The organism is Parabacteroides sp. KHUB-01 (assembly GCF_056640935.1).
In genome coordinates, this window is the sequence record NZ_CM153256.1 from 2,026,198 (window position 1) to 2,141,540 (window position 115,343).

Here is a 115,343-nt window from a genome sequence, read left to right on the forward strand (position 1 = left end):
GCATGCCAACAGCGAAGGTATGCTTTCCTATAATTCACGGGTAAATATGGCATTGATTCAACGAGCAATTGAACAGTCTTTCAGACAATCACCGTATATCAGTAAATAAAGGGGACAAGTGAACAAGGTTTCAGATACAAGGCGTATTTGTATATTTTCTTGTCAACTTGTTACCTTGTCAACTAGTCAACTTCTAAAATAAAAAGGAGAATAAATTATGACAACATATAGAAAATACTTGAAAACAAGCATACTGGCTGCTTTATTCACAATCTTTTCCTTTTCAGGAAACAATGCCAGCGCACAACGTATTCCCGACGAACTTAATTTCAAGCTAGACTGGCAGCTTAATGCACCAATCGGCAGTGATTTCGTAAACGGAATGACTGGTTGGGGTATGAGTTTTGAAACAGCTTATGAAGTATATGGTCCATGGTCATTGGGTGCATTTGCAAGTTTTCACACCAATCATGGCTATGACGAAAGAAGAACTATCCAATTGTCTCCTACACAAACCCTGAACACAGACCAGCAACATTCTTCATTCCAGGTTCCTTTCGGAGCTTTGGTTAGTTATACATTGTTCGACAATGGATACGTAAAACCATATGTAACAGCAAAACTCGGTGCTATGTATCAGCAAAACACAACATATCTTAATCTGGTTGGATATTATGATCGTCCTTGGGGTTTTTATGTTTCTCCAGAAATCGGACTGACAATCCATCCTTTGAAATACAGCAGATTCGGATTCCACGTTGCTGCATACTACAACTATAGTACTAACAATAATGATTTGCTGGATTATAATGAAAATGGTATGAGCAATCTCGGTCTCCGACTTGGTGTTTGTTTTTAATACATAGAATTATACCGAAGTTTCGCAAAATGAATGCTCAAATCAAAAATTGATAAAACATCATATACGAGTTACACTTGCGAAACTTCCATCTACAGGCTAACTTTGCTAAAAAAAGGAAATATTATGAAGCAAAACAAGAACTGGATATTTTACGCAAGCCTTTTTTCCGGGTTAGCCTGTTTTTCATATTATTCCGTAGTATTCTTTGCGGGTATAGAGCCAAGGTATCAGCACAAATTATTTTCGCTGCTTCCTTTGTTTATGATTCTGCTGTCTTTCAATATAATCGGATTCCTTGCCGTATGGATAAGAAACAATGTGCGCTCATTCATGCATAATCCAATAAGACGCAAAAAGGAATCCATCATTGCCGGGGTTCTTGCCGCTATAGGACTTTTCATTATCAATTATCTTACCTTGTCAATCACCAAATTCATGTTAAATGCACCACATCCTTTCCATTTCAATGAAATCGGATGGATTGTATTGTTCTGGATATGGCTGATTGAAATTGTTGTTGTTACTCTGATAATGATGGTTTCATCATATAAACAGCTTGCAGAACTGCACGAAAAAACAGCACGGCTTGAAGAGAGTTCCATCAAGGCACGATATAGCGCGCTTCAAAGCCAGTTGAATCCTCATTTCCTTTTCAACAGTCTGAACACTCTGGTGGCAGAAATAGAATATAACCCTAAAAATGCAGTCCTCTTCACACAAAATCTTTCTGATGTTTACAGATATATACTGAAAAGCCAGCAGGAAGGGATTGTAACATGGCAACAGGAGCAGGAATTCCTTGATTCTTACTTATTTTTGCACCGTGTACGCCTTGGGGACTGCATACATCTTAACCGCCAATATCCCGAATCTCTGAATCATCGGAAAATACCGGCTCTCACTCTTCAGCTGCTTATTGAAAATGTAATAAAACACAATATTATACATATCGGCAAACCTATGGTTATAGACATGATTTATATTCAGGAAAAAGATATGGTTGCTATTCACAACAACATAAATCTGAAAAAGGATGTTATATCATTGGGTAATGGATTGAAAAACCTTTCGGAAAGATACATGATGATTAGCGGAAGAGATATTGAAATCGAAAAGGATTCAACTGATTTCACCGTAAATATTCCTATTCTGGATTAGGCTAAAAACAGGTCCGGACCCACGACGCCGTAGGACCGAACCCACGTCGAATTGGGGCCGTAAATAATTCACCGTAGGTTCGGACCTATTTTTTAACATTTTTACAATAAAGAATATGATAACAACAGCTATAATTGAAGATGAAATCCCGGCAGCACGATTATTAAAGAATATGTTGCAGGAATTGCGGCCGGACTGGGAAATAATATCACTTCCCGGCACTATTGAAGGCGCAGCAGAGTGGTATGCACAAAACCCGCATCCAGACTTGCTTTTCCTCGACATACAGTTGACTGACGGTCTTTCATTCTCTTTCATTGAGAAAGCTCAACCTAAAGGCATGATAATATTTACAACTGCATACGATGAATATGCAGTTCAGGCATTTACCGTCAACAGCATTGATTATCTGTTGAAACCGGTGAACAAATCCCGTCTGGAACAGGCACTGGAAAAATTCGAACGGTGGAAAAATCCGGGAAACAATAAAGAAAGGAATATTTCACTGGATATTCTGGAAGATATTTTCAGACAGGCTTCATCCAATTCAAAAAAATACCGAACACGTTTTCTGATAGAAAATGACAACCGTTCTTTCTCTCTTCAAGTAGATGAAATAGCCTATTTCTATAGCGAAAACAAACTTACTTTTGCAAAGACCTGGTCGGGAAAGGAATATATAATTGATTTTTCATTAGACAAGCTCGCCACACAGCTTGACCCTGACAGATTTTTCCGACTTAACCGCCAGGTGCTTGCATGTATTGATTCTATTGAAAAACTGGAAAACTATTTCCTCGGCAAGGTTGTAGTGCAGCTGAAACCTGCATTCAACGAGAAAATTATGGTGAGCAGAAATAAAGTTTCGGTCCTAAAAGATTGGTTGAATTATTGATAGAAACAAGTTAACAAGAAAACGAGTTGACAAGGTTCATAAACACCTTGTATCTGAAACCTTGTCAACTCATCAACTCTCATATATTACTTTTTCCCTGTATGCCCGAAACCACCTTCTCCACGTTCAGTTTCAGTCAACACTTCAACAGGTTCCCATTCCACTTGCTGATAAGAAGCAATTACCATCTGGCATATACGTTCTCCGTCATTAACCACAAAAGGCTCAGACGAAAGGTTTACCAATATTACACCTATTTCACCACGATAGTCAGCATCAATAGTGCCCGGTGTATTCAAAAGCGTAATACCATGCTTCAATGCCAAACCGCTTCTCGGACGCATCTGTGCCTCATAGCCTTCAGGCAAAGCAATATACAATCCCGTAGGTATAAGTTTTCTTTCCAACGGCTTTATTACAACCGGCTCCGACAAATTTGCACGAATATCCATTCCTGCAGATAGAGCTGTTGCATAAGCCGGCAACTGATGATGTGATTTGTTTATTATTTGTACTTTCATTTGATATTTGTTTTGACTCCTTACCTCCTATCCTTCTCAATCAACTCCAACAACCTCTCAACCGCTTCTTCCTCCGGAATATTCTTCAACACACAAGTCTTTCCCTTATAAAGACTTATTCTGTTTCGACCTGCGCCAACATATCCGTAATCAGCATCTGCCATTTCACCCGGACCGTTGACAATGCAACCCATAATTCCGATTTTCAGACCTACGAGATGAGATGTTGCTGCTTTAATTTTTGCGATTGTAGCCTGCAAATCATATAATGTTCTGCCGCAACTTGGACATGAAATATATTCTGTACGGCTGATACGTACTCTTGCAGCCTGCAGAATACCAAACATACAGCTTACCACCACAGAAGGTTTGACAGCCGGAGCCGACAACATTATGCCATCAGTGAAACCGCCCAAAAGTAATGCGCCCAAATCTGCAGATGATTTCAATTGCAACATTTCCACTTCCGAATCAGAATATTCTCTATGAATAATAACCGGCGCATTCACACCCTCGGACATCATATAATGCAACGCAGCCCTTTGCTCGCCCACACCATTCTTATGGCTTGTAGTCAAAATAACTACTATGTTTTTCTCTTCCTTCAGCACAGAAATCCATCCACTCTTAATATCGTTATACGAAAGAGCGACGAATTTCAATGGTGAAGCATTATTCTTCAATTCCTCAACTTTGTCAGCTGAGAAACAAGGATATATTTTTTCTGTTTCTCCGTTCCAGATATCAGAATCTACAATAATTCCGGATTTGGCATAAGCCGACCATTCAGCAGCCTTTTCAACCGATTCCACATAAAGGAAATCAGGTTTTTCACCACCGCCAATCGATAAATCTTCTGCCGTTTTATTTCTGACATCAACGATAACTGCAGACTTGTTTCTGCCACCAACGCACAGAACTTCGTCCGAAACTCTTTTGGCTGGACAAATCTCATCATATCCCGGAGCCATAACAGCCTCGATATGTTCGTGACCTTCACGCTCAAGAATATAATCTCTCAATTTACGTGCAACCGGCATTTCAGCTTCCGGAGCTTCGCTCAACGAAACACGTATCGTATCACCAATTCCATCAGCCAGAAGTGCGCCAATACCGACAGCACTTTTAATTCTTCCGTCCTCACCGTCACCGGCTTCCGTAACACCAAGATGCAACGGATACGACATTCCTTCCTTATCCATAGTGCAGACAAGAAGGCGGACTGTACGTACCATTACCACCGTGTTCGAAGCCTTTATAGATATAACAACGTCGTTGAAATTCTCTTCACGGCAAATTCTCAGAAATTCCATGCACGAAGCAACCATTCCTTCCGGCGTGTCACCATAACGGCTCATAATCCTGTCGGACAACGAACCATGGTTCACTCCCAAACGTATCGCAGTTCCGTTCTTACGGCAAATATCAAGAAACGGAACCAGACGCTCACGGATTTTCTGCAATTCCGCAGCATATTCCTCATCGGTATATTCCATAAGATTGAAAGTCTTGACCCTGTCAACATAATTACCGGGATTGATTCTGACTTTCTCCACATTCTCCGCAGCAACATCAGCCGCACGTGGATTGAAGTGAATATCTGCCACCAACGGAGTATGTAAGCCTTTCTCATTCAACAAACGGCGAATCTCACCCAAATTACGGGCTTCACGTTCGCCTTGAGCTGTAAAACGTACATATTCCGCTCCGGCGTCAATCATACGCTCTGCCTGAGCCACTGCAGCTTCTGTATCCATTGTAGATACATTTGCCATTGACTGTATACGAATAGGATTATCTCCTCCTAAAGGAGTATTTCCAATATGTACTTCGGACGATTTCCTACGGGAATAATTAAACATTGTTATTATCTGCTTTAAATTAAAGAAAAAAGTTGACAAGGCTACAGAAACAAGTTGACAAGGAAATAACTTTAAATATTAACCTTGTCAACTTGTTAACTTGTCAACTTGTTAACTTGTCAACTCGTCAACTTGTTCCCTCGTCAACTCCCTTATCAATTAGTCTTAAACTTAAACTCTACTTTCGCAAGATCCTCATTAGCCTTGACGATCTTCTTTTTCAAGTCTTCTTTATAAGCGGCAAGTTTCTGCTGCAAAGCCTCATCACCAACTGAAAGCATCTGAACAGCAAGAATACCGGCATTCAAAGCGCCATTGATACCGACTGTTGCCACAGGAATTCCCGGAGGCATCTGAACTATTGCCAGCAGAGCATCCATTCCGTCGAGTGTTGAATTGATTGGAACACCGATAACAGGAAGTGTTGTCATTGATGCAATTACGCCACACAAATGTGCAGCCATACCTGCAGCAGCAATAATTACTTTAATACCACGGTCTTTGGCTCCTTTGGCAAATGCCTCAACTTCGGCAGGAGTACGATGTGCCGAAAGCGCGTGCATTTCAAACGGAATTTCCATTTCATCAAGGAACTTAGCCGCTTTTTCCATAACAGGCAGATCTGATGTGCTGCCCATGATAATACTTACAACTGGTTTCATACATTCACTATTATAAAAGTTGACAAGGCTACAGAAAACAAGTTGACAAGGAAATAACTTTAACTATTAACCTTGTCAACTCGTCAACTTGTTAACTCGTCAACTATATTAACACTTATTTTGCAATCAAAGCCTGATAATCTTCAGAAGACAACAGTTCATCCAATTCAGCAGGATCATTAACTGTAATCTTAATCAACCAACCTTTTCCGTATGCATCTTCATTTACAAGCTCAGGAGCGTCTTCCAATTCTGCATTAACTTCAAGAACTTCTCCACTAACAGGCATGAACAAGTCAGAAACAGTCTTTACAGCTTCAATTGTTCCAAAAACTTCTTCTTTTGCTACTGTTTCGCCTTCTGTTGTGATATCAACATAAACAATTTCACCCAATTCGCTCTGAGCGTAATCTGTGATACCTACATAAGCTACATCGCCTTCTACACGGATCCATTCATGATCCTTTGTGTACTTCAATTCAACCGGAAAATTCATAATGTCTGTGTTTTTAAATGAAAAATAAGATAAAACTTAACAATGATGACAAAAAGACACAGGTAAAACCAAGCATAAAACCTGCATATACCTGCATCGGCGTATGTCGTTTTAATATTAATCTGGATGTACCGACCAGCCCCGAAACAACAAATGCAATCATTATCCCCACATAAGGATTTATCATCTGTATCTGGGCTGCTCCCAAAATTCCACCAACAAGTCCTCCCACGCCTATCATATGGGCGCTTATCTTCCAATAATGGTTTATAAGCATTGCTATCAACAGTGCTGCACATGCTCCGAACAGCTCAAGCAAAAACCATACCGGCATCCGCAATTTATAGAGCAAAAAGCCTGTGGCAAGCAATGATGTAGCAAATATTATATAAGGCAATGTCCTTTCTTTCCTGTTTGTCAAATCCAAATCTCCTGCCATTCCTGTTTTATACATTATCCATATAAACAGTGCAGGCACTATTGCCGTCATAACAAAAACTCCTCCAACGATCGACAATTTCATTCCCATCGGATAAATTGCCAGATATGTATAAGTCAAAGCCAGAATTACTCCATAAGTTACCATCAACAATGGATGAAACATTCCGGAAAGTACATTTGCTATAGTTCGCTTCATATTTCTTAAAAATACAACACTCTTGTCTTGTTTATAAATCAAGACACTCAGCGAAGATACAATATTGTTCTTTTATATCCCAATTATAAGGGCAAAAAGAGAATTTTGTAGGAATTTATTTTGGTTCTTCATATAGTCAAACGAATATTTCACAGAAATATCAGTATTCTATAAAATTAATGCTGAAAACATTAACCAAGTTTAGTCGATATATCATTTTGTCACTTTTACATTTTGTCAAACTAACCCATCTGAGATTGCGATATTTCGAGGTGTTTATCAGAAACTGCAGAACGATGGCACTCTCACGGAGTTAAGGAAATACAGATTGACGCAAAATCATTGCTTTTCCTGACAACAGAAAAATTCCATCCCAATCATTTGTTTTTCTACAAGCATTTTGTTTACACAAATAACTATATACTTGATAAATGACAATGTAAATCCGTTCATGATTTTTACTCTTCCTGAGTGAAAATTGCCATATTTAAGTGCAATTTATAGGATAACGGGACGGATTTTCCTACCCAAAAGCATTTGTTAAAAAAATGATTACTATAACTTCAGGCAATGATTGTGAAGAGTTGCTGACATCATTACAATGTTACATGTGCACCATCACAATAATTCCCCAAACACATTGTAATCATTTCCCGGAACGATGTTTATAAAGTCGTATTTTTCAATATTTTCATTATGTTTCTCGGGAATTGGCTGTTAGCCCAAAAGCTTGTTTGGTTAATTAATGGAAGCTGAATTTACAAAAAGGTAGCATTTTGTATATTTCAAGTTGAGTAACTTACGGGGCTTAAAATATCTCTATCATATTAAAAATATTTATTTGCAACTACTTGCCGTTTCTCAAAACAATATATATTTGTAAAAAGTAATTCATTATATAACTAACGTGAATTCGACGAATTAAAAATGCTAACAGATTTGTAGATTGGATTATTCCGGGGAAGAAGGACATAATATTAAGGCTGAAAGCCTTTTTATAGCCCAGGGCGTAAGCCCTGGGTTAGGAGTATTTCCCCCACCAATATAGCCCTGAAGGGGCGAGACAATGTTGTGTTATGATTTTGTCATTAATAGAGTGTCGCTCTTTCAGAGCTTTGATAGGATGGTGGTCGATTTTACCCAGGGCTCACGCCCTGGGCTATACAAATCAGGCAAATGCCTGATTTGACAAGGCTTTCAGCCTTGATAGATAGTTCTGAATATGTCGATCCACATTAACTTTAAAGTTGACAAAAAAACGAGTTGGCAAGAGAATTTCCCTGGTTGACTTGTATCTGGATCCTTGTTAACTTTAATGTGAGTTCGACAAATTATAAATGACATATAATTGTGGAAAGGATTATTCAGGGAAAAAGACATATAAAGGCTGAAAGCCTTTTTATAGCCCAGGGCGTAAGCCCTGGGTTAGGAGTATTCCCCCCACCAATATAGCCCTGAAGGGGCGACACAATGTTATGCCATGATTTTGTCATTAATAGAGTGTCGCTCTTTCAGAGCTTTAAACAGAAGGTGATCGATTTTACCCAGGGCTCACGCCCTGGGCTATACAAATCAGGCAAATGCCTGATTTGACAAGGCTTTCAGCCTTGACAGATAGTTCATAACTCGTCGAACTCACGTTAACTAAGTAAAAAGAACTTCTATAAACTTATTTTTATAACAAAATGAAAAGACTAGCATTATTAACAGGAACATTAATCGCATCAGCCTTTCTGATTTGCGGATGTTCAGGCGAAAAGAAACAAGAGAAAGTTCTTCGCCACGTAGTTATGTTCGGCTTCAAACCTGAAGTTTCAGCTGAGCAGGTAAAGGCAGTTGAAGATGCATTCGGCGAATTGCCTTCAAAAATCGACTTAATCAAAGATTATGAGTGGGGAACAGACTGCAGTCCCGAGGGAAAACAGCAAGGTCTGACTCACTGCTTCTTCGTAACTTTCCATTCTGAAGAGGACAGGGATGCATATCTTATCCATCCGGCACATAAGGAGTTCGGCAAGGTGCTTGGTAACAAGGCGAGTGCGGTGACAGTGTTGGATTATTGGACTAGATAAGTATAGAGACGAGTTGACGAGGGGACAAGTTGACAAGAAAATAACTATATCATAATCTTGGCTGAAAGCCTTTAAATTTACAGCGTAGGGCAACGCCCTACGTTTTGGCCATCCATTAACAAATACGCCCTGAAAGGGCAGAACTTCACTCAGTTTCGTCCTTTCAAGGCGTATCATATAGCATATCCTGAAACACAGGACGTTGCCCTTTGCTATATAATTTAAGGCTTTCAGCCAAATTTGTCTATACTAAATTTATATCCTATCAAGAAAGCTCCTTCCTCAACCTCGCCACCGGAACCCCAAGCTGCTCACGATATTTTGCCACCGTACGGCGGGCAATAACATATCCTTTTTCCTTCAATATCGCTGCCAGTTCCTCATCTGTCAGCGGTTTGCGCTTGTCTTCGGCATCAATAGACTGCTGAAGGATATGTTTCACTTCCCTGGTTGAAATCTCCTCGCCACTGTCGGTCTGCATTGATTCTGAGAAGAAATATTTCAAAGGATAAATTCCGTAGTTTGTCTGTACATATTTGCTGTTGCTAACACGCGAAACAGTAGAAACATCAAAACCAGACTTCTCAGCCACATCCTTCAGAATCATCGGGCGGAGCGTTGTCTCGTCGCCGGTAAGGAAAAACTCACGCTGAAGAAGCATTATCGCTTCCATCGTGCGAAGCAAGGTGTTCTGACGCTGTTTCACCGCATCAATAAAACCACGTGCAGCATCCAGTTTCTGCTTGACGAAAGTCACGGCATCACGGCGGTCGGCAGTGCGGTTCTGCTTGTTTCCTGCATAATCCTCCAGCATTTCCATATATTCACGGCTAATGCGCAAATCAGGAACACCGCGGTTGTTCATCGTCAGAGTAAGCTCACCATTATTTGCATCAACAATGAAATCCGGAGTCACACGGCTCATGGCAACCTCAGCATCACCGCCCCATTCATTTCCCGGCTTCGGATTAAGCAAAGTAATCTCACGAATTACGCGCTTCATCATATCCTCGTCGATATTCAGCGAGCGCATTATTTTCTCATATCTTTTACGTGAAAAATCTTCGAAGAAAGACTCAACAACCTTCTCAGCATAGTCAACTGCTTCAGTCTGCTCACGACGCTTCAACTGCAAGAGAAGACATTCCTGTAAATCAGTTGCTCCAACTCCTGCCGGGTCGAAATCCTGAACAACTTTCAGAAGTCTTTCCACATCCTTCAGGTCGGCATCCACTCCTGCCTGGAAAACCAAATCATCGGCAATAGACGAGAGTTCACGTCTCAAATAGCCGTCGTCATCGATATTTCCAACGATATATTCGGCAATTTTCTCATCCTTCTCCGGAAGTCCGAGCACCGAAAGCTGCTCAAGAAGATAGGAATTAAGAGACACACCGCCGGAGAATGGTATTTCCTCCTTCTTCTCGGCACGCTCGCTCATTTCCCTAAGCTTGTATTCCGGGATATCATCTTCAGACATATAGTCACCGAGAGAAATGTCCACATCGGCATCGCCTCCGTTGTCCATCTCAGGAGAATCTTCCTGTGAAATATCTTCCTGTCCTTCGGGCAATTCCTTGCCTTCCTCAAGGGCAGGATTTTCCTCCAGCTCCTTCTTGATACGTTCTTCTATCTCAATTGCAGGCAGCTCCAGCAACCGAATTACCTGCAGTTGCTGCGGCGACAGTTTCTGCTGTAGCTTTTGTTGCAAATGTTGTTTCAACATATTGTTGGTTTTGAGTTATTAAGTTTATAAATTAATTTAAGTTTCGCAAGTTGCTCAACTTTAAAGTTAACGTAGATTCGACATATTCAGAACTATCTGTCAAGGCTGAAAGCCTTATCAAATAAGGCATTTGCCTTATTGGGATAGCCCAGGGCGTAAGCCCTGGGTATAACGACCTCCATCCTATCAAAGCTCTGAAAGAGCGACACTCTATTAATGACGAAATCATAACACAACATTGTGTCGCCCCTTCAGGGCTATATTGGTGGGGGAAATACTCCTTACCCAGGGCTCACACCCTGGGCTATAAAAAGGCTTTCAGCCTTTATATGTCCTTTTTATCTGAATAATCCATTTCCACAATTATATGTCATTTATAATTTGTCGAACTAACTCTAAAGTCAACAAGACTTCAGATACAAGTTGACAAGGGAAATTCTCTTGCCAACTCGTTATATTGTCAACTTTAAAGTTAACGTGGATTCGACAAATTCAGAACTATCTATCAAGGCTGAAAGCCTTATCAAATAAGGCAAATACCTTATTTGGATAGCCCAGGGCGTAAGCCCTGGGTATAACGACCACCATCCAATCAAAGCTCTGAAAGAGCGGCACTCTATTAATGACAAAATCATAACATAACATTGTGTCGCCCCTTCAGGGCTATATTAGTGGGGGAAATACTCCTAACCCAGGGCTCACACCCTGGGCTATAAAAAGGCTTTCAGCCTTTATATGTCCTTTTTACCTGAATAATCCTTTCCACAATTATATATCATTATAATTTGTCGAACTCACATTAAAGTTAACATGGATTCGACATATTCAGAACTATCTGTCAAGGCTGAAAGCCTTATCAAATAAGGCAAATGCCTTATTTGGATAGCCCAGGGCGTAAGCCCTGGGTATAACGACCTCCATCCTATCAAAGCTCTGAAAGAGCGACACTCTATTAATGACGAAATCATAACACAACATTGTGTCGCCCCTTCAGGGCTATATTGGTGGGGGAAATACTCCTTACCCAGGGCTCACACCCTGGGCTATAAAAAGGCTTTCAGCCTTTATATGTCCTTTTTATCTGAATAATCCATTTCCACAATTATATGTCATTTATAATTTGTCGAACTCACATTAAAGTTAACATGGATTCAGAAACAAGCCAACCAGGAAATTACCTTTGTCAACTCGTTATCTTGTCAACTTGTCAACTGAATAAGATTTGTAAATTTAGATATTCAATATAGAAATGACAAAAAGTAAGGCTTAAAAAATATTAGACAACGATTACAGTGGGATTATGTATGGTTATAACATCTGTCTGAAAATATATCCAAATCCGATTTCAATTACATTCGGAAGTAATCGGAATTACTTACGGAAGAAAATGTTGTTACATTCGGATGTAATTGGGATTGCTTTCGGATAGCACATTTTATGCTATATATTACCTAATATTGGCTTAAGGCCTTTAATTTTACAGCGTAGGGCAACGCCCTACGTTTTGACCACCCCATACCATATGCGCCCTGAAAGGGCATAACTTCACTCAGTTCCGCCCCTTCAGGGCTTATTAATAGTATACATATTGAAACACAGGGCGTTGCCCTGTGCTATATAATTTAAGGCTTTCAGCCTTGATTGATGCTAATAAATTATTCCATCTAAATTGACGAAGAACCAGGAAGTTTCCAAAGCCATGTTTCACATTTCCCCTAATATTATGTAAATCAAATAAATGATGTGATTCTAGCTTTATAAAACTAATTCTTTAATTGCTTTAAACAGCAAATGTTAAAATACATTCAAAGTTCACATGATTTCTCTGATTCTCAACTTTATAACAAAATTGTGAAACTTGAAAGAAAAAAGCTCGTAGTGTTTCCGGAAAAACATAACGATGTTTTTTGGAAAACACTACGAGCTTTTTTAATTAAATATAGGTTACGCCCTGACTATTCATATACAAACTCCATCTCATCCAAATATAACGTACTACCTTCACCTCCTGTAAAGAAATCGCCATATTTACTAGCTGAAGCCACTATAATAATATACTTAGGTTTACGATAACTGCGATAATCAAGATTAATAGTATATTCCTTATAAGAGTTCACTGTTTCTGCAGAAATCAGTTCACCGTAAGCAATTATTGACTTATCATTCTTATTGAATAATTGTCTGTCGGATTTCTTAGTTCTGATTTCCAAAGGTTCAGACATATCAGTAAGAGCTATATAAACATGCATTGAATCAGGTCTGTTCATCAAATATTCATAATCTGTATCGTTGCATTTATTAATAACTACTGACTTATATTTATACTTAAATTTCAAACCAGTAGGATATGTTTCAAACTCACGACCGAAACTCAATACACCGTTTGTTCCGTCTGTTCTTACATAAGAACCTGAGAATATATTACCAGCAGCAAACTTACCAAGCCCCATTAATCCGACAAAACGAGATTCTAATTTAACAGCTTTACCGCTTCCGTTGCTGGTATCGTCAGTTGGAACAGTATTACTTTCACCTAAAGTTGCAGCTCCCTTGTTTCCTGTATCCCAAAAAGAAACGCCGGTTTCAGACCATGGATTCCAAACATTTCCATTCTGATGCCAATCGTCAAAGCTTCCATTTGACAAGGCTACTTCTGCTGCAGTTGTACATTCTGTTTCTTTTCCTGCAACTCCATCAATCAATGTTCTATAAACATATGTTGTTGTAGCTTTCAGACCTGTTATAAACGCTGTATAAGTAGTTCCACTAACAGTAACTGCATTTTCAGGAAGAGTCAGCCAATCAGTAGCACTCTTCTCCTTATATTCTATAACCGGAGTTTTTCCTACCTGAATGTTTCCCGACACACGTATCTGACGAACCATAGGGAAACAGTCTCCTGCAGGCGTTGATTCTCCATCCGAATGCAAAACCGTGACCTTCCATGTTTCTTTTACACCAAAACGTGTCACTTCAAATGTTTGCGGACGTGAGAAATCATTTATTGTAGTCGGATCTGGAACTACGACACCAACAGAACCACCAAGCTTCATCTCTGAAACTTGAATATTGTCCAAAGGCTGATCTTTTGAAACATAAACTACAGCCTGTTTGTTATCAACATCAATAACAGGTTCTCCAATTTGATTACTTACAACTATAGTTCTGTTGATAGTCTGATTAACAGTAATCGTCCAAGGATAATCCTGATATGTCTGCAATAAAACAGCAACCGAAGAAGAGAAGTCCACTCGCGTATCTGCTGATTTAGGAAGACTATCCAATGATGCAAAACCAAATGTCGGGAAATTAACAAAGTCCACACAACGGCTTGAGTCGATAGTGATACGTGCATCATTGCTCACCAACATTTTCTGAATACGCAAGGACGTAATATCTACAGCATCACTCACCTCAACCACCACTGAGCCTTTGGTTTTATCAATTGCCAAACTATTGTCCAACTGACCCTCAACTGCAAAATCTGTGATATTTCCTTCCTGATAAGGATAAGGTATATCATTCTCTATACATGAAAAAAGCAAGGACAAACTGCCTAACAAGGCAATTCCTTTTAGTTTTATCTGAGATAATTCCATAGTCTTTCATTAAAAATAAAAGTTCATACCTAAATTGATTGAAAACAAGTCAATCTTAAAGTTTGCCGAACTGCTCCTGCGTGAGCCGGTTTCCACCTGATTTGTCACCTGATCTGTCCATTTCACATCAAATCCCAACACATCTACCGAAACTTCAACAGCAGCAAAATTGGTAATAAATGCCGTAAGACCAGGACACATACCTATCTGCAATTTGTTTACCGTCTGATATGTTCCTGAATATTCAGCAGTGCCCATTACTCCCGAGGTATTTTTTCCCTGGCCATATCCATAAGTTAATCTTGCTTCATTGAAAAGACCAAAAACTTTACTTTTGCCAATTGGCATATAAGTTCGGATGAAACCTGTTCCGGAAAATTCATGTTCCAGATATTTCACATCAGAAAGACTGAAATTCATATCTTCATCCAAATCCAGACTGATATTTCCTAAATCAGTATAAGAACGCTTATAAGCAAAACGCCCTCCTACTGCCACATTATCCCTTATAAAATATCCAAAAAATGGACTTACCTTAAATGAATATCCTATACTTTCTATATCTTCCAAAACTCCCAAAAATGAAAAGTTATCATCTTCATGTTCGGAATATGAGAATGTGGAACCTACCATCCATTGCCCTTTCGGGATAAAGGTATGATTATGGATTCCTCTGTCAAATACTTTACGGCCCAGGATTTTGGTTTGGGCGTTGATTGCTATCGGGAATAAGATAGCTATTAAAAACAAAATTATTACTCGTTTCATTTAATTATTAATATCATTTATAGAGGTTGGATAAACTAATTCTAATTCATCTAACCACAAATTACTACCTTCTCCTCCTGTAAAATAATCTCCTTTTTTACTTGAGGATGCAACAATTATAATATGAGTAGGTTTTTTATCTAATGTTTTATATGTTAATTCTATTTCTCCCTTTTTGAACTCAGAAACCGTTTGAGGTATCGTTAATGAACCATAAGCTAATATATGTTCATCAGAAGCATAATTTTCCTCTTTTATAAATGAACTCTCATTAGCAGTATCTATATTATAAATCTTATCTGTAAGTAAGAAATAAATAAATCCTGAGTCATCTTCTTCAGTAGCAGAACCACGATTATTATCAATAACATTAATTTTAGTTGATGTATACTTATATTGAAATTCCAATTTAAAAGGTCTAGAATTATATTCATGTCCAAAATTCAATTTAACACCGTCCTTTCCAGAAAGACCTTCATAAGTTCCTACAAACAAATTTCCACTAACCAATTTATTCACAGGAACAATAATTACTGTTCCGCTAAAATACGAAGTAAACATTTTAACGCAAGATCCTAATATTCCATTATCTTGTAGTGTCGGATAAAGGTCCAAAGTTGAAGTACCCTCATTACCTGAGCTCCACCAACCATCTGGAGTGTGTTCATCAGCCCAACCATCCAAAGATAAATTTGGAACTTCAGTTTCTGCATCTGTTGTAAAAGATAATACATCACCTTCTACATCTCCCTGACAAAACTTGTATTCATAAGTTGTTTCCGGTTTCAGATTATTTATTTCAAAAGAAGCATTTTTACCATCAAAAACAGCTTTTTCAGACGTTCTCCACTCTGCTTCTGATTGTTCTTTATATTTAAAGAAGCCTCCTAAATTAGGATTTTCAGCATATCCACGAAGTTGTGCAAATCGAGACCAAACATACTCTGGATTATCACTAATGTTTTCTGTTGATATTTCACTTTTTACACTATATGTAAATTCCCCAGATGACATCCTGCCATTTTTATCCTGGAATAATAAAGTAAATTTATAGTCTCCTGGATTCAATAATTTAGGAGAAAATTGATAAACAAATTCAGTTTTTTCGTTAGAATAATCTAATGGAAAAACAAAACCTAATCCAGATAAAATTTTATATTCATCACTCTCTTCTGGCAATTCTGTCAAAGTTAAAATAGCAGGTATTTCAGCAAATTGTTCTGAAGTTGTTTGTGTCAATAGCTGAACCTTATTAATACCTGTATTTTCAGATTTAGCAGTTATATTTACATTGTACTTTTGTTCTTTTTGTTCTTTTTGAGGTACAATAACAGTTTCTTTATCCGTTGAAACTGCACCTGCAAAAGTAACCACCGGCGGCTCTTGTCCATACCCCGTTTCAGGCAGTGGAACTGTAACAGTATGCTTTTCATCATTTGTAGGATCCGTCTCAATAGAAATATCAAAATCCATACCTGAATTATTGTCTCCACTGTCAATCAAATCAAATACCAAATGATAATGATCACGAGCTTCTGTATTGTCAACAAGCTTAGACATTTTAAATTCATAACCTTCTTTATTAGTCAAAGTAAGATCCACAAGAATATATCCGGGTTGGAAATATCCTGCACGTGTTTCATTAAGGTTATAATCCAAATACAAGCCGCTTTTGTCACTGACACGAGCAACTACAGATTCAAATGCCTCCTTTACCGGTTTGGTAAATTCGGTAGTTACTTTTACACAGCTTAGGAAACATTCAACAGACACCGGTGTTGTTTTTCCGGCAGTAACAGCAACATTTGTTTTTTCTCCATAAAATGTTGGCTGTTCAAACTCCAATTTAGAATACGGATTTGAACTTACTTTAACCTTATAAGTACCAACATCAAGCAAAACACGTTCTCCAGCCATATCATTATAGTCAGAGAAATGTTTTACTATTGAATCGTTTGATCCGGCACAAATATCAACATACAACGATTGGTCTTCCACATCAAATGCCCTGGTAATAACCTCTACATTTTTGGAAACACCAAGTTCCAAATATCCTTTTGTTTCCAAACTGCTTTCATCATCTGTACATGATGCAAAAGAGATAAATAAAAGCAGTAAACAACTTATAATATATCTTATTTTCATAATTATTACATCTTATGTTGTAACAGTAATTGTTTTTGATTGGGTATTTCCTTTTGAATCAGTAACTGTCAAATGAAAATTACTTGTTCCGCTACCTAAAAGTTCTAACATTGGGACAAACTCAGATATGTTAAATGAAACTGATGTTTCTCCACCTATATTAACAGGGAATCCTAATCCACTTAATTTTTCAGCTAATTCTCCAGGATTAACTAAATCAAACTCACTTTTTAATCCAATACTTTCTAACTCTGAAGGAGGTAATAATGGAGAATCTATTCGTACCACAAAACTGCTAATTCCATTAGGAGCATTTACCACCAAATCAGTATTAATAGCATCTCCAGTAATCGTAATAGCCTCACTTTCGCCTCCTTCTCCGGTTTCACCACCACTTCCTCCATCACTTGGGACAACAATATCAACCGGATTTTCATTTACTGTCATATCAACTTTAATCGTGAATTTTCCATTTGTTGGATCTTCAGGATCTGGATCTGGGTCCGGATCTGGTTGTTCCGGATCTTCTGGAATAATATCCTCTTCCAAATCCTTGATTTCAATTTTAAACAAATCCTGAGAATGAACATGTCCTTCGCTGTCGGCAAGCACGAAAGTCCGGATCACTGGTGTATTTGTGTTTTTCTCTGTTGCTCGAATTGTTACTGTTGCCTCCATACCAGGAGAAACATAAACAATCTTTGGATCATCTTTTCCTATTGATATTACACCAGAACCATTTGTTATAGTAATTGAATAATCATCCAAACAAGCATTCACAAATTCGTCTGTCGGTATCAAATAAACTATAGCGCTCTGTAACTGACAAACAGCATTTACAGTTGTCACTTCCTTTAATTTTACGACTGATGTATCAACAGACTCATAATATGGTTTATCTGTTGTAACTGCATAATTTTCACCAGTTGATACTTCAACATAATATGTTCCTGGTTTTAGCAGATATTTAGATAATTCTTCATATTCTGAATATGATTCAAAGTAGTCCTGAAGTTCATTTGATTCATTAAATACCTTAATTTTCAAATCATCCACTTCCGGAACAATAATCTTGGCTGTATCAGCAGCTCGTGTTTCTGTTTTTAATCCATTATAAACAGGTTCCTTAACCGATAGTTTCAAGTCCAGTATTCCTGATTCGTCCGAAGAAAGTTCATTAGGATCTTTCCCCCATAACTCGTTTTTCATCTCACATGATGAAAAACTTGCCAACAAAAATGCTGACAAAAGGGTGCAACTTACCGTTTTTCTTAAGTTTATCATAATTCTATCTGCGTTGCTTTAACATTTAATGATTGGCTTTCTGATACAGCTAAATCTATAATAATATGTTCTTTTGCTTCAAACAGATTATTATTATTTACTTCCCCATCAGGTTCAATAGTTTCAGTATAATTAACCGGGAAACCTTTAATTGTGGTTCCCTTTATATTTATCTTAATATAAGACGATGTTTTAGAGCCATCAAAATATGCCGATTTATCCAAATCTGCATAAGTATATTCCACTTCTCGTCCGTTAGCATCAGAAACTGTTAAGCAAAATTTCTCACCTCCTTGTGCTTCCACCTTTTCATCTGTACGGAATGAACTCATAAACTCAGAACTCGGAACAAATGAAACCTGAAACTGCTGTAAGCTACATTCCAATTCTGCTGTAACTGTTTCATCCTTTATAACCGTATAGGTTTCAGTAGCATAAAAATATGGTTTATCCAATATCGCTTCTCCCGGATAATCGCATGAATATGCCTCAACCTTATATTTTGTTCCTCCATCTGCAGCTTCCAAGAACAAAGGAGATTCTTGCTGCAATTCTTTCAATGTTTTCTTTGCTACTACTTCCTCTTCACTATTGGTAATAGAAACAATAAATGTTTCTATTTCTGGTACAGGCGTTGCGCGTGTTATTATTTGTACCGGACATTCACTTGTACTTAATCGGAATTGCATCTTTGCTTTTCCGCTTTCTGTTATCTGCTCCATTTCTTCGTTGGAACAGGATGATGCCATTAGTAGGATGGCGAATGTGTATAATAGGTGTTTCATTTTATTCTGTTACTTTGTTATCATAATCATATATTAATTCCACATCATCAATATAAAGTTGGCTACCAACGTATTCCCCTGTTGTTAAATTATTTTTAGGTGGATAATCAAAATTAGTTGTATTAAAATCCAAAGACTTTTCATTATCTGTAGATTTAAAATAAATATACATCTTAGCAACTTTTCCTGTATATATATTTTCTATTTTAACATATTTCAAAGTCCAATTATCTACAGCCCCGCCAAAATATTTTTGTTCAGCTATTGGATTATCAAATTCATCCAATAAAACAATTTTTGCCAAGAAATAATCTTCTAGATTTTTAGGCTTATACTTATAACGAAATTTAAAACCTATTGGTCTATAAGTAAAAGCTATACCATAACTTGGCTCCAAGTTATTTATTTGTCCTAAAAACAATTCACCAGGAGTCCTAAAACTACAAGTACCTTCTATTCCAAAAGAGCCTGGAGCGCCATTTCCTTTCCCCCAACCAACAGTTCGAATCAAAGCTGCATTACCACCTTCAAATCCTTCTGTCTTTATAGTACCTGAATTTGCGACATAACGTGTCCATTCTCTATCTGTTCCATTTAAAGTAGATTTACTTTCTCCACCATCTTGAGTTGTTATAGCATTTAATGTTTCCCATCCATTTACATTCCACTTTTCCCAAGATCTATAGGGTGTATGAGTATATTCTTGTTTCCAATTAGTATCACCATGCCCTTCACCTCCTTTTGCTTCCCATTTTTCCAACTTACCTATTTCACCCAATAGTTGAGCTTTCTCTGTTGTAAACTCCTTCGTATCCAATACCAACTTATCATCATTATTATACTTTACAGTAATAGTATATGGTGTAGTCTCTGCTAGATTCTTCCAAACAAACGTAACAACACCCAACGTTTCAGGATTTTCTAACTTAACTAAGTTACTTGATTCAATTGGCTGACCATTTCCATAAAACGTCACTTTATCCGGATGATTCGTCTTAATCTTCAGAAAAGCATATTTAGCAAAAGCATCCACAGCATTTTCTGCCCATTCGAAAACAGGTCTATTAACCGTGAAAGATTTTGTATTATTTGCTACAGGTGTTTCTAATTTGTCTACGATATTGAATTTAATCGTATATGTCTGTGAATCTCCATCTCCAAAAGATAATGAATTAAACCAGTCTTGTGTAAACTTCAATTTAATTTTAACAATTGAACTTTCTTCAACCACTATGCCATTAACATTTAATGAATTAATATCTTGTTCATTAATTCCTAAACCATCAATAGAAATAGTTGCTGTTTCGATTCCTGCAGGAACATCTATATTAACAATTTGATCTCCTTGAGAAAATGCTCCATAATCAAATTCATTTTCAGGAAAAGCACCCCAATTTATTGAACTTTTACCAATTTCAGGTACCAGAATGGATACCTTTTTTGTTGTACTCTGATTAGGTGTAATATCTTTTACTGTTAAAGTCAATTCATAATGAGTATCTCCTTCTACTTTACCAGGCAAAGAAGCAATTATAGACTTCAAGTCAATAATACCAGATATTTTACCTTTTATTTCTTCTTCCGGCATTACAAAACCATATTTTTCATTCAACTCAGCAGCTTGTTCTGAGGTAAGATTTACCAAATCATATTGGTTAATCAATGTATTTTGAGCATCATCTACAATTGTCAGCAAAACCTGATTGATTTTTCTTCCGGCTGTTATATCTACAGTGGCAGAACTTGTACAATCTTCTTTTTTACATTCAGAAGGAGTTTCCATACTAACATTAGATCTATCCCAATTAAATACTTCACTAAAAATAAATGGTGCCCCTTTCAACTGTTCCATAAAATCAGGAATACCAATATTTACATAAACAGTCTCCCGAGTTTCATCATTCAAAACCACATCAATAGCAACCCCATTCAGACCTTTTTCATCTGTACGGATTGTCAGTTTCGACCATTGTTTAGGTTTAATAGTTGTAGTTGCATTAAATTGAACATCCTTACCATAGACATTAACCAGCTCCATACCGATTGTAAGCTTAGTGCCGGCAGCATCGGATTCGAAATATATAGGACGAGACTCACCTTTTTCATACACCAAAGGCAAACTCATTTTATTTGTCTTAAAAGACAAAGTATAATCTTTATATGTTTCTATGAAATCATCAGAAAACTCAACAGTTACACGACTGTTGGCAAGGGATGCAGTGACCTCAACAGGAGTAGTCATTTCTTCAACAATAGTGAAATCCTGCTTTCCTGAGAAATATGGAGAATTAAATGCTGCAGTAGATTTTGTGCCTTTACTTACTTCCAAACTATATTTACCCGGTTTCAATTCAAGTTCTTCCGGCATTTTATCAAATCTTGCATACTCGGCAACAACTCCGGAATCTTGAGATATAACAACCTTATAGCTGTCAGCATCTTCAAAACCTTTCAGTTCGCTGATACTAGTTGCTTTTGTAGACAAAGTACTTGTTAATGTTGTGTCAACATTCATCTGTAGATTCAACAAGCCCTTACTAACAATAACATCATCTTGCACACAGGCAAAAAAAGTCAAAAATAAACAACATAATAATGTCAAACGCCCCCAAATATAGGACCTGGAAGTGTCAAAAATAAGTTTTTTTTCCATTCAAACTTGCTATATTTCAATAATTCATCTACTTAGTATTATAAAATCAAGATTGTAAAAAATAGAAACCAATACTAATCTATTTTAACAGCAATAATTCTATTTCTATTTTAAGCTTTTTTTCAAGGTGCAAAAGAACATTAAAACTATTATTTCTACAAGGTCTGTTTATTGTATTCATTGTTCTATTTTTTATATATATTCTTTCATATACATAAATCATCATGATTTTCTGTAGCAAAAAAAATCTTTTATGTCCTATTTTTTACATTTGCATTTAAGATATTTATTATACATTTGTTCCAAAATAAAACAGAAAAACTCCTATTATGGAAAACGAAATCCCCAAACTAGATTTACCGGAAGATGTAATAACAGGAAGGCTGATGGATACTAATATCCTGAGCCTATACACTAATTTCCCATGCCGACTGAAGGCTAAGATATTTGTGTTCTGCAAGAAAGGAAATATTGAGGCTTCTATCAATATGGAAAACTATGTGATAAAGGGAAATTGCATAGCAATAGTTCCACACGGAAGTATTCTGAAAATAAATAAAATTGAAGATGATATAGAACTTTATTTCATCGGTTTTTCATCATCATTCCTAAAACAGATTAATCCTGTAAAATCAATTGTTGACACGCATTATGCAATAAAGAGGAAGCCTGTTCTGGAACTGAATCCTAAAATTGCCCAGGCTGTATATGAAAATATCGAGCCATTCGTGAGGACTCAGGAAGAAGGGGCAATATTAAATAAGGATTTCAACAGGCATATATTTATGGCTATAATGTATGGATTGGGAATCCTGTATGAGAATGAGAAACCTAATTCCGAACTTCTTTCTACAAATGAAAGGATAACCCAGGATTTCAGTCAGGCTGTGATGGATAATTATATAAAGGAAAGGAATGTTTCTTTCTATGCCAATTTATTGAGAATAACTCCTGCATATTTAAGTACAATAATCAAGCAAACAACAGGAAAGACTTGTACGGATATTATTGCGGAAATGGTTATTATGGATGCAAAGGCTCAGTTGAAATCAACAAATCTGCCGATTCAGGAAATTGCATATTCTCTGAATTTCACAAACGTGTCGTTTTTCGGGAAATATTTCAAAAGGCATGTGGGGATTGGGCCGCTGGAGTATAGGAAAGGAGGGAATGACAGGGGACAAGTTGATAAAGAAACGAGTTGACAAGTAATATAAATCTTGTCAACTCGTCCCTGTAACCTAGTCACCTGTTACTTACCAATTTTATTTCTCACTTCCTTTGTAAGCGCATCTTTATGCACCATTATGCAAATAGTTTTTGCTCTTACAAAGCTTTCGGACATATTCAGATAGCCGCCGAAGGCATTGCGCTCTGTGCCCCATGAGTTCTTGGTGATATAATATTTTGTTCCGTTCTGATCCTTTGTGATACCTGTGATATGCATCAGGTGGTCGTCTGTTGTAACAAAAGCTTCATAGCCAGCCTGACGAACTTCAGGAGTTACTTTTACTTCAGGATAAGGACGTTCGAATTTATATACTTCTTCCAATCTTTCACCGGCATCCATTTTTTCGAAGCGAGCACGGTCGGTTGTTGCATAGTCATCAACATTGTTTACCTCCGGATTGATTGCTACACCATTCTTGAATGAAAAGCCTTTTTCGCTTACATCGCCATCCCAGCAAACGCTATATCCATTCTTTAGGGCATTGTCCATTACAGACATCATTTCGTCGAGCGGAAGGTTATACATCAAGGCGTGTTCCCAGTTGTCCGGAACTTCCACATCGAAAGCTTCGTAGTATGGTTTGTGAGTGAAGCTGGTAAGCAACACATAGTCGTCCATATTCAAGCCCAATGATTCAGCGAAAGATTTGGCTGTATATTCTTTTCCTTTATATGTGAATTTCTCAGGTAATTTGCCCAGGTAAATATCCATCAGGCTGTTCACCAGTTCGTGAAATTCAGGAGAGTTTTTCTTCAATTTCACTGCTGTTTCAGAAATGCTGCTCACGTATGAAGCAAGTTCGCCATGGTTATGGCGGTCAGAATCATAATTGATTCCGCTATATACTTCTTCTGGAACAACACCAACTTGCTTGAAAGCTGTAATCCATGATGGAGAAAGGCTTCCCTGGCTTACATTGCCCTTGCCACGACGCATATAATTGTCGTTAATCTGATTGATATATTTCTGACGGACAATGAACATTTCGGAAAGGTCATATTCTCCTTTTCCCATACGGAGAAGTTCTGACTCCATAAATGATGTGGTTGCGAAACACCAGCAAGTTCCTGTTGATGCCTGATTCTTTACTGAAGTGGCAGGCACTTTAACTTCGTCCGTGAACTGATAGCCTTGTGACATGGCTGCCAGTGGAGAAAGTAATGTTAATGCGAATGATAGAAATAATGGTTTCATGATTATAGATATTTAAAATTCTCGTCAACTCGTTCCCTTGTCAACTCGTTCCCTGTCACTAGAATCCTCTTGCAAACATCTTCCAGAACTCATCTGCCATTTCCTGCCAGCGGAGAATAGTTGCTCCGGTGAAATCGGCAGTGTAGCCTGTAAGGAATTTACGTGCGGCATCCTGTCCTTCTTTTGCCTGGATTTCTTTATAACGAGCCTCAACAAAAGGCATTTCGGTATTTCCTTTTTCCATGAAATGCTGATATGCATTGTTCATAGTTTCTTTTGTAAGTCCCCAACGAACTGTCGCAAGTTTGTTTGCCGTGCGATATTTCCATACGATAGCATCTTCACGATGACGATGCTGGCCACAAATTGAGAATGCCTCAGGAAGGTCTGTTGTTCCGGCAAATACAGGGATACGAGGGCTCTGACCAGGATTATCGAAAGAAAGCCATAACACACCTCCTACGTCATTAGGAAGCCAGTCTCTGAGCTGAATCACTGTTGAGTAAGAACACTGAGGAACAGCAACCAGACGATAGCGTGTAACGGCTCCTTCTTTAATACCGTTCAGCATATTTACCATATCAGTTGTCATCCATGGATTTGCGGAATTGCTAATTACAGTATCTACATAACCGCCTTTTTTCTTCTTTGCGACCTTAAGATTCTTAGTCATGTCATATTCAGTGCCTTCGTAAGTTTCGCGAAGCATAGCACTGACATCAGCAACAGAAAGTTGTTTCTCCGGTTTGACGCTCAATGGCAATTCCTCTGAATCATATGAAAGGTTCAAAGATGGAGCAAGTTTGTCAAGGATAAAGAATTCACGGATACTGAAAGACTTCATTTCACCGGAATAATTTCCGCCGCCATATACTTCCCAGAAACGGAAAGGCTTCTTTCCATCCCAAAAGCCCATTTTCTTTCCGACTTCATATACATTGTCTGAAGCCATATAGTTGTCTTTATCCTTAAGATTCAAATTGGAAATGCGTGGGATATTTGCAGAAACTCCGACATGATCGTCCGGAATACGGACAGCAGCCCAAACACCGCCGATTTTGTCCGGTCCTTCACCGAAGATTTCGAAATGCCATACTTCTTTGGTGTCGGCGATTGTAAGGCATTCGCCTGAATCACCATAACCATATTCTTTAACAAGATTTCCCATCAGAGTAATAGCTTCACGCGCGGTTGTACATCTTTGCAAAGCTATACGCTGTAGTTCCTCTATCATAAACATACCTTTCTTATTCTGCAGTTCTTCACGACCAGTGATTGTAGTCTCACCCATAGCAAGCTGCATTTCATTCAAACAAGGATATGATGTATTTACAAACTGGTAGGTATGCTTTGCCTGAGGAATCTCGCCTTTAAGTTTTCTGTTTGTCATATCATTGACAAACTCGGTATGCATATTTCCTTCATAAACTGCAGTTACCGTATCATTCTTATAATCGGCAGCAGGTACAATATCAACCCATGTGCGGTAGTTTCCATCACAAGTATGGCTGGTAATAACAGAGCCATCGGTTGAAGCTTTCTTACCGACCATAATACTGGTGCAACTTTCCGGATTATTTACCGGTTGCGAAAATTCTATTTCCTCCTGTGCCTTTATTGGAGAAACGACACATAGGAAAACAGCTAATTTGAAAATAAGTGCTTTCATGTTTATGTTTTTTTTATAGTTAACAAGTAGACAAGGGGACGAGTTGACAAGGATTAAATACAGAGACACGGGGTTAAAATGTTTAGAGTTTCGGGGTTCCGTTACATTGGATTTGTAATCCAATGTATATGTTATTCGGGATTTGCAATCCCGTTCCAAATGATGTGGATTACAAATCCACTTAAGTTAACCAACGGATTACAAATCCGTTGGAACAAAAACTCTACTCAACTCCTTGGCTCCTTAACTCCTTGCCTCCCCAATTCCTCACCTTTTTCTCTTCCTCTCAAACTTATTCTGAGCAGTTGAGCGTCTCGGCTTTCTGTCTTTTCTATCCTTACGGTCTTTGCTCTCTCTTCTTTCCTTGCCGTCCTTACGGTCTCTTCTGTCTTTGCGGTCTTTCTTTTCCTGAGCCACTTCAACAGAAATGCGTCGTCCGTCAAGTTCGAAGCCGTTCATTTTCTTCATCACCAAAGAAGCTTCTTCTTCAGCTATTTCAAAGAATGAGAATTTCTCGCAGATGTCGATACGTCCGATTTCAACTTTGCCAGGAACACAACGGTTCACAAGCTCAATCAGGGTATTAGGGAACAGACCGTCTGTTTTACCAAAGTTAAGGAAGAAACGCACATAACCTTCTTCAGCTATACCTTTCTTACGTCCGGATTTCTCACTGCGAGAATGTTCGTCCACAACCTTTATTTCATCGGCATCCTTGTAATAATCAATCATACGATTGAACTCTAGAGAAACCATTCGTTTGATAATATCTTCCTTGTCCAGCCATTCCAACTTACGGTAAACCTGAGGCATCAAAGATGCGATTTCATCTTCATCAACTTTTACTTTCTCAATCTGGTCAACGAAGTTGAAAAGCTGTTTCTCACAAATAGCCTGACCTGTAGGCATTTCTCCTTTCTCGAACTTCTTGTTTATGATACGTTCGATTTCCTTTATCTTTCCTTTCTCACGGACATGGCAAATTGAGATTGAAATACCAGTCTTTCCGGCACGACCAGTACGGCCACGACGGTGAGTGTAAGACTCAACCTCATCAGGCAAACCATAGTTGATAACGTGAGTAAGATCGTTAACGTCCAAACCTCTTGCTGCAACATCCGTTGCTACAAGAAGCTGCAAGTTCTTTATTCTGAACTTCTGCATTACATAGTCACGCTGTGCCTGGCTAAGTTCACCGTGAAGAGAGTCGGCGTTATATCCATCCTGGATAAGTTTATCAGCTATCTCCTGAGTTTCCTTTCTTGTACGGCAGAAAATAATACCGTAGATATTAGGATAATAGTCTGCGATTCGCTTCAAGGCAAGATATTTGTCCTGAGCACGAACCATATAATATATATCACGGATATTCTTGTTTCCTTCGTTCTTATTACCGATAACAATCTCCTTAGGATTGTTCATATATTTCTTTGTTATGGCTGCAATACCCTGAGGCATTGTAGCTGAGAAAAGAAGCATATTACGGGAAACAGGTATTTCGGCAAGAATAGCATTGATGCTGTCGGTGAATCCCATGTTGAGCATTTCATCAGCCTCGTCCATAACTACGTTCTTCACAGCTGATAAATCAACAGTTTTTCTGTTCATCAAATCCAGCAAGCGACCCGGAGTGGCAACCACAACATGAACACCACGTTTCAATGTCTTTATCTGGCTTTCGATACTGGAGCCGCCATAAACCGGCAACACCTTCAAACTCTCGATATATTTGGAATAGTCATTCAGATCATCCGCAATCTGCAAACAAAGCTCACGTGTAGGACAAAGAATCAATGCCTGAGGAAAGACTTTCTCAGTCTCAATTTTCTGTAAAATAGGCAAACCAAAAGCAGCAGTCTTTCCAGTTCCTGTCTGTGCCAAGGCTATCACATCATTATCCTCACCAAGCAAAAGAGGAATAACCTCTTCCTGTACAGGCATTGGAGACTCATAACCAATTTCTTTTATCGCCTTTAATATAGGATAGGCGACACCCAAATCTTCAAATGTTTTCAAAATATAACTGTTTATTGATGTTTCGAAGTTGCTTGACTCAAAAGTCAGCAAATAAATACAGATAATGTCAAGCGACTGTGCAAAATTACTGAAAAAATATCAAACCTAAATACACACACTTCAACTATTGGAAATTGTTTCATGTGGAACATAATTAGAGACAAGGTGACGAGGTGGCAGTTGACAAGGATAAAAACACAGAGTTCACAGAAGCATAGAGTTTTTATTATTAACCAATAAATATACTCTGAGCTTCTGTGAACTCCATGTTTGAATATAAGGACTCTCGTTAACTGAGAATTGAGTCCGGCTAAACTTGAATATTAAATCTTACCATTCAAGACCTAGCAATGCTATCATCTTCTTTGGCAAATCTGTATTTTCCATTATAGTTGTAAAATTATCAGCACCTGTTCCGTAAGCATAAACAGGAACCATAACTGCTGTATGGCCTCCGGTACTGAACAGACATTTTATTCCGGATTCAGCTTGAGTGAAGTCTTCGTCCTGTGACGGGATTGTCATTCCTCCTGTTTCATGGTCTGCTGTTACAACCACCAATGTACCTGGATTTTTATCTGCAAAATCAAAAGCCTTTTCAACTGCTTTGCTGAAATCTATTGTTTCTGCAATAACCATATTGGTATTATTGCCATGAGCTCCAGAGTCTATCTGTGAACCTTCGACCATAAGGAAGAAACCTTCCGGATTATTCTTCTTCAGTATGCTCAATGCTTTTTCAGTAGCTTCAGGAAGATAGTTACCACGTCCTTCAAGAGCTGAAACCATATTGCCTGGAGCAAGAAGACCTGCCAGTTTTCCGGATTCAACAGCATTGATTGCATTCATATCAAAAGCTACAGCATAACCTTTTTCCTTCAATTCTTCAATAAGATTTACACTATCCTTACGGGCGTCAAAACGATCACGTCCGCCTCCTATGAATAAATCTACCCCACTATTAACAATATCGCATGCAATCTCTTCAGCCATTTTTCTGTTTGGCTGATGAGCCATAAACGAAGCAGGAGTAGCATCGGTAATATCTTTGGTTACAACAATGCCTGTTGCAAATCCTTTCTTTTGAACCTTCTCAACGATGTTCTCTACGACATTCTTATCAGCATCAACACCTATAGCTCCATTATATGTTTTATGTCCGGTAGCCATAGCAGTTCCTGACGCTGCGGAATCAGTAACCCTGTTATTCGCTGAATAAGTTTTGGAAAGTCCAATATATTGTGCCCGTTCAAAAGCCAAAGGAGTATCGGCACTCATCATTGCGGAATAGGTATGAGCCAGTCCCATACCGTCACCTATCATAAAAATAACATTCTTGACTTCCTGTTTTTTTTCAACAGGTGTACATGCTCCCAAAGCTACAAGAAGTACTAATGAGAACAGAATATTAATCACTTTACTAAACATACTTTTTTAGTTGACAAGGTTTCAGAGACAAGTTGAAAAGATTTTTAAACACAGAGTTCACTGAGTCACAAATCCTCAGTGAACTCCGGTTTGAATATAGAGGCTTTTGTCAACTTATTCCCTAAATTCGAGATTGTAAAACTTAAGCCTTCAATATTATAACTCTCTAATCTTTACATTCTTGAACCATACAGTATAACCATGGTCCTGCAAGCCTATATAACCTTCCTTGGAAATACCTTCTGTGAAGCCTGGGAAATCCTTGAATTTACTGTTGTTCACCATATCATCCCATTCTTTGCTCCACAATGTATATTCACATACTTTTGTTCCATTCTGTGTGTGAGTAACCTTTCCGTCTTTTACTTTGATTACGATAGTGTTCCATTCACCTGCCGGTTTAACAGTTTTAGGATCGGCAGGAAGCATATCATACAATGAACCAGCCAAATGACTGTCAATTTTATTATCAGAAGCTGCTACATTGTCCAATACCTGAACTTCCGGAGCTGCATAATAGATAGGTTTACCCGGAACTTCTCTAACATAATAGAAAATACCTGAATTTGCCTGGTCACTTACTTTCCAATCAATAGACAACTCAAAATTCTTGAATTTCTTGTTTTCAAACAGGATATCACCATTGGCACCCTGTCCCGGTTTTTTACCTTCTCCAGTAAACACTTTCATAGCACCGTCTTCGATAACCCAGTTAGCAGGCATTGCATTTCCGTTGCACTGACGCCAACCACTAAAATCTTTACCGTTAAACAATAAAACCCAACCGTCTTTCTTTTCAGCTGATGTCAATTCATTATCTCCTGCTGCTGCACCACATGAAGACATTACCATTGAGAAAAATCCCAACAGGCACATAAATAAATAATTCTTTTTCATGATACTTTTTTTGTTTGTAAGTTTATTAGTTTGTTAGTTAGCACTTTTACAAGTTGACGAGTTGACAAGTTGACAAGGCTACAGAAATTTAAAAAAAATCCCTTAACTACTTGACTACTTTACTCCTTAACTCCTTTTCACTCTCATTCACCCCGTAAAATTATAATATTATTTCCATATAAACCAGAATTATCACGACATTGCACTAACTTTGTCCAAACTACAAAAAATAGAGTGTTATGATAAAACTATTGTTCAAATTATTCATTTTACTAATAATTACTCCATCAGCCATATCACAAAATCAGAAAGTATGGATTGATGCTGATTCCGGTAACGAAGTAGATGATATCTATGCTATAATAAGACTGATTGAAGAATCTGATATTTCAGTGGTAGGTCTTAGTTCTGCACATTTCAACAATCCTGATCTTCTTGTATTTGACAAATGGAATCAATACCCAACAGAAAATATCTCAACTATTGATATAAGCCAACAAATAAACCAAGATATGGTTTCATCTTTGAAAAGAGATGATATTATCTGCTGTAAAGGTGCAGACCGCCAGATAGGAAGAGCATGGGGCGGTTTTGAACCACGTGATTCTGAGGCAGTAAAACAGCTGACAGATTATATAAAATCGATGCCGGAAGGTGAAATGTTAGACATAATATGCCTTGGAGCAGCAACAAACATTGCTTCTGCTATTATACTTCATCCTGAAATAAAACAGAAAATAAGATGTTATATGCTGGCAGCTCAATATGATCAGGAAAAAGGCATATGGAATAAAAATGAGTTCAATGTAAGAAATGACCTTAACGCCTTTGATTTTCTTATGTCTGAAAAGGACATCAACATTTATGTTATGCCAATAACGACATGCCAATCTTTCAAATTCAAGAAAGAGGATACTTTCAACAGACTTGACAAAAGCAATATCAAACATAAAATGCTTATCGACCGTTGGGAAGAAACAGAATCCACAAGCTATGAACGCATACTTTGGGATCTTGCTCTTGCCGAAGCTTATCTATGTCCTGATTTTTGCAAAATGGAACTACGGAATGTTCCTCAGGAAAATGGAGAGCACAAAATACATGTTTATACATCTATGGATGCGGATAAGATGATTGAGGATTTTTGGGGGTTCATAAGATTTTAAGTAATTGCCATTTCTGAATATTGGCTAAAGTATCTCCGAGAAAAACACCTTTGTTGTGTCTATACCTTTTCCCAACTGGCGCTGTCCGTTCTGATGACTGTAAAGTCCCGTCATCAGGCACGCACGACTGGGAGTAGACAAAGAGTTTTCGACAAACGCCTGGCGGAACAACATTCCTTCAGCCGCAATACGGTCGATATTCGGTGTCGGCGCCAACTTGCTTATCGGATGTCCGTAAGCACTGATTGTCTGAAACGAATGGTCGTCGCACATTATATGCACTATGTTCAGAGGTTTCTTCTCCGGCTGCTCAGCTTGTTTTGTGCCACAAGAAGATAGTAATACCGCAGGGATAGCTAGGGTATTAAGTAGTAATGAATTGTGTTTCATGATGTGTTTTATTTATTGGAAAAGCATTAAAGATTCAACGTAACCAACGGTTTAAATGATTATTTTCCGTCTCGACTACAAATTTATAGAATTCTGATTCAGGAAGCTTACTCAAATCCACAACATAACTTCCATCAGTTGAAGGAACAGTTGCAAGCTTTATCCATTCATCCTTCCCTCCTTCTTTGAATTTATTGCTTGGCGCAGCATAAATTGTGACCGGCACAGGAACTGACGGATAAAATGATTTCCATGACAAACTAACATTATCGTCATATCGCATAGTTTTCAAATCATAAATATCGACCTTACCGATAAAAGGCATGCCATCCTGTTCCCAACGGACATCCTGCGGAATGGAAAAACCGAGATAGCGGCAAATAGAAGGGGCAATATCTGTAATTGATAGATTGCCTTTATAAAAGTGCTCATTCACCGGAACATTTGTCGAAATCCATGTTGTGCGTTCTCTTTCGCTCTGCCTTCCGTGGTGATGTCCGTTTTCCTCCCGTCCATGGTCAGTTGTCACAACAACCATCCATTCCTCATCAAAATTAGCTTCACGATATTTCACTGCCTCCCACACACGTCTGACCTGTTCATCTGCTTTCATCACATACTCGTCGAAAAATTTACCGTTACCTTTTATGTGGCCAGCATCATCTGTGTACCAAAGGTAAACCCAACTCATATCCGGAGCATCCTTGCGGATACTTTCAGCAGCTTCCTTCGACACTCGTTCATCAATGTCAAAAATATGTAAGTCCAACTCTTTGTTTGGATAATTCACTTTGTCGTTGTCATAGCCATCACGCACATAATCTATTTTCAAATAGTTCGTTTCCGGCTTTCCTTCACCTATCAGCACCGTACGGTTATCTGTCCAGCTGGAATATAATCCGGTCTTGAAATCCTTTTCCTGTTCCTTAGCTATACGGAATATTGTCCAGTAATTATAATTAGGCTTCAGATTATCATTTCCGCCCACATTATGCTTATTAAACCAGGTAGCTGTAAGCAAATTAGTATATCCTATAGCGGAGATTGTAGCCGTTTCGGAATAAGCGCCAATTTCTCCTCCGGTAATGGCACGGGAATATCCTCCGGATGAAGCAATTTCATAAATTGCAGGAGGTTGCAAACGCTCTATCTGGTCGGCAGGAACTCCGTCTATAATTATATAGACAGCTTTCTTTGTCTTGGCAAAAATACCGGTACAAAAGAATAATGTAAATAATAGGATGCTGATGTGTTTCATGATATTAATACTGTTTTTTTGATTCTGCACAGCTAAAGTACGGTATATCCTTGATTACAACAAACTTTTTCCAATCTTGTTTTGCAACTCCCTCGCAACATTCAAAACTTAACCTCTATTACTAAGATATTTATGCTGCATGTAACCCTTTTGATTATTTCTTTTGGATTGGTATATAGTTTTTTTACTTTTGTATGTATTTAACGTGAGTTCTATGAATTAAAAATGCTAACAGTTTTGGAGAATGGATTATTCCGGAAAATAAGGACATAATTAAGGCTGAAAGCCTTTTTATAGCCCAGGGCGTGAGCCCTGGGTCACAGACACATAATAAAACAAAGCTCTGAAAGAGCGCCACAATGTTCTGTTATGGTTTCGTCGTTAATAGAGAGTCGCTCTTTCAGAGCTTAGAACGGATGGTGGTTGCATTTACCCAGGGCTCACGCCCTGGGCTATACAAATCAGTCAAATGCCTGATTTGACAAGGCTTTCAGCCTTGATTGATAGATCAGAATTCGTCGAATTCACGTTATTTAGTTTGCAAGAGCTTTATATCTAGTTTAGCTAATATAACTTAAGTTTCGCAAGCTCAACTTAAAAGTTTACAAGGCTTCAGATACAAGTTGACAAGGTCAGAACACCTGTAATTTCACGAGTTAATATCCAAAAATCTTGTTAACTTGTCTTCTTGTCAACTTGTTATCTGGAAGTTGAGCTTGCGAAACTTGAATAATATAAATATATTTAGGGTATGAAACGAAGAAACTTTTTCCGTTCATTGGCTTTGGGTGGAGCAGGAATGGTATTTTCTCCTATAGCGAAAGCAGTTCCAGTGAATGATAATAAACCAAAAACGAACTTGAAAGATGCATTGGCTGTTCCACGTACGGCGCAGTCTATGCCAGGCAAATATCCTGGTAAAGTGGTGAAAGTGCATCATTCGGATTGTATTGTTGATGGACGTCCGTCAGAAAATATAACATACGAAATGTTGAAAACATGTATGCTCAACCTTACCGGCGCATCTGATCTGAAAACCGCATGGCTTCAGTTTGTTGGTCCGGAGGATGTGATTGGTCTGAAAGTAAATCCAATTGCTGGTAAATTATTGTCAACTTCACATGCCTTGACAAAGTCGATTATCCGACAATTAGAAGAAGCCGGTATTTCCCGTCAGCAAATAATAATCTGGGACCGAAGAGAAGTTGATTTGCGTGAATCCGGCTTTACTGCCGAGCAATATCCGGGGATAAAAATTATCGGAACAGAATATCAGGATGAAAACGGTAGCTATGTGAATGCCGAAGGCAAGTTCTATGGGGAAGAAAGAGTGGATAAATCCCAGTTTTTCTTTGTGGATGTTGAAGGAGAATACGATGCATATACCATGCCTTATATGATTAATGGCGGAAAGTATTCTTATTTTACGAAGATTTGTACAGAGATGGTGACAAAAATCATCAATGTTCCTATTCTAAAGAATGCCGGCACAACTATCACCGGTTGCATGAAAAACCTGGCTTTTGGCTCAATTACAAACACGGCACGATTACACGGACAAATGTGGAACGACACTTGCGCTTCGGTTTGTGCTTTTCCCCCTCTGCGTGACAAAGTAGTGCTGAATATCCTGGACGGAATGATTGGATGTTTCGACGGCGGACCGGCAGCCAATCCTCAGTTTATTTGTCAGTATAATTCCATTATTGCCGGAACTGACCCTGTGGCTGTTGACGAAGTTGGTTCTCGGATGATTCTGGAAAAACGAATAGCCGAAGGCGTACAAAAAGAGGAAAAGAAGGGAGCACGCGCATTTATGGAAATGGCTGAAACATTAGGTTTGGGTATCGCAAATCCGGAGAAAATTAATTTACAAGAAATAAATCTAAATGCATAATGAAAAGATTGCTATTGGCTTGTTTGTTATGTTTTTGCATCTCCTGGCTGAATGCTCAGGAGATTTCGGTAAAACGTGAACGAGTTTTTACCGGAACCGGATTATATGGTTATATGAATGGCGGTGCGGAACAGTTCCTGGAATATGGAGTCACCAAGCTTACTGCTTACGACCTGGAGTATGGAGGAGAAGAATATGCGTTGGAAATCTATGAAATGCCAACACCCGAAGATGCGTATGGTATTTATTCATTACACGTATTCCGTTGTCAGCGTGCAGATACATTAGGATGCATAGATTGTCTTTCCACATATCAATTGCAAACTGTATGTGGAAATCAATACGTTTCATTGGTGTTTCCTTCCGGAACAAAAAAAGCGAAACAACAGGCTGATGATATTCTACGTCATTACATATCCGGAGAAGGTTCCGGGAAATTGGTTTTTCCTGCAGCATTTCAATCTCTTTCCCCTAAATCCGGTAAATTGAAATTCCTGCGAGGTAAGATTGGCTTGTCTGAAGTCAGCTCTTCTTTGACAAATTTGCTGGAAGAAATACAATATTCCGGTGTCTGGTTTCTCAAAGAAGAAGATAATTATAGGGCTATTATTTGCTTTAAAACTCCGGAACAATTAGATTCTTTAAGGAATAAATTACCTTCCGATAAAATACTTAATTCAGGTAGTCTTTTCCTGGAATATATTGGGGATGATGATGATAATAGTTCGGGGGATGATGGGGGATTTTGGTTTTGAAGGGGAATAAAAAATAAAACTATATACCAATAAATCAAACCATTTAAATTTTTATTAAAAACATATCAAATATATCTAATACTTATCAACTTAAATAAATATTAAATCTGCAAGTCGTTTATTTTATCCAACTTGCAGATTTTAATATTTATTATAACATTCTATTTCTAATTCTAATCATCAACAGAAACAACAATCATTACAGGAAAATGGTCTGATGGCATTCTTGCATCATACTTTTTCATACGAGTTTCTTTAGGGAAATTAGCATTTTGTTCACTTTCCTGACTTTCTTTTTTAGGACTACGATAACTATCAGTCAAAACTCCATACTTAAGGACTTCAAAATCATCAGATAAAAATATATGATCTATACGCTGCTCTGTTTTCCTATCCGGATAAAAAGCATTAAATGTTCCATTAGGAGCGTATTTCAACAAAGCTGAATCATATGCATCCTTCATAACACCTGAAGAATTAAGAAGTTTATAAGATTCATTATTTTGATCAACATTAAAATCTCCTGATAACACAACAGGAATATGGGATGGCTGTTCTTTTATTTTCCGTAATATGAGTTTTGCACTCTCAGATCTTGCTTGAACTCCAATATGATCCATATGAAGATTAAAATACAAGAAAATAAAGCCTGATTTCTTTTCCTTAAATTTTCCCCATGTACATATTCTAGGAAGAGCAGCATCCCATCCTTTATTTGGATACGTTGTCTCCGTAGAAAGCCAAAAGTTTCCTTGCTCCAAAACCTCAAATTTATCTGTCCTATAAAATATTGCAGAAAATTCGCCTGCTTTTTTACCATCATCGCGACCTATACCAATATAATCATATCCAGGCATAGCATTTTTTAAATCTTCCAATTGAGGATATTTTCCCTCTTGTGTACCAAATATATCAAATCCATGAAACTGTATAAGCTGAGCAATATATGGATATCTCTGCCCCCAACCATTACCAGCTAAAGAATCACCTTTATTCGCATTTCTAATATTATAGGTAGCAATTGTAAATGTAGTTGCACCAATATTTAATGCAACCAACATCATAATTAAAGTAAATAATAATCGTTTCATATAATCTTTTTTATAAATCTAACTTAACCATTATTGGAAAATGATCTGAAGGATAACGTCTATGTTGAGCTTCATTCAATGTTCCATATTTCAAAACTTTTACTTGTGGTGTCACAAATATATAGTCTATTCTTGATTCTTGAGGATCATTAACATCAAAACGACTAGTCGTACCTTCTGTTCCATAAGGCTTTTCTTTAGAAACATTTCTAGAATCAAGAAAATACTTGCTATCAGTCAATATCTTAATATGCTCTGAATCAGGAACGCCATTAAAATCTCCAACACAAACAGCAGGATAATTTCCTGCTATTTGTTTTACTTTATCTAACATCAATTCTGAAGAATTAATTCTTGCCTTATTTCCTTTATGATCAAAATGAACACTGAAAAATACAAATATTTTTCCAGTATATTTATCTTTCATTTTTCCCCAAGAACAAATACGACGACATTGAGCATCCCAACCAAAGGATGGTTTATCTGGTGTTTCAGATAACCAAAAATTTCCTGAAGAAATTAAATCAAATCTGTCTTTACGATAAAAAACTGCTGAATGTTCACCTCCTTCTTTACCGTCATCTCTACCAACTCCTATACGTCCATATTCATTAAGAGTCTCAATATCGCGCACTTGATTAATTAAACCTTCTTGTATTCCAAAAATATCAAATTCATAAAAACGTATTAACGAATTAACATAATCCTTACGATATTTCCATGAATTTAAACCATCTTTCTCATTATCATAACGGATATTAAAACTTGCAACTACGAACTCGGATTTTGTTTTTGCATCTATAGAAAAACACAAAAACATACAAAACAATAATACTATGTGTTTCATAATAATAATATTTTACCAACCAGGATTCTGGCTTAAATTAGTATTAAGATTGATTGCTGATTGAGGTACCGGATAATAATACTGTCTGCCATCTTCATACCAAACACGTGATGGGTCGTTATCATACCATGTAAGGTTACCGGAAGTACTGCCAGTAATACCCTGACGTGTTACATCTCCACCGTCAACAGCAATCGGAGTACAGCTAGTTGAGATGTTTGCCGGTTTTTCACCTTTATAGAAGATAACATCTGTTGTTCCGTCATGATCCAAGTCCATTTCTTTATTCAATTCAGGAATATAAATACCCGTCCAACGCATCATCATCAATTCTCCACGCTTCCAGCGAAGAAGGTCATTGAAACGGAATCCTTCAAGTGCAAGCTCTATTGAACGTTCGCGGCGAACTTCAAGGATTGTTGGGTCTGATATTTCCGGGAAATATGTTTCCTGAATATACTTATCGACTTTTGTCGGTTTTGAAGTCAAACCGCCTGTAATACCTGCACGTGAACGCAGAACTCCTACAGTAGCAGCCCAGTCGCTGTCAGTCAAAATTCCCATTTCTGCTTTTGCTTCAGCATAATTCAATAATACTTCTGCATAGCGGAATAAAGGTATTGAATTTATATTAAGTTGTCCTGCATCATATTTAGAATCATCCAATGTGTATTTTATAGGCTGGTAACCTGTATAAGAATATCCATTGAAATTTGGAGCAGCAGGTCGTCCGTCACGCATATAACCCGGAGTTCTGATTGTCTGAGCAAGACGTGCATCACGGTTCTGACATTCTTCATAGAATTCAATCTTTTCGTGATTTGGCTTATCTGTAAACGGTGTACCGTCTTTCATCAGGAACAGATTTACAAAAGAACGAATCATACTGAATCTTGGGCCATATGTGCCCGAAGTCCACCACCAATTTGCAGAACCAAGAACACCAAGGCCTTCGTCAGCAACGCTTGCTAGCATAACTTCAGATGTGATAGGTGTTGTACTAATAAACAGCTCTCGCATAGACAAATCCACACCTCCTCCTGTATAAATTGAATGACCGCTTTCTTTCATTACTGTCTCTGCAGCAGATGCAGCTTCCTGTAACCATTTGTTGGCCGAATCAACAAGACCTAGTTCTGCGTGATATTTACGGAAAGTTCCTTCAAACAAACAGATTCTTGATTTCAATGCGTAAGCAACCCATTTTGTAACAAGTGAACCAGTTTTATCTTCCTTACGCGTTATATTTTCACATGCAAAATTCAAATCTTCCAAAATATGGTCCATTACAACTGTACGTGGGTCACGTGGAGCATAAAGCAATTCGTCATCAACAGTCAGAGTTCTGTCAACCCAAGGTACATCACCGAAACGAACCACCTTATTAAAGTAAAAGTATGCACGAAAGAAACGAGCCAAACCAATGTAGTTGTTTCTTACCTCTTCGTCGATAGCTTCACTTGTACAGTTCTCGATAAAATAATTTATATTTCTTAAATCACCCCAACTCCATCCTGAACTTAATTCTGCAGAATAAGCACCTTTACGGATAAAATCATTATAGTTAGTAACTGCGCCATAGTCACACATTGCATCCATATTATATCCGCTTGTTACAGAAGGGAGCATATTATAGAAAGAGTATGAATAAGTTGTCAAACCACTTTCTGTATTGAAAACTGTCTCTTTATCAACTGAAGCTTGTGGAGTTTCATCCATTGAGCAAGAAGAAAGGAGAACACATGCTGTTATAAAAGGAATTATTATCTTTTTCATTGTTTTTAATCAATTAAAATGTTAATGAAACGCCTAAACTGACACTCGTCATCTGTGGATAACTGTGGCCATCACCACTTTTTCCATTTGTCAAATCTGGGTCTGAACCACTTATATTTGTTACATCTAAATCTCTTGTAAGTTTGTAAAGAGGAGACCAACACCACAAGTTTTCCGCTGAAATATAAACACGTGCATTCTGCATGCGAAGTTTAGAAGTTACAGTTTGTGGCAAGTTGTATCCCAACTGAAGGTTCTTCAATCTTATATATGCAGCATTCTGTAAATAACGAGTCTGAGGTGTTGATTTTATTGAAGAATTATAACCAGCATATCTTGGAAGATAAGCATCACGATTATCTTCTGTCCAGTAGTTGTCAAGGTGCCATTCCGGCAAGTTGTTATATGGGCGGTTATACTGTCCCCAGAAAATACATTCGTTACTTGGATACCAATGTTGGCGACCTACACCCTGGAAGAATGCAGAGAAGAAGAAATTATTCCAATTTGCACTTAAATTAACGCTATATGCAAATCTTGGCAAACTGTTACCTATAATTGTTTTGTCACCATGGTCATCAACTGTATTCTGTCCATAATCGATAACACCGTCACCGTTCAAATCCTTGATTTTAACGTCACCTGGATAAGTTACACGCTGAGAAGAAGACTGAATCAATGTCTGGTCAGCATGATTGTCGATTTCTTCCTGGCTCTGGAACAAACCTTCTGTTACATAACCCCAGATTTCACCTACACGCTGTCCTGCATAGTAGTCAGACAATTTACCGTCTTTATTGTTGTAGCGGTCGATTGTTGAAATATAGTCAGACAAAGTACCGCGGATTTCGTAGTTGAAAGGTTTGTCTGCCAACTGGAACTGGTCGCGCCAAGTCAATGTTATTTCCCAACCACGAGTTGTCATGTCTGCATAGTTACCTTTAGGAGATGTAGCACCGAAGATATCAGGCAAAGTTTCACCTACAGTGTACATGTCGGTTGTTTTACGGATGTAATAGTCTCCTGAGAAACGAAGGCGTCCATTAAGAGTGCCGAAATCAGCACCTATGTCTGTTGTTGTTGCAGTTTCCCAAGTCAAACCGTCAGGCATAACTCCTGGAGCACTAGTATACTTATTTTTCAACCCATTTAAAACTCTACCAGATGTAGAAATTCCTAAAAGTTCCATATAACTATATGGAGAGACATTACCATTACCAAGCGAACCATAAGAAGCACGAATCTTGATATCAGAAAGAACTTCAGGTTTTACATTCCAGAATGCTTCTTCAGAAAGACGCCAACCTCCGGAAATTGAAGGGAAGAATGCCCACTGCTGGTCAACCGGGAACTTAGAAGAACCGTCATAACGTCCGTTTACTTCAACCAAATATCTGTCTTTGAAAGCATAGTTGAAACGGAAGAAACCACCGGCAACTCTCCATCTGTTATATTCTCCTGAAGTTGTGATAGCATCTCCAAGTGCCATATTGATATTTTCAGAATCTTCGAAAAGCAAACCATTACGAAGGACCTTTAAACCATTACTAGTTGATTGTTCATAATTATAACCAACCATTCCTTTAAAATAGTGTGCATCATTAAATGTATCCTCATAATCTGCATATATATTAGTAGCTATATAATTAGTTTCCCTTTTATATTCCTGCAAATCATTATATTTAGTACTCAAATAACTAATCACTCCTTCTGTAGTACTATAAGGGACAGCTACACGGCGTTGTGTTTGAGACCTATCTAAATTTCGGAAAGTAAAATCACCACGAACATGCAACTTGTTTTCTAAAAAAGAAGTTGTAAAACTAGTAGTATTTCTCAATATACGGTTTTTAGAATCAATTCCATTTTTACCATAAATGAAATCTCCTATTGTATAAGCTGCAGAATGTGTGAAAGTTCCATCAGGGTTATAAATTGGTGAACTTGGGTGTCCTTCATCAGCAATATTTCTCCAAATAGAACCACCTTCACCAACGTTCATCGGGTTATGGTAATCCATATTTGAGAATTCCATATTGTTTTCAATCTTCAACCAGTCGAATACCTGGATTGAACCTTTAGCACGAAGGTTCATTGTCTTATAGTCATCAGTATTGTATTTGAACAAACCATCATAACCATAGAAACGACCTGAAACGTAGTAATTCAATTTACCATTGTTACCACTTACTGAAAGATTATGATCCTGAGCGAATGTGTTCTTCTTATACAATTCGCCATAGTAGTCTGTATTACCATAGTAAATATACTTACCAGTTGCCGGGTCGATAGCCCATTCATCAGTAATTCCAGCTTCTTTTCTTCTCTTGAATTCATCCAACCAGCCAAGTGAGAACTCCTGAGTTTTGTTGATATTCTTAGGATCGGCTGAATAGTTGTTCCATGCATTGTATGCTTCATAGAAGTGACTTGCATATTCATAACCATCTGTCACGAAGTTTGGAGTTGTTGCCGGACGCTGCAATGAGAAGTTTCCGGAATATGTAATAGAAGTTTTGTCTTTGTTAGGTTCTTTAGTAGTAATCAACACTACACCAAATGTACCACGAGCACCGTAGATAGCTGCCGAAGCCGCATCTTTTAATACAGATACACTAGCTATATCATTTGGATTAAGCATTGAAGGATCACCTTCTACACCATCAATTAAAACCAATGCTTCACCTCCCTGACCGATAGATGTTGTTCCTCGAACATTAAAACTTGCTGTACGAGTTGGTTTACCATCAGTTATATTGATATTTAGGTTAGGAATAGCTCCTTGTAGAGCTTGTGTTACATTTGGTACAGAACGATTATCAAAAACTTCGCTTGTTACCTGTTCAACAGCACCCGTCAAGTTAACTTTCTTCTGAGTACCATAACCTACAACAACTACTTCATCCAACTTTTGAGTATCTTCTTTTAATGTTATTGACAAATTTGAAGCATTCGCCTTAAATGTATGACTTAAATATCCAATATAGCTAACCTCTAATAACGCGCCGTCCTGAACCTCCAATGAAAACTTTCCATTCATATCGGTTATAGTTCCAATTGTTGTTCCTTTTACCATGATATTAGCTCCAATTATAGGAATGCCACTAACATCTACCACCGTTCCTGTTACTATTTTATTCTGTTGAGTAGAATATTTAGCGACTTTATTTTCTACTCCTTTACTTAAAACTATTTGCCTATCATTAATAGTATAAATTATATCCGTACCTTCAAACAGCTCTTTAAGAACTTTATCTATATTTTCCGAGTTTACAGATAAGGATACTAGACGATCGACATTAACTATTTTATTGTTATATAAGAAAGTATAGTCAGAATTATCTTCTATTTTATTTAAAACCTCTTCAACAGTAACATTATTCATTTCAAAAGAAAATTCTGTTGACTGAGAAAATATATTTTCCGCACTTGCCTGAGAAAGGAAACCTGCAAGCAAAATTGAAGTTATCCGCATACGCATAGGTATTTTTTGAAATAAATCTAAAGGATATTTAAATCCTTGTGGTATTAATACTTTATTCATATTTCACAAGTATAATTTAAGTTTAACTACTAAGGTTGTTTTTTATCACCAAAAGTTAATATTATCAGATATGTAAAATTTATTTCTGAAATTAAGGCAAAAACCTACAATACATTTTCCTACTTTTTATCCAGAAAGCCCATTCATAAAATTTAGATTTAAAGGTTTAACAAAATATCTTTATTATATAGACGAAGTAATCTAAATATACCCTATTATCTTATTAAAAAAATTAATATTTAATTCTAAATTGAGCTTATTAAAACTCTCTTTTTCGAAAACAAAAAATCTTTTTCTAACTTTGGCTCAACTATCTCACATTTTATCGGTGCCGTCTTTTCCAACAATGATAATATTTCTGAAAGAGTTTCTGTTGTAAAAGTTGCTGAATAAGCATAATCATATACTTTTTCTCCCTTAAGAATTATATCTACATTGAAATGACGAGACAATTTCTTTGCTACATCTTCCATTGGGGTTCTACGGAATATGATTTTTCCATCTTTCCATGAGGTTTCAGTAAGCAGATTAACAGTATGGAGCTTTATATTCTTCATATCTTTGTTGAATACAGCCTGCTCTCCCGGATTTAAATCCTGATTTATATCTAAACCAGAATGTTCCACTTCAACTTTTCCTCTTGTAAGTGTTGCTTCTATTTCATCATCATCATCATATGATTTAACATTGAATTCTGTTCCATATGCACTTACAGTTACGCCTTCAGATGTCAACACTTCAAAGCGATTATCAGGGTCTGACTCTACTTTAAAATAAGCTTCTCCTGACAAATAGACTTGACGTTTTCCTCCAACAAATCTCTCGGGATAAGTCAGTTTTGAACCCGAATTCAACATTACTTCTGTTCCATCAGAAAGAACAACGCGGGAAACTACACCGTAGGCAGTTTGCAATTCTATTTGTTCTATAGGTTGCTTTTTCAGATTATCCAATTCGTAATACATATATCCTGAAAGAGCTAAAGCTGGTAAGATAAGAATTGCTGCAGCTCTACGAACAATAGTGAAAAATCTGTCACGATATTTTTCTCTATTAATCCGGGAATGCAGTTCCGTCCAATTTTCATCAACAGATATCTGACGTTGCTTTTTCAGTCTGTCCGTCAATTCCAAGATAAACTCTATATCTTTATTCTGTTGTTCTATATCTTCATTTATATTGTTGTGCATCGTCCTAATTTTTTTAAACGAAGCTTGAGATATGAACTTTTCCATATCTCAGCGACCTCGTTCAATTAACCTTTATCTAATTCAACATTTATCTATTGAAACGTATTTTATCAATAGACGTTTCAACAGAGTTATTACCCTACGTGAAACAATATTTTTTTCATATTATAATTACATATTTCTTACTCAAGTTTCGCAAGCTCAACTTGCAGGTAACAAGTTGACAAAAAAACAAGTTAACAAGAGTTTTTAGAAAATAAGTTGTAAAGTTACAGGCATTTTGACCTTGTCAACTTGTATCTGAAGCCTTGTTAACTATTAAGTTGAGCAACTTGCGTAACTTAAGATCTTAAAAACTCTTTACAGGAATCCTATCAATAAAGGCAAGTAATCTTTCAGTTCACAGCGAAGAAATTTCAATGCTTTCGTCATATAAGCTTCAACCGTTTTCACAGAAATTCCTTTTTCTACAGCTATTTCATTATAAGTTTTTCCCTCAAATCTATTCATGCGGAATGTTGAGGCAATTTGTTCGGGTAGTTTGTCTAAAGCTTCATTTATCAAATTTTCCAGTTCTTCGGTTGTATAAAGATCTTCATCATAATCTTCCCTCATATTAACCAGCTTCTGTTCAATATAATTAGCTTCTGTAGATTTATGTCTGAGGTAATCCAGACAATTATTCCTCACACTGGTAACAAGGAAATTTCGTCCAGAAGTTTTTATATCCAAATATTTCCTATTCTTCCATATTTTATAAAAGGTTTCCTGCACAATATCTTCGCAAGTTTCTTTACAGTCGATGTATCTTTGAGCAAAAACACATAAAGGAGAGAAAAAGTCGTAAAACAACTTCCGGAATGCTTCTTCGTCATCATTAACAGATATACGAATTATCAAATAATCAACCGAATATGTTTCCAGAGACTTCTTCATAATTATATCATCATAAAAATTTTGTTCTTTAAAATAGAATGAAAATTTTTTTAATTCATGATTACAATTCTATTCATAATTCTGCATTTATACAACAAAAATACATTATTATCCATAAATATCATGAATATACAATAAGTATAACCTCACATACTCTTCCTAATCCTCACAAACTTTTTCTGATAAGCAGAAGGAGTTTGTGATGTGACGGTTTTGAAACAACGGTCGAAATGCGCCATATTATCATAGCCACATTCATAAGCAATCTGGCCTACTGACATATCAGTCCAGGAGAGAAGTTTACAGGCATATGAAATTCGCATTTCCATTATATATTGCCCCAAAGTTTTTCCTGTATTATTCTTGAAATAACGGCAGAAAGCAGCGGGGTTCATAGCCATAAATGAAGCTATATCTTCCAAAGACAGGCGGCTGGTATATTTTGTGTTGAGAAAAGCAATTAATTTCTGCATCTTTCTGTCCTTGAAAAACATTTTCTCCTGCTCGTAGTCCGGTGATGCAGCAAACTCATATTTATCATAGCCCGTGAGACGGTGGAGCAAACTAAGCAGTGATATTATCTGAAGAGCTCCTTCTGCCGTAACTATATTTTTTATATATGACTGCGATTCCAAATCATTTTCCAATGAGAATTTTATTCCACGCTGAGATTCCTTCAGCAAGTCATTTATCTGTGTAAACTGGGAATAATGGGAAAAGGCGTAATACATAAAGTCCTTTTCAAACTGTATTATGGCTCCATTTACACGAAGAGATTCATCTGTTTCATATTCTGGAAGATTCTGCATGCAATGAGGAAGTTCGGAACCGAAAAGAATAAGCGTGTTGTCATCAAAATCAATCAGGCTGTCGCCTATCAGGCACTGGCCTTTTCCTTTCTCAACATAAATAAATTCATATTCACCATGGAAATGCCACGGATAAGTGAAATGTGAGTAGTCATAAAAGCGAGCTTTCAAAGGTGTTGTGCTGGATATGGAAAGCTGTTCATTCAATATTTTTTTCATGATGAATAGATGTTTTAAAAGGTAACAAGGCAACAAGTTGACGAGTTGACAAGGTTACGAAGAATTGGCAGCTCGCTCACTTGTTTCCGTCATTTGGCAAATATATACAAAACAATAGCAAAAATACGCAAAACATCGTGTGATTTTCTCTTCTATTTTTGTGATATAAATATAGAGCACAAGGTGACAAGAATATTTGACCCTCTTGTTAACTTGTCTCTGGAACCTTGTTAACTAATAAAACATGAATAATCTATTTGATATAGAAGGAAGAGTTGCCGTGATTACCGGAGGTTCCGGCGTTTTGGGCAGTAATATTGCAGAAGGTTTTCTGAAAGCAGGAGCAAAAGTAATTATTATCGGCGCTCATCAGGAAAGAGTTGACGCTGCTGTGTGCAGACTTAATCAAATAAGCAGCGAGGTTTGGGGCATTACTTGCAATGTTCTGGACATTGACAGCCTGAAAAGTGTGAAACAGGCGATTTTAGATAAATGGCAGAAAATTGACATTCTGGTAAATGCTGCGGGTGGAAATATTCCCGGCGGAACACTGACTGTTGACCAGAACATATTTGACATGAAAGTTGAAGACCTGAACAAGGTTGTTGACCTGAACCTTTACGGCACTGTTTATCCTTGCCTGGTTTTCGGTGAGATTATGGCAGAACAGGGATATGGCAGCATTGTGAATGTTTCATCAATGGCTGCATACGAATCTATTACCCGTGTGCCGGGATATTCAATGGCGAAAAGCGCGGTTGAAAACTTTACTCGCTGGCTTGCTCAGGAAATGGCTATAAAGTTCTGTGAGAAGATAAGGGTCAATGCTATCGCTCCCGGATTTTTTATCGGTAATCAGAACAGGGCTATTCTTATCAATCCGGATGGTTCGCTGACTGAACGCAGCCAGAAAGTAATTGCCAAAACTCCTATGAAACGTTTTGGAGATATATCTGAGCTTAATGGCGCGGTGCAATTCCTTTGCAGTGATGCTGCAAGCTTTATTACCGGGGCGACATTGGCTGTAGATGGGGGATTTAGTGCGTTTAGTGGGGTTTGATTTTAGGAGTCAAGAAGTCAAGGAGTTTTTAAATTGAGAATTGAAAATTAACATCCTGTGTCTCTATGTTTAACCCTTGTCAACTTGTCTCTGAAACCTTGTCAACTTAAAAATCTGTTTTCAATTAAAAATAAAGTCTGAGATGCTTAAAACTTGGAGATGGTTTGGTAAAAAAGATAAAATCACATTGTCAATGCTCCGACAAATCGGGGTGGAAGGCATTGTGACTGCGTTGCACGAAGTTCCAAACGGAGAGATTTGGACTGAAGAGGCAATCAATGATTTGAAATCATATATAGAATCGTATGGCTTGAAATGGTCGGTGGTTGAAAGTCTGCCGGTTTGTGAGGCTATAAAATATGCCGGTCCAGAAAGAGACGAACTGATTGAGAAATATAAAGTCAGTCTTGCCAATCTGGGCAAATGCGGCGTAAAAACTGTATGTTACAATTTTATGCCGGTTATCGACTGGGTGAGAACTGATTTGAATCATCCTTGGGCTGACGGTTCAACTTCTCTGTATTTCGACAGAGTGAGATTTGCTTATTTCGACACTAAAATTCTTGAAAGAGAGGGTGCGGAAAAAGATTATACTGCTGAAGAGCTGGAAAAGGTTGAAGCTCTGGATAAGGTGATAACAGATGCCGAAAAAGATGAGCTTATTGACAGTATAATTGTAAAAACTCAAGGTTTCGTAAATGGTAATATTCGCGAGGGAGACAAGAATCCGGTTGCTATTTTCAAGAGATTGCTGGCTCTTTATGAAGGCATTGACCGTGATAAATTACGCGAAAACATGAGATATTTCCTTGCGGCAATTATGCCGGTTTGCGAAGAATATGGGGTGAATATGTGCGTCCATCCGGATGATCCTCCTTTCCAGATATTGGGTTTGCCACGAATAGTTACGGATGAAGCTGATATTGAATGGTTCCTCAACGCTGTGGACAATCCTCATAACGGATTGACATTCTGCGCCGGCTCACTGAGTGCCGGTGAACATAATGATACAAGAGTGTTGGCTCGCAAATTTGCGAAACGTACTCATTTCGTTCATTTGAGAAGCACTAAGGCTATGCCGGGCGGAAACTTTATTGAAAGTTCACATTTGGAAGGTAGAGGTCATCTTATCGATCTGATTAGAATCTTCGAGAAAGAGAATCCGGGATTGCCTATGCGTGTTGACCATGGCAGAACAATGCTTGGAGATGAGGACAAAGGATATAATGCCGGATATTCATTCCACGGAAGAATGCTTGCGCTGGCTCAGGTTGAGGGGATGATGGCGGTGATTAAGGAGGAGTTGAGGAATCAAGAAGTCAAGGAGTTAAGAAGTCAAGTAGTCAAGTAGTCAAGTAGTTTTTTAACTTTCAACTCTAAACTCTAAACTCTAAACCCTAAACTTTCTCGTCTCTATAGCCTTGTCAACTCGTCAACTCGTCAACTTGTCAACTAAAATAAAAAAAGATGAAAAAGATAATAACATTTGGAGAAATAATGTTGCGCCTGGCAACACCGGGGTATCTGAGATTTGCCCAGGCAAACAATCTGGAGGCTACTTTTGGCGGCGGGGAGGCAAATGTTGCTGTTTCTCTTGCCAACTATGGAATGGACGCTCAATTTGTAACGCGTCTTCCGAACAACGATATTGCTAAAGCTTGTGTGTGTGATTTACATAAACATGGTGTCAAAACCGACCATATCATTTATGGAGGAGAGCGACTTGGTATTTATTTTCTGGAAACGGGAGCAGTTGCCCGTGCCAGTAAAGTGATTTACGACCGTGCTCATTCTGCAATTTCAGAAATTGAGCCGGGAATGATAGATTGGGAGAAAGTGTTTGACGGTGCAGACTGGTTTCACTGGACAGGTATAACTCCAGCAATCAGTCAGGGTGCGGCAGATGTTTGCCGTGAGGCAATAAAGGCTGCCAACAGAATGGGAGTTGTTGTTTCATGTGATTTAAATTATCGTAAGAATCTTTGGAAATATGGCAAAACAGCATCTGAAGTTATGCCGGAATTAGTTGAAGGATGTGACATTATCCTCGGCAATGAAGAAGATGCGGAGAAAGTGTTCGGCATAAAACCGGAAAATTTTGATGTTACGGCAACAGCAGGAGAAGTTAATGCTGCTGAATTTGAAAGTGTGTGCAGTCAGCTTATGCAGCGTTTTCCACGTGCAAAGAAAGTTATCATAACCTTGCGTGGTTCAATAAATGCCAATCACAACACTTGGGGCGGTGTTCTGTACGATGGCTCAACTTTATATCAGTCTCCACGATATGACATAACTCACATTGTGGACCGTGTGGGTGGAGGCGACTCCTTTATGGGAGGTTTGATTTACGGACTGCTTACATATCCGGACAATGACCAGCAAGCTCTGAACTTTGCCGTAGCTGCTTCATGCCTGAAGCATACTATTTATGGTGATTACAATATGGTAACTGTTGCCGAAGTAGAAAACCTGATGAAAGGTGACGGTTCAGGTCGTGTTTCAAGATAATATTTTCAGTTATTTTTCTCTTCTCCAATTTATTGCTCACAGCCGTGATATAATCATGGCTGTGAGTTTTTTTATCTTCTTGTTCAAAAACTCATTCTTTCTTTTGCACACCTTTTTACTTTACTGTACTTTTACATCAGGAAATCAGAATACAAAATACCACAAATGAAAAAACAAATACTTGCGCAATATTGCAATCCGGCTATTGCCATATTATTTATTATAGGAAGCTTTTTATTTTTTAATCTGAATTATAAATTCCAATATGCTTTTCTTGAGCAATATTCAATGTTTCAGAGCAATTCATTTTATCTTGCCGAAAAGCTTTCTGAGCCGGGAGGATTCAATGAATATATCAGCAGTTTTCTAAGTCTCGCATTTATCTATAACGGAGGAGCAGCATTAGTAATAGCATTGTTTTTAGGCTTGATTTCATGTCTGTTTCATGCGTTTCTGAAAAAAATAGATTCTTCTTCCGGGATATTAGCTGCTTTGGTCCCTTGTTTTATTTTCTGGGTTTTCCCTCAGGAATCAGTGGCTGTTTTAGTTTCCACGGCTTTTTCATTATTAGCCACTTATATTTATACCAACATAAGCAACTATAAATACAGAATATCAGTTGGTTTGCTTCTGATTATTGTTCTTTATTTCATCGCAACACCGGCACATATATTATTCAGTTTACTATGTCTGATTTATGAGTTATCTGTTAAGGACAACAAAAAAGTCGCAATTGCCGGGGTAATAAATCTTACGCTGGCTTTAATATTACCACTGGTTGCCATGCGCAGCATTTATATACTTCCTATGCGGGAAGCGTATCTGAGCAAATATTTATGTCATCCGGAACAGCCTGTTCCCTCGCCTATATATTATTTATTATACTCTTTTCCGATAATATCTGTACTGGTGTGGATAATGAGAGGAAAGAATTTTATCAAGAATGAGAATATCAAGGCTATTGCAACTTATATAACGGTTATTGCTGCATCAGTTGCAATATTCATATACACAAAGAATCCAATGGAACAGGCATACAGATATGACTATTATGCCCGTAATGGAGAATGGGAGAAAATAGTTAAGCATGCCGAAAGACATTCAATCAAAGATATGGATGCTTTGGTTTATCTGAATTTGGCTTTATCTCACACAGGAAGAATGGCATCCGATATGTTCCGTTTTCCACAAATGGGAGAATCCGGCTTTATCACAAAAGATCCAAAAAGTAGAATGGGACTTATTCAGGCTAGTGAAGTTGCCTGGCAAGTGGGACAGATAAATGCCTCGCAAAGATTTGCTTTCGTGGGTGTGTTGAGTTCACAGCGTTGTGTTCAGCCACGCCTGATGAAACGGCTGGTTGAAACGTATATAGTGAATGGAGAATATAAGGCTGCCGAGAAATATATCAAAATACTTGAGTCTGCGCCACATTATTCCAAATGGGCAAAAGAGCAGCGCAGTTTGCTCAACGAGAAGAACAGTAACGAAAGTAAGTGGGTTGCCGAAAAAAGAGCTTTAATGCCTATAACTGACAATCCGTTTGATTTGACCGTAAGTTTCCCAAGTGCTATCGCATTCCTTATTGATGACCATATAGATAATAGAGCAGCCTTTGACTATGGTATGGGATTTCTGCTTATGTATGGAGATATGGGTGCGTTCATTCATTATATGAATCTTATAAAAGGGAAATACAAATCATTGCCAAAACATTATCAGGAGGCTCTATGTCTGTACTATATCGGAATGAAAGCTGATAAAAATGCTTTGGTTTCATATAATGTTAGTCAGGATATTATGAACCGGTTCATCAGTTTTACACAAAATGTGAGAACTTCGTCTCCGGCTGTGCTTAAGTCGCAATTTGGCGATACGTATTATTATTATTACTTAAAGTTTAGCAATTCCAACTCTAAGTAAACAAGTTGACAGGAAGATAAGTTAACAAGAGTTTTGACCTTGTCAGCTTGTATCTGAAGCCTTGTTAACTTTTAAGTTGAGCTTGCGAAACTTAAATTAAATTATTATTCAAAGACAAAGTAAAAAGTAAGAAACATGAAAAATGAAGCAAAAAATAAAATATTAAGATATGTAATAGCTTCATACCTTATTATACAGGCTATCATACTGATATATATTTATGGCAAGAATATGTTCTTATCTGAGAATATTCCTGCAGATGCTGTGGTTGAAGATGCCGCTCCGGATATTTTCCCGGATTATAAGGATGTGACTGTCCCTTTCAATATTGCGCCAATGAATTTCAGAATCAATTCTCCTGCCGATAAATGTTATGCTAAAATTGGAGAAAAAGAATATTTCGGTGAACAGCATATTGAATTTGACAGTAAAGAATGGCACTCTCTATTGGCTGACAACAAAGGGAAATCCCTGAAAGTGGAAGTTGCCACAAAATGCAATGGGAAATGGACTCGCTGGAAGGCTTTTGATATTCATGTCAGTGATAAACCAATTGACTCACATCTTGCATACAGACTAATTGAGCCGGGATATGAGAAATGGCATATCGTGGGGCTTTATCAGCGTAATCTTGAATCATTTGAAGAAAAAGCAATTATCAGAAATGATATGACCGGTTATAATTGTATTAACTGCCATTCATTCTGTAACGGAAATCCTGCTCAAATGATGTTTCATATGAGGGCTGCCAATGGAGGAACTTACATAATCGACGGCAATGAGATAACCAAGCTGAACACAAAGACAGACAAGACTATAAGCAATATGACATATCCATATTGGCATCCTTCGGGGAAATATATCACAACTTCTGTAAATGATATCAAGCAGTTCTTTCATTCCGTCAAGGAAAAGAAAATGGAAGTATTTGACCTGGAATCGGATATTGTGATTTATGATGTGGAAAAGAAAGCAATCTTGTCTGAAGCATCTATCATCACCAAAGAGCATTTCGAAACATTCCCTTCATTCTCGCCAGATGGAAAATGGCTTTATTTCTGTAGTGCAGATTCTACAGAAATGCCTAAAAACTATAATAAGGTGAGATATAATCTGTGCCGTGTAGCTTTTGACGCAGAAAAAGGCAAACTCAATATGCCGATTGATACATTGGTGAAGGCGGACAGCCTGAGTTATACATTTCCACGTATTTCTCCGGATGGTAAATTCCTGATGTATACAGAAACTGAATACGGACAATTCCCTATCTGGCATAAAGACGCGGAATTGAGAATGTTGGATCTAAACAATAACAGTCAGATTGATATTTCAGGACTGAACAGCAGCGACACCGAGAGTTATCATTCATGGAGCAGCAACAGTTCGTGGATTGTTTTCAGTACACGAAGAGATAACGGACTTTACACTTTGCCTTATATCGGATTTATTGGTGAAGACGGGAAACCGGGAAAGCCATTCCTTCTGCCTCAAAAGAATCCTGATTTCTATGATTATCAACTTTATTCATTCAATATTCCTGAGTTAATAACAGGGGAAATTGAAGTCAGCCCGTACAAAATACAGCAGGTTGCAACTAAAGAAAAACCTCAAAATGTAAAATTTTCAGAGTCTGGGAATTAGTGAAACTACAATTAATTTATATTAAACATAAGTAAAAGTCACTGTATAGTATAAACTTAATACGTTTTGCATATGTTATATAATAAAGTATCACTAAAATGAAAACACCATGAAAATTTTATTTGAGATTAAAGAGAACCTGCATGATATCCTGGAACAATTGCTACATTCTGATTTTTGGATTACAGAAGTAGAGGATATTGATGATGAAAAAAGAATCATAAAGATTAGAGATTTTGCTTACCCGCAAGAAGCAAGAGCTGAAGTTACGCCTCAAGGTATATGCCTACAGACAGCATTATCGAAATACACTTACAGACTATTTGAGAAAGATGGTTCATGCTGGTGTGAATATATAGGAGCATATCGCGGATTTTTGGAACAGAAACTTTTGCCAATACTAACGCCAAAAGAAAATCTGCTGGATCAGCCTGTCAGCAGTTCATTACTGGGAGATATGCATAAACCACTGAGAGAATATGCTTTGGATAATCTGAAGCTTAAGAAGTTCAGACAACAGACTTTCGGAGATATTGGTTTTTCAAACAGTGATCATCCAAAACGTGTTTACGATGCTTTTATTAAAGAAGATTACATTCCTGAATGATATTTCTTTAAAGTTGACAAGGCTTCAGAGACAAGTTGACAAGGTCAGAACTCTTGCCAACTTGTCAACTTGTCACCTAATAATATATTTCTTTGCAAATTCCTCAGAAATATAATTATCATAACTTTGACAAACTTCTGCGGAGAAGTCTATTCCACAAGCTATTATTTTACTCCAGATTTCTTTATCAAGATTTGGTAAATCCTTACGCCTGATATCATATTTCAGCAAGCCGAATATAATACCGGCATTGAAGTTATCACCGGCACCAATTGTGCTCAAAGGCTGTATTTTCTTAGAATCAAAATGTTCATCCAAAAGAGATGTGCGTAAATGCACACCTTTGTCACCATGAGTAGAAATGAAATTATCACAGTAGAACTTAATATTATCCTGATAAACTTCACCCATATCCGTTTTCTTGAACAAGTTATAGAAATCCTCATCTGAACCACGTACTATATCTGAAAACTCAAAATTCTCAAGCACTGTTGGCATAAGATGGATAGCTTCATGTGCATGTGCATTGCGGAAATTAGGGTCATAATATATAATTGCCCCACGTTCCTTTGCATACTGAAGGAATTCCAATACTCTTGGTCGTAGCACCGGATTCAAAGAATAATATGAGCCGAAAATAAATATATCATCTTCTTCAATAGGAGGAAGAGGAACTTCGAGACGCTGCTTGGGATAATTCTTATAAAATATATAATTAGCATTCTGATTATCATCAAGAAAGGCTAATGATATCGGACTCTTTCCGTCTGGGAAACAATCAACATAATCAGTTGAGATATTATTATTTCTCATGAAATTACGGATTATCTCACCAACTCTGTCATTTCCAGTTTCACTTATAAAAAGAACTTTCTGTCCCAATCGTCCTAATGATGTCAGTCCATTAAAGACAGAGCCACCGGGAACAGCTGCATGCGGTTGCTCGCCTCGGAATATTATATCCAATATGGTCTCTCCTATTCCTATTACTTTTCTCATATGATTTTAGTTTTTGAGTTTGTTAGTTTTTTAGTTTATTAGTTCAGGCAGTCCTGACTAATAAAACTCAAACCTATAAACTCTCCTGATTAGTTTTTACTCAGTCTTGCTCTGTTCACGACTCTTATCACCAAGATAACCACCATGATGACGCTTTGCATATTCCTTATTGGTAAATCCTATTTCCTTCATTGTCCCAACAACAAGAATATCACCAATAACAGTCATAACTGTTGTTGATGTTGTCGGTGTCAGCCCCAAAGGACAAACTTCAGCAGGAGCGCCTGTTGGCAAACATATAGTAGCCTCTTTTGCCAAAGCACTTTCCGGGTTGCTTGTTATAACAATAAATTGCATGTTAGGAGCCAAACCGCGAGTAAGAGATGTAAGTTCTATCAATTCTCTGGTTTTTCCGGAATTAGAAATAAGCAACATTATGTCGTTTTCACGTATTATACCCAAATCGCCATGCTGAGCTTCGCTCGGATGAAGGAAAAAAGCAGGAGTTCCAGTTGAGCTGAAAGTAGTAGCAATGTTCATCGCAATTTGTCCGGCTTTTCCCATTCCACTAGTAATGAGTTTTCCTCCTTTCTTATGAACCTGTTCAACTATCAGTTTTACAGCATTATCATAAGCTTCAGAAACAGGTATATTTCTTACTGCTTCTGACTCTCTTACAAGGATAGAAATTATATCGTCTTGCTTCATTTTATTTTGTTATGATTAAGTTTCCACAAATGTATAACAATTAAGTAATGAAGCAAAATTACAAATCAGAAAAGCATACTGGCTGTTAGTCCGACATTAAGAAGACTTAAATCACCAGGCATAAAATCTCCGGACAATGTTGTATATGTATAGTTTGTATATAAACGCAATCCCATAGTTGGAGATACTTGTCCTAGTAATGAAAGTCCAGCCTGAGCAGCAAAGCCCCTTTTCTTCAAATCATCGTTTAACAATAAATTGCCAGAGCCGAAATGCAACTTTGCGTTCCAAAATATACGGGGACATATGCAAGATGTATATTCAGGACCAACAAAAAACAATGCACTTCCCAATGTACCTTTATCTTTGCTGATTTTGGCTGTCATAATTGTTGTACTTCCTCCTATGCCCCAACCTGACTTGAAAAAATAAGCACCAGCCAATGATGTATTCATTCCCTGATATGGATTTACTCTCTGTCCATCTATATAAAAAGAGTGAGGAAAGAGGCAACTGTAACCTACAGAATATTCGAGATATGAGGATACAGCTGTATAATCATAATCGGAATTATAAAATCCATGCTGGGATTTGTTTTTCTTAAATATCAAATCAGATAAAAAATAGCCCAACTCTGTTGAAAATATACCTACTCCTGCACCAAAAAGTACATCAGACATCCAATGTCTGTTATTAAGCATTCTACCTACAGCAACTAAAGATGCACAACCATATGAACCTATACCGACCCAAGGACTTAACTCTCCATATTCTTTATAAAGCATTGTAGCAGACATAAATGCTGTTGCTGTATGTCCAGAAGGAAATGAATTTTTCTTGCTATTATCCGGACGCATTCTTTTAACAGTATATTTCAGTCCATTTACTATTCCCGCCATAGTCGCAGCTGATATAACATCCGCCGTAATCATCTCCCCCCAGGAACTACGTCCTTCAACTCCGGCTATTTTCATACCGAACATTGTAACCATAGGAACATATTGAATATAATCATCATATTTATTCTTGAAAGACGACAAATGAAAATCACGTGTTTCCTTCACTCGATAATCAATTGTTGTGGCAAGAGCACTTGCAGCAAACAAAGGAATGGCACTTTTTGTGATAGCGTAAGCATTAGTAGAGCGTAATTTTTCTATTGTAGTTTGAGATTCTTCATGATTGATAAATAATGTATCTGAAACAGATTGAGATTTCAAGTCTATCGGTTTTATCAATGATATTACAGTAATCAGAATTAAAATTACTTTAGAATAGTCTATCATAGGAATTAACATGTTACTATTTCTAGAATTTAGTCTTGTAAAATTGTATCTGGCAAAACTTCAGATTTTTAATAATGCAAAAGTAGTGATAAATGTTATACCTTTGCATGCTGTAAATATGAAAACTATGAATCATTATTTTTCACATACACTGCCAAACGGACTCAGATTGGTACATCTTCCCTCAAACTCAAATGTGGCTTATTGTGGATTTGCAGTAAACGCAGGTACAAGAGATGAGCTTCCGGAGGAATATGGAATGGCGCATTTCGTTGAACATATGCTTTTCAAAGGAACAAAGAAAAGAAAAGCATGGCACATTCTTAACAGGATGGAAAATGTTGGTGGTGAGCTGAATGCCTATACAACAAAAGAAGAGACTTTCGTATATTCCATATTTCTGAAAGAGCATTTTCAAAGAGCTTTGGAACTTCAGGCCGATTTAATTTTCAACTCCATTTTTCCAGAGCATGAGATAGAAAAGGAAGTGGATGTCATACTTGATGAAATAAATTCATACGAAGACAGTCCGTCGGAACTGATATTTGACGAATTTGAGAACAAAGTATTTTATGGTCATGCACTGGGACATAATATTTTAGGAGACGAGAAATCTCTTCTGACATTCAACTCAAATTCAGGCTGCTCTTTTATGCGCCGATTCTATACACCGGGAAATATAGTATTATTCTCGATGGGAGATATAAAATTTGACAAAATAGTAAAATGGGCAGATAATTTACTGGGTGTAATTCCTGATTATAAAGCTGAGACTAATCGTCAGGCTCCACAAATTGTAGAAGCTTCGCAATATGTGATAGAGAAAGATACACATCAGGCTCATGTCATAATGGGACAACGTGCTTTCAGTCTCCACGACGAACAAAGAATATCATTATTTCTGCTGAACAATATGCTTGGTGGTCCTGGGATGAACAGCCGTCTGAATATTGCTTTACGCGAACGTCACGGATTGGTGTATAATGTAGAGTCAAATATAACTTCTTATACAGATACAGGTATTGCCAGCATATATTTTGGCACAGATCCGAAAAACAGGGAAAAGGCAACTCGTCTGGTGTGTCGCGAATTGGAGTCTCTATGCAAAAAGCCATTGGCCGAAAAAAGTATCGCTGCTGCAAAAAAGCAGCTGATTGGTCAAATTGGTGTAAGTAATGACAATAAAGAAAGTCTGTTTCTAGGACTGGGAAAAAGCTTCCTGCACTATAACAGATATGATTCTCAGGAAGAAGTGGTGCGACAAATTGAGGCTATCGGCACAGAAGATATATTTAATGTTGCAAACCAAGTGTTTGCTCCGGACAAACTGTTCAGATTGGTATATTTATAATACTATTCAAGTTTCGCAAGCTCAACTTCCAGATAACAAGTTGACAAGAAGACAAGTTGACAAGAATTTTGGATAATAATTCATGAAATTATAAGTGTTCAGACCTTGTCAACTTGTATCTGAAGCCTTGTCAACTTTTAAATTTCTTCACCAACACTCTGCATTCTCCTTCAATTCCGGAATAGATTCCTTTTCAAATACAGGATCTTTTATACCGGAATGCTTCTGCTTCTGATAATCCTGCAAAAGGATAAACGCCTGTTTGCCAAGCATCAAAATGGCTATTAAGTTACATATTGCCATCAACCCCATGGTTATATCTGCAAGACTCCATGCCAATTTCAAGCTAGCCAAAGCACCAAACATAACCATTGCACAAACTAACAGGCGATAAACAATCAGTACCCATTGACGTGAAGTTATAAAACGAATATTTGCTTCGCCATAATAATAGTTTCCTATTATAGAACTGAAAGCAAAAAGTATAATTGTAATGGCAACAAAAATCTCACCCCAAGAACCGACTTCATTAGTAAGCGCTCGCTGAGTGAGCTGAATACCATCCACTTCTCCACCCAAAGGAACATTGCTGAACAATATTATAAATGCTGTACAGGTACAGATAATCAAAGTATCAGAGAAGACTCCTAAAGCCTGAATCAAACCTTGCTTTACCGGATGCGTAACATGTGCTGTTGCTGCAACATTAGGCGCAGAACCCATACCAGCCTCATTACTGAACAATCCACGTTTTATTCCTTGCATCAAAGCAGCTCCAACACCACCACCCAAAACTTGTTCCCATCCGAATGCATGACTTATAATAAGTTCAATTACAGACGGAAGTTTCGTTATATTAAATAATACTATTCCCAATGCCAAAACTATATATCCAAGAGCCATAACAGGAACAAGAATACTGCTGACCTTTGCAATACGCTGGATTCCTCCAAATATGATTAACAATGTGAGGACTGTAAGAATTACTCCCATAACAGTCGGATCAAAACCAAAAGCATAATCCCAGGCTGCACATATGGTATTACTTTGCACAGAATTAAAAGCAAAACCAAAGGTAACGGATATAAGTATGGCAAACAGAACTCCCATCCATCTTAGTCCTAATCCGTATTGCATATAATATGCCGGTCCGCCAATGTAAGAATCTTTTCCTCGTCTTTTATACAATTGAGCTAATGTTGATTCAACAAAAGCACTTGAAGCTCCCAATAAAGCTATAAGCCACATCCAAAAAACTGCGCCAAGTCCACCAACGGAAAGCGCCGTTGCTACACCAGCAAGATTTCCTGTTCCTACTCGGCTCGCTAACGAAACAGCAAAAGCCTGGAAAGATGATATATGATGTTCATGCCCATCTTCTTTCCTTGTTGAATCGCCAAGCAGACGGATCATCTCTCCTATCATACGGAATTGAACGAAACGAGTGTTCAATGTAAACCACACTGCACAACCTATAAGCATAGCTATAAGGATATAAGACCAAAGTATGTCGTTGGCAAAAGCAATAATTTCGTTCAACTGTTTCATAATGATAATTTATTTGTTCATGTTTCACAGGCTCAATTTTAGAAGTTGACAAGGCATCAGAGACAAGTTGACAAGAAAAAAAGATATATCACTGGGTTATAGATTATCCTAAGAATCTTATCATTCTGTTTCTTGTCAACTCGTTAACTAAAAGTCGAGCTTGCTAAACTTTAATTATTTACAAAAGTAATGAAAAGGGAACAAGCAGACAAGAGCAGTTAAATTTACAGAAAAATAGCAGACAAAAAAAGGGAACAGGATTAGAAATCCCATTCCCTTAAATCCATAAAAATCTATCTATTTATCAACTGTTTCCCTGGAATTTGTTGCTTACTTTAATCAGGTTACAACTGAATGATACTACGTTAGTAGCTTCCTGCAACATGTTGAGATAAACCATACTAACTTTTGTACTTCCATGCTGACCTTGTATTCTTCGAAGTTCTTCCTTCTTAAGCTGAACAAGTCTGTTATTCAAACGACCTGATTCTTCAACAAGAGTTGGAAGAATACTGTAGTCATTTTTATCTACCATATCAGCACAACGTCCAAGATAAGCAGTAATTTCCTGAACCATCTGACGGAAATCAGTCTTCTGAATATCATCAAGTGGGTTAAAGTTATTGTCGATATGTTCTTTACAAGGTTCAGCCAAACGACGGATACTAAATACTATTTCACTTGCAAAGTCATTACTCTGATAGTAATACAGACCTTTTTCAATAGCAATATCGTGATCCAACTGAGTTACACCTAAAGTACCAACACGCTTAACCTGCTTCAAGTGAATTTTTTCTTCTTCGATAGCAGACAATGCTTTACGAAGCTCTTTAAGATTTTCACTCATAAATGCATTTGAAGAGCGTAGCAAAATATCTGATGAAAAGCGTAAAACAGAATCAATTTCTTCACGGCTATGTTTACGGAACAAGTTTAATGCCTCATAAGGATTCTTAGCTTCACGAAGCTGAGAAACTGTTGAGTTAACTTCTTCTTTCAATGCTTCTTTTCTTAATTTTTTCTTATACTCCAACTGGCTTCTAATCAAAGAATAAATTGCCAGAGCAATCATACCAACAATAGCTGGAACACCTCCAACATGAATCAATATTGCTACAATAAAACAGATAGTAAATGCAGCACCAGCAGTAATAAACCAACCACCAATTACTGATAACACACCAGTGATACGGAATACGGCACTTTCACGACCCCAAGCACGGTCAGCCAAAGATGTACCCATTGCAACAATAAATGTCACATAAGTTGTTGACAAAGGCAATTTCAATGAAGTACCAACTGCAATCAAAAGACCTGAAAGAACCACGTTCACTGAAGCACGAACCAAGTCAAAACTAGCTTTATCCTCAATAATAATCTGGCTACTGTCAAATCTCTTATCTATCCATGCTTTTACCGGAGTAGGAACTATACTTGAAATAACCATTGCTGCATTTGTGAAAGTTCTCACCAAAACACGAGCAACAGGAGATGTACCAAAGTTTTCGTCACCATCAGACTGACGAGACAAATCCAAAGATGTTTTAACAACATTGTGAGCTTTCTTTGAAGTCATCAATGCAACAACCATAATTACACCTGAACCAATCAAGAAATACCAAGGAGTTTTAGCAGGTTCAAGTAAAGATGTCATAAGGAATGTATCAGGAGTTGTTGTTCCACCTTGTGCCATCAAATCCATATAAGAAGAATATCCAGCCAAAGGAACACCAATAAAGTTCACCAAGTCATTTCCGGCAAATGCCATTGCCAAAGCAAATGTACCCATAAGAATAATAACCTTAAATACATTTACCTTTAACATATGTAGAATCTGCATCAGGATTGTGAAACCAACCATACAGCCCAAAACAATCATATCTGTGTTTGCTCTAACAAACTTAACAAATTCTGTTCCTTCAAGGTTACTTCCTTTCAAACCTTTGATAAGCATGAAATATACTATAGATGTAGCGGCCAAACCACCAAAAATACCTATAAAATATTTAGCTGTTCTTCTATAATTGAATGAGAAAATAACACGTGAAATATATTGCACAAGCACACCAAAGAAAAATGCTATAGCAACGGAAAGGAATATACCCAAAATCACTGTCAAAGCTTTGTCCGTGTTCATCAAATCAACCCAAGACAAATCAGGGTCACTAACAGTTTTAATCAATGCATAAGCAACTGTACCACCAAGCAACTCAAATACCATTGAAACAGTTGTTGATGTCGGCATACCTAGAGAGTTGAAAATATCCAACAAAACCACATCAGTAAGCATCACAGCCACGAGAATACACATAATCTCGGAGAAGTAGAAATACTGTGGTTGATAAATACCGTGACGAGCAATATCCATCATACCATTTGATAATGATGCTCCGGCAAAAACACCGATTGCTGCAATCACCATAATCACTTTAAATGATGCAGCCTTTGAACCAATAGCTGAGTTCAGGAAATTCACCGCATCGTTGCTGACTCCGACTACCAAGTCGAAAACAGCCAGAACAAATAAGAATAATACTAAAATCAGATAAAATGTTTCCATAAGTTATTGGAGTATATGTTTCCGGGATGCAAAGGAAACTAACTCACATTATATAAACATTTCATAAATATTACAATTGTGTTACAAAAAACCGTTATCACACAAAAAAAGACTGAACCAAAAGCTAAGTGCCAACTTTCGGTCAGTCTTTTATATTCAGAATTAGTCAGTATCGGTATAACTTTCACAAGTTTTTCAGAAACAAGTTGACTAGAATTTAAATTACCCCTCCTTGTCAACTTGTATCTGAAACCTTGTCAACTATTCTTTACTGTGCTGTAAGTTCAAAAATACGGCTGTTCATAGAAGCCGGAGTAAATGCATACAAACCGACTTTCATAAGATAATCACCTGAGAAAACTTTACCGTTTTGTGCAAAACGTGATTTTGTTCCTGGCATAAGATTTATTTCTTCAATCTTATATTTCTTGTCAGGATCCAAACCCTGGAATTTCACGTTAAATGTTTTTTCTGCAAATCTTGGATGAATATCATATGCATAAACTACAGCCTTATCTTTAGATTTATCTACATGCATAACTGCCATATGGTTTGCATCATAAGGAGAAACCAAACGATAGAAATCTCCATCAAGGATTACTTTCTTCAGGCGGTTATAATTTGCCACTGCGTTCTGGCAATATGTAAGCTCGTCATTACTCAATTCCTTCAATCCTATATCGAAACCAAGCTTACACATCATAGCTACATCAACACGGAATTTAATACTTGCTTTTTTATTCCAGCTAGTAACGTGTGCACACATAGCCTTTGTCGGGAAGAACTGTGAGAATCCCCACTGTATATACAATCTTTCAACAGGATCAGTATTATCACTACACCAGAATTCAGTAAAATATTTCAATGCCTCATAGTCACATCTTGCACCACCGCCGGAGCAAAGCATCATAGGAACATTTGGATATTTCTCCTTCACTCTTTTGAAAACATTATAAACACCACGAACATGGTTTATATACAGATGATTCTGCTGTTCCTTCAAATAATAAGAATAGATATTAGTAATAGGACTATTGCAATCCCACTTGAAATAAGCTATTTCAGGATTTTCAGTCATGAGTTTATCTACAACGCCAAATACATAATCCTGAACTTCCGGATTGCTTAAATCCAAAACAAGCTGATTACGGTAATAATATGTTTCTCTGTTTGGCAAATGTATTGCCCATTCAGGATGTTTCTCAAACAATTCACTGCGCGGATTAACCATTTCCGGCTCAATCCAGATACCGAATTTCACACCTGCTTCTTTTGCAGCTTTTACAAGTCCCGGCACTCCATTAGGAAGTTTTGCCTTCATAGCATCCCAATCACCAAGTCCGGCATGGTCGTCGTTACGCGGATGTTTGTTTCCAAACCAACCATCATCCAAAAGGAACATATCCACACCAAGATGTTTTGCTTCTTTCATCAAATCACCCAAAATCTTTTCATCAAAGTTGAATGATGTATTTTCCCAGTTGTTTAGCAAAGTCAAACGGTCACCTTTACCGTCTTTCAACTGATAATTGCGAGCCCATTCATGGAAGTTACGGCTTGCCTTGCCTTTTCCTTCACTACTTCTGGTGAATATAAATTCAGGAGTAACAAACACTTCTCCAGGTTTAAGCTCATACCATGATGCATATGGGTTAATACCTGAAATGACACGAAGATTCTTCTGATTGTCAACTTCAAATGTGAAACGGTAGTTTCCTGTCCAACCGATTGTACCCAAAACTACTTCACCTTCATCCTCACGTGCAGGCTCACCAAAGCCCAGTTCAAAGAAAGGATAAGCATGCATAGCAGCTCTTGACCCCAGTTTTGTGTCAACTATTTTCTTTCCATACTGCAATTGCTGATGGCTCATCTGCATTTCCTGAGCCCAGTCTCCGCTAAATTCTGTCAGATAATAACTTGGACGTTCGAAATATATCACAGAAGAAGCATATCTGGTAAGCATTACAGGTTTTTTCTCATTATGGGAAATTTCTGTCCAAGATTTGATTATGTTCTCTTTCGCATAAGCAATATAATGAAGCTTCACCTGCAAAGGATAAGCATCATCCTTAAGAACTACAGTTGTTTGAGTGGCGTTGCCGTCAATACTCTTTGTTTCACTTGAAACATATTTCAGCAACGTACTCATATTTCCATCTGCATGAGTAACAGCCAAAGCCGGTTCAAAATAGTCTTCCATTCCGGAAGTCATATATGCTTCCCAGCCTCTTGTACCTGCGCTTCCATCTGAGCCTCCACGAGAATACAATGGAAGATTCTCAAAATCACTTTCATGTGCCAGCTTTTCACCAAGATAAATCTGATACAAACGTCCGCTTGGAGACGTTGAAAGAATCAAGTCTGTTTCCTGTGTACCAATACGAATATACTTACGGACTGAATCTGCCGCATAAGCTGATAGGGAAACAAAAGCTATCAGAAGAATAGAGAGTAGTCGTTTCATGGTTAACAATTTATTAATATTTATGCACAAATATAAAGATATTGATTCAAGTTACCTAATAAAAAATGCAAATTAACTTACGAATCTGCCTTTGGATATCAAAAACTAAAATTTCTACAAAAGATGCCGATGTTCATCTGAAATCATCAGCACCTTTCTCTCATAATATTTACTCTTATCACTGAGCCTTTTCTGCCTTAAGTATCTCAGCGACATACATGATATGAAGATTTCCTTTCTTATCGTTATACCACATATCATGCAAGCCCTTATCAAGGAATGCTTCTTTGCTAAGAGTTTCTCTATATAAGATTTTACATTCAAGAGTCAGACGTGATTCCTCAAAACAAGGAATACCACTTTCTCCAAAGCAAGGAGTAAGACCAGTTTCGGCAACTTTATCAGTGTCACGTCCCGACTTAGAGCCGCAAATCTTATGCACTTCCTTATTATCGCCCATGAATGAAATGGAGAAAGTTCCTTCCTGGTCCATAAATTCACGAGTGTATCTTTCAGGACGGATAAAAACAAATACTACAGGCTTTCCCCACATTATTCCTGTTCCGCCCCAACTGGCAGTCATCATGTTGAATTTATCCTTGTTTCCTGCTGCCACCAGCATCCATTCTTCACCTATTGCCTTGAAGAAATTGTCGTTTAATTCTTTAGGATTGATTTCTGTTTTCATTGTTGTCCAAATTTCTGCTAAAAATAAAGCTCAATAAGACAAAGAGACAAAGAAATATCTATTTTTTTCATAGCTTTGCAACATTGAAACAAAAACTTACAGCATTGAAAGAGAAAGACTTTGAAATAATGTCGCCTGTAGGCTCATACGAGTCTCTTATGGCAGCAATACAAGGAGGAGCGGATTCTATCTACTTCGGTATTGAAGGACTGAATATGCGCTCAAGGTCATCAAACAATTTCACTACAGATGATTTGCGCAAGATTGTGGCAATCTGCCAGGAACATGGAATAAAAAGCTATCTTACAGTTAACACTGTTATATATGGAGAAGATTTGGCTTTGATGCGTGAGATTATCGACGCAGCAAAAGAAGCCGGAGTTTCGGCTATCATCGCTGCCGATGTTGCAGCTATGAGCTATGCGAACGAAATCAGCCAGGAAGTTCACCTTTCCACTCAGCTAAATATTTCCAACGTCGAAGCATTAAAATTCTATGCACGATTTGCCGACGTTGTAGTTCTTGCACGTGAGCTTAATCTGAAACAGGTTCATGAAATATATCAGCAAATCATTGAACAGCAGATAAAAGGTCCGAAAGGCGAGCTTATCCGTATCGAAATGTTCGCTCATGGAGCTTTGTGCATGGCTGTTTCAGGCAAATGCTATTTGAGCCTGCACGAGATGAATGCTTCTGCAAACCGTGGTGCTTGCATGCAGATTTGCCGCAGAGCTTACACCGTAAAAGACAAGGACAGCCAAATCGAGCTTGATGTTGAAAACCAATACATCATGTCGCCAAAAGATTTGAAGACAATCCATTTTATGAACAAAATGATGGATGCCGGTGTAAGAGTGTTCAAGCTTGAAGGACGTGCACGCGGTCCTGAATATGTCCGCATAGTTACAGAATGCTACAAAGAAGCTGTAAAAGCATATTGCAACGGTGATTTCACCGAAGAGCGCGTAAAAGATTGGGACGAACGCCTTCGCAAAGTGTTCAACCGTGGTTTCTGGGACGGATATTATCTGGGTCAGAGACTTGGAGAATGGAGCAGCAAATACGGCTCAGGAGCAACCAGAAAGAAAGTTTATCTTGCCAAAGGCATAAAGTATTTCGACAAAATCGGTGTTGCTGAATTTGAAATGGAATGCGGCTCACTCAAAGTTGGCGATGAAATCCTGATTACCGGCCCGACAACTGGTGCAGTTATGCAGAAAATCGAAGAAATAAGAGTAGATTTGAAACCGGTTGAAGAAACTGTAAAAGGTGAAAGATTCTCATTCAAAGTCAATGAGAAAATAAGACCTTCGGACCGCTTATACAAAATGGAAATTGTTGAACCTAAAAAAGAATTAATCTGATGAAAGAATATCTTTTCAAGCTGTCAGACAAAGTGCGCGACTACGAATGCGACCTTCAGGGTGTTGTCAACAACTCGAATTATCAGCACTATATGGAGCATACACGCCACGAGTTTCTGGAATCTGTTGGCGAAAACTTCGGTTCAATGCACGAACGTGGACTGGACGGATTCGTTTCAAGCGTAAGCATCCAGTTCAAACATTCACTACGCAGCGGCGACCGTTATATTTCATGCCTCAACGCATATAAAAAAGGTGTGAAACTGGTTTTCGAACAGGACATCTATCGTGAAAGCGATGGCGTTATTGCGGCAAAAGGTATTGTTGAATCAGTGCTTGTTCAGAACGGAAAACTAACAAGAGGAGAATATTTTGACGAACTGTTGGCTAAATTCAACAAGAAATAGTTTAGGTGACGAGTTGACAAGGTAACGAGTTGACAAGACTTTTAACTTGTTCCCTTGTCAACTCGTCAACTCACATCTATAATCAACCTTAAAACAAAACAAAATGAATATCCACCAATTAGCCTTAACGATGATAAACGGCGTCGGAAGCATAACCGCACGTCAGTTACTCGAATCTCTTGGAAGTGCAGAAGCTGTATTTTCCGAAAATCCACGACTTCTTGAGAGAATTCCCGGTATTGGCGAAACAACTGCTTCAGCCATTAAAGATTCAGGCGCTTTGCTAAAAGCGGAACAAGAACTGAAATTCATCGAAAAGAACAACATCAAATGTATATTTATTGAAGACAAGGACTATCCTAAACGTCTGAAGGAATGCAACGACGCTCCGCTGGTTCTATATTATAAAGGAAATGCCGACCTCAATGCGAAACATATTATCAGCATAGTCGGGACAAGGAAAATATCAGACTACGGACGGATTCTCACCGAAAATCTTATCCAAGGAATATCTGAAAAGTTCCCGGACACATTAATCATAAGCGGTCTTGCCTATGGTGTTGATGTTTGCGCCCATCGCAATGCCTTGAAATGCGGATTGCCAACTGTTGGTGTTCTGGCTCACGGACTGGACAGAATTTATCCGGCTGTTCACCGGCAAACTGCAATCGAAATGCTGGACAAAGGCGGCTTACTCACAGATTTCCCAAGTGATACGAATCCTGACAGAGCAAATTTCCTCAAAAGGAATAGAATTGTTGCCGGAATTTCCGAAGCTACAATAGTTGTTGAGTCGGCAGATAAAGGCGGTTCGCTTGTCACGGCAGATTTGGCTGTTTCCTACAGCCGTGATGTTTACACATTTCCGGGCAGAACAACAGACTATAATTCCAAAGGCTGTAACAATCTTATCAGGAAAAATAAAGCCGGACTGATTACGTCGGCTGAAGACTTGATTGAATCTCTTGGCTGGGAAACTACATTCAAACAGAAAGAAACATCATTGCAAACCTGCTTTGATTTTGGACTTACTGAAGAACAGGAAGCTGTGCTAAAGGTTTTGTGCAATGAAGGAGAGATGCATATCAATGCTCTTTCCATCAGTTTGTCCATGCCGGTGCATAAACTAAGTTCAATACTGTTTGAGCTGGAGATGAATGGGAAGGTTAGGGCGTTGCCGGGAAATGTTTATAAATATAGTTGACAAGATACAAGTTGACGAGTTGACAAGAAGAATATAAACCTTGTCAACTTGTTCCCTTGTCAACTCGTCAACTTTCCTTATTTCGGAGTCATTGTTATAAAAGGAACAAGCATTTCCTCCATTGATATTCCGCCATGCTGGAAAGTGTTCTTATAATAAGAAACATAATAATTGTAGTTATTCGGATAAGCGAAAAAGTCTTCGTTTGTTGCAAAGATATATTTGCTGCTCAGATTAGGCGAAGGCAAACCAACTTTCTCAGGTTCTTTTATTTCGAACACTTCTTTAGGATTGAAACTCAAATTCTTTCCTACTTTATAACGGAGATTGGTATTGGTGTTTCTGTCACCGACAACTTTCACCGGTGAATCAACGCGGATTGTTCCATGGTCAGTCGTAACTATCACTTTGTATCCTTTGCCTGCAATACGGCGGAACAGTTCCAAAGTTGTTGAATGCTGGAACCACGAGCGTGTAAGACTTCTGTAAGCTGCCTCGCTCTGCGCAAGCTCACGAATCATCTTGCTCTCAGTTCGTGCATGCGAAAGCATATCAACGAAATTAAGAACTACAACATTCAGCTGATTACGAAGCAGCGACGGAATCATATTCAAAAGCTTTTCGCCATACTGCGAATCATGTACTTTATTATATGAATATGTATATTTCTTCCTGAATCTTTCAATCTGCGTGCGAATCAATGGCTCTTCATTAAGATTCTTGCCTTCTTCGCTTTCCTCGTCAACCCAAAGTTCCGGGAACATTTTCTCAATCTGCGAAGGCATCAAGCCGGAGAAAATGGAATTTCGGGCATATTGCGTGGCTGTTGGCAATATACTGTAATACAGACTCTCGTCGAAAATGAAATATTCCGAAAGCAAATCTTTGACAACTCGCCACTGGTCGAGTCTGAAATTATCGATAAGAATAAAGAATATCTTCTCTCCTTCATCCAGCATTGTGAACACCTTTTTCTTGAACAAGTCCGGACTCATCAAAGGTCTGCCGGAATCATTCGGATTCTGTATCCAGTTCACATAATTACGCTTGATGAATTTTCCGAAAGCCTGATTAGCCTCAGACTTCTGCATACGCAGCATATCGGTCATTGCAACCTGACTGCTTTCGAGCTCCAACTCCCAATATATAAGTTTCTTATAAACCTCAATCCAGTCGTCTGCCGTAAGCGAATCATTAATCTGCATACCAATTTTGCCGAATTCCTGCTGATAGCTCACGGTGGTAGTTTCGGATATTATGACATTCTTATGAACATTCTTCTTTATCGAAAGCAAAAGCTGGTTTGGATTGACCGGTTTAATCAGATAATCAGCAATCTTGTTTCCGATAGCCTGGTTCATGATGCTTTCCTCCTCGCTTTTTGTAACCATAACAACCGGAACATTAGGAGCTATTTCCTTGATATGCGACAATGTTTCCAGTCCTGAAAGTCCGGGCATATTTTCGTCAAGGAAAATAATATCGAAACTCTCTTCACGGCAGCAGTCTATTGCATCTTGTCCGCTGATAACCGGAACAACTTCATATCCTTTGTCCTGAAGGAAGAATATATGTGGTTTGAGCAAATCTATTTCGTCATCTGCCCATAAAACTCTATCTTTTCTGATTGCCATTACCTATTATATTAACAAGTTAGTCAAAAAATATTATTTAGGTTTCGCGGTTTTCAGTTGACGAGTTGACAAGTTAACAAGTTGACGAGGCAACAGGAAACAAGTATTATATTCTTGACTACTTAACTACTTAAATCCTTTATTTAAGAGCATTAATATAATTCCCTTGTCAACTAGTCTCTGAAGCCTTGTCAACTTTCAACATAAGCCTCTTACTAAACCTAAGACTATTTCCACAAAGTTAAGCAGAAAGTAATGTTATGCAATATGTACCGCAAAGCTTTTGTAGTTTTTAGGAATTATCAGTTCTTCTTTAACGTATAATCCTTCACATCAAGAGAATGATAAGCCTGAACGAGCGCCTCATCATTATCCGATATTATGAGCAATATATCGTTTTCCCTCAAAATTGTCTGTCCGCGTGGGATAAAGAAGTTGCCGTCTCTTTTAACCATAGCTGCAAGAGTATGATCCGGAAGATTCAAGTCCATCAGACGGTTTCCGTGCTTAAGTATTTCCGGAGTAAGCACAAGTTCACTCATTGCCGACTTGATATTCTCAGGCAAGTCGAAATTGAACACTTCTTCCTGTTTCGGACTGTCAATCTGGTCAAGCCATTTGGCTGCCAAAGTCACAGTTGTTCCCTGAATCAACAGAGACAATATTGTTATGAAAAACACAATATTAAAGAACAAATGTGCATGTTCCAAACCTTCTATCAGCGGATAAGTGGCAAATATTATTGGCACGGCGCCGCGCAAACCGACCCACGATATATATAATCTTCCTTTAAATGTAAAAATACGAAAAGGAAGAAGACTGAGGAACACACTGATTGGACGGGCAAATATTATCATAAATAATCCAATCAGAATGCTTATTCCGGCAACCGGCAAAAGTTCGTGAGGATTAACCAGCAATCCCAGGGTAAGGAACATTACAATCTGCCAAAGCCATACAAAACCATCGAAGAATGTTCCTATTCTCTTCTTATGCATAACTTTGGAGTTTCCAACCACCAGACCGGCAATGTAAACTGCCAGATAACCATTTCCCTTTGATAAGGTAACAGCTGCAAAAGTCAGGAATGCAATAGTCATTATCAACAACGGATATAAAGATTCGTTGTCGAGATTTATCTTATTAATCAGCCAAACAGCTGCTTTTCCTAAAATATAACCACCCAAAGCACCTATAACAAGCTGCATCACAAGAGATATTGCCGAACTTGCCACATCCATACCTCCAACTTTTATGTAGGAAACAAGAATCAGAGTGAGCATATATGCCATCGGGTCGTTACTTCCACTTTCGAGTTCCAGCGTTGGGCGCAGGCGTTGTTTCAGCAAAACTCCTTTACTTCCCAATATCGAGAATACAGAAGCCGAATCTGTTGATGACATTATCGCAGCAAGGAGCAAGGATTCGGGATACGACAAAGTGACGTATTTATCCATCAACTGACATAACTGATATATGAATGTTCCGGTAATAAACGTAGTAAGAAGCACACCAACAGTGGCAAGGACTATTCCCTGCGGAGCAATTGGCTTGATATCCTTTATCTTGGTATCCATACCACCAGAGAAAAGAATCATCGTAAGGGCTAGCATTCCTATGAATTGCGTCAAGCCGGGATTGTTATACTGTATGCCAAGACCGTCACTTCCGAAAAGCATTCCAACACCAAGGAACAGCAACAATGCCGGAAGACCAAACCTGTATCCTGCCTTTGTTATTAAAATACTAACCATAAAAATCGCCGATGCTATCAGCAATATTCCTTCAGCACTATGAATCATATCTTTTACTCAGATTTAATCATTCTATTATGTTATGATAACACTTAAAACTCTTATAATGTTCAAGAAGATATATTTAATTTCCTGTGAAGTCCCTATTTAAGTTCAAAACTAAGACTTAGTTTATAGAAACTCAGCTTTAGTTTTTATAAACTGAATCTTAATTCTTAAAAACTAAGTCTTAGTTTTAAGAATATAATTAATATTATCAGGTTTATCCGGCTGTTTTATTTAAAAGTTATCAAGGCTTCAGAGATAAGTTAACAAAGAAGCAACAACTTCTACCAACTTGTTTTTCTGTCAACTCATTTATGAGGACTTTAAAAGATAAGCTATTAATCACCAAACATTTATTTGCATATCACACAATAAATAGCTAATTTTGTGTGCACTAATTAAATATTATGAACAAAAAACATCTAATTACCTTTTTGCTCTCTTTGTTTATTCTGACAAGTTGCAGCAAACCAGCACATTTTATTACAGACGAGACTTATCGGGCTGAAGTGGAAAATGATTTTCAAGCCAAACAAAAAGAATTGCCTAACGGTGATTTGTTTGCAGTGTTTAACTCTGAAATGACTCCTGAGGAAAAAGAAGCATTGACATTCCTTTATGCTTATATGCCAATCGGAGATATTACTGACTACAGCGGAGAATTTTATTTGAAGAATATCCGTTCTTCTTTCCAGGCAAGAGAAGAAATGCCTTGGGGAAAAGACATTCCTGAAGATATTTTCCGTCATTTCGTATTGCCTGTCCGTATCAACAACGAAAATCTTGACGAAAGCCGTATGGTTTTCTTCGACGAACTGAAAGACAGAGTGAAAGGTTTGTCACTATATGATGCGGTTCTTGAAGTGAACCACTGGTGTCACGAGAAAGTAATCTACACACCTTCTGACGCACGAACAAGCTCTCCGCTTGCTTCCGTAAAAACAGCTTATGGACGTTGTGGCGAGGAATCAACTTTCACAGTTGCAGCTTTGCGTTCGGTTGGTATTCCTGCTCGCCAAGTTTACACTCCGCGTTGGGCTCACACCGACGACAATCACGCTTGGGTTGAAGCATGGGTTGGCGGAAAATGGTATTTCCTTGGAGCTTGCGAGCCGGAGCCTGTCTTGAATATGGGATGGTTCAACGGTCCTGCATACCGAAGCATGCTTATGCATACAAAAGTGTTCGGTAAATATTACGGTCCGGAAGATGTGATGGAACGCACAAAAGGTTATACTGAAATCAATGTTATCGACAATTACGCTCCATCTGCAAAGGCTAGCGTTAAAGTTACAGATGCCGAAGGTGCTGCTGTTGAAGGTGCATTGGTGGAATTCAAGATTTATAACTATGCTGAATTCTATTCTGTTGCAAGAAAAACAACTGATGCAGAAGGCGTATGTACTATGACTGCCGGTAAAGGTGATATGCTTGTTTGGGTTAGTAAGGACGGAAAATTCGGCTACGGAAAAATTTCGTTCGGCAAAGATGAACAAATAACTATAGCACTTGACAAAACAGGTGGAAATATGGAAGCAGTTGAGCTTGATATAGTTCCTCCAGTTGACGGAACAATCCCTGTTGAAGTTACAGACGAACAGAAAGAAAAGAACGCAATAAGATTGCATCAGGAAGATTCAATCCGCAACAAATATGTAGCTACATTCTACACAGAAGAGAAAGCTGCGGCTTTGGCTAAAGAACTTAACACAGACGAAGCCAAAACTAAAGAATACATGATTGCCAGCCGCGGAAACTGGATGGAACTGGAAAAATTCCTTCGTGAAACACCTGCTGAAAAGCGCAATCTTGCCATGGAACTTCTTGGCGTTGTTTCTGCAAAAGATTTGCGTGACACTCCGGCTTCTGTTTTTGCAGACCATCTGAACAATACTCCGGTTGTTGATTCTGAATTGTTCGTTGAATATGTATTGAATCCTCGTGTAAGCAACGAATTCCTTACTCCATATAAAGGCTTTGCATTGAACAATATTGATGAAGAAACTAGAAAAGCTGTTCAGGAAAACCCAGCAGAGGAGCTGGTTAATTGGGTAAAACAGAATATTACAATCAAGGAAGATTTGAATCCTCAGCATATAGCTATTATGCCTATGGGCGTTTGGAAATCACGCGTAGCTGACAAGCATTCACGCGATATTTTCTTTGTTGCTGCAGCCCGTAGCTTTGGTATTCCGGCACGTATCGAACCGGTTGCGAAGAAAGTGCAGTATTATCAGAACGGATGGGTTGATGTAGATTTCGAAGCTGCCGTTCAGAGTAATGCTAAGCAAGGTAAAGTTGTAGCTTCATACGCTCCTATCAAGGCTTTGCAAGACCCTAAATATTACAGCCACTTTACTATTGCCAAACTTCTTGACAACGGTAAACTTCAGACTTTAGATTTCGAAAGTGCAAACGGCGCTGATATGGGAGCCGGAAACACTTGGAGCGCATTGTTGAAGAATCCGTTGACACTTGATGAAGGTAATTATGTTCTTGTTACAGGAACTCGTATGGCAAACGGAAGTGTATTGTCTGAAATTTCATTCTTCTCTGTTGAAGCAGGAAAGACAACTCAGATAAAACTTGAAATGCGCGAAAATCTTGACGAAGTGCAGGTTATCGGTAATTTCAACTCTGAAAACAAGTTCAAACCGGTTAACGGCGACAGCGAAACAAGTATCCTTGCAACAACAGGACGCGGCTATTTCGTGGTAGCAATTCTTGGCGCACGTCAGGAACCGACAAACCACGCTATGCGTGACATCGCAGCCGTAAAAGCAGAGCTTGAAGAATGGGGACGCGGACTGGTTCTTCTTTTCCCTAACGAAAAAGGATGGAACAGTTTCGACCCGAAAGAATTCGGAGAATTGCCTAGCACAATCACTTATGGTATCGATGTTGACAATAAGATTCAGAATGAAATTGCTTCAGCTATGAAACTGGCTAATGCAAACAATCTTCCAATCTTTATTATCGCAGATACTTTCAACCGCGTTGTTTTCGTTTCTCAAGGTTATACAATTGGCTTGGGCGAGCAGATGATGAAGGTTATTCATAAGTTGTAATTATTCTTATATCTAACAGATATATAATCAAAGCAGTATATCTTGATGCATATAAAACATCATGATATACTGCTTTTTATTTTGGTTGCCTTTTGTTATCGTTTCATAAGATAGGATACGGCTCGGGATAACAAAATCAAAAACAAGTTTTTTATTTTGCTCTCCACTCGCCTTTCACTATCTTTGCCTTCCGCATAAATGAGATAATACATCTGATTAAGGAATAAATATGAGAAACTTAATACTTTTAATAATTGCAGGCTTTTGCATTCTGTTTTCTTCGTGCAAAGGAAAAGATGCGCAACAGGGAAACAGCAATGTTATTTCCGTAACAATTGACCCTCAGAGATATGTTGTGGAGAAAATAGCCGGAGATAAATTCAAGGTAAATTGCGTTGTTCCTTTCGGCCAAAGTCCGGAATCGTATGACCCGACTCCACAGGAAATGATAAATATCAGTCGCAGCAAGGCTTATTTCAGAATTGGAGAAATCGGTTTTGAACAGGCTTGGATGAAATCTATTTCCGAGCAGAATCCGTCAATGCCTGTTTATGATTTGTCAAAGGGAATAAATCTTGTAAAGATGGATGCACATCATCATCATGACGGTGAATGCGAGCATCATCATGGCTCTAATGACCCGCATATTTGGACTTCGGTAAAGAATATGGAAGTTATTGCGCGTAATGTTCTGGATGCTGTGATTGAACTCGACAAGGAAAATGAAGAGTATTACAGAAACAATTATGAAGTATTTGCCAACGAACTTGAAAATACTGAGGCTGAAATAGATTCTCTACTGGTTCCGATGAAGGGCAAAGCCTTTATCATATATCATCCAACTCTTACATATCTGGCTGCTGATTATGGAATGACTCAATTGTGCATTGAAATAGACGGAAAAGAGCCTTCGCCTGCACAATTGAAAGAGTTGGTAGACACAGCTCGCAAGAACAATGTAAAAATTGTTTTCATTCAGAAAGAATTCGACCAAAAGAATGCTTCCTTGATTGCCAAAGAAACTGGCTGCAAACTTGTGTCTATAAATCCTTTGGATTACGACTGGACAAAGGAAATGAAAGAAATTGCTAAAGCATTGGCTAATGAATAAGCTTATCAACATAGATAATATCGTTGCCGGATATGACAATAAAATCGTCCTGCACGACGTTTCGCTCGATATTTGGGAGAATGATTTCTTAGGCATAATCGGACCAAACGGAGGAGGAAAGACAACTTTACTGAAAATCATCCTCGGTTTGCTTAAGCCTAAATCCGGTTCTGTGCGCTATTTCGACGGAGAGAAAGAAGTGTCATCCCTCAAAATAGGTTATTTGCCTCAGATGAATAAGATAGACAAGAAATTTCCTATTTCGGTAAGGGAAGTTGTATTGTCCGGACTGATGGCAGAGAAGCCCCGCTTCCGTGATTTCACTGCAGAGCAGAAACAGCGAGCAGAGGAAGTTATTGCCCAAATGGGACTTCAGGAGCTGGCAAAACGTGCGATAGGCGATTTGTCCGGCGGTCAGCTTCAACGTGTGTTGCTCGGACGTTCTATGGTTTCGCACCCGAAGGTTCTTATTCTTGACGAACCGAACTCTTATGTGGACAAACGATTTGAATCTCATTTCTATAATCTGCTGGAAGAGATAAGCAAAGAAAGTTCCATCATTCTGGTATCTCACGATATAGGAACTGTTCTTTCAATGGTGAAGAATATAGCCTGTGTAAACGAGACATTGCATTATCACTCAGGTGCCGACATTTCGGCTGAATGGCTTGAGAACAAATATGCTTGCCCGATTGAGCTTGTTGGCCACGGTGATTTGCCTCATAGAGTTCTGAAAAATCATATTCATAAATAAATCTGTGCGTTATGGTTCTTTCATCTGTTTTAGCTTTAATTGGACTGCCCGAGCTTGGCTTTATTATAGGAGTTGCCGTTGTGATATTCGGATGCACAGCAGTAATGCAGAATCCGTTTATAAGCACGGGGCAAAAGATATTATGGATATTAACTATTCTGGTTCTTAACTGGATTGGTTTGCTATGGTATTATTACACATATTATATTAGGAACAACAATGAAGACTGACGGACAGAAGAAAATACTTATAACCGGAGCAAGTGGTTTCATCGGTGGATTTCTGGTTAAAGAAGCACTGAACAGAGGATATGAAGTCTGGGCAGGAGTTCGCGCAGGAAGTAATCTTTCGAATCTCAATGATAAAAGAATAAAATTCATCGACTTGCCTTATAAAGATGAAGGTAAGCTAAAGGAAACCATAGAAAGATTTGCTGAGTCAAACGGCAAATGGGATTATGTGATACACAATGCCGGACTTACAAAAACAACAAACAAACAGCTCTTCTTTGAAGTAAATGCCGAAAACACCAGACGTTTCCTTTCTGCCTTATCCGGCGAGAATTGCCGTCCGGAGAAGTTTCTTCTGATGAGCAGTCTGAGTAGTTTCGGTGCCGGAGACGAGAAGAATTACACACCGCTACGCCTTACAGATGAACAACGGCCGGACACAACATACGGACAGAGCAAACTGAAAGCTGAAAACTACGTTCGCAATAATGGCAACTTTCCATACATTATTCTCCGCCCAACCGGAGTTTACGGACCTGGCGAGAAAGATTATTTCATGGAAATAAAGGCTGTCAACAGCGGAGTGGATTTTGCTGTTGGTTCAATTCCTCAGAGAATTACATTCATTTATGTAAAAGACTTGGCTCGCGTTGCCTTCCTTGCTCTTGAAAAAGAAGAAATAATAAATAAGGAATATTTTGTTGCCGACGGCGATGTTCATACGGACGAATCTTTCGCCAAGCTGATTCAGGAAATATTAGGTAAGAAATTCGTCTTTCATGCACGCATTCCTCTCCCACTTGTTCATACTGCATGCATAATTTCAGAAAACATTGGGAAGTTAATGAATAAAAGCATGACTCTGAACACTGACAAATATATAATCCTTAAACAGCGAAACTGGATTTGCGACACCGAACCTTTACACAAAGACTTAGGTTTCGTTGCCGAATATCCTTTACGACGCGGATTAGAAGAAGCTATTGAATGGTATAAGGAGAAAGGGTGGATTTGAGAACAGGAGTTAATAAATCAAGAATATATTAAAACAAACAAGGCTCCAGATACAACCTCACCACTTGTATCTGAAGCCTTGTTTCTTTACCATTGATGTGAAACTTCAATGGTTTATTCCTTTACTTCCTGAATTGTTCCCTTACCAATGATGCGTTGCTCAACAGTAACCGGACCTTTATATCTGATATTTCCTTTACCAACAAGGTTTGCTTTCAGCATTTCTTTAGGATTGATTTCCACTGTTCCGCTTCCGGCAACTTTACAGTCGATAGTTTTTACTGCAACACCAAATGCATGAATATCACCACTGCTTAGAACTGTGAATTCACCTTTATTGGCAGTTCCGTTTTTCAATCTCATTGAACCGGAACCGTCCATATCACATTCAAGGCGGTCCACTTTCATATCTTCAACAACAATATTCGCACTGTTTGTAACATTCAAGTCAAATACTCCAACTTCAATCGGTTTCATAAACTGAATCAAGCTGTTGTCTGCGCCTTTAACCTTAAGTTCATCACCTGTGATACTTGACTTTGTCATGAAATTTGCATTTCCTGCAGCCTTAACTTCCTTAAGCCACTTTGAATTTGCCTTAACAACGAACTTTGTAAGCTGATTAACTTTAACCTTTTTATTGAAGCGTATTTTAAGTTCTCTGTCTGTTGTCTCAACATCAAGATACTGGTGCAAGTTGTCATCCAGAGTTATTTCCAATTTAGCACTTTCTTCGGATTGCACATAACTGAAATCCATAACACCGTCGATGTTCACTTTATTAAAATCGTCGATATTCAAAGTAACAGTCGTTGGTTTTCCATTACCTTTCACATAGTCAGCAGCCTGTCCTGCATTAAGCAAACCAAACAGGAAGGCAATTAAAAGTAGTCCTTTCGCTTTCATTTTATTGATAGTTTAGTTTAGGCTTTCTCTTCGGAAAGCAATTATATTCATAACGGCAAATGTAATAAATTATTTTATTAAAGTTGACAAGGTTATTTCTGTTCTTATAACCTTGTCAACTCGTCAATTTGCTTTCTTGTAAACTTAAATCATTTCACTTTATGAACATCGCCACCGCCAGAAGTAGAACTTTCGACTTCCGGATTTCCTTTATAATAAATGTCACCACCGCCGGAAGCTGACGCATTCAACTTCTTGCTAGCATAAACCTTTATATCGCCGCCACCGCTAACTTTTGCTGTAACTTCTTCAGCAATAAGTTCATCAGCATCGAGGTCACCGCCGCCGCTTACTTTAAATTCGGCATATTTGGCTTCGCCCTTAATATCAGCATCACCGCCGCCACTTACTTTAGCTACAATACTTCCACATGAAAGATTCTTAATATCCAAATCACCACCGCCACTTATGTTGAAGTTTGCATCCTTAACTGAGATTAAGTCTTCTGAGTCAAAATCACCTCCACCGCTAATATTAACACTCAAAGATGGAGAATTGAATTTTCCTTCTATTTCAAACTCACTTCCGCCACCAACATTGACCTTGCTCAATGATGTTGATGATGCATATATCTTTATTTCCGTTGGATAAACTTCAATATCCTTATCTGTTGAGATACTCAGCACTCCACTTTGAACCTTAACATTGATATATGGAATAATATTCTCGTCAGTTCTCAACTTCAAACTGGCTTCAGAACTTTGTCTGTATATCAACTTTGGAGAATTTGTGTAGTTTCCCCTCATCGAGAATAATTTTGAGAATGAGAAAGTTGATATATTTCCAAGATTCACTTCATTAAAATTGCTCAAGTGAATAGTCTTTGTTGTTATTTTACCATTCCCTTTTATTCCTTTCGCCATTAACGATGTTGCAAAAGTAAAGCTGAACGCCATAACTGCGACCAATGCTAAAATTCGTGTTTTCATATTCTTTATTTTTTAAGTTTAATAATCATATCGGATAAAAGTTGACAAAGCTTCAGATACAAGTTGATAACCTTGTCAAATCATTAACTTGTTTCTTGTCCTCTTTAATACTATAGACGAAGCAACAGAAAATATGTTACACGATTGATGGTTTTTTATTACAAAAAAAGAGTTGAAGGTTTGTTCCGGCAATGCAGAAACCTTCAACTCTCCCACTCGTAAGAACGGCAAATATTTATTCTACCGGAAATTTCTCCGGAATACTGTCCATAATTTCAAACAACTCACTGACAGTTTCAGCCCTCAGCATAGCAACTCTTGTTGCCTTGAAGTCCGGAATACCTTTGAACAAAGGTGTTGCTGCAAGATGACGGCGGATATGAAGAATGCCTCGGCGCTCGTCGAGACGCTCAACACTTTGTGTCACCTGCTTTTTCAGAATATCCAGATACCAGGCAAATGGTTCATTAGGAAGATTCTCGCCTGTCTGAAGATAATGCTTAATCTCACGGAAAATCCATGGTCGGCCAATAGTTGCGCGACCTATCATAACTCCGTCAACGCCATAGTCGTCGAATCTCTGCTTGCATATCTCGGCTGAAGTCACATCTCCGTTACCAATAATAGGAATATGCATACGAGGATTATTCTTTACGGCACCAATCAGAGTCCAGTCGGCTTCTCCGGTATACATCTGCGCTCTGGTTCGTCCGTGAATCGACAACGCTGCGATACCGCAATCCTGAAGCTGCTCGGCAAGCTCAACAATTATTTTATTGTCGGCATCCCATCCAAGGCGTGTTTTTACGGTCACGGGAATATTTACTGCCTTTACCACCTCACGTGTGATATCAAGCATCAGCGGGATGTTGCGCAACATTCCGGCTCCAGCTCCTTTTCCGGCAACCCTTTTCACCGGGCAACCGAAATTTATGTCCAAAATATCCGGACGAGCTTCTTCGCAAATCTTTGCAGCCTCAACCATTGACTCCACATCGCGACCGTAAATCTGTATGGCAACAGGGCGCTCTTCTTCGCTAACTTTCAGCTTCTGCTGCGTTTTGTTCACACTTCGGATAAGAGCATCGCTCGAAACAAACTCCGTATATACCATATCAGCTCCGAACTGCTTGCACATCAGGCGGAATGCAATATCGGTCACATCCTCCATAGGAGCGAGGAAAATGGGGCGTTCACCTAGTTCTATGTTTCCTATCTTCATTTTAATTCTGTTCTTGATGCAAAGATACTTGTAAAATATGACGTATCAGTTTGAGAAAAGATAAAATATGGAGAGCAATTGGACTATACACTGTATATCAACAACTTGCATTTTCAGAGATTTTTCACAGCCTGAAAAACTTTTTTCATAATATATGGAACAAAAATTTCACAATATATGAAAAATAATTTTCATAATATATGGAAAAAGTTTTCCACAATATATGGAATTCCGTGACAATTGTAATAAAAGCTCAATATGTTTTATCTTGTCAACTTATCAACTCGTTAACTTAAACTTGGATGCTTTATTCTTGAAAATTGATTAATGATAAGAAATTAAAGAAATCGAATAACTGTTTTGCATACACAAATAGATTATACGTATATTGCGACGGAATTTGAATTTAGAAGGTTGACAAAACAAACAAAAAACCATATTTATAAATAAATCATGAAAAAAACATTTATTTCATTGCTAACATTGTTGGCTTTTGTGGGTAATAGTTTTGCCCAAAAAGTTAAGCCGGCAATTCCTTCTGATCCAGTTATTGAAGAAAAAATCGAACAATGGATCAATAAAATGACTCTCGATGAAAAAATCGGTCAGATGTGCGAAATCACTGTTGATGTAATCACAGACTTCAGCAGTCCTAATGCTTTTAAAATCAGTGAGACAAAACTGGATACTGTAATCGGTCAATATAAAGTCGGTTCAATCCTTAATGTTCCTCTGAGTGTTGCTCAGAAAAAAGAAGTATGGGCCGAAGCTATCCGACAGATTCAGGAAAAATCAATGAAGGAAATTGGTATTCCTTGTATTTATGGTGTAGACCAGATTCACGGAACAACTTATACTCTTGACGGTACATTGTTCCCACAGGGAAACAACATGGGTGCTACATTTAACCGTGATTTGGTGAAACGCTCAGCTGAAATTTCTGCTTATGAAACAAAAGCAGGATGTATTCCTTGGAGTTATGCTCCGGTTGTGGACCTTGGCCGTGACCCACGCTGGCCACGTATGTGGGAAAACTTCGGTGAAGACTGCTACGTAAATGCCGAAATGGGTGTTGCTGCTGTGAAAGGTATGCAGGGCGAAGATCCAAACCACATTGGCGAATATAATGTTGCTACAAGTATGAAGCACTATATGGGTTATGGTGTTCCTGTCACAGGTAAGGACCGTACTCCATCTGCTATTTCAGACATCGATATGCGTGAGAAACATTTCGCTCCGTTCCTTGCAGCAGTTCGTGCCGGTGCTTTGACAGTGATGGTTAACTCTGCTGTTAACAATGGTGTTCCTTTCCATGCTAACAAGAAATTCCTTACTGGCTGGTTGAAAGAAGAGCTTAACTGGGACGGTATGATTGTTACTGACTGGGCAGATATCAACAACCTTTGCACTCGCGACCACATCGCAGCAACAAAGAAAGAGGCTATCAAGATTGCTATCAATGCCGGTATTGATATGTCAATGGTTCCTTATGAAGTAAGTTTCTGTACTTATTTGAAAGAACTCGTCAACGAAGGCGAAGTTCCAATGAGCCGTATCGACGACGCAGTTCGCCGTGTTCTTCGTTTGAAATACCGTTTGGGATTATTTGAAAATCCTTATTGGGACATAAAGAAATATGACAAATTCGGTTCTGCAGAATTTGCCAAAGTAGCATTAAAAGCTGCTGAAGAATCAGAAGTTCTTTTAAAGAACGAAGACAATATCCTTCCGATTGCAAAAGGTAAGAAAATCCTTCTTGCTGGTCCTAACGCAAACTCTATGCGTTGTCTGAACGGTGGTTGGTCTTATTCATGGCAGGGCGACAAAGCTGATATGCACGCACAGGCTTATAACACTATCTATGAAGCTTTGTCAAACAAATATGGCAAGGAAAACGTAATCTACGAACCGGGTGTGACTTACAACACTTCAAACGGTTTCGCATGGTGGGCTGAAAACGAACCAAATATCGAAGCTGCTGTGAAGGCTGCTGCAAATGTTGACGTAATCGTTGCTTGCGTTGGTGAAAACTCTTACTGCGAAACACCTGGTAACCTTACAGACCTTAATCTTTCTTCAAATCAGAAAGAATTGGTAAAAGCTTTGGCTGCAACAGGTAAACCTCTTGTTTTGGTATTGAATGAAGGTCGTCCACGTATCATCAACGAAATTGAACCTTTGGCAAAAGCTGTTATCCACATCATGTTGCCAGGTAACTATGGTGCTGATGCTCTTGCAAATCTTATGTCGGGCGAAACAAACTTCAGCGGAAAACTTCCGTTCACTTACCCACGTTTGATTAACTCTTTGGCTACATACGACTATAAACCATGTGAAAACATGGGTCAGATGGCTGGTAACTACAACTATGATGCTGTGATGGATGTTCAGTGGCCTTTCGGTTATGGATTGAGCTATACTACATATAAATATAGCAACTTCAAGGTTGACCGCAGCTCATTCACTGCCGACGATGTTCTTACATTCACAGTTGACGTAACAAACACTGGAAAAGTGGCAGGAAAAGAAAGCGTATTGCTATTCTCAAGCGACTTGGTTGCAAGTATTTCACCGGACAACAAACGCTTACGTAACTTCCAGAAAGTTGAGCTTCAGCCGGGCGAAACCAAGACAGTCACATTGAAACTTAACGGTAGTGACTTGGCATTCGTCGGTTATGATGGTAAATGGATTCTTGAAAAAGGAGATTTCTCAATCTCATGCGGAACAGAGAAATTACCACTGAAGTGTACAACAACTAAAGTTTGGGAAACACCTAACAGATAACCAATAATAGATATACAAACAAAAAGTTCCGGCCGTATCTTTAGAGATATTGACCGGAACTTTTTATTTATAAGATTATCTTTTTAGAAATGATATCCAACTCCGATTGAAATAAGATTTTGTCCTAAATCTGAGCTTAATCTGCGTTTATATTCAAAGTTTGCAGAAATATTATCAGTAAACATATATTCCACACCAGCTCCTAAGTTAAAAGCAAAACGTGTGATACTGGTATTTGAACCTTCAATGTAATCTCCAAAATCTTCACCTAAAATATCGTCATATGCACCATCAAAATCAAAACTTGCGCCAGCCACTCCAATTCCAGCGATTGGATAAATATGTAAATTTTCAATTACATTGAAAAGCCAGTGAAAATTAACTCCTAAATCCCAAACAGATGTATAATCCTTCTTGAAATAATAATTTACATTTGGTTCCATTCGCAAATGGTCTATAATATTATATTGATACTTTACACCAATACCAACTGTAGACCAACCATCTTCAAAAGCAGGAGTAATATTAACACCTATTGCCATATCTCCTTTTTCGGTCTGAGCTTGCATACTTCCAGCTGCAAAAATGGCAATCATGACCAATAACAATAATTTTTTCATAATATTTTATTTAAGAATTCAGTAAAGGCAAAATTATAATAAAACGACATTAATACAACAGCAAACAGTAAATAAAAGATTCCAATAAGACTCATTTCGAAGAAATGAGACACATTTTACAATCTAGCTATAACAATTTAATACCTAAAGTCTATAAATTTCCATCACTCTTATTAAAATAGTTCAAAGGAGAAACTCCATATCGCTTTGTAAAATGACGGTAGAAAATTGCCCTGGAGTTAAATCCTGATGAAAACATCAGTTCTTTAACATTCTTATCCGGATTGTTTTCCAGTTGCTCCTTGAAATAATCGAGTCTCAAATCGCAAATATACTCCTTGAAACTTGTATATCCGGCGCTTTTTATAGCATCAGAAACAACAGATTCTTTCTCTTTTATCCTCTGAGACAAATCTTTCAGACAAAAATCCTTATCCGTAAAAGATTTCTCTTCCTTTAGCGTATTGTCGATTAATGTAAATAAAGGAGAAACATATTCTTCATTGCTTAAATCATAGTTGTTTATATTGATATCCTTTATTTCCAATTTTTCTAATTTATATATTGAAAAAGGATTTTCCGACACCATATAGGCGACAGAAAATGTCAAGGTAAAAACTATTGCTGTTGCTCCGAACAGATTGAAAATAAATTCATTTAAATATAATGTAAACAGTATATATATTGCCAGAAAAACAAACATATAAGTATAGAACAAATACATCATTCCGTTAATCTTACGATAATAATATTTTCGTGTAAAAGGATATATTGTCAATAACAAAGGAGTTATAATCGTCATAAAAAATATAAACAATCGTACTCTAACATCAAGCATATCCAATTTAGTAAATATATCTGCTACAGAAGAGACCTCGGTAATATATCCGTTAAAGCAATAATAGCACAATCCTATGGTTATAACTATTATAGGGAATAAAAGAAATGACTGAATTTTTACGGGAGTAAGAAAACCTGGGCGCAAAGATGCTATGGGAAAAAGGCAGACTATACTGGCTGGCATATACCATTTCAACATTTTCTCTATACTCAGCAATTCCATAAAACGGAAAGAAGGGTTATCAGAAACTTCTATCATCCATCCTATGTTTTCCCACATAAATACCAAACCTATAAAAGCGGATATAAATCCCCAATACTTCTTTTGATAATTATCCTTTGACTGGAATATAATAATACCACCTATTATAACAGTAAGTAGATCTAAAGCCAATTCAACCGATAAGTAAATAATTCCCATAAAATATTAATTTATATATTTCAACAGACAAATATAGTGAATTTTAGAGTACTGTTCTTTCCAATGTTTTTTGTAGTTTTGTGCTATTAATAGCAAATAATTATATTATCTATGAAAATTGCACTTATTGGTTATGGCAAGATGGGTAAAACCATCGAACAAATAGCGTTGAGCAGAGGACATGAAATTGTTTCAATCATTGACGTAAACAATCCTGAAGACTTTGAATCGGAAGCATTCCGCAGCGCAGACGTTGCAATCGAATTTACTACTCCGGCTACAGCATTCAACAACTATATGAAGTGTTTTGCAGCAAATGTGCCTGTTGTATCTGGTACAACTGGATGGTTGGACAGAATAGGAGAAATAAAGTCTATGTGTGAAAACGAAGGAAAAACTTTCTTCTATGCTTCAAACTTCAGTATCGGTGTCAATATTTTCTTTGCTATGAATAAGTATCTGGCAAAGATTATGAATAACTTCCCTGCATATGATGTAAAAATGACAGAAGTACATCATATCCATAAATTGGATGCACCGAGCGGAACAGCTATTACATTGGCTGAAGGCATCATTGAAAATATCGACAGAAAAGACCGCTGGACTTTGGAAACAGCTGAAAAAGCAACAGACCTTCCTATCCATGCTATCCGTGAAGGAGAAGTTCCCGGTATTCATGAAATAATTTATGAATCAGAAGTTGATACAATCAGTATCAAACATGATGCAAAAAGCCGTGCAGGATTTGCATTGGGAGCTGTTGTTGCTGCTGAGTTTACTGCCGGTAAAAAAGGATTTTTGGGTATGAATGATTTGTTTCATTTCTAAAATGATTCAAGTTTCGCAAGCTTAACTTGTTACCTTTTAAGTTGAACAACTTGCGAAACTTAAATAAAATAATACTTCTATATTAGAATTATGAAGAGTTTTAGCAAAAAACAATGGATTAAGTTTGGCATAGCCGCATTCCTTTATGCATTGTTCTGTTTATGGATGCAGAACGGGTGGCTATTGCTTGGCGAAATTGTTCTGGTTGATATTTATCTCACCAAATTTATACCTTGGGGAGCATGGAAAAAGTCAACCAATCCGACCATACAGTCAATATTAAGCTGGGTTGATGATATAGTTTTTGCCTTGGTTGCAGTCTATTTCATCAATATTTTCCTTTTCCAGAACTATCAGATACCAAGTTCATCATTGGAGAAATCATTGTTGGTGGGTGATTATTTGTTCGTCAGCAAATTAAGCTACGGACCAAGAGTACCGAATACTCCGATTTCATTTCCTTTGGTGCAGAACACATTGCCGATACTTAATTGCAAATCATATACCGATTGGCCGGAATGGGGTTATAAAAGAGTAAAAGGTTTGGGTGAAGTCAAACGTAACGACATCGTAGTGTTCAACTTCCCTGCCGGAGATACAATTGCCTTGCTCCAGCAGAATCCGGACTATTATACTTTGGTTGCACAATATGGCCGCGAAGCTATCCATCTGAACAAAGCTACTTTTGGAGAAGTTATGTATCGTCCGGTGGATAAACGTGAGAACTATGTGAAACGCTGTATCGGTATGCCGGGCGATTCATTAAGTATCCGCGATAATCAGGTTTATATTAATGGCAAAGCTGCTGAAAATCCGGAAAACATGCAGTTCAATTATTATATTGAAACAGACGGAACAATGTTTAATGAAGAGCAGTTCAGTCTGATGGATGTCAGCAAGGACGACAGAGGATTGCTTGGCGGTGGTAACGGATACGGTCAGGATTTGCTAGCTTATCTTGGTTTCCAAGCTAATGCCAACGGACAATACAATCCTGTCTACAGAATGCCTCTTACAAATAAAGCTTTGGCAATAGCGAAGAAATTCGCCTTTGTAAAGAAAATAGTCATCGAACCGGATGCTATCGGTGGTACAACTTATCCGGTTGACTACAAAACCGGTTGGACTCGCGACAATTACGGTCCAATCTGGATTCCGAAAAAAGGAGCTACAATTAAGCTTGATGAAAAGAACCTTGCTCTTTATCACCGTTGTATAAAGAATTACGAAAACAACAAGCTGGAAGTTAAAGACGGAAAGATTTACATTAATGATCAGCCGTCAACAGAATATACATTCAAATATGATTATTACTGGATGATGGGCGACAACCGTCATAACAGTGCGGATAGCCGTTCATGGGGATTTGTTCCTGAAGATCATATTGTTGGTAAGCCTATCATGATATGGCTTTCACTTGACAAAGACCATAGCTTGTTCGACAGTGGAATCAGATGGGAACGTATTTTCCGCTGGGTTCATAAAGATTGAGCTTTATGGGATTTAAGCAAAAAATAAAATCAGTGTTCCGATTTGTCGGGACACTGATTGTTATAATATCCGTAGTATTCATTGTTCGCAAATGGGTTGTAGAATCATATAATGTTTCCACGTCTTCAATGGAAACAGCTTTATACGAAGGAGATTATATACTGGTCAACAAACTATTGGACCTTTTCCCTCCAAAGCAGAATGATGTTATGTTATTTACAAGCCCTTTACTGCAAGATACTGTATATAACCCTCTTTTATTAAGCAGATGTATTGGTATGCCAGGTGATACAGTCCGGATAACATCAGAAGGTTATTATATAAACGGACAGGCATTTCCCCGTTCACCAAGAGCCTTGAATACTTATTTTGTTGCATTAAGTATAAAAGACTACTTTCTTCAGCAAGCCAAACAAATGAAAATTCCTGTCAGAGACTTGAAAAACGAAGCATTCGGCATTACGATAAGTCTTACAACTTTTGAGGAATATAAATTAAGGGAAGAATTCACAGAAGAAATAAATACAAGATTTGTTTGCAGGAAAATTGATCCCTATGAATTAGTTATACCTCAGAAGGACAGAGCATACAGACTTAGTGAATATAATATTACGGCATGCCGCGAAGCTATCTTGCGGGAAACAAACGGAGCTGCCGAATTCCGAGATGGCAAGCTTTATCTGGACGGAAGAGAAACTTCATTCTTTTTCTTTCATCAGAACTATTACTGGTTTTTGTCTGACAATATAAACGAGGCAATAGACTCAAGACATTTGGGAATGATTCCTGAGAATCATCTGATTGGAAAAGCTTTTTTCTGCTGGCTAAGCAAAGATAAGCAGCAGATGATGAAAAGAATAAAATAACAAATAATTGGCAAATCAGAATGGTACATATTTCAACAGCTTATTTAGGTCCTGTTCAGCAATATTGTAAGATGATACAATATCCGGAAATATTTCTGGAAACACAGGAAAACTTCTTGAAACAGACTTATCGTAACCGCTGTATCATTGCAACGGCAAATGGACCATTGGCATTATCAATTCCCGTAGTGAAACCGGATACATTGAAATGCATCATTAAAGATATGAAAATATCTGACCACGGAAATTGGCGTAAGCTTCATTGGAATGCTTTGGTTTCAGCGTACAGAATGAGTCCTTTCTTTGAATATTACGAGGACGATTTTGCTCCTTTTTATGAAAAGAAATACGAATATCTGTTGGATTTCAACGAGAATCTTCGGGAACTGATATGTAATCTGATTGATATAAATCCTCGAGTTATACTCACTGAAGAATATATCCCAAATACGGAGAATGATTTCAGGGAAGTAATACGTCCGAAACACGAAGAGGAAGATCCGTCATTTATGCCTGTTCCATATTATCAGGTGTTCCGTGAAAAATTCGGATTCATTCCAAACTTGAGTATTGTTGATTTGCTATTTAATATGGGACCAGAAAGTGTGATTGTATTAAATAAATGCATTATAAAATAACAGGAGATTATTTGCGGGAATCGTGATTGCGGTTCTCGCAGTTTCCATTCAATAAATTTACAGACATAAGTTTCACAAATCGTATACAAACAAGATAATCAGCCAAATAATGTGATTCTACACGTCTGTACGAACATTAAGCTCTTAGAATAATTCCAGAGAAAGAAATTTCTGCTCAATCTTACTTTCCAATTCATCAACATTCATATTCATAGTATCGGCAACTAATTTATAAACCTCGGATATTGAATAATCATTATCATCTGTTTCAAGAAAGAAAACATCATTCCAAACGGCTTTCAGGGCTTGATGATTGAACATTGGTCCAAAAGATAAAACAAGACCATTTTTCACAAGTTGCTGAGCCTGGATATGATTTCCCCTGAATCCATGAACAATCCACGTAACAGAAGGTTTTATTCGTTTCTTCAAAGCCAATAGCTCGTCAAAAGCCTTTACACAATGAATAATCAATGGTTTCGAATATCGCTCAGCCAACAATATCTGCTTCTCAAAAATATCGCATTGAACAGCCAAATCACATCCACGCAATTTGTCCAATCCTGCCTCACCAACAGCTATTATGTTGGGATTTACTGCAAGTTGTTCCTCTAAAATTCTTAATTGTTCATCAGGATTATCAATATACCACGGATGTATTCCAGCAGAAATGTATTTTCCTTGAAGTTCGGCTGAAGAAGTTTTGATAATATGATTAACAATCTCAACAGTATCCGTATTCTTATCTGAGGCTGAAACTTTATGAGTGTGTATATTAATCTTCATAATAATAGTTTTCTCAAGGAACAGGATCATATCCGCTTCCGCCCCAAGGATGACATCTCATCAGACGGCGAATTGTCAAATAAAGCCCTTTAAACGGACCATGCTTCTTTAATGCTTGCACTGCATATTCGGAGCAAGTCGGAGTGAAGCGGCATGAAGGAGGAGTTAATGGTGATATACAATACTTATAAAAGTAAATTGGGACTAATAAAATTGCAGTGAGGATGCGTTTCATAATCCATTTTTCTCCTTTAACAGGCGTATAGCTTTATTCATTGCCTTTTCAATATCGGCAAAAGGTTTTATTTCTTTTTCAATATAAATAAAGCCTACGAGAATCTTTTTGTCATTACAAGCGAGGGAATCAATAAGTTCATATTTACGTACACGATATGCTTCACGAACCTGGCGCTTTACCAAATTACGCTTCACCGCACGTTTGAACTTCTTCTTTGAAACACTAATCAGAATGGAAGAAACAGCGGGCAATTCTTCTTCTTTACTTAAAGTCAAAAAAACAACCCGTAATGGAAACGCCACAAATGATTCTCCTTTTTCAAATAGAAGGTCTATATAGCGTTTCCATGACAGGCGTTCTGCTTTTGAAAGAGTATATTTTCTTTCAGTCATTATTTTTCTCCTGATTCTTTCTTCAGATATTGCTCCAAAGCAGCAGTCATTGATGGAGCTGCAGGAGTCGGAGCCTCAACGTCAAGTCGCAATCCGGCTTCTTTAACAGCTTTTGCTGTAGATGGACCGAAGCAACCAATTCTGATATTGCCTTGTTCAAATTCCGGGAAATTCTTCATCAATGAAGAAATACCTGCAGGACTGAAGAACACAAGCATATCGTAATCAAATTTTTCATCTGCTGTAAAATCATTGCTCACAGTACGATACATGATAGCTTCCTTGAAGATAATCTTCTTTGCTTCTAGCATCTTGCGTAAATCATCTTTATGAACATCTGATACTGGAACAAGATATTTTTCTTTAGCATGTTTGGCGATAATATTAACCAAATCATCTTGCTTACCAACCTGAGAGAAAAAGATTTTTCTCTTTCTGTAAACTATATACTTCTGCAAATAAACAGCTATTGCTTCTGTCATACAGAAATATTTCATGGTTTCAGGGATAGTAACTCTTAACTCTTCACACAAATGGAAGAAGTGGTCGATAGCCGTTTTTGCAGTGAAAACTACTGCTGTATAGTCCAATATTGAGACTTTCTGCTGTCTGAACTCTTTTGACGAAAGGGGTTCCACCTTAATGAAAGGACGGAAATTAATTTCCACACCATACTTTTCTGCAATGTCAAAATAAGGAGACTTTTCAGACGTTGGCTTGGGCTGTGATACTAATAGTTTTTTAATGCTTAATGCCATATAGCACTTTTAACCAATAAAGTTATACAAATAAACAATGCCTCTGTATAAAAAGTACAAAGGCAAAATTTCTTGGGCACAAAGGTACAAACTTATGTAGAATATTCCTTTATTTCTAATGTGAAATATGCGAATTATCTTGTAAATTATTGCAAAACGTGATAAAAAATAGAGAGAAACAAACAAAATCATTGGTAACAGATGTTTATTACCAACAAATACTATCCATAATGATGGTAAATACAGTGATACACCCCAAAGACTCATTATTGAATTATAGCAGCTTCGGCAATTATCATACTGCTCCTTATCAGCAAACACATATCCCCAAAGGTAATAAAACAATTGCTTAACAATAAAGAAAATGAGGAATACCAGGAAATTAATTCCTATACACGTAAGCACATATAATGGGTCGCTGAAATCAACCTTTCCCAGGTTCTTCATCACAACATATAGAATTACGGAACAAAGGAACAATGGTTGTATAAGCAAATATGTACGGAAAAGAAAGCTATTCTTAACATTCGATTCGAAAAGATTCTGACGAGATTTGACAGACCAAGCATCTTTAGCCAATCTAAAAAAAAGATGATAATTATTTCGGAAACCCAATGCAAAAAACGAAAAGGACAACAAAAGCATTGCAAACATCAAATCGTTAACTTGCTGTTCGTTCCATAAATGTATGCCTATATATCCTTCAAACATTTCCTAATATGCGTTTATCTGCTGCAAATATAGAACTTTTTGTGTTTTAAAACATGAAGGACATACCTTATAAAATCAGAAAAGAGACTATGGCAATAACCATAGCCTCTTATTCCTACATCCTATCAAATATATAAATTATTTTGTATCCCACCACACACGCGACATAAACGTATCGCCATTTTCAAGTTTTGAAACTGCGCTATTGTAATTGTCACTGTTGACCTGGGATTCAGTTGAAGGATATGCAAAACGACGTGGAATAGAACCATCTGTTGCACACAATCCGTATGTTTTTGCATTCTTAACTGGGACAAGTTCAGGATATCCAGAACGACGCCAGTTTGCAAATGTTTCATATTCATCACAGAAACAGTTAATCCAATACTGAGTATTAATCTGTTTCAATGAACCATCAAACGGATTCTTAGCCAAATAAGCATCAACAGCATCTGATGTCAGATACTGATTATACAAAGCTGTTGCATTTGGGAATTGTGAGAACTGTTCCATTGCAGCACGTACACCTGTTTCATAATATGTCTTTGCATCACCACTTATCCATCCGCGAACAGCAGCCTCAGCAAGAAGCAACTGAGTCTGAGCATAAGTTACGATAAATGTCGGTGATGTCGGATTTGAATATGTGTAACGGTTGATTGTTGAATAAACGCTTCTATAGTTATCAAGATATTTATCATCCTTAAATTCCGGATAATCTATACCAATAAACCATTCATTAGTCTTATCGTTACTGTAACCACAAGGCAAACCTTTCTGGATTGCAGGATCTGAATTACCATACTGATAGTTACTTGCGTCCTGAACAGAAATTGTCGGATCCTCACAAACAGTTGTAATCAATGCCAAACGAGGGTCTGATGTTTCCTTAAGCATATTAACGAAATATTCACTTACGAAAAACTCTCCACGATCTTCATGTGAATAAATCTTTGCATAAGGTTCAGAAGAGTCATCTGTAGTAACACCTGCAGGATGCTCCAGTTTTACATTTTCTGCATTTGAAGTGATCAAACCATTAGAAACAGCTTTATTAACCCAAGTCTTAGCAGTTTCCGGTTCAACCTTTGACATACGCATAGCAATACGCAACATCAATGAATTTGCAAACTTAACCCATTTTTCTGCGTCACCCTGGAAATAAACATCCTGTTTACCCATCTTGGCAACACCTCCAGCCTTAAGATTAGCCTGAGCTTCGTCAAGTTCTTTCAGCATATCCATGTAGATATCTTTCTGAGCATCATAAACTGGATATGAATATTCGTTAGGACGACCAGCCTGAGAATATGGGATATCACCATAAAGGTCTGTCATACGATGCATACCGTAAACACGTACGATACGTGCCATATTGTAGTCAAGTTCATAACCTTCCTGATCTTTCCACAAATCCATAACTGTTGTTACATCACGAAGTGCGCCACGGTCGCCACTGTATATTCCCCAATAAGCAGAAGAATAACCTTCGTTGTAAGCATACAAACTATAGTTCCACCAGTTTCTTATTGATGATACGTGCTGCATCCACTGTGCTGAATAAATACAAGCATTACGCCATACATCCCAGTCAGAACCCAACATCTGATGCTGTGCATTTGTGAATAGCATTTCGTAAGGAACATTTCCTTCGTTCATGTGCTCCGGATCAATATTCGTATCTCCGAAATCGCTACAACTTGTAGAAGCAAAAACCAATGACGCTGCAGCGAAAGCATATTTAATATATTTGTTCATAATCGTTTACTCCAAAGAATTAAAATTTAACATTAACATTGAAACCTACGCTTCTTGTTGCAGGATAACCATTAAGTTCAAGACCCTGACCATTTGAGTTGTTGTATGCAGCTTCCGGGTCAATGTTGTCAGTATGTTTGATAATTGTCCAAAGGTTACGACCAACCAATGAAACATTCAAACCTTTAACAACTTTCATCTTTTCCAAAACTGATTTAGGGAATTCATATCCGAATGACAATTCACGCAATTTCAAGAAACTTGCATTGTAAACGAATTCTTCGCCAATATTGTTATTACAAATACCCTGATAATATGTCTGAGCATCTACAGCAACTGTATTTGGAACGTAATTTCCATTTGCATCAAGCATTACACCTTCACCCACAATGCTTCCTCCAGGATTTTCAGCTGTACGGCCAACCAAAGTATTCTTGTGCAAACCTTCGCTATACAATGAATAGTTTGTTCCTGAGAATATATCAGCTCCTGCTTTGAAATCTAACAAGAATGAAAGTGAGAAGTTCTTATACTTGAATGTATTTGCCCAACCACCAGTGAACTTGTAAACACCATTACCTAAGCTTGACAATTCATCTTCTCTCTGAGGAATACCATTATTGTAAACGATATTGCCCTGAGGGTCACGTTTGTATTTATAACCGATCAACTCTCCATAAGAAGAACCAACTACGTTCTGAACAGATACGTTACCAGAGCGAGATGTAGCACCATCAATCTGCAACATCTTCACACCTTCACCAAGATAAAGAACCTCACTATCATTCAAGGCAAAGTTGAATGTTGAGTTCCACATGAAGTCTCTAGTCTGAACAGGAACGAAATCTACCATAAATTCGAAACCTTTGTTTCTGATTTCACCTACGTTCATAACCTTTGAGCTATAACCAGATGCAGAAGAAGTTGAAACAACAGCGATATCATCTTTAGTATTCTTCACATAGTATGCCATATCAAATGTCAAACGGTTGTGGAAGAATGACAAATTCAAACCTGCTTCCCATTCAGAAATACTTACAGGTTTCAATCCCGGATTTGGATACTGGTCGTTATTGTTCTGAGTAACTGTGTGCTGACCATTAACTGTATAATCTCTCAACTTATAAAGCAACAAGTTCTTATATGGGTCAGTACCGTTTGATGCAGATGCATAAGAAGCACGAACCTTACCGAAGTTGAACCAGTCTGGAATATCGAATGTATCTGTGAATACCCAAGACAATGTTACAGACGGATAGAAGAAACTGTTGTTCTGAGGAGACAATGTTGAGAACCAGTCGTTACGTCCTGTCAAGTTCAAGAACACCTGATTTTTCCAACCGAAATCTGCTGTTGCATACACAGAGTTGACTTGATATTCTTGATATGTTTTAGCAGCACGCTTATCACCCAAGTTATTTACTGACCACAAACCGTCAACGATGAAAGGACGACCGCCGTCACTCGGAGTATATTGTTTTGTTATTGTACGCTGGCGGTTACCACCCAAAGAAGCTGAAACAGACCAATCACCGAACTCTTTGTCGAAACCAATCAAATAGTTCAAGTTCATTTCAGAGAAGTTCTTTGAATATTCTGTCAACCAACCGTTAGGATCGGCAGCTGCACCTGTTGGCTGCACCTGTTTGAAATCCAAGCTGTAACCATCACGCTGAACAGCTCCCTGAGCATACAACCAGTCTGTGATGTCCCACTTCAATGTCATAGATCCAGTCAAACGGTTCTTGTTCATTTCATTAGTCTTACGATACTGCAACCAATACGGGTTGTTGAAATATACGTTAGTACCACCAAGCATTTCAGAACCATCAGGATTAGTACCCCAATCGCAACCTTCGCCACCACGTTCCAACCAACGGATATCAAATGAGTTACCACGGTGAATCAAAGATGCGTTGGTGTTACCGTTACCATCAGACAAGTTTGAACGGCCATTGAATTTTTCAAATACGTAGTTGGCATTAACCATCAAATGAAGATTCTTGAAGATATCATATGTTGTGTTCATATTGATACCCTGCTGGCTATTACCTGCATTTGGAAGAATACTTCTTTCCGTAATATTTGAAATACCAAAACGATAAGTAATCTTGTCGCCAGCACCACTTATTGAAGCAGATGTTGAGTTGTTGATACCTGTACGATAAAAACTATCCCAGTTATCTACATATGAATATTTATATGTATTACCCAAGAAGTTTACGGCATCTCCACCATCCATAACATCACCCCAGCTATACATTTCTGAAGATTTAGCTGAGTTGATATCTGTTGGACGGCTACCGTATGTTCCCTGACCAAATACCTTCTGATAATCACGGTAATCATAGATTGTATTAAATGTCAAGTTGTTGTTGAATTCAATACTTATAGGTTTACCTTTCTTACCTGATTTTGTTGTAATCAAGATAGCACCATTACCACCACGATAACCATACAATGCAGAAGCAGCAGCACCTTTCAAAACCTGAATGCTTTCGATATCATCAGGGTTGATGTTGTTCAAACCATCACCCATATCCAAACCACCCCAAGTTCCGGCACTACCCAAGTTCTGGTTGTTGAAAGGAACACCGTCAACAACATACAATGGCATGTTGTTACCTGTCAATGATGCGTTACCACGGATTACGACACGAGAAGAACCACCACTACCAGTTGAGTTACCAGACACACTTACACCGGCAACCTTACCTGACAATGCGTTACCCAAGTTCGGGTCGCGGGCCATTGTGAAGTCTTCACCACCAACCTGAGTTGTTGAATAACCCAAAGAACGAGACTGGCGTTTGATACCCAATGCAGTAACAACAACTTCATCAAGTTTCTGAGTGTCTTCAATCAATTTAATGTCAAATGTTGTTTGATTTCCGCTTACAACGAATTCTTGTGTAGTATAACCTATATAACTAACTTCAACAGTTGCTCCTGCAGGAACATCCAATGAAAAGTTTCCGTCCAAGTCTGTAATCACACCATTTGTTGTTCCTTTCTGAACGACATTGGCACCAATTACAGGAATACCAGCATTATCAACAACAACACCAGAAATTTTCTTGGTTTGTTGAGTAACACTTACAGCATTATTCTCAGCCTTAGCTGAAGCGTCGATTGGTGCAGCATTAACGCCTACAGCCAAACAACTCAGAGAGATCCCAACGCACAACTGCTTAACAGGAATCAGATTACTCTTTTTTTTTCATACTTTTTTTGTTTATTAAGATCAACTATTGTTTTTTCAAATTCCTATTTGGCAAATAACAGCGGCTATAAAAAGACTCTTTTTTTAAGCCGTTTTTATTCTATTTTTACTCATTATCAAAAACTATATGAAACACGGTTAATCAACATTAATATCGTACATCTAACAACACTAGGAAATATCTTTTACCCAAATCTAGTTCAAATATCTGAATATCTTATAGTAATAAGAAAATCTCCAATTCGATTTATGGAATAATCCAATTGTTTATCATTTATTTGTGTATCATAAAGTATTGGCAAATATAATGCTATTTTTATCAAACGGTAACACCTCAAACAGTTAAAAATTATATATTAACATTATACTTAACAGCTGTAGTAAAGAGTATTATAATCATTTTGACCATAAAAAATCTATTATATCTTTCAAAATATTATATTATTCCACATATAAAAAGGCAAAAGTCTGAACTTAATATAAAATTCAATCAAAACTAAATTGTCAATAAACATCTGTTCTTTACCAGAAAAAATGATAAACCCTATAATTAATACTCGGATAAACAAGCTTCATTCATAAACAGGTTTTAATCCTTTTAAGTTAAACTAAATGTGAACATGATTTTTTATCTCAATGAAACTTTATTTCCATATATTATGGAAAACTTTTTCCACATATTGTGAAAATTTTTTTCCACATATTGTGAAAATTTTTTTCCATATATTATGAAATTTCTTTTTCATATATTATGAAAAAAGTTTTCCAACCAATAAAAAAAGCCTGAAAATATAAGTAAATATAAATCAATATATTACGCGTATTCTTATTATTTTTAAAGAATAAAAATATAATATATCGGAACTATTACGTATCTTCAAAATTACAAACACTAATTAGAAAGGAATTTTATGAACGAGCTTAACAATCTTATTGCCAATGAAATGATTGAGTTGGGCGTACAGAATCAACACGTAGATTGGGGAACAAGAGCTGTAATTCTCCTTGTGATTATCCTTGCATCGTTTATTGCCACCAGAACATTCAGACATTTGGTCATGCCTGTTGTACAACGAATAGCCGAAAAGACAAAAGTCACATGGGACGATTATATGTTCAGTAGTAGTATGCTAACAGCTTTCAGCAGAATCATACCACCAATTATATGGTATATGTTCCTTCCACTTCTGTTATTCAAACAGCCTACGCTTCTGAATATATCACAAAAGGCATGTATGGTTTATCTGATCGTTGTAGTGCTCAAACTGATAAACCTGTTTATGAATACTCTCAACGAGATATCAAACGAACACGAGCGCCTGCGAAACCGTCCTCTCAAAGGTATTTATCAGATGATTAATCTGATATCTATTGGTGTAGGAATGATTCTGATAATTAGTATACTGATTGACAGAGACGCAACATCCATTCTTGCCGGACTTGGTGCATCGGCTGCTATTCTTATGTTGATTTTCAAGGACAGCATCCTCGGTCTGGTTGCCGGAGTCCAGCTTTCGGCTAATGATATGCTTCGACCGGGCGACTGGATTACAATGCCAAAATACGGGGCTGACGGAACAGTGGTGGAAGTGTCGCTGACAACCGTAAAGGTTCAGAACTTCGACAAGACTATAACTACTATTCCGCCATACGTGCTGGTAAGTGATTCATTCCAGAATTGGCGTGGAATGCGAGAGAGTGATGGCAGACGAATAAAACGTTCGCTGAACATTGATATGCGTACTGTGCACTTCTGTTCTTCAGAAGAAATAAAAAGATATACGGAGAAAGGTCTTATACCGGAAGATATGGAGATTGACGAAAAGACTGTTAATCTGGAGGTTTTCCGAAGACATATAATTTATTATCTGCAAAAACATAAGAATGTAAACAATGATATGACACTTATGTTCCGTCAGATGCAACCAACTCCGGAAGGATTGCCTATGGAGATATATTGTTTCTCAAAGAAAAAGGATTGGATTGATTTCGAAAATGTACAGGCTGATTTGTTCAATTATATAATTGCAATTGTTCCGGAATTTGGTCTGCAGGTTTTCCAACGTCCAAGTGGAAATGACTTTTATCAGAAGGAAAAAGAAGAAATTTTATAACGAAATAAATATTTTATGGAAACAGGATTGAAATTCAGCAGTAGTGTTGTAGTCAACAAAGATAATCTGGCGATTACATTGGGTTCGGGTGATTTGGAGGTGTTTGCAACTCCGGCTTTGGTTGCCCTAATGGAAAATGCGGCAATGAAAGCTGTAGCAGATTCACTTCCGGAAGGTTCAACTACAGTGGGAGCAATGATGCAGACAAGCCATGTAAAGCCTTCTGCAATTGGGGAAACAGTTACAGCAACTGCAGTTCTTAAAGAAATTGACGGACGTAAACTTACTTTCGAAGTTTCGGCATCGGATACTAAAGGCATTGTTGGCGAAGGAACTCATATAAGATATATTGTGGACAGAGAGAAGTTTATGTCGAAATTGAAATAATTATACAGTTGACAAGGCTTCAGATACAAGTTGACCAAGTTATAATAAAAAAGACACCGAAAATACAGATGTTTGTATTTTCGGTGTCTTTTCAGTTTCTATTAAGATTGTATCATTTCGGTCCCATAACAACTTCCACGCAATTGCCCTGACTGATGAAATCACTCATAAATTTCTTTATATCGTCAGCGGTAATGCTTTCAAGTGTTTCTTTATAATTGGTATAGGCATCCATACCTCGAAAATAATAAGAATCTATCACGTTCAGCCAATAAGAGTTTTCCTGCAAACGCTCGTTGTGACGTTTCAGCATATTATCACGGCTCTTTGTCAAATGTTCTGATTTAGGGCCATCGGTTGCAATACGCTGAATTTCTTCGTCAACAATTCTTACCATATTCTCCCATTTCTCCGGATCTGTATCAAAGAACACTTGCAATGTTGTTTGTCCTTTAGGGAAATCGCTCAACGAAACGCCGGCATAAACGCCATAACTTCCGCCTTCTGCCTCGCGAATAGTTTCGGTATATACAAGATCCAGAATCTGGCTCAGCAATGAAGCTGTAAGCAAATTCTTCAAGTTATATTCGCTTTTGCCGGAATAAAGCTGGAATACTGACGATTTAGGAGTTTGCATCTCACGGCTGAAATGATTCTCCAATTTGCCTTTCATTATTTTAGGCAGAGCATCCGGCGATGGCTTGTCCACACGCCCGTTGGCAGGCAAAGTGGCAAGATATTGCTCAATATACGGACGGATGCTGTCCACATTCAAATTACCTACAAATGTGAAAGTAAAGTCGGAAGCATCGCCATATCTTTCCTTATAAATATCAAGTATGCGCTGATAACTAATCTTATCGAAATCTTCTGCCTCAAGTGAAACAGCACGTGGATGATTGTTGTAAACAACCTTTGAAATAGTATCGTTCAACGCTGTTGACGGATCGAGCTTAGCATTTTCCAGCTGAGCTTTCATTCTGTTCTCGAATGAGGCATAAGCATCATTGTCAGTTCGTGGCGAAGTCATTGCAAGATAAATCAACTCGAACAATGTTTTAACATCATCCGGCGAAGCATAACCGTTCAGGCTTTCATTGTCAACGCCAAGAGAAGCGGAGCAAGAAACTTTCTTTCCTGCCAGTTTCTTACTCAAGTCTATTGCAGAGAAGTTGCCCAAACCACCAAGTCCGATAACTGAATTGAAAACTTTCATATTCTTCGCATCGTCAATTCCGACCATAAAGCTTCCACCAGGACTAGTTGCAGTCATCTGTATCTCGTCTTTCTTATACTCTGTTGGCTTAAGAACTACACGAACACCATTACTCAATGTAAGAACTGTTGCGTCAAACAAACCATCGTGTTCTTCCTTGACAATTTTCCCTGGAGCAGGAAGTTCAGGAATAAGCGGGTCATTATTCACCTCTTCCTTATAAGGTTCCACTTTCTGGCTTCTTGCTTTGTTGAACATTTCCAGAAGTTCTGACTCGGTTGGATAAACTACTCCTTCTTTCTCCGGACCACTAAGAGCAAGGACAATATTCTTCTCTCCTATTACTTGAGATAAATACTGATTCACCTGTTCTACAGTAATATTTGGTGCAATCTGATTGATAAGAGTATATTCAGTTTCAATTCCGGGAATATATCCGCCTTCGGTGAAATGGTTGACATATTCTTTGGTATAAGAGCTGTTCTTCTGCTTGTCACGCTCATTGAAAGCTGATTCGTATTGTTTCAGTATATTTATTTTAGCTCTTTCATACTCTGAAACAGTGAAACCGAACTGACGGGCACGTTCCATCTCACGGACAAGAGCTGTCATTGTAGAGTCTATCTCACCTTCTTTTGCTATAGCCGCAATTGTAAACGCATCTTTCGTACGCGCTACCATAAAATCACCGTCATAAGCCTCAGCATATACAAATGGAGGATTTGCCTGGTGAAGCAATGATTCAAGTCTTTCATTCAATATCTGAGAACATACGGCAGAGATATAATCAGTTATCAAACCTGCGGCAGTTGAACGGAGCTGAGCTGGCATCGGGTCATATTTATGATAAATATAGATTATTGTGCTCGATGCTTCTTTGTCTGTTGCAATGGAAACTATAGGCTCGTCATTATCTGCTACAGACACATATTCACGTTTTGCAGGATTAACCGGAGCAGGAATATCGGAAAACATAGTCTTTATTGTTTTCTCAACAGTATCAACATCCACATCACCAACAACAATTATAGCCTGCAAATCCGGACGATACCATTTCTTATAGTATGCTCTCAGTTCTTCGGGCTTGAAATTGTTTATCACATCTATCGAACCGATTGGAATTCTGTTGGCATATTTATTTCCTGGAAACATTTGTTGCAACTGCTTTTCCAGAAGTCTTTGGCTAGCGTCACGTCTGGTTCGCCATTCTTCACGGATAATTCCTCGCTCTTTCTCAATCATTGAATCTGTAAGAGCAAGAGAATTGGACCAGTCGTGAAGGATAAGCAAACAACTGTCCACAACATTAGGCTTATCAACAGGAGCATTGATAATTGTATATACAGTTTCGTCGAATGATGTATATGCATTCAGGTTTTCTCCCATTCTCATTCCAACGCTCTGTAGATATTTGTCAATTCCATTTTCCGGGAAATTCTTTGTACCGTTGAAGGCCATATGTTCCAGGAAGTGAGCAAGGCCAGCCTGATTGTCTTCCTCCAAAACCGAGCCGACATTCTGCGCGATATAAAAATCAGCTCTGTTTTCCGGCAGCTCATTGTGCCTGATATAATAAGTCAAACCATTGTCCAACTTTCCGTATCTGACCTTTGGGTCGATTGGTAGAGGCTGCATTTCCTGGGCTTGCAAAAAGCCAGAAGAAAGGAAAATAATAAGCAAACAGCCTAAACATAAAAAAAACTGCTTTTTCATATAATATGATTATTTTTATTCAGTTGGCAAATCTAAATAAATTCAGAGAAAGTATATTCGGATACTAGTACAGTTTATTTCTGTTTTCAAATATTTTCGTTTTATTTGCTATTGGAAGGACATCTAATAATGATAAGAAAGAAACGAAACCCCTATAAACAATTAAAGGCTGTCTCACGACAACCCCTAATCAAACTTTGTTAACCTTAAATCTAATACTATTATGAAAAAACCACGGTGCAAAAGTATAGCTAATGCAAGCATTTGTCAAGTGTTTTTGCGCTAATAAATATTAAACGTCGGATAATAAATGCAAAATATAGCTTTTAGTAATATTTTTCCGTAGATTTGAACCTGAAAACTTAATCACTCACGAATTATCATCAATAAAATCCATATAAATAAAAACATGAAACACAATTTTAAATCAATTCTTACGGTGAGCCTTGCCGCCATCGCTTTATCGTCCTGTGACAATTCCAATCCTCCAGCTCCGATTATGCCGGTTCCTACACCGGAACAGGTTGAATGGCATAAAATGGAAACTTATGCTTTTGTGCATTTCGGACTAAACACATTCAACGATTTGGAATGGGGATATGGAAATACTCCTGCATCTACATTCAACCCTGTCGAATTAGACTGTGAACAATGGGTAAGAACTATTAAGGCTGCAGGTCTTAAAGGTGTTATCCTTACTGCAAAACATCACGATGGTTTCTGTCTTTGGCCAACAAAAACAACAGAATACAGCGTAAAGAATTCTCCCTGGAAAAACGGAAAAGGAGACATGGTAAGAGATCTGTCTGATGCTTGTAAGAAATACGGACTTAAGTTTGGTTTGTATTTGTCGCCTTGGGACAGAAATAATGCCAACTATGGAACTGATGCTTATGTAGAAACTTATCATGCGCAAATAAATGAACTTATCAGCAACTATGGTCCGCTATTTGAATTCTGGTTCGACGGTGCAAATGGTGGAGATGGCTGGTATGGCGGTACAAACGAAAAACGCTCAATCAACGCCAAAACTTATTACAACTACGAACGTGCCAAAGATTCAATCAAGGCAAAGCATCCGAATGCTATGATTTTTGGAGGAACTGTTCCTGATATCAGATGGATTGGTAATGAAGATGGTTGGTCTGGAGATACACAATGGAGTATCTATGCACCAGAACCAATGATGAAAAACTATAACCACAGTATGTGGGGAGACGAAAACCAGAAACAATGGTTAGGCGGAGAATGTGACGTTTCTATCCGTCCGGGATGGTTCTATCATGAAAGAGAAGATCATCAGGTTAAATCTCTTGCTACGATGGTTGATTTGTATTACAGAAGCGTTGGACATAATGCAAACTTCCTTCTCAACTTCCCTGTTGCTTTGACTGGAAAGATTCCTGCTTCAGATTCAATCCGTGCGGTTGAATGGTACAAGACTATTCAGGAAGATTTCAAGACTAATCTTCTTAAAGGTGCTTATGTAGAATCAAGCAGCCGCCGTGGACAGAAATTCAGCGCAAACAATACAACAGACGGAAACTGGGACAGCTATTGGGCAACAGAAGATGGCGTAAACACAGGAAGCCTTACTTTCACTTTGCCTTCAGAAACTAACGTCAACAGACTTTTGTTGCAGGAATATATTCCATTAGGACAGCGTGTACGCAAATTCGATATTGAGTATGAAAACAATGGTATGTGGCAGCCGGTAGAATCTGTTGACTCTACTACTACTGTCGGCTACAAACGTATCGTGCGTTTCCAAACTGTAAAAGCAAAGAAATTGCGTGTTAATTTCCGTGACGCAAGAGGTCCGCTATGCATAAATAATGTAGAAGCTTATCTTGCTCCGGCTTTGATTACAGAACCTGTTATTACACGCGATGAGAATAATATGGTAAGCATAAAATCCGGTGATGCAAATGCTATTATTTATTACACTACTGATGGCTCTGAACCAACAAAAGAATCAAATGTATATAATGGCAACATTGAGTTCTCCAAAAAAGGAACAATAAAAACTATTGCTTATGACAAGACTTTCGACAAATATAGTCCAATAAGCTTTAAGGAATTCGATATTCCTTCAACAGCATATACTTTGGTATATCCTGAATCAAAAGAGCCTAAAAACTTATTTGATGGAAATGGACGTACATGCGTAATTATGCCTGAGAAAAAACAGGAAATAACAATTTCGCTAGATAAAGCATATAAATTGAAAGGATTCCGCTATACTCCGGATCAGAACAGATTTTCCGGTGGACATATTTCAAAATATCAGCTGTATGTTGACGGCAAGCTCGTTTCTTCCGGCGAATTCTCAAATATAAAGGCTAATCCAATAGAACAGGAAATTTTGTTTGCTCCTGTAAACGGAAAGGAAATAAGATTTGTGAACGTTCGCTCTGTTGACGATGTTCCACAAGTTTCAATAGGTGAATTTTCAGTAATATCAGAATAAAACAAAAAACCCCGAAGTTCAGAACTTCGGGGTAATTTTTTGTGGTCCCACTTGGGCTTGAACCAAGGACTCCCTGATTATGAGTCAGGTGCTCTAACCAACTGAGCTATAGGACCGGGATTCAGAGGAACATCGCCCTCTGAAATCGGATGCAATATTACAACATATTATTGAATTATGCAAATTTATTTTGAAAAATCTACTTTTCAGCAGCATCAGAAGCTGCGAATTCCATCAGATAAGCCTTGATAAAACCATCAATTTTACCATCCATAACACCGTTTACATCAGATGTTTGATAGTTTGTACGATGGTCTTTCACACGACGGTCGTCAAACACATAACTTCTTATCTGCGAACCCCATTCGATTTTCTTCTTTCCAGCCTCAATTTTAGCCTGCTCTGCCATGCGATGCTTCAATTCTTTATCATACAAGATTGAGCGCAACTGACGCATAGCGTTCTCACGGTTCTTTGGCTGGTCACGTGTTTCGGTGTTTTCAATAAGGATTTCTTCCTCTTCTCCTGTATAAGGATCTTTGAACTGATAACGCAAACGCACACCGGATTCCACCTTGTTTACGTTCTGTCCACCAGCACCACCGGAACGGAATGTGTCCCATGAAATTGCAGCCGGATCAATCTTTACTTCGATTGTATCGTCAACAAGAGGAGTTACGAAAACAGAAGCAAACGATGTCATTCGCTTTCCCTGAGCATTGTAAGGAGAAACACGAACAAGACGGTGAACACCGTTTTCACTTTTCAAATATCCGAAAGCATAATCACCTTCAATATTGAAAGTCACAGTTTTTATACCAGCCTCATCACCTTCCTGCAAGTTGGCAATAGTAACTTTATATCCGTTGCTTTCTGCCCAACGCATATACATACGCATAAGCATTGAAGCCCAGTCCTGACTTTCAGTTCCACCAGCACCGGAGTTGATTTTGAGGACACAACTCATCTGGTCGGCTTCCTCACGAAGCATATTTCTGAACTCAAGATTTTCAACCAATTCCAATGCATGATTATAGCTTTGGTCAACTTCTTCTTCAGAAACTATACCTTCTTTTACATATTCATAAGCAAGTTGCAACTCTTCAGCTGCGCCCTTTACTTCGTTATATAGTTCTATCCATTTCTTAAGGTCTTTAACCTTCTTCATCTGTGCTTCAGCACGCTTTGCATCTTCCCAGAAACCAGGGTCATGTGTACGAAGTTCTTCTTCTTCAAGCTGGATGGTCTTACCATCGATGTCAAAGATACCCCCTCAGCGCCTGCTCGCGCTCCAACACATCGTGTAGTTGGTCTGATGTAATCATAATTCTTTCTCTATTATATTATTGGTAAATAAAATTCTGCTACAAAGATAGTGAAAGGTGAGCGTAGAGACAAATCATAAACTTGTTTTTGATTGATTCTACCGAAGCACATCTTATCATTAGGAGAATATATAAATAAGAAAAGGTCGGTATCTTTTCTCAGAAACATTACAGTATTTCTATAAAAAGATACCGACCTTTTTGAAGAAAATATTATTAGAAAAAACTTTTTTATCTGCGGCGTCGCACCGAACGAGTCGGAGTTGTATTTGCAGGTTTCGGAGCCTTAGTTTTAACCTTAGTTTCCTTTTCCTTGCTCTTCTCCGCTACTTCCTTCTCTTTCTTGGCTGCTTTCTTTGCATCCTTGCTATTTGCAGCTACAGCTGTAGTATCAGGCTGCATCCAAAGGGATTTTTCAAAAGTAACAAGCTGATTTTCTATCTTTTCCTGTTCCTTTTTCAAAGAATCTGGAGTCGGGCAATAAGCCTGAAGCGGCTGATTCAGCAAATTCTGAGTTTTGATAATATCACCCTTAAACATTCGTCTGCGGAAATAATCATCATAAGTAAACGTCATGACATTGTTTGTGTTTGATGTCATGATATAAGTGTTGTTGATATAAGGACGTATAGATTCGTAAGGAACCCAGAACATAGCCATTGTTGTCTCGCCTATATCACCATTTGATGTAAGAATAGGACAAATAGCCAAAGTCTTCACATCGAATACTGAATTCTGCTGGTCGAAATACCAGGCTTCTTTCACATAATAAGACTTTACATCAGCAGAAGGGATATCGCTTTCATTAACTATGAAAGATGCAGGCTTATCACCTTTCGCCGGCACTTCATCATAAAAGATATGGAATCTATCAAGCAAATCCTTAAGCACAACCTTGCGTGATTCGCTGAAATCTTCATATCCATCAAGATATTCATACACATCCAGCTTGTCGTCACATATCAGTTGAAATATGGTTGAGAACAGATTCATCTGTCCGTTCATAGGCTGAGTGGGATAATACAAAGGAGCATTGGCTTCTTTGGTCAAATCAATCTGACGATATATAACACGCATCCAACGGGCATTTGATATATCCTGAGTCATTCGTTCGTTCAAATCAATAGCACGCACTGTCAGTTCAGGAAGGCCTTTATTGTCATCTTCCTTTGCACGTTCGCCACGCGAAGCCACCGGTGTTCTTCGGCGATTCTGATCAGACGAATTATCATCTTGTGCCATAACAGGCATTGAGGTAAACAAAGCTGCCACAAGAGATGCTATGTAATAAATACGTTTCATATTCATTGTTTTCTTATCGAATATACTGTATATTAATTCACTATTACTTCAATTGGTGAAATAGTACGTTCCTTGCCATCAGGACCTTTTACCAGAACTCTGGTAATATAGAATCTTTTACCACGAGCCAAACGACGGATATAATCCTTCTGACGCTGAGAGAACTCTCTTCCCTGAGCAACTTCAGGAATAACATTTCCCATAGAATCGAAGAATGTTAGCTCGAAACTCAAAACCGTAAAAGGCACATTCAGCAAATCATCGTCGATAGCTGCCATAATTCCATCGGCACCGACCAAATCACGTTTCAACATCTTACCACCACGGAATTTCTTGACATTTCCGTTTGCATCCTTATATTCAATATAAGGCATTGGGTCTGGCAATGCACGTACTCGGAATGATGTCTGAGCCATCTCAACTGTTCTGCCATCTGCCATTCTGGCTCTCACTGAAACTACTGCTTCTTTACCTACAGTAGTTGGTTTTGCCTCCCACACATCTCCATTTCGGGTCAATGTTCCGTTTGTCATTGTTGCCGTAACATTACTACTTGGAACACCCGGAACAGCAATTCTTAACGGATTGGAAATTCCGGCATAAAGAACATTCATCAAAGTAGGAGCAACAGTAGCACTAGGTTCTGTTACGAAATACTCGCTCTTGAACGGATATTTCACCATTATACCTTCACTGTTAGGCATCTGTATATATCCTTCGACAGGGAATGTACCTGTTGAACCTGCAGTTACAGTAAACAACCCTTCCTTATCTTCAGGCAACTGCTTGCCGTTGACAAATATCGAAGGTCTCTTTGTTGAATCGACAGCCGACAAAACAATATTAGCCTTATATTGTCCGCCACGCATAACAATCTGACTTTCCGGTATTACCTGAGCCTTTATCTGATTGACGCGATAATCGCCCATATCAACACTGCTAAGCAAATAGCTGAGCACCTGACCCTCTATGTTTCGTATATCACTTTGCATTTTAGTAAGCAACGTGATAGAAGCAGCAACCGGCATATTCTCAAACAAAGCCTCTTCCCATTTACGGATATTAAGTCCAGGTTTGCGAGGAGCTTTTGTTGAAAGAGAAGCATCAATCACCGTTGTCATAGCAGAATCAATAACCATCTCACTCAAGAAACTTCTATAAGAATCTATTGCTTCACGCAAATTCTTTCCTTCTCCCGAAACAGGAGCCAGCATAACCCTTGTTGCAGCTTCCAAGTCATCTTTATGCTCAATGTTGTTTACATTTGCATTTTCTCCATCTGCAATCTTGGCAATACGAACTTTCAAATCTTGAATATAATTGAACAAAGAATCGGATTTATCCGTTACTTCCTTGCCTTTCAAATACCATTCCTTAACCTTTTCAGGATTACTCTCATAGCTTGAATTCAAGGCATCGGCAACTATCTCGTTGCGATGAACAGAGTTGTCGATAGAAGCATGCAAACTATCTTCCACCAATTCAAAGCCATCGAGGACCTCTGACGATACATTCAGTGCCATCATTGCAATAAACACCAAATACATCAGATTAATCATCTTCTGACGAGGCGAATTCGGATTATTAGATATTCCTGCCATTTTATTCCTTTCTATCTTATAATATTACTGCTGTGGAGTAACATATGGATTTTGCTGATAATTCGCTCCATAGTGCGGTTGCTGATACATTGGCTGCTGATACATAGGTTGCTGCGGAGCCATATTTACAGTCATCGCCTGAAGCAGTCTTGAATAAACCTGATTCAACTGTGCCAGCTGTTGAGTCATTTTTTCTGTCTCACTCTTGAAAACAGAGCTGTCAACAACTGAACCGTTATACATATCTCTCATTCTTGCTATGCTTGCATTTATCTGTTCAAGATTTTCAAGCTGCATAGAGATTCCACGCATCTGAGCTTCATAAGCAGCATTCAATCCACTCATATTGCGGTTCAGAGATTCCATCTGCTGAACATAGCCTTTAGAGTTGAGAGTTATATCATCTGAGTTTTCAGTAATATGCTGATAAGAGTTGAGCAATGTTGAAGAGACGTTAGTAAGCGAAGTTGTCACCTGCTTGAACTGTTCCATCTGTTCAGCCATTGTTGAAAGCTGTTCCAAGTATTTTTGTGTAGCTTCTGTCAGCTCTGCCATCTTTGAAATCTGTTCGGCTGCGCCACTCAGTTTCTTGATACTGTCAGACAAATTCTTTGTATCTTCTTCTGTTACATTCAAACCTAAAGAAGCCGCAGCATTTGCGCCGTTGACAGTTGAAGCTGCTCCTTGCATATTTATAACTGTACCACCGGTATTTACAATACTATTCAAACCAGAATCTCCTTTAGAAAAATCCGGACGGTCAAGCGGGTTCTTTGACTTCAGAACAGGGAACACATCTTCCCAATGATATTCATCTCCAGGACGTTCGAAAGCAGATATGAAGAACACGGCAGCTTCAGTAAGCATCGCAACAAACAAAATCTGATTTGCGTATGGCAAGTGCAAAAGTTTGAACAATGCACCGATAATTACAATAGAAGCACCCCAGCTATAGCAGAAATTCAACACTCGCTTTCCCTTTTCGCTGGAAAGGAACATTTCCATTATGTTTTTATATCTTCTATATTTCTTTCCCATTATAATATATGTTTTAATGTTGTCTGATATTTTTATGATAAAGATTGTCCAGCCCTAGTCAGCCGGACAATCATTTCTTATTTCTTTCCTTTTGAGAAACCAATTTGTGTACGCACACAGCGGAATCCGATATATGAACGTGTTTCGTTCTGATATTCAAAGCTTCTCATATCTGAACGTATGAACTGGGAAACATCCTTCCATGAACCGCCACGAACGACCTTCTTCTTCATTGCATAAGGATCTTCCTTGGCCGCATTATAACGTAACTCAGGATTCATATCACTCATCTGACTCGGACCTGACTCAGAAAAGGCAGTGGATGTCCATTCCGAAACATTACCAGCCATATCATACAAGCCGAAATCATTTGCTGCAAACGAAGCGACACGCGATGTAATCAAGTGTCCGTCTTCAGTATAATTTCCTTTACCCGGTTTGAAGTTTCCAAGGAAACAACCTTTTCCACTCTGCAAATCATCTCCGGCCCAAGGATATTTGTTTTCATTCTTTCCTGTGCGGGCTGCATATTCCCATTCTCCTTCAGTCGGCAAACGGAACGGCTCGATAACTTGTCCGGCAGGCAAAATCAACGACTGTTTATATAAGTTAGTGCGCCAAACGCAGAATGCAGTTGCCATTTCCCATGAAACACCAACAACAGGATAGTCATCATATCCCGGATGGCTGAAATACATTCTCATATACGGCTCATTATAAGCATTGTTGAAATCATTTACCCAACAAGTTTCATCAGGATAAATATTCACCATGCGAGTGTGAAGGAAATCCCACGGACCGCTCAACGGACGAGTAATAGTTTCATTAACGATATTTCCCTCATCATCAATATAGGCAGTATCTTTTGATATCATAACAACCTCATTCGGGTCAACCTTGATATCTGTGTTACGCACTCTGTCCTCCGGATTCAGACGATACTTGCGCAAAGCTGCTGTTGTGTAATCATACCATTCATACTTATATACCATCTGTTTTGGATCGAGCTGTTTCTCGCCTGTTACAGGATTTGTATAATACACACTTTCAATAGCACGTATTTCATCTTCATTAGCTCTCTTCCAAGGAATAGGACGGCTCCAGTCAAGATGCGGAGTTACAGGTTCGCCATACTTATCTTCAGTAATCTTGAACAAGTCATTTCCTCCATAAGCAGGATCGGCAAGACGTTCTCTGATAATTGAGTCGCGCACCCAATATACAAATTGTCTGTATTTTGCATTAGTTATTTCCGTTTCATCCATCCAGAATGCATCAACGGAAATTCCTTTTGTTTCAGGATTTATACCCCAAATTGAATCTTTATCAGATGGTCCCATGTCGAAAGCTCCACGCTTAACCAGAACCATACCATAAGGCGCCGGCTCGTTAAAAGCCATACCTCTGACACCTACAACTTCTCCTCCTCCACCGGAAAGAGACTTGCCGCATGATGTAAGCAGCGACGCCACAGCTATTAGTACTACTAATAATTTTTTCATATACTATAATATACGTACGCTTTTATGCTTGTTTTTACCTGTTTTCGTTTTATTCAGCTTAAGCCTGTATTGAACAACAATTTCATGGCTTCCGCTTGTGACCTTTCGTATTGCCGTTGTAGGATAACTGTAAGAATATCCAACCTGAAATCTTCCCAGTTTAGCTCCAAGCAGCAATCCGACCGATTCGCTTATTCGCCAAGATAAACCTCCACTGAACATTTTATTATATTCCAGCCTTGCTGTAATATCTGCATGAAAATTCGTCAAATCAGTAAGCAGAAAAACAGACGGCTGCAACTCATATAACGGATTTTTTAATGTTATATTGTATCCACCCATTAAATTTAACACACTTCCTATGTAAGTATATATATTTTCCTCAAGTTCAAGCACCGGAGAGTTGATATGAGTGAAACCTATTCCTGCATAGAACTTTTTATGCATATAAAACAAACCGGCATTCAAGTCTAAAGCCATAGACTGCACTTTGGTTGTAGGGAAAGCCGGGTCAACCTGCTGATGATAGTCGCTGGATGGAATATAAATACTATCACCGCTGAATGACTGGTTAACCACTCCTATCTGAAGTCCACCACTGAGAACTCCGCCAAAAAGTTTGTGTTTATAAGCATATTGCAATCCAAGATGAGTATTCTGAAACAAACCTATACTCTCTGTGAAAACATTCAGTCCAACACCATGTTGCGTTTTTCCTATTTTAAAAGGCATATCAGCCGTAACGAAGAAAGAACGCGCTGCATTGGGAAATCCTAACCACTGTTGATTGAAAAGTGCCAGGATTTTCATATCCTCAGTTGAACCTGCTGCTGCCGGATTATAATAGTTTGTGGCAAGGAAATAATGGCTTAAGGCTGCATCATACTGGGCTTTCACTCCTAATACACTGGTTAGCAGTCCTAAAAATATAAAACATATTAATCTTTTCATCTCCTGTGCCGTCACTTTTGTATATATTATACTACAATAACGTATATTTTTCCGTAATATTATAAAACTCAAGTTTCACAAGCTCAAATTCCACAGTTAACGAGTCAACAAGAAAACGAGTTGACAAGATATTATAGATAATTCAAGTACAATGTGACTGTTTTTTTAATATTGTCAACTTGTATCTGTAGCCTTATCAACCTTTATACTGAGTAATTTGTAAAACTTAAGTAACTTTACAAATACAAAATTACTAATAAAATGTGATAAACAGAAAAATACGGTAAAGTTATTGGAAATGCGTAGGTTTAAGGGGCAAACTTTGTGTTATAAAACGCTCCTGGAAAGACGTGTAAAACAGGTCCGGATGTATCTCCGCGTGGGGCCGTATATATTTCTGATTATTTACTGTCCCACGGCGACGTAGGTTCGGATGTATTTTCTGGGAATTATTATCCGGTACATATTCTGTAATTTGGGTCATTTTTTCTGTATTTCATCTACCATAAAAAATCTATCATTTCCGAACTTTGCCATAACAAATTAATCTTATAAGCTATGGTAAAGAAAGTCCTGATTTTATCATCCAGTCCTCGCCGTAATGGCAATTCAGATTCATTGGCAAATGAATTTATGCGAGGAGCAATTGATGCCGGAAATGTTGTGGAAAAAATTTTCCTCAGAGACAAATCAATACATCCATGTTTAGGTTGCAGCGTATGTAGCAAAGATAAAAAGCCATGCCCGCAAAAAGACGATGCTGCTGAAATAATAGAAAAGATGCTGCAAGCCGACACTATAGTAATGGCAACACCTGTATATTTCTATTCAATGAGCGCTCAAATGAAAACGTTAATTGACCGTTGCTGTGGACCATATACAGAAATGAAAAACAAAGATTTCTATTTCCTGGCAGCTGCTGCAGAAGACGATCCAAGCATTATGGACAGAATCATAGTAAGCTTCAAAGGTTTTCTGGATTGTTTGGAAAATCCTACAATCAAAGGCTCTGTATTCTGCGGAGGTGTTTGGCTTCCAGGTGAGATAAACGGAAAGCCTGCTTTAAAAGAAGCATATGAAATGGGAAAGAATATAAAATAAAATCTAGCTGTAATATGACTTTGGAAGAATTTATTGAGCATGTCAAAGCAGGAAAACCTCTTGATAATGATGATATTTATGCTCTAATGAACGAAAAAAGCGAAGAAGCACGTAAAATAACTTTCGAGCTTAACAGTGCTTATCATACACAGGAAGAAATTCGCAAATATATTTCCATTCTAACCGGAAAGGAAATAAATGAAACACTGCGTGTTTTTCCTCCGTTTTATACTGATTTCGGAAAAAATATCACAATTGGGAAAAATGTATTCATAAACGCTTGTTGCCATTTCCAGGACCACGGAGGAATAGTGCTGGGAGATGATTGTCTGATTGGGCATAATGTTGTTTTCGCAACATTAAATCATAGTCTTGACCCTGAAAAACGTGCGTCGATGATTCCTGCTCCAATCATTGTCGGTAAAAAGGTTTGGATTGGCTCTAATTCAACAATCCTGCAAGGTGTAACCATAGGTGATAATTCAATAGTTGCTGCCGGTTCAGTCGTAACCAAAGATGTTCCGGCAAATACAATTGTCGGTGGAGTTCCTGCAAAAGAAATAAAGAAAATCAATCAATGATTGTATTAATAATTTAAGTTTCATCGGTTTTTAGCTTCCGGACAATAAGCGATAAAGAGTCCGGCAAAGTAAAAGCCCGAGAAACTATAGTCCATAATCATTGAGTTTTCCCAAGTTTTACGACTTGGGAAAACTCAATTTATTACATCTACAAAATCAAAACGCGAAACATCAACCAAACCTTTATCTGTTAGTTTCA

88 protein-coding genes, 1 tRNA gene and 1 pseudogene (2 of these 90 only partly in view) are annotated in these 115,343 nt (G+C 38.0%); 34 read left to right on the forward strand and 56 right to left on the reverse strand.

Annotated elements, in window-relative coordinates:
• From ACYIAR_RS08880 to ACYIAR_RS08895, 4 genes are all read left to right on the forward strand, one after another.
• Positions 1-109, forward strand: partial view of a DUF4136 domain-containing protein gene (locus tag ACYIAR_RS08880; protein ID WP_480328941.1) — the end only. It extends 533 nt beyond the left edge of the window; 109 of the gene's 642 nt are visible here — the last part of the coding sequence; its start codon lies off the left edge, out of view; the stop codon is at positions 107-109.
• 108 nt (positions 110-217) lie between these two features.
• Positions 218-859, forward strand: a complete 642-nt coding sequence (locus ACYIAR_RS08885; RefSeq protein ID WP_480328943.1) for an outer membrane beta-barrel protein — start codon at positions 218-220, stop codon at positions 857-859.
• 126 nt (positions 860-985) lie between these two features.
• Positions 986-2,020: a sensor histidine kinase gene (locus tag ACYIAR_RS08890; protein ID WP_480328945.1), complete on the forward strand. Its 1,035-nt coding sequence runs from the start codon at positions 986-988 to the stop codon at positions 2,018-2,020.
• Positions 2,021-2,135: 115 nt separating this feature from the next.
• Positions 2,136-2,915 (forward strand): LytR/AlgR family response regulator transcription factor, encoded by a 780-nt coding sequence (locus tag ACYIAR_RS08895; protein WP_480328947.1) that lies wholly within the window; start codon positions 2,136-2,138, stop codon positions 2,913-2,915.
• Between the two features lie 86 nt (positions 2,916-3,001).
• Here ACYIAR_RS08895 and dut read toward each other — a convergent pair whose 3' ends face one another.
• The 5 genes from dut to ACYIAR_RS08920 all read right to left on the reverse strand — a co-directional run bounded on the left by dut (position 3,002) and on the right by ACYIAR_RS08920 (position 7,093).
• Positions 3,002-3,436 carry a dUTP diphosphatase gene (gene dut, locus ACYIAR_RS08900; RefSeq protein WP_480328949.1) on the reverse strand — a complete coding sequence of 145 codons (435 nt, stop codon included), beginning with the start codon at positions 3,434-3,436 and terminating at the stop codon, positions 3,002-3,004.
• Between the two features lie 20 nt (positions 3,437-3,456).
• The gene (locus ACYIAR_RS08905; protein ID WP_480333605.1) at positions 3,457-5,304 is read right to left on the reverse strand and encodes a 4-hydroxy-3-methylbut-2-en-1-yl diphosphate synthase; all 1,848 of its coding nucleotides are present in this window, start codon (positions 5,302-5,304) and stop codon (positions 3,457-3,459) included.
• A 149-nt stretch (positions 5,305-5,453) separates the two neighbouring features.
• Complete coding sequence (purE, locus tag ACYIAR_RS08910; protein ID WP_480328951.1) at positions 5,454-5,960, reverse strand: 5-(carboxyamino)imidazole ribonucleotide mutase; 507 nt, start codon at positions 5,958-5,960, stop codon at positions 5,454-5,456.
• 115 nt (positions 5,961-6,075) lie between these two features.
• Positions 6,076-6,456, reverse strand: coding sequence for a glycine cleavage system protein GcvH (gcvH, locus tag ACYIAR_RS08915; protein WP_480328953.1), 381 nt, complete (start codon positions 6,454-6,456; stop codon positions 6,076-6,078).
• 13 nt (positions 6,457-6,469) lie between these two features.
• The gene (locus ACYIAR_RS08920) at positions 6,470-7,093 is read right to left on the reverse strand and encodes a hypothetical protein (protein WP_480328955.1); all 624 of its coding nucleotides are present in this window, start codon (positions 7,091-7,093) and stop codon (positions 6,470-6,472) included.
• A 1,685-nt stretch (positions 7,094-8,778) separates the two neighbouring features.
• Here ACYIAR_RS08920 and ACYIAR_RS08925 point away from each other — a divergent pair.
• Positions 8,779-9,165: a Dabb family protein gene (locus ACYIAR_RS08925; protein ID WP_480328957.1), complete on the forward strand. Its 387-nt coding sequence runs from the start codon at positions 8,779-8,781 to the stop codon at positions 9,163-9,165.
• A gap of 265 nt (positions 9,166-9,430) precedes the next feature.
• On the opposite strand, the gene rpoN is transcribed toward ACYIAR_RS08925, so the two are convergent.
• From rpoN to ACYIAR_RS08960, 7 genes are all read right to left on the reverse strand, one after another.
• A complete protein-coding gene (rpoN, locus tag ACYIAR_RS08930) occupies positions 9,431-10,891 on the reverse strand; it encodes an RNA polymerase factor sigma-54 (protein ID WP_480328959.1) in 1,461 nt (486 codons plus the stop codon).
• Positions 10,892-12,846: 1,955 nt separating this feature from the next.
• On the reverse strand, positions 12,847-14,490 hold the full coding sequence (locus ACYIAR_RS08935) for a PCMD domain-containing protein (RefSeq protein WP_480328961.1): 1,644 nt from the start codon (positions 14,488-14,490) through the stop codon (positions 12,847-12,849).
• Between the two features lie 9 nt (positions 14,491-14,499).
• Positions 14,500-15,258, reverse strand: a complete 759-nt coding sequence (locus ACYIAR_RS08940; RefSeq protein ID WP_480328963.1) for a hypothetical protein — start codon at positions 15,256-15,258, stop codon at positions 14,500-14,502.
• Entirely contained in the window at positions 15,259-17,403 is a 2,145-nt protein-coding gene (locus ACYIAR_RS08945) for a DUF4493 domain-containing protein (protein ID WP_480328965.1), read from the reverse strand.
• A gap of 12 nt (positions 17,404-17,415) precedes the next feature.
• Complete coding sequence (locus tag ACYIAR_RS08950; protein WP_480328967.1) at positions 17,416-18,612, reverse strand: DUF4493 domain-containing protein; 1,197 nt, start codon at positions 18,610-18,612, stop codon at positions 17,416-17,418.
• Positions 18,613-18,683: 71 nt separating this feature from the next.
• Entirely contained in the window at positions 18,684-19,472 is a 789-nt protein-coding gene (locus tag ACYIAR_RS08955; protein ID WP_480328969.1) for a DUF4493 domain-containing protein, read from the reverse strand.
• 1 nt (position 19,473) lies between these two features.
• Positions 19,474-22,125, reverse strand: a complete 2,652-nt coding sequence (locus ACYIAR_RS08960; protein WP_480328971.1) for a DUF4493 domain-containing protein — start codon at positions 22,123-22,125, stop codon at positions 19,474-19,476.
• Positions 22,126-22,454: 329 nt separating this feature from the next.
• Here ACYIAR_RS08960 and ACYIAR_RS08965 point away from each other — a divergent pair, with 329 nt between their 5' ends.
• Positions 22,455-23,330 (forward strand): helix-turn-helix domain-containing protein, encoded by an 876-nt coding sequence (locus ACYIAR_RS08965; RefSeq protein WP_480328973.1) that lies wholly within the window; start codon positions 22,455-22,457, stop codon positions 23,328-23,330.
• A 47-nt stretch (positions 23,331-23,377) separates the two neighbouring features.
• On the opposite strand, the gene ACYIAR_RS08970 is transcribed toward ACYIAR_RS08965, so the two are convergent.
• From ACYIAR_RS08970 to ACYIAR_RS08990, 5 genes are all read right to left on the reverse strand, one after another.
• Positions 23,378-24,550, reverse strand: a complete 1,173-nt coding sequence (locus tag ACYIAR_RS08970; protein WP_480328975.1) for a C1 family peptidase — start codon at positions 24,548-24,550, stop codon at positions 23,378-23,380.
• Positions 24,551-24,608: 58 nt separating this feature from the next.
• On the reverse strand, positions 24,609-26,219 hold the full coding sequence (locus tag ACYIAR_RS08975) for a dipeptidase (protein ID WP_480328977.1): 1,611 nt from the start codon (positions 26,217-26,219) through the stop codon (positions 24,609-24,611).
• Between the two features lie 267 nt (positions 26,220-26,486).
• Positions 26,487-28,235 (reverse strand): DEAD/DEAH box helicase, encoded by a 1,749-nt coding sequence (locus tag ACYIAR_RS08980; RefSeq protein WP_480328979.1) that lies wholly within the window; start codon positions 28,233-28,235, stop codon positions 26,487-26,489.
• Positions 28,236-28,565: 330 nt separating this feature from the next.
• On the reverse strand, positions 28,566-29,663 hold the full coding sequence (locus ACYIAR_RS08985; RefSeq protein ID WP_480328981.1) for an alkaline phosphatase: 1,098 nt from the start codon (positions 29,661-29,663) through the stop codon (positions 28,566-28,568).
• A 156-nt stretch (positions 29,664-29,819) separates the two neighbouring features.
• On the reverse strand, positions 29,820-30,560 hold the full coding sequence (locus tag ACYIAR_RS08990) for a 3-keto-disaccharide hydrolase (RefSeq protein ID WP_480328983.1): 741 nt from the start codon (positions 30,558-30,560) through the stop codon (positions 29,820-29,822).
• 239 nt (positions 30,561-30,799) lie between these two features.
• Between ACYIAR_RS08990 and ACYIAR_RS08995 the strand changes: the two genes are divergently transcribed.
• On the forward strand, positions 30,800-31,726 hold the full coding sequence (locus tag ACYIAR_RS08995) for a nucleoside hydrolase (RefSeq protein WP_480328985.1): 927 nt from the start codon (positions 30,800-30,802) through the stop codon (positions 31,724-31,726).
• A 27-nt stretch (positions 31,727-31,753) separates the two neighbouring features.
• Here the strand turns inward: ACYIAR_RS08995 and ACYIAR_RS09000 are convergent.
• Together ACYIAR_RS09000 and ACYIAR_RS09005 are read right to left on the reverse strand one after the other, a co-directional pair.
• Positions 31,754-32,116 (reverse strand): annotated as a pseudogene (locus tag ACYIAR_RS09000) (sulfatase-like hydrolase/transferase); the annotation flags it as partial.
• Positions 32,117-32,150: 34 nt separating this feature from the next.
• Positions 32,151-33,374, reverse strand: coding sequence for an alkaline phosphatase family protein (locus ACYIAR_RS09005; protein WP_480328987.1), 1,224 nt, complete (start codon positions 33,372-33,374; stop codon positions 32,151-32,153).
• Positions 33,375-34,125: 751 nt separating this feature from the next.
• Here ACYIAR_RS09005 and ACYIAR_RS09010 point away from each other — a divergent pair.
• Together ACYIAR_RS09010 and ACYIAR_RS09015 are read left to right on the forward strand one after the other, a co-directional pair.
• Positions 34,126-35,271 carry a DUF362 domain-containing protein gene (locus ACYIAR_RS09010; protein ID WP_480328989.1) on the forward strand — a complete coding sequence of 382 codons (1,146 nt, stop codon included), beginning with the start codon at positions 34,126-34,128 and terminating at the stop codon, positions 35,269-35,271.
• On the forward strand, positions 35,271-36,026 hold the full coding sequence (locus tag ACYIAR_RS09015) for a DUF6599 family protein (RefSeq protein ID WP_480328991.1): 756 nt from the start codon (positions 35,271-35,273) through the stop codon (positions 36,024-36,026). The genes ACYIAR_RS09010 and ACYIAR_RS09015 overlap by 1 nt, the downstream gene beginning before the upstream one ends.
• Positions 36,027-36,199: 173 nt before the next feature.
• Here ACYIAR_RS09015 and ACYIAR_RS09020 read toward each other — a convergent pair whose 3' ends face one another.
• The 7 genes from ACYIAR_RS09020 to ACYIAR_RS09050 all read right to left on the reverse strand — a co-directional run bounded on the left by ACYIAR_RS09020 (position 36,200) and on the right by ACYIAR_RS09050 (position 46,438).
• Entirely contained in the window at positions 36,200-37,117 is a 918-nt protein-coding gene (locus ACYIAR_RS09020; RefSeq protein WP_480328993.1) for an endonuclease/exonuclease/phosphatase family protein, read from the reverse strand.
• 10 nt (positions 37,118-37,127) lie between these two features.
• Positions 37,128-37,964 carry an endonuclease/exonuclease/phosphatase family protein gene (locus ACYIAR_RS09025; protein WP_480328995.1) on the reverse strand — a complete coding sequence of 279 codons (837 nt, stop codon included), beginning with the start codon at positions 37,962-37,964 and terminating at the stop codon, positions 37,128-37,130.
• 12 nt (positions 37,965-37,976) lie between these two features.
• Positions 37,977-39,740 (reverse strand): RagB/SusD family nutrient uptake outer membrane protein, encoded by a 1,764-nt coding sequence (locus ACYIAR_RS09030; protein WP_480328998.1) that lies wholly within the window; start codon positions 39,738-39,740, stop codon positions 37,977-37,979.
• A gap of 13 nt (positions 39,741-39,753) precedes the next feature.
• Positions 39,754-43,284 (reverse strand): TonB-dependent receptor, encoded by a 3,531-nt coding sequence (locus ACYIAR_RS09035; protein WP_480329000.1) that lies wholly within the window; start codon positions 43,282-43,284, stop codon positions 39,754-39,756.
• Between the two features lie 245 nt (positions 43,285-43,529).
• Complete coding sequence (locus ACYIAR_RS09040) at positions 43,530-44,519, reverse strand: FecR family protein (protein WP_480329002.1); 990 nt, start codon at positions 44,517-44,519, stop codon at positions 43,530-43,532.
• 315 nt (positions 44,520-44,834) lie between these two features.
• On the reverse strand, positions 44,835-45,410 hold the full coding sequence (locus ACYIAR_RS09045; RefSeq protein WP_480329004.1) for an RNA polymerase sigma-70 factor: 576 nt from the start codon (positions 45,408-45,410) through the stop codon (positions 44,835-44,837).
• A 146-nt stretch (positions 45,411-45,556) separates the two neighbouring features.
• Positions 45,557-46,438 (reverse strand): AraC family transcriptional regulator, encoded by an 882-nt coding sequence (locus ACYIAR_RS09050; RefSeq protein ID WP_480329006.1) that lies wholly within the window; start codon positions 46,436-46,438, stop codon positions 45,557-45,559.
• Between the two features lie 244 nt (positions 46,439-46,682).
• Between ACYIAR_RS09050 and ACYIAR_RS09055 the strand changes: the two genes are divergently transcribed.
• From ACYIAR_RS09055 to ACYIAR_RS09080, 6 genes are all read left to right on the forward strand, one after another.
• Positions 46,683-47,498: an SDR family oxidoreductase gene (locus ACYIAR_RS09055; RefSeq protein WP_480329008.1), complete on the forward strand. Its 816-nt coding sequence runs from the start codon at positions 46,683-46,685 to the stop codon at positions 47,496-47,498.
• A 142-nt stretch (positions 47,499-47,640) separates the two neighbouring features.
• Positions 47,641-48,849, forward strand: a complete 1,209-nt coding sequence (gene uxuA / locus ACYIAR_RS09060; RefSeq protein ID WP_480329010.1) for a mannonate dehydratase — start codon at positions 47,641-47,643, stop codon at positions 48,847-48,849.
• Between the two features lie 116 nt (positions 48,850-48,965).
• Complete coding sequence (locus tag ACYIAR_RS09065; protein WP_480329012.1) at positions 48,966-50,006, forward strand: PfkB family carbohydrate kinase; 1,041 nt, start codon at positions 48,966-48,968, stop codon at positions 50,004-50,006.
• Between the two features lie 165 nt (positions 50,007-50,171).
• Positions 50,172-51,929 carry a DUF6057 family protein gene (locus ACYIAR_RS09070; RefSeq protein ID WP_480329014.1) on the forward strand — a complete coding sequence of 586 codons (1,758 nt, stop codon included), beginning with the start codon at positions 50,172-50,174 and terminating at the stop codon, positions 51,927-51,929.
• A gap of 135 nt (positions 51,930-52,064) precedes the next feature.
• Entirely contained in the window at positions 52,065-53,570 is a 1,506-nt protein-coding gene (locus ACYIAR_RS09075; RefSeq protein WP_480329016.1) for a TolB family protein, read from the forward strand.
• Between the two features lie 109 nt (positions 53,571-53,679).
• Positions 53,680-54,177, forward strand: a complete 498-nt coding sequence (locus tag ACYIAR_RS09080) for a hypothetical protein (protein WP_480329018.1) — start codon at positions 53,680-53,682, stop codon at positions 54,175-54,177.
• A 72-nt stretch (positions 54,178-54,249) separates the two neighbouring features.
• Here the strand turns inward: ACYIAR_RS09080 and ACYIAR_RS09085 are convergent, their stop codons facing one another.
• The 3 genes from ACYIAR_RS09085 to ACYIAR_RS09095 all read right to left on the reverse strand — a co-directional run bounded on the left by ACYIAR_RS09085 (position 54,250) and on the right by ACYIAR_RS09095 (position 57,170).
• Positions 54,250-55,176: a carbohydrate kinase family protein gene (locus ACYIAR_RS09085; protein ID WP_480329020.1), complete on the reverse strand. Its 927-nt coding sequence runs from the start codon at positions 55,174-55,176 to the stop codon at positions 54,250-54,252.
• 96 nt (positions 55,177-55,272) lie between these two features.
• Positions 55,273-55,884 carry an SIS domain-containing protein gene (locus tag ACYIAR_RS09090; RefSeq protein ID WP_480329022.1) on the reverse strand — a complete coding sequence of 204 codons (612 nt, stop codon included), beginning with the start codon at positions 55,882-55,884 and terminating at the stop codon, positions 55,273-55,275.
• Between the two features lie 65 nt (positions 55,885-55,949).
• Positions 55,950-57,170, reverse strand: a complete 1,221-nt coding sequence (locus tag ACYIAR_RS09095) for a phosphatase PAP2 family protein (RefSeq protein WP_480329024.1) — start codon at positions 57,168-57,170, stop codon at positions 55,950-55,952.
• A gap of 118 nt (positions 57,171-57,288) precedes the next feature.
• On the opposite strand from ACYIAR_RS09095, the gene ACYIAR_RS09100 reads away from it, so the two are divergent.
• Positions 57,289-58,521, forward strand: coding sequence for a M16 family metallopeptidase (locus ACYIAR_RS09100; RefSeq protein ID WP_480333607.1), 1,233 nt, complete (start codon positions 57,289-57,291; stop codon positions 58,519-58,521).
• A gap of 147 nt (positions 58,522-58,668) precedes the next feature.
• Here the strand turns inward: ACYIAR_RS09100 and ACYIAR_RS09105 are convergent, their stop codons facing one another.
• From ACYIAR_RS09105 to ACYIAR_RS09120, 4 genes are all read right to left on the reverse strand, one after another.
• The gene (locus tag ACYIAR_RS09105; protein WP_480329026.1) at positions 58,669-60,069 is read right to left on the reverse strand and encodes an alanine/glycine:cation symporter family protein; all 1,401 of its coding nucleotides are present in this window, start codon (positions 60,067-60,069) and stop codon (positions 58,669-58,671) included.
• Positions 60,070-60,373: 304 nt separating this feature from the next.
• Positions 60,374-62,629, reverse strand: coding sequence for an inorganic phosphate transporter (locus ACYIAR_RS09110; RefSeq protein WP_480329028.1), 2,256 nt, complete (start codon positions 62,627-62,629; stop codon positions 60,374-60,376).
• A 268-nt stretch (positions 62,630-62,897) separates the two neighbouring features.
• Positions 62,898-65,096 (reverse strand): alpha-galactosidase, encoded by a 2,199-nt coding sequence (locus ACYIAR_RS09115; RefSeq protein WP_480329030.1) that lies wholly within the window; start codon positions 65,094-65,096, stop codon positions 62,898-62,900.
• 178 nt (positions 65,097-65,274) lie between these two features.
• Positions 65,275-65,784: a flavin reductase family protein gene (locus ACYIAR_RS09120; RefSeq protein ID WP_480329032.1), complete on the reverse strand. Its 510-nt coding sequence runs from the start codon at positions 65,782-65,784 to the stop codon at positions 65,275-65,277.
• 104 nt (positions 65,785-65,888) lie between these two features.
• On the opposite strand from ACYIAR_RS09120, the gene ACYIAR_RS09125 reads away from it, so the two are divergent.
• The 3 genes from ACYIAR_RS09125 (at position 65,889) to dprA (ending at position 68,759) form a co-directional block, all read left to right on the forward strand.
• Positions 65,889-67,148: a peptidase U32 family protein gene (locus ACYIAR_RS09125; RefSeq protein WP_480333609.1), complete on the forward strand. Its 1,260-nt coding sequence runs from the start codon at positions 65,889-65,891 to the stop codon at positions 67,146-67,148.
• The gene (locus ACYIAR_RS09130; protein ID WP_480329034.1) at positions 67,148-67,555 is read left to right on the forward strand and encodes an acyl-CoA thioesterase; all 408 of its coding nucleotides are present in this window, start codon (positions 67,148-67,150) and stop codon (positions 67,553-67,555) included. The genes ACYIAR_RS09125 and ACYIAR_RS09130 overlap by 1 nt, the downstream gene beginning before the upstream one ends.
• A gap of 103 nt (positions 67,556-67,658) precedes the next feature.
• Entirely contained in the window at positions 67,659-68,759 is a 1,101-nt protein-coding gene (gene dprA / locus ACYIAR_RS09135) for a DNA-processing protein DprA (protein ID WP_480329036.1), read from the forward strand.
• 77 nt (positions 68,760-68,836) lie between these two features.
• Here the strand turns inward: dprA and porX are convergent, their stop codons facing one another.
• On the reverse strand, positions 68,837-70,393 hold the full coding sequence (porX, locus tag ACYIAR_RS09140) for a T9SS response regulator signal transducer PorX (protein ID WP_480329038.1): 1,557 nt from the start codon (positions 70,391-70,393) through the stop codon (positions 68,837-68,839).
• A 302-nt stretch (positions 70,394-70,695) separates the two neighbouring features.
• Positions 70,696-72,195 carry a potassium/proton antiporter gene (locus ACYIAR_RS09145; protein WP_480329040.1) on the reverse strand — a complete coding sequence of 500 codons (1,500 nt, stop codon included), beginning with the start codon at positions 72,193-72,195 and terminating at the stop codon, positions 70,696-70,698.
• Between the two features lie 404 nt (positions 72,196-72,599).
• On the opposite strand from ACYIAR_RS09145, the gene ACYIAR_RS09150 reads away from it, so the two are divergent.
• The 5 genes from ACYIAR_RS09150 to ACYIAR_RS09170 all read left to right on the forward strand — a co-directional run bounded on the left by ACYIAR_RS09150 (position 72,600) and on the right by ACYIAR_RS09170 (position 78,370).
• Entirely contained in the window at positions 72,600-75,260 is a 2,661-nt protein-coding gene (locus ACYIAR_RS09150) for a transglutaminase-like domain-containing protein (RefSeq protein WP_480329042.1), read from the forward strand.
• Positions 75,261-75,489: 229 nt separating this feature from the next.
• The gene (locus ACYIAR_RS09155) at positions 75,490-76,371 is read left to right on the forward strand and encodes a metal ABC transporter solute-binding protein, Zn/Mn family (protein ID WP_480329044.1); all 882 of its coding nucleotides are present in this window, start codon (positions 75,490-75,492) and stop codon (positions 76,369-76,371) included.
• The gene (locus tag ACYIAR_RS09160) at positions 76,364-77,125 is read left to right on the forward strand and encodes a metal ABC transporter ATP-binding protein (RefSeq protein WP_480329046.1); all 762 of its coding nucleotides are present in this window, start codon (positions 76,364-76,366) and stop codon (positions 77,123-77,125) included. The genes ACYIAR_RS09155 and ACYIAR_RS09160 overlap by 8 nt, the downstream gene beginning before the upstream one ends.
• An 11-nt stretch (positions 77,126-77,136) precedes the next feature.
• Positions 77,137-77,355, forward strand: a complete 219-nt coding sequence (locus ACYIAR_RS09165; protein WP_480329048.1) for a hypothetical protein — start codon at positions 77,137-77,139, stop codon at positions 77,353-77,355.
• On the forward strand, positions 77,345-78,370 hold the full coding sequence (locus ACYIAR_RS09170) for an NAD-dependent epimerase/dehydratase family protein (protein WP_480329050.1): 1,026 nt from the start codon (positions 77,345-77,347) through the stop codon (positions 78,368-78,370). The genes ACYIAR_RS09165 and ACYIAR_RS09170 overlap by 11 nt, the downstream gene beginning before the upstream one ends.
• A gap of 113 nt (positions 78,371-78,483) precedes the next feature.
• Here the strand turns inward: ACYIAR_RS09170 and ACYIAR_RS09175 are convergent, their stop codons facing one another.
• The 3 genes from ACYIAR_RS09175 to dusB form a co-directional block, all read right to left on the reverse strand.
• Positions 78,484-79,275 (reverse strand): head GIN domain-containing protein, encoded by a 792-nt coding sequence (locus tag ACYIAR_RS09175; RefSeq protein ID WP_480329052.1) that lies wholly within the window; start codon positions 79,273-79,275, stop codon positions 78,484-78,486.
• A 149-nt stretch (positions 79,276-79,424) separates the two neighbouring features.
• Positions 79,425-80,264: a head GIN domain-containing protein gene (locus tag ACYIAR_RS09180; RefSeq protein ID WP_480329054.1), complete on the reverse strand. Its 840-nt coding sequence runs from the start codon at positions 80,262-80,264 to the stop codon at positions 79,425-79,427.
• Positions 80,265-80,499: 235 nt separating this feature from the next.
• Positions 80,500-81,486, reverse strand: coding sequence for a tRNA dihydrouridine synthase DusB (gene dusB / locus ACYIAR_RS09185; protein ID WP_480329056.1), 987 nt, complete (start codon positions 81,484-81,486; stop codon positions 80,500-80,502).
• A gap of 453 nt (positions 81,487-81,939) precedes the next feature.
• Between dusB and ACYIAR_RS09190 the strand changes: the two genes are divergently transcribed.
• Positions 81,940-84,273 (forward strand): glycoside hydrolase family 3 N-terminal domain-containing protein, encoded by a 2,334-nt coding sequence (locus ACYIAR_RS09190; RefSeq protein WP_480329058.1) that lies wholly within the window; start codon positions 81,940-81,942, stop codon positions 84,271-84,273.
• 83 nt (positions 84,274-84,356) lie between these two features.
• Here the strand turns inward: ACYIAR_RS09190 and ACYIAR_RS09195 are convergent, their stop codons facing one another.
• A complete protein-coding gene (locus ACYIAR_RS09195) occupies positions 84,357-84,893 on the reverse strand; it encodes an outer membrane protein (RefSeq protein WP_480329060.1) in 537 nt (178 codons plus the stop codon).
• A 151-nt stretch (positions 84,894-85,044) separates the two neighbouring features.
• Positions 85,045-86,154 carry an AraC family transcriptional regulator gene (locus ACYIAR_RS09200; RefSeq protein ID WP_480329062.1) on the reverse strand — a complete coding sequence of 370 codons (1,110 nt, stop codon included), beginning with the start codon at positions 86,152-86,154 and terminating at the stop codon, positions 85,045-85,047.
• A 111-nt stretch (positions 86,155-86,265) separates the two neighbouring features.
• Between ACYIAR_RS09200 and dapB the strand changes: the two genes are divergently transcribed.
• From dapB to ACYIAR_RS09220, 4 genes are all read left to right on the forward strand, one after another.
• The gene (gene dapB, locus ACYIAR_RS09205) at positions 86,266-86,982 is read left to right on the forward strand and encodes a 4-hydroxy-tetrahydrodipicolinate reductase (RefSeq protein ID WP_480329064.1); all 717 of its coding nucleotides are present in this window, start codon (positions 86,266-86,268) and stop codon (positions 86,980-86,982) included.
• A gap of 90 nt (positions 86,983-87,072) precedes the next feature.
• Entirely contained in the window at positions 87,073-88,473 is a 1,401-nt protein-coding gene (locus ACYIAR_RS09210; protein WP_480329066.1) for a S26 family signal peptidase, read from the forward strand.
• A 5-nt stretch (positions 88,474-88,478) separates the two neighbouring features.
• Positions 88,479-89,339 (forward strand): signal peptidase I, encoded by an 861-nt coding sequence (gene lepB, locus ACYIAR_RS09215; protein ID WP_480329068.1) that lies wholly within the window; start codon positions 88,479-88,481, stop codon positions 89,337-89,339.
• 14 nt (positions 89,340-89,353) lie between these two features.
• The gene (locus tag ACYIAR_RS09220) at positions 89,354-89,977 is read left to right on the forward strand and encodes a WbqC family protein (protein ID WP_480333611.1); all 624 of its coding nucleotides are present in this window, start codon (positions 89,354-89,356) and stop codon (positions 89,975-89,977) included.
• A 144-nt stretch (positions 89,978-90,121) separates the two neighbouring features.
• On the opposite strand, the gene ACYIAR_RS09225 is transcribed toward ACYIAR_RS09220, so the two are convergent.
• From ACYIAR_RS09225 to ACYIAR_RS09255, 7 genes are all read right to left on the reverse strand, one after another.
• A complete protein-coding gene (locus ACYIAR_RS09225; protein WP_480329070.1) occupies positions 90,122-90,763 on the reverse strand; it encodes a TatD family hydrolase in 642 nt (213 codons plus the stop codon).
• Between the two features lie 13 nt (positions 90,764-90,776).
• Positions 90,777-90,998 (reverse strand): membrane protein insertion efficiency factor YidD, encoded by a 222-nt coding sequence (yidD, locus tag ACYIAR_RS09230; RefSeq protein WP_480329072.1) that lies wholly within the window; start codon positions 90,996-90,998, stop codon positions 90,777-90,779.
• On the reverse strand, positions 90,995-91,393 hold the full coding sequence (gene rnpA / locus ACYIAR_RS09235) for a ribonuclease P protein component (protein WP_480329074.1): 399 nt from the start codon (positions 91,391-91,393) through the stop codon (positions 90,995-90,997). The genes yidD and rnpA overlap by 4 nt, the downstream gene beginning before the upstream one ends.
• Positions 91,393-92,151 (reverse strand): uroporphyrinogen-III synthase, encoded by a 759-nt coding sequence (locus tag ACYIAR_RS09240; RefSeq protein WP_480329077.1) that lies wholly within the window; start codon positions 92,149-92,151, stop codon positions 91,393-91,395. Before ACYIAR_RS09240 ends, rnpA begins: the two co-directional genes overlap by 1 nt.
• Positions 92,152-92,160: 9 nt before the next feature.
• Complete coding sequence (locus tag ACYIAR_RS09245; RefSeq protein ID WP_480329079.1) at positions 92,161-92,862, reverse strand: DUF4271 domain-containing protein; 702 nt, start codon at positions 92,860-92,862, stop codon at positions 92,161-92,163.
• A gap of 138 nt (positions 92,863-93,000) precedes the next feature.
• Complete coding sequence (locus ACYIAR_RS09250; RefSeq protein ID WP_480329081.1) at positions 93,001-94,620, reverse strand: SusD/RagB family nutrient-binding outer membrane lipoprotein; 1,620 nt, start codon at positions 94,618-94,620, stop codon at positions 93,001-93,003.
• Positions 94,621-94,639: 19 nt separating this feature from the next.
• Positions 94,640-97,780 carry a SusC/RagA family TonB-linked outer membrane protein gene (locus ACYIAR_RS09255; protein WP_480329083.1) on the reverse strand — a complete coding sequence of 1,047 codons (3,141 nt, stop codon included), beginning with the start codon at positions 97,778-97,780 and terminating at the stop codon, positions 94,640-94,642.
• A 974-nt stretch (positions 97,781-98,754) separates the two neighbouring features.
• Between ACYIAR_RS09255 and ACYIAR_RS09260 the strand changes: the two genes are divergently transcribed.
• Together ACYIAR_RS09260 and ACYIAR_RS09265 are read left to right on the forward strand one after the other, a co-directional pair.
• Positions 98,755-99,957: a mechanosensitive ion channel family protein gene (locus ACYIAR_RS09260; RefSeq protein WP_480329085.1), complete on the forward strand. Its 1,203-nt coding sequence runs from the start codon at positions 98,755-98,757 to the stop codon at positions 99,955-99,957.
• 15 nt (positions 99,958-99,972) lie between these two features.
• Positions 99,973-100,344, forward strand: a complete 372-nt coding sequence (locus ACYIAR_RS09265) for a thioesterase family protein (RefSeq protein WP_480329087.1) — start codon at positions 99,973-99,975, stop codon at positions 100,342-100,344.
• Between the two features lie 112 nt (positions 100,345-100,456).
• Here ACYIAR_RS09265 and ACYIAR_RS09270 read toward each other — a convergent pair whose 3' ends face one another.
• Positions 100,457-103,273 (reverse strand): M16 family metallopeptidase, encoded by a 2,817-nt coding sequence (locus ACYIAR_RS09270; RefSeq protein ID WP_480329089.1) that lies wholly within the window; start codon positions 103,271-103,273, stop codon positions 100,457-100,459.
• Between the two features lie 409 nt (positions 103,274-103,682).
• Between ACYIAR_RS09270 and ACYIAR_RS09275 the strand changes: the two genes are divergently transcribed.
• Positions 103,683-105,743, forward strand: coding sequence for an alpha-L-fucosidase (locus tag ACYIAR_RS09275; RefSeq protein WP_480329091.1), 2,061 nt, complete (start codon positions 103,683-103,685; stop codon positions 105,741-105,743).
• Positions 105,744-105,785: 42 nt separating this feature from the next.
• On the opposite strand, the gene ACYIAR_RS09280 is transcribed toward ACYIAR_RS09275, so the two are convergent.
• The 7 genes from ACYIAR_RS09280 to ACYIAR_RS09310 all read right to left on the reverse strand — a co-directional run bounded on the left by ACYIAR_RS09280 (position 105,786) and on the right by ACYIAR_RS09310 (position 113,462).
• Positions 105,786-105,859 (reverse strand) — tRNA-Ile (locus ACYIAR_RS09280).
• Between the two features lie 83 nt (positions 105,860-105,942).
• Positions 105,943-107,068 (reverse strand): peptide chain release factor 2 gene (gene prfB, locus ACYIAR_RS09285; RefSeq protein WP_480329093.1). Its coding sequence is split into 2 segments (ribosomal slippage): positions 105,943-107,004 and positions 107,006-107,068, totalling 1,125 coding nucleotides; the frame shifts between segments, so codons are not numbered across the junction.
• Between the two features lie 231 nt (positions 107,069-107,299).
• Positions 107,300-108,370 (reverse strand): type IX secretion system ring subunit PorN/GldN, encoded by a 1,071-nt coding sequence (porN, locus tag ACYIAR_RS09290; RefSeq protein ID WP_480329095.1) that lies wholly within the window; start codon positions 108,368-108,370, stop codon positions 107,300-107,302.
• Positions 108,371-108,402: 32 nt separating this feature from the next.
• Entirely contained in the window at positions 108,403-109,971 is a 1,569-nt protein-coding gene (porM, locus tag ACYIAR_RS09295; protein ID WP_480329097.1) for a type IX secretion system motor protein PorM/GldM, read from the reverse strand.
• 24 nt (positions 109,972-109,995) lie between these two features.
• Positions 109,996-111,009, reverse strand: a complete 1,014-nt coding sequence (porL, locus tag ACYIAR_RS09300) for a type IX secretion system motor protein PorL/GldL (protein ID WP_480329099.1) — start codon at positions 111,007-111,009, stop codon at positions 109,996-109,998.
• A 77-nt stretch (positions 111,010-111,086) separates the two neighbouring features.
• A complete protein-coding gene (gene porK / locus ACYIAR_RS09305) occupies positions 111,087-112,511 on the reverse strand; it encodes a T9SS ring complex lipoprotein PorK/GldK (RefSeq protein ID WP_480329101.1) in 1,425 nt (474 codons plus the stop codon).
• Positions 112,512-112,514: 3 nt separating this feature from the next.
• The gene (locus ACYIAR_RS09310) at positions 112,515-113,462 is read right to left on the reverse strand and encodes a PorP/SprF family type IX secretion system membrane protein (RefSeq protein ID WP_480329103.1); all 948 of its coding nucleotides are present in this window, start codon (positions 113,460-113,462) and stop codon (positions 112,515-112,517) included.
• Positions 113,463-114,020: 558 nt separating this feature from the next.
• Between ACYIAR_RS09310 and ACYIAR_RS09315 the strand changes: the two genes are divergently transcribed.
• On the forward strand, positions 114,021-114,563 hold the full coding sequence (locus tag ACYIAR_RS09315) for a flavodoxin family protein (RefSeq protein ID WP_480329105.1): 543 nt from the start codon (positions 114,021-114,023) through the stop codon (positions 114,561-114,563).
• 14 nt (positions 114,564-114,577) lie between these two features.
• Positions 114,578-115,144 carry a sugar O-acetyltransferase gene (locus tag ACYIAR_RS09320; RefSeq protein WP_480329107.1) on the forward strand — a complete coding sequence of 189 codons (567 nt, stop codon included), beginning with the start codon at positions 114,578-114,580 and terminating at the stop codon, positions 115,142-115,144.
• A 134-nt stretch (positions 115,145-115,278) separates the two neighbouring features.
• Here the strand turns inward: ACYIAR_RS09320 and ade are convergent, their stop codons facing one another.
• Positions 115,279-115,343, reverse strand: partial view of an adenine deaminase gene (gene ade, locus ACYIAR_RS09325; protein WP_480329109.1) — the 3' end only. The gene runs 1,606 nt beyond the window's last position; only the last 65 of its 1,671 coding nucleotides appear in the window; its start codon lies beyond the right edge, outside the window; the stop codon is at positions 115,279-115,281.

Coding starts and splice junctions, on each gene's coding strand:
- ACYIAR_RS09050 (WP_480329006.1), bottom strand. CDS start 46,438: ATGAAAAAAATATTGAATGAACAGCTTTCCATATCCAGCACAACACCT.
- ACYIAR_RS09240 (WP_480329077.1), bottom strand. CDS start 92,151: ATGGCATTAAGCATTAAAAAACTATTAGTATCACAGCCCAAGCCAACG.
- ACYIAR_RS09155 (WP_480329044.1), top strand. CDS start 75,490: ATGAGAAACTTAATACTTTTAATAATTGCAGGCTTTTGCATTCTGTTT.
- ACYIAR_RS09120 (WP_480329032.1), bottom strand. CDS start 65,784: ATGAAAACAGAAATCAATCCTAAAGAATTAAACGACAATTTCTTCAAG.
- ACYIAR_RS09170 (WP_480329050.1), top strand. CDS start 77,345: ATGAAGACTGACGGACAGAAGAAAATACTTATAACCGGAGCAAGTGGT.
- ACYIAR_RS09085 (WP_480329020.1), bottom strand. CDS start 55,176: ATGAGAAAAGTAATAGGAATAGGAGAGACCATATTGGATATAATATTC.
- ACYIAR_RS08960 (WP_480328971.1), bottom strand. CDS start 22,125: ATGGAAAAAAAACTTATTTTTGACACTTCCAGGTCCTATATTTGGGGG.
- ACYIAR_RS09100 (WP_480333607.1), top strand. CDS start 57,289: ATGAAAACTATGAATCATTATTTTTCACATACACTGCCAAACGGACTC.
- ACYIAR_RS09245 (WP_480329079.1), bottom strand. CDS start 92,862: ATGTTTGAAGGATATATAGGCATACATTTATGGAACGAACAGCAAGTT.
- ACYIAR_RS09080 (WP_480329018.1), top strand. CDS start 53,680: ATGAAAATTTTATTTGAGATTAAAGAGAACCTGCATGATATCCTGGAA.
- ACYIAR_RS09260 (WP_480329085.1), top strand. CDS start 98,755: ATGAACGAGCTTAACAATCTTATTGCCAATGAAATGATTGAGTTGGGC.
- ACYIAR_RS09210 (WP_480329066.1), top strand. CDS start 87,073: ATGAAGAGTTTTAGCAAAAAACAATGGATTAAGTTTGGCATAGCCGCA.
- dapB (WP_480329064.1), top strand. CDS start 86,266: ATGAAAATTGCACTTATTGGTTATGGCAAGATGGGTAAAACCATCGAA.
- ACYIAR_RS09010 (WP_480328989.1), top strand. CDS start 34,126: ATGAAACGAAGAAACTTTTTCCGTTCATTGGCTTTGGGTGGAGCAGGA.
- ACYIAR_RS09195 (WP_480329060.1), bottom strand. CDS start 84,893: ATGAAAAAATTATTGTTATTGGTCATGATTGCCATTTTTGCAGCTGGA.
- porM (WP_480329097.1), bottom strand. CDS start 109,971: ATGGCAGGAATATCTAATAATCCGAATTCGCCTCGTCAGAAGATGATT.
- uxuA (WP_480329010.1), top strand. CDS start 47,641: ATGCTTAAAACTTGGAGATGGTTTGGTAAAAAAGATAAAATCACATTG.
- ACYIAR_RS08890 (WP_480328945.1), top strand. CDS start 986: ATGAAGCAAAACAAGAACTGGATATTTTACGCAAGCCTTTTTTCCGGG.
- dut (WP_480328949.1), bottom strand. CDS start 3,436: ATGAAAGTACAAATAATAAACAAATCACATCATCAGTTGCCGGCTTAT.
- ACYIAR_RS09005 (WP_480328987.1), bottom strand. CDS start 33,374: ATGAAACACATCAGCATCCTATTATTTACATTATTCTTTTGTACCGGT.
- ACYIAR_RS09075 (WP_480329016.1), top strand. CDS start 52,065: ATGAAAAATGAAGCAAAAAATAAAATATTAAGATATGTAATAGCTTCA.
- ACYIAR_RS09225 (WP_480329070.1), bottom strand. CDS start 90,763: ATGAAGATTAATATACACACTCATAAAGTTTCAGCCTCAGATAAGAAT.
- ACYIAR_RS09270 (WP_480329089.1), bottom strand. CDS start 103,273: ATGAAAAAGCAGTTTTTTTTATGTTTAGGCTGTTTGCTTATTATTTTC.
- yidD (WP_480329072.1), bottom strand. CDS start 90,998: ATGAAACGCATCCTCACTGCAATTTTATTAGTCCCAATTTACTTTTAT.
- ACYIAR_RS08925 (WP_480328957.1), top strand. CDS start 8,779: ATGAAAAGACTAGCATTATTAACAGGAACATTAATCGCATCAGCCTTT.
- ACYIAR_RS09175 (WP_480329052.1), bottom strand. CDS start 79,275: ATGAAAGCGAAAGGACTACTTTTAATTGCCTTCCTGTTTGGTTTGCTT.
- porX (WP_480329038.1), bottom strand. CDS start 70,393: ATGGCAATCAGAAAAGATAGAGTTTTATGGGCAGATGACGAAATAGAT.
- ACYIAR_RS09070 (WP_480329014.1), top strand. CDS start 50,172: ATGAAAAAACAAATACTTGCGCAATATTGCAATCCGGCTATTGCCATA.
- ACYIAR_RS09190 (WP_480329058.1), top strand. CDS start 81,940: ATGAAAAAAACATTTATTTCATTGCTAACATTGTTGGCTTTTGTGGGT.
- ACYIAR_RS08970 (WP_480328975.1), bottom strand. CDS start 24,550: ATGAAACCATTATTTCTATCATTCGCATTAACATTACTTTCTCCACTG.
- rnpA (WP_480329074.1), bottom strand. CDS start 91,393: ATGACTGAAAGAAAATATACTCTTTCAAAAGCAGAACGCCTGTCATGG.
- ACYIAR_RS09310 (WP_480329103.1), bottom strand. CDS start 113,462: ATGAAAAGATTAATATGTTTTATATTTTTAGGACTGCTAACCAGTGTA.
- ACYIAR_RS08940 (WP_480328963.1), bottom strand. CDS start 15,258: ATGAAACGAGTAATAATTTTGTTTTTAATAGCTATCTTATTCCCGATA.
- gcvH (WP_480328953.1), bottom strand. CDS start 6,456: ATGAATTTTCCGGTTGAATTGAAGTACACAAAGGATCATGAATGGATC.
- ACYIAR_RS08895 (WP_480328947.1), top strand. CDS start 2,136: ATGATAACAACAGCTATAATTGAAGATGAAATCCCGGCAGCACGATTA.
- ACYIAR_RS09035 (WP_480329000.1), bottom strand. CDS start 43,284: ATGAATAAAGTATTAATACCACAAGGATTTAAATATCCTTTAGATTTA.
- ACYIAR_RS09040 (WP_480329002.1), bottom strand. CDS start 44,519: ATGGAAAAGTTCATATCTCAAGCTTCGTTTAAAAAAATTAGGACGATG.
- ACYIAR_RS08920 (WP_480328955.1), bottom strand. CDS start 7,093: ATGAAGCGAACTATAGCAAATGTACTTTCCGGAATGTTTCATCCATTG.
- ACYIAR_RS09110 (WP_480329028.1), bottom strand. CDS start 62,629: ATGGAAACATTTTATCTGATTTTAGTATTATTCTTATTTGTTCTGGCT.
- ACYIAR_RS09200 (WP_480329062.1), bottom strand. CDS start 86,154: ATGGGAATTATTTACTTATCGGTTGAATTGGCTTTAGATCTACTTACT.
- ACYIAR_RS09015 (WP_480328991.1), top strand. CDS start 35,271: ATGAAAAGATTGCTATTGGCTTGTTTGTTATGTTTTTGCATCTCCTGG.
- ACYIAR_RS09265 (WP_480329087.1), top strand. CDS start 99,973: ATGGAAACAGGATTGAAATTCAGCAGTAGTGTTGTAGTCAACAAAGAT.
- ACYIAR_RS09115 (WP_480329030.1), bottom strand. CDS start 65,096: ATGAAACGACTACTCTCTATTCTTCTGATAGCTTTTGTTTCCCTATCA.
- ACYIAR_RS09090 (WP_480329022.1), bottom strand. CDS start 55,884: ATGAAGCAAGACGATATAATTTCTATCCTTGTAAGAGAGTCAGAAGCA.
- ACYIAR_RS09020 (WP_480328993.1), bottom strand. CDS start 37,117: ATGAAACGATTATTATTTACTTTAATTATGATGTTGGTTGCATTAAAT.
- lepB (WP_480329068.1), top strand. CDS start 88,479: ATGGGATTTAAGCAAAAAATAAAATCAGTGTTCCGATTTGTCGGGACA.
- ACYIAR_RS08950 (WP_480328967.1), bottom strand. CDS start 18,612: ATGAAAAACGAGTTATGGGGGAAAGATCCTAATGAACTTTCTTCGGAC.
- ACYIAR_RS09165 (WP_480329048.1), top strand. CDS start 77,137: ATGGTTCTTTCATCTGTTTTAGCTTTAATTGGACTGCCCGAGCTTGGC.
- ACYIAR_RS09045 (WP_480329004.1), bottom strand. CDS start 45,410: ATGAAGAAGTCTCTGGAAACATATTCGGTTGATTATTTGATAATTCGT.
- rpoN (WP_480328959.1), bottom strand. CDS start 10,891: ATGTTGAAACAACATTTGCAACAAAAGCTACAGCAGAAACTGTCGCCG.
- ACYIAR_RS08935 (WP_480328961.1), bottom strand. CDS start 14,490: ATGGAATTATCTCAGATAAAACTAAAAGGAATTGCCTTGTTAGGCAGT.
- ACYIAR_RS09055 (WP_480329008.1), top strand. CDS start 46,683: ATGAATAATCTATTTGATATAGAAGGAAGAGTTGCCGTGATTACCGGA.
- porL (WP_480329099.1), bottom strand. CDS start 111,009: ATGGGAAAGAAATATAGAAGATATAAAAACATAATGGAAATGTTCCTT.
- ACYIAR_RS09315 (WP_480329105.1), top strand. CDS start 114,021: ATGGTAAAGAAAGTCCTGATTTTATCATCCAGTCCTCGCCGTAATGGC.
- porK (WP_480329101.1), bottom strand. CDS start 112,511: ATGAAAAAATTATTAGTAGTACTAATAGCTGTGGCGTCGCTGCTTACA.
- purE (WP_480328951.1), bottom strand. CDS start 5,960: ATGAAACCAGTTGTAAGTATTATCATGGGCAGCACATCAGATCTGCCT.
- dprA (WP_480329036.1), top strand. CDS start 67,659: ATGAATATCCACCAATTAGCCTTAACGATGATAAACGGCGTCGGAAGC.
- ACYIAR_RS08990 (WP_480328983.1), bottom strand. CDS start 30,560: ATGAAAAAGAATTATTTATTTATGTGCCTGTTGGGATTTTTCTCAATG.
- ACYIAR_RS09145 (WP_480329040.1), bottom strand. CDS start 72,195: ATGATTCATAGTGCTGAAGGAATATTGCTGATAGCATCGGCGATTTTT.
- ACYIAR_RS08975 (WP_480328977.1), bottom strand. CDS start 26,219: ATGAAAGCACTTATTTTCAAATTAGCTGTTTTCCTATGTGTCGTTTCT.
- ACYIAR_RS08965 (WP_480328973.1), top strand. CDS start 22,455: ATGGAAAACGAAATCCCCAAACTAGATTTACCGGAAGATGTAATAACA.
- ACYIAR_RS09160 (WP_480329046.1), top strand. CDS start 76,364: ATGAATAAGCTTATCAACATAGATAATATCGTTGCCGGATATGACAAT.
- ACYIAR_RS09250 (WP_480329081.1), bottom strand. CDS start 94,620: ATGAACAAATATATTAAATATGCTTTCGCTGCAGCGTCATTGGTTTTT.
- ACYIAR_RS08995 (WP_480328985.1), top strand. CDS start 30,800: ATGATAAAACTATTGTTCAAATTATTCATTTTACTAATAATTACTCCA.
- ACYIAR_RS08945 (WP_480328965.1), bottom strand. CDS start 17,403: ATGAAAATAAGATATATTATAAGTTGTTTACTGCTTTTATTTATCTCT.
- ACYIAR_RS09065 (WP_480329012.1), top strand. CDS start 48,966: ATGAAAAAGATAATAACATTTGGAGAAATAATGTTGCGCCTGGCAACA.
- ACYIAR_RS09180 (WP_480329054.1), bottom strand. CDS start 80,264: ATGAAAACACGAATTTTAGCATTGGTCGCAGTTATGGCGTTCAGCTTT.
- ACYIAR_RS09030 (WP_480328998.1), bottom strand. CDS start 39,740: ATGAAAAAGATAATAATTCCTTTTATAACAGCATGTGTTCTCCTTTCT.
- ACYIAR_RS09320 (WP_480329107.1), top strand. CDS start 114,578: ATGACTTTGGAAGAATTTATTGAGCATGTCAAAGCAGGAAAACCTCTT.
- ACYIAR_RS09095 (WP_480329024.1), bottom strand. CDS start 57,170: ATGATAGACTATTCTAAAGTAATTTTAATTCTGATTACTGTAATATCA.
- ACYIAR_RS09130 (WP_480329034.1), top strand. CDS start 67,148: ATGAAAGAATATCTTTTCAAGCTGTCAGACAAAGTGCGCGACTACGAA.
- ACYIAR_RS08885 (WP_480328943.1), top strand. CDS start 218: ATGACAACATATAGAAAATACTTGAAAACAAGCATACTGGCTGCTTTA.
- ACYIAR_RS09025 (WP_480328995.1), bottom strand. CDS start 37,964: ATGAAACACATAGTATTATTGTTTTGTATGTTTTTGTGTTTTTCTATA.
- dusB (WP_480329056.1), bottom strand. CDS start 81,486: ATGAAGATAGGAAACATAGAACTAGGTGAACGCCCCATTTTCCTCGCT.
- ACYIAR_RS08955 (WP_480328969.1), bottom strand. CDS start 19,472: ATGAAACACCTATTATACACATTCGCCATCCTACTAATGGCATCATCC.
- ACYIAR_RS09275 (WP_480329091.1), top strand. CDS start 103,683: ATGAAACACAATTTTAAATCAATTCTTACGGTGAGCCTTGCCGCCATC.
- ACYIAR_RS09105 (WP_480329026.1), bottom strand. CDS start 60,069: ATGAAACAGTTGAACGAAATTATTGCTTTTGCCAACGACATACTTTGG.
- ACYIAR_RS08985 (WP_480328981.1), bottom strand. CDS start 29,663: ATGTTTAGTAAAGTGATTAATATTCTGTTCTCATTAGTACTTCTTGTA.
- ACYIAR_RS09150 (WP_480329042.1), top strand. CDS start 72,600: ATGAACAAAAAACATCTAATTACCTTTTTGCTCTCTTTGTTTATTCTG.
- porN (WP_480329095.1), bottom strand. CDS start 108,370: ATGAAACGTATTTATTACATAGCATCTCTTGTGGCAGCTTTGTTTACC.